The organism is Pseudomonas sp. NPDC087336, from assembly GCF_044744285.1.
In the GTDB taxonomy this organism is placed as follows: domain Bacteria; phylum Pseudomonadota; class Gammaproteobacteria; order Pseudomonadales; family Pseudomonadaceae; genus Aquipseudomonas.
This window is the reverse complement of the sequence record NZ_JBIUYA010000025.1, coordinates 1-98,987: the sequence shown is the minus strand read 5'-3', so window position 1 is coordinate 98,987 and position 98,987 is coordinate 1. Positions and strand designations below refer to the sequence as shown.

General features: G+C 60.3%; 83 protein-coding genes and 6 pseudogenes. 56 read left to right on the top strand and 33 right to left on the bottom strand.

Annotation, left to right across the window (positions count from 1 at the left end; all coding sequences use genetic code 11):
- Nucleotides 1–128: 128 nt before the first annotated feature.
- The 3 pseudogenes from ACIO0C_RS22995 to ACIO0C_RS22985 all read left to right on the top strand — a co-directional run.
- Nucleotides 129–245, top strand: a pseudogene (locus ACIO0C_RS22995) (transposase); the annotation flags it as partial.
- Between the two features lie 284 nt (nucleotides 246–529).
- Nucleotides 530–646, top strand: a pseudogene (locus ACIO0C_RS22990) (transposase); the annotation flags it as partial.
- A gap of 281 nt (nucleotides 647–927) precedes the next feature.
- A pseudogene (locus ACIO0C_RS22985) lies at nucleotides 928–1,047 on the top strand (transposase); the annotation flags it as partial.
- Between the two features lie 343 nt (nucleotides 1,048–1,390).
- Here ACIO0C_RS22985 and ACIO0C_RS22980 read toward each other — a convergent pair.
- A complete protein-coding gene (locus ACIO0C_RS22980; protein WP_401315454.1) occupies nucleotides 1,391–2,956 on the bottom strand; it encodes a methyl-accepting chemotaxis protein in 1,566 nt (521 codons plus the stop codon).
- Nucleotides 2,957–3,174: 218 nt separating this feature from the next.
- On the opposite strand from ACIO0C_RS22980, the gene ACIO0C_RS22975 reads away from it, so the two are divergent.
- Entirely contained in the window at nucleotides 3,175–4,107 is a 933-nt protein-coding gene (locus tag ACIO0C_RS22975) for an SIS domain-containing protein (RefSeq protein WP_401315453.1), read from the top strand.
- A 54-nt stretch (nucleotides 4,108–4,161) separates the two neighbouring features.
- Here ACIO0C_RS22975 and ACIO0C_RS22970 read toward each other — a convergent pair whose 3' ends face one another.
- The 3 genes from ACIO0C_RS22970 to acnA all read right to left on the bottom strand — a co-directional run bounded on the left by ACIO0C_RS22970 (nucleotide 4,162) and on the right by acnA (nucleotide 9,049).
- Nucleotides 4,162–4,953 carry a lysostaphin resistance A-like protein gene (locus ACIO0C_RS22970; RefSeq protein WP_401315451.1) on the bottom strand — a complete coding sequence of 264 codons (792 nt, stop codon included), beginning with the start codon at nucleotides 4,951–4,953 and terminating at the stop codon, nucleotides 4,162–4,164.
- Between the two features lie 565 nt (nucleotides 4,954–5,518).
- The gene (locus tag ACIO0C_RS22965; protein ID WP_401315449.1) at nucleotides 5,519–5,782 is read right to left on the bottom strand and encodes a hypothetical protein; all 264 of its coding nucleotides are present in this window, start codon (nucleotides 5,780–5,782) and stop codon (nucleotides 5,519–5,521) included.
- Nucleotides 5,783–6,307: 525 nt separating this feature from the next.
- On the bottom strand, nucleotides 6,308–9,049 hold the full coding sequence (acnA, locus tag ACIO0C_RS22960) for an aconitate hydratase AcnA (protein WP_401315447.1): 2,742 nt from the start codon (nucleotides 9,047–9,049) through the stop codon (nucleotides 6,308–6,310).
- Nucleotides 9,050–9,272: 223 nt separating this feature from the next.
- On the opposite strand from acnA, the gene rlmM reads away from it, so the two are divergent.
- Nucleotides 9,273–10,346 carry a 23S rRNA (cytidine(2498)-2'-O)-methyltransferase RlmM gene (gene rlmM / locus ACIO0C_RS22955; RefSeq protein WP_401315445.1) on the top strand — a complete coding sequence of 358 codons (1,074 nt, stop codon included), beginning with the start codon at nucleotides 9,273–9,275 and terminating at the stop codon, nucleotides 10,344–10,346.
- Between the two features lie 160 nt (nucleotides 10,347–10,506).
- A complete protein-coding gene (gene tusA, locus ACIO0C_RS22950; protein WP_401315444.1) occupies nucleotides 10,507–10,758 on the top strand; it encodes a sulfurtransferase TusA in 252 nt (83 codons plus the stop codon).
- 97 nt (nucleotides 10,759–10,855) lie between these two features.
- Here tusA and ACIO0C_RS22945 read toward each other — a convergent pair whose 3' ends face one another.
- Entirely contained in the window at nucleotides 10,856–12,262 is a 1,407-nt protein-coding gene (locus tag ACIO0C_RS22945; protein ID WP_401315443.1) for an MATE family efflux transporter, read from the bottom strand.
- 294 nt (nucleotides 12,263–12,556) lie between these two features.
- Between ACIO0C_RS22945 and pdxB the strand changes: the two genes are divergently transcribed.
- A complete protein-coding gene (pdxB, locus tag ACIO0C_RS22940) occupies nucleotides 12,557–13,699 on the top strand; it encodes a 4-phosphoerythronate dehydrogenase PdxB (RefSeq protein ID WP_401315442.1) in 1,143 nt (380 codons plus the stop codon).
- 59 nt (nucleotides 13,700–13,758) lie between these two features.
- On the opposite strand, the gene ACIO0C_RS22935 is transcribed toward pdxB, so the two are convergent.
- Entirely contained in the window at nucleotides 13,759–13,938 is a 180-nt protein-coding gene (locus ACIO0C_RS22935) for a PA1571 family protein (RefSeq protein ID WP_401315441.1), read from the bottom strand.
- Between the two features lie 259 nt (nucleotides 13,939–14,197).
- Here ACIO0C_RS22935 and ACIO0C_RS22930 point away from each other — a divergent pair, with 259 nt between their 5' ends.
- Nucleotides 14,198–15,964, top strand: a complete 1,767-nt coding sequence (locus ACIO0C_RS22930) for an ABC transporter transmembrane domain-containing protein (RefSeq protein ID WP_401315461.1) — start codon at nucleotides 14,198–14,200, stop codon at nucleotides 15,962–15,964.
- Nucleotides 15,965–16,049: 85 nt separating this feature from the next.
- On the opposite strand, the gene ACIO0C_RS22925 is transcribed toward ACIO0C_RS22930, so the two are convergent.
- Nucleotides 16,050–17,978 carry a transglycosylase SLT domain-containing protein gene (locus tag ACIO0C_RS22925; protein WP_401315439.1) on the bottom strand — a complete coding sequence of 643 codons (1,929 nt, stop codon included), beginning with the start codon at nucleotides 17,976–17,978 and terminating at the stop codon, nucleotides 16,050–16,052.
- 212 nt (nucleotides 17,979–18,190) lie between these two features.
- Between ACIO0C_RS22925 and ACIO0C_RS22920 the strand changes: the two genes are divergently transcribed.
- A complete protein-coding gene (locus ACIO0C_RS22920; protein ID WP_401315437.1) occupies nucleotides 18,191–20,110 on the top strand; it encodes an ATP-binding cassette domain-containing protein in 1,920 nt (639 codons plus the stop codon).
- 165 nt (nucleotides 20,111–20,275) lie between these two features.
- On the opposite strand, the gene ACIO0C_RS22915 is transcribed toward ACIO0C_RS22920, so the two are convergent.
- Nucleotides 20,276–20,716, bottom strand: a complete 441-nt coding sequence (locus ACIO0C_RS22915; protein WP_008057932.1) for a universal stress protein — start codon at nucleotides 20,714–20,716, stop codon at nucleotides 20,276–20,278.
- Between the two features lie 104 nt (nucleotides 20,717–20,820).
- On the opposite strand from ACIO0C_RS22915, the gene ACIO0C_RS22910 reads away from it, so the two are divergent.
- The 7 genes from ACIO0C_RS22910 (at nucleotide 20,821) to ACIO0C_RS22880 (ending at nucleotide 29,240) form a co-directional block, all read left to right on the top strand.
- Nucleotides 20,821–21,258, top strand: coding sequence for a hypothetical protein (locus tag ACIO0C_RS22910; RefSeq protein ID WP_401315434.1), 438 nt, complete (start codon nucleotides 20,821–20,823; stop codon nucleotides 21,256–21,258).
- A gap of 568 nt (nucleotides 21,259–21,826) precedes the next feature.
- The gene (gene fadB, locus ACIO0C_RS22905) at nucleotides 21,827–23,974 is read left to right on the top strand and encodes a fatty acid oxidation complex subunit alpha FadB (RefSeq protein WP_401315433.1); all 2,148 of its coding nucleotides are present in this window, start codon (nucleotides 21,827–21,829) and stop codon (nucleotides 23,972–23,974) included.
- Nucleotides 23,975–24,006: 32 nt separating this feature from the next.
- On the top strand, nucleotides 24,007–25,182 hold the full coding sequence (gene fadA / locus ACIO0C_RS22900; RefSeq protein ID WP_008057944.1) for an acetyl-CoA C-acyltransferase FadA: 1,176 nt from the start codon (nucleotides 24,007–24,009) through the stop codon (nucleotides 25,180–25,182).
- 98 nt (nucleotides 25,183–25,280) lie between these two features.
- Nucleotides 25,281–25,517: a DUF1653 domain-containing protein gene (locus ACIO0C_RS22895; RefSeq protein ID WP_401315431.1), complete on the top strand. Its 237-nt coding sequence runs from the start codon at nucleotides 25,281–25,283 to the stop codon at nucleotides 25,515–25,517.
- Nucleotides 25,518–25,631: 114 nt separating this feature from the next.
- On the top strand, nucleotides 25,632–28,259 hold the full coding sequence (gene topA, locus ACIO0C_RS22890; RefSeq protein ID WP_401315430.1) for a type I DNA topoisomerase: 2,628 nt from the start codon (nucleotides 25,632–25,634) through the stop codon (nucleotides 28,257–28,259).
- Nucleotides 28,260–28,338: 79 nt separating this feature from the next.
- Nucleotides 28,339–28,863, top strand: a complete 525-nt coding sequence (locus tag ACIO0C_RS22885; RefSeq protein WP_401315429.1) for a DUF6586 family protein — start codon at nucleotides 28,339–28,341, stop codon at nucleotides 28,861–28,863.
- Between the two features lie 143 nt (nucleotides 28,864–29,006).
- Nucleotides 29,007–29,240 (top strand): hypothetical protein, encoded by a 234-nt coding sequence (locus ACIO0C_RS22880; protein ID WP_401315459.1) that lies wholly within the window; start codon nucleotides 29,007–29,009, stop codon nucleotides 29,238–29,240.
- Between the two features lie 82 nt (nucleotides 29,241–29,322).
- On the opposite strand, the gene sulA is transcribed toward ACIO0C_RS22880, so the two are convergent.
- Both sulA and lexA read right to left on the bottom strand, forming a co-directional pair.
- A complete protein-coding gene (gene sulA, locus ACIO0C_RS22875; protein WP_401315428.1) occupies nucleotides 29,323–29,796 on the bottom strand; it encodes an SOS-induced cell division inhibitor SulA in 474 nt (157 codons plus the stop codon).
- 11 nt (nucleotides 29,797–29,807) lie between these two features.
- The gene (gene lexA, locus ACIO0C_RS22870) at nucleotides 29,808–30,416 is read right to left on the bottom strand and encodes a transcriptional repressor LexA (protein WP_008064450.1); all 609 of its coding nucleotides are present in this window, start codon (nucleotides 30,414–30,416) and stop codon (nucleotides 29,808–29,810) included.
- Between the two features lie 229 nt (nucleotides 30,417–30,645).
- On the opposite strand from lexA, the gene ACIO0C_RS22865 reads away from it, so the two are divergent.
- The 3 genes from ACIO0C_RS22865 (at nucleotide 30,646) to ACIO0C_RS22855 (ending at nucleotide 33,283) form a co-directional block, all read left to right on the top strand.
- On the top strand, nucleotides 30,646–31,353 hold the full coding sequence (locus ACIO0C_RS22865; protein ID WP_401315426.1) for a TetR family transcriptional regulator: 708 nt from the start codon (nucleotides 30,646–30,648) through the stop codon (nucleotides 31,351–31,353).
- Nucleotides 31,354–31,523: 170 nt separating this feature from the next.
- Complete coding sequence (nagZ, locus tag ACIO0C_RS22860) at nucleotides 31,524–32,522, top strand: beta-N-acetylhexosaminidase (protein ID WP_401315458.1); 999 nt, start codon at nucleotides 31,524–31,526, stop codon at nucleotides 32,520–32,522.
- Between the two features lie 11 nt (nucleotides 32,523–32,533).
- Nucleotides 32,534–33,283 (top strand): S-methyl-5'-thioinosine phosphorylase, encoded by a 750-nt coding sequence (locus tag ACIO0C_RS22855; protein WP_401315424.1) that lies wholly within the window; start codon nucleotides 32,534–32,536, stop codon nucleotides 33,281–33,283.
- A 98-nt stretch (nucleotides 33,284–33,381) separates the two neighbouring features.
- On the opposite strand, the gene ACIO0C_RS22850 is transcribed toward ACIO0C_RS22855, so the two are convergent.
- Genes ACIO0C_RS22850 through mfd form a run of 3 tightly spaced genes read right to left on the bottom strand, consistent with a single transcriptional unit; the run spans nucleotide 33,382 to nucleotide 40,110 of the window.
- Nucleotides 33,382–36,072, bottom strand: coding sequence for an SNF2-related protein (locus ACIO0C_RS22850; protein ID WP_401315423.1), 2,691 nt, complete (start codon nucleotides 36,070–36,072; stop codon nucleotides 33,382–33,384).
- 11 nt (nucleotides 36,073–36,083) lie between these two features.
- Nucleotides 36,084–36,650: a CsiV family protein gene (locus tag ACIO0C_RS22845; RefSeq protein ID WP_008064439.1), complete on the bottom strand. Its 567-nt coding sequence runs from the start codon at nucleotides 36,648–36,650 to the stop codon at nucleotides 36,084–36,086.
- 10 nt (nucleotides 36,651–36,660) lie between these two features.
- Entirely contained in the window at nucleotides 36,661–40,110 is a 3,450-nt protein-coding gene (mfd, locus tag ACIO0C_RS22840; protein WP_401315421.1) for a transcription-repair coupling factor, read from the bottom strand.
- Between the two features lie 362 nt (nucleotides 40,111–40,472).
- Between mfd and ACIO0C_RS22835 the strand changes: the two genes are divergently transcribed.
- The 9 genes from ACIO0C_RS22835 (at nucleotide 40,473) to sthA (ending at nucleotide 53,990) form a co-directional block, all read left to right on the top strand.
- Nucleotides 40,473–41,936, top strand: a complete 1,464-nt coding sequence (locus tag ACIO0C_RS22835; protein ID WP_274077075.1) for a glyceraldehyde-3-phosphate dehydrogenase — start codon at nucleotides 40,473–40,475, stop codon at nucleotides 41,934–41,936.
- Nucleotides 41,937–42,168: 232 nt separating this feature from the next.
- Entirely contained in the window at nucleotides 42,169–42,654 is a 486-nt protein-coding gene (locus ACIO0C_RS22830) for a hypothetical protein (RefSeq protein WP_050511576.1), read from the top strand.
- 128 nt (nucleotides 42,655–42,782) lie between these two features.
- Complete coding sequence (locus ACIO0C_RS22825) at nucleotides 42,783–44,195, top strand: PAAR domain-containing protein (protein ID WP_401315418.1); 1,413 nt, start codon at nucleotides 42,783–42,785, stop codon at nucleotides 44,193–44,195.
- A 1,052-nt stretch (nucleotides 44,196–45,247) separates the two neighbouring features.
- On the top strand, nucleotides 45,248–46,453 hold the full coding sequence (locus ACIO0C_RS22820; protein WP_401315417.1) for an HlyD family secretion protein: 1,206 nt from the start codon (nucleotides 45,248–45,250) through the stop codon (nucleotides 46,451–46,453).
- Nucleotides 46,450–47,694, top strand: a complete 1,245-nt coding sequence (locus ACIO0C_RS22815; RefSeq protein ID WP_401315416.1) for a hypothetical protein — start codon at nucleotides 46,450–46,452, stop codon at nucleotides 47,692–47,694. The genes ACIO0C_RS22820 and ACIO0C_RS22815 overlap by 4 nt, the downstream gene beginning before the upstream one ends.
- Nucleotide 47,695: 1 nt before the next feature.
- Nucleotides 47,696–49,846, top strand: a complete 2,151-nt coding sequence (locus ACIO0C_RS22810) for a glycosyltransferase family 2 protein (RefSeq protein ID WP_401315414.1) — start codon at nucleotides 47,696–47,698, stop codon at nucleotides 49,844–49,846.
- Nucleotides 49,847–49,855: 9 nt separating this feature from the next.
- Complete coding sequence (locus ACIO0C_RS22805) at nucleotides 49,856–51,295, top strand: efflux transporter outer membrane subunit (RefSeq protein WP_401315412.1); 1,440 nt, start codon at nucleotides 49,856–49,858, stop codon at nucleotides 51,293–51,295.
- A 67-nt stretch (nucleotides 51,296–51,362) separates the two neighbouring features.
- Entirely contained in the window at nucleotides 51,363–52,388 is a 1,026-nt protein-coding gene (locus tag ACIO0C_RS22800; protein WP_401315411.1) for an FAD:protein FMN transferase, read from the top strand.
- Between the two features lie 207 nt (nucleotides 52,389–52,595).
- Complete coding sequence (gene sthA, locus ACIO0C_RS22795; RefSeq protein ID WP_008064424.1) at nucleotides 52,596–53,990, top strand: Si-specific NAD(P)(+) transhydrogenase; 1,395 nt, start codon at nucleotides 52,596–52,598, stop codon at nucleotides 53,988–53,990.
- 42 nt (nucleotides 53,991–54,032) lie between these two features.
- Here the strand turns inward: sthA and ACIO0C_RS22790 are convergent, their stop codons facing one another.
- The gene (locus ACIO0C_RS22790; protein WP_401315409.1) at nucleotides 54,033–54,755 is read right to left on the bottom strand and encodes a glycerophosphodiester phosphodiesterase; all 723 of its coding nucleotides are present in this window, start codon (nucleotides 54,753–54,755) and stop codon (nucleotides 54,033–54,035) included.
- A 14-nt stretch (nucleotides 54,756–54,769) separates the two neighbouring features.
- Nucleotides 54,770–55,351: a PilZ domain-containing protein gene (locus ACIO0C_RS22785; protein ID WP_401315407.1), complete on the bottom strand. Its 582-nt coding sequence runs from the start codon at nucleotides 55,349–55,351 to the stop codon at nucleotides 54,770–54,772.
- A gap of 94 nt (nucleotides 55,352–55,445) precedes the next feature.
- On the opposite strand from ACIO0C_RS22785, the gene ACIO0C_RS22780 reads away from it, so the two are divergent.
- The 3 genes from ACIO0C_RS22780 (at nucleotide 55,446) to ACIO0C_RS22770 (ending at nucleotide 58,698) form a co-directional block, all read left to right on the top strand.
- Nucleotides 55,446–56,696 carry a lipoprotein-releasing ABC transporter permease subunit gene (locus ACIO0C_RS22780; protein WP_401315405.1) on the top strand — a complete coding sequence of 417 codons (1,251 nt, stop codon included), beginning with the start codon at nucleotides 55,446–55,448 and terminating at the stop codon, nucleotides 56,694–56,696.
- Between the two features lie 7 nt (nucleotides 56,697–56,703).
- Nucleotides 56,704–57,387, top strand: coding sequence for a lipoprotein-releasing ABC transporter ATP-binding protein LolD (lolD, locus tag ACIO0C_RS22775; RefSeq protein ID WP_162831855.1), 684 nt, complete (start codon nucleotides 56,704–56,706; stop codon nucleotides 57,385–57,387).
- 66 nt (nucleotides 57,388–57,453) lie between these two features.
- Nucleotides 57,454–58,698 carry a lipoprotein-releasing ABC transporter permease subunit gene (locus tag ACIO0C_RS22770; RefSeq protein ID WP_401315403.1) on the top strand — a complete coding sequence of 415 codons (1,245 nt, stop codon included), beginning with the start codon at nucleotides 57,454–57,456 and terminating at the stop codon, nucleotides 58,696–58,698.
- Between the two features lie 115 nt (nucleotides 58,699–58,813).
- Here the strand turns inward: ACIO0C_RS22770 and ACIO0C_RS22765 are convergent, their stop codons facing one another.
- Entirely contained in the window at nucleotides 58,814–60,163 is a 1,350-nt protein-coding gene (locus ACIO0C_RS22765; protein ID WP_401315402.1) for a heavy metal sensor histidine kinase, read from the bottom strand.
- Nucleotides 60,163–60,843 (bottom strand): heavy metal response regulator transcription factor, encoded by a 681-nt coding sequence (locus ACIO0C_RS22760; protein WP_401315400.1) that lies wholly within the window; start codon nucleotides 60,841–60,843, stop codon nucleotides 60,163–60,165. Before ACIO0C_RS22760 ends, ACIO0C_RS22765 begins: the two co-directional genes overlap by 1 nt.
- 156 nt (nucleotides 60,844–60,999) lie before the next feature.
- Between ACIO0C_RS22760 and ACIO0C_RS22755 the strand changes: the two genes are divergently transcribed.
- Together ACIO0C_RS22755 and queF are read left to right on the top strand one after the other, a co-directional pair.
- Complete coding sequence (locus ACIO0C_RS22755) at nucleotides 61,000–61,521, top strand: plastocyanin/azurin family copper-binding protein (protein ID WP_401315398.1); 522 nt, start codon at nucleotides 61,000–61,002, stop codon at nucleotides 61,519–61,521.
- Nucleotides 61,522–61,582: 61 nt separating this feature from the next.
- Entirely contained in the window at nucleotides 61,583–62,413 is an 831-nt protein-coding gene (gene queF / locus ACIO0C_RS22750; RefSeq protein WP_401315396.1) for an NADPH-dependent 7-cyano-7-deazaguanine reductase QueF, read from the top strand.
- A 63-nt stretch (nucleotides 62,414–62,476) separates the two neighbouring features.
- Here the strand turns inward: queF and ACIO0C_RS22745 are convergent, their stop codons facing one another.
- Together ACIO0C_RS22745 and ACIO0C_RS22740 are read right to left on the bottom strand one after the other, a co-directional pair.
- Nucleotides 62,477–62,740, bottom strand: a complete 264-nt coding sequence (locus ACIO0C_RS22745) for a DUF4404 family protein (RefSeq protein WP_401315395.1) — start codon at nucleotides 62,738–62,740, stop codon at nucleotides 62,477–62,479.
- A 109-nt stretch (nucleotides 62,741–62,849) separates the two neighbouring features.
- A complete protein-coding gene (locus tag ACIO0C_RS22740; RefSeq protein ID WP_401315394.1) occupies nucleotides 62,850–63,470 on the bottom strand; it encodes an HAD family phosphatase in 621 nt (206 codons plus the stop codon).
- Nucleotides 63,471–63,666: 196 nt separating this feature from the next.
- Between ACIO0C_RS22740 and ACIO0C_RS22735 the strand changes: the two genes are divergently transcribed.
- From ACIO0C_RS22735 to rssC, 3 genes are all read left to right on the top strand, one after another.
- Nucleotides 63,667–64,356, top strand: coding sequence for a VacJ family lipoprotein (locus tag ACIO0C_RS22735; protein ID WP_008064411.1), 690 nt, complete (start codon nucleotides 63,667–63,669; stop codon nucleotides 64,354–64,356).
- Between the two features lie 330 nt (nucleotides 64,357–64,686).
- On the top strand, nucleotides 64,687–65,868 hold the full coding sequence (gene rssB / locus ACIO0C_RS22730; RefSeq protein WP_401315392.1) for a two-component system response regulator RssB: 1,182 nt from the start codon (nucleotides 64,687–64,689) through the stop codon (nucleotides 65,866–65,868).
- Nucleotides 65,868–66,350, top strand: coding sequence for an anti-sigma factor antagonist RssC (rssC, locus tag ACIO0C_RS22725; RefSeq protein WP_020798473.1), 483 nt, complete (start codon nucleotides 65,868–65,870; stop codon nucleotides 66,348–66,350). Before rssB ends, rssC begins: the two co-directional genes overlap by 1 nt.
- A 213-nt stretch (nucleotides 66,351–66,563) precedes the next feature.
- On the opposite strand, the gene tal is transcribed toward rssC, so the two are convergent.
- From tal to ACIO0C_RS22710, 3 genes and pseudogenes are all read right to left on the bottom strand, one after another.
- Nucleotides 66,564–67,490 (bottom strand): transaldolase, encoded by a 927-nt coding sequence (tal, locus tag ACIO0C_RS22720; RefSeq protein ID WP_008064407.1) that lies wholly within the window; start codon nucleotides 67,488–67,490, stop codon nucleotides 66,564–66,566.
- Between the two features lie 314 nt (nucleotides 67,491–67,804).
- Nucleotides 67,805–68,317, bottom strand: a pseudogene (locus ACIO0C_RS22715) (methyl-accepting chemotaxis protein); the annotation flags it as partial.
- Between the two features lie 345 nt (nucleotides 68,318–68,662).
- Nucleotides 68,663–69,733: pseudogene (locus ACIO0C_RS22710) on the bottom strand (HAMP domain-containing protein); the annotation flags it as partial.
- A 429-nt stretch (nucleotides 69,734–70,162) separates the two neighbouring features.
- On the opposite strand from ACIO0C_RS22710, the gene ACIO0C_RS22705 reads away from it, so the two are divergent.
- Nucleotides 70,163–71,479, top strand: a complete 1,317-nt coding sequence (locus ACIO0C_RS22705) for a Na+/H+ antiporter family protein (protein ID WP_401315390.1) — start codon at nucleotides 70,163–70,165, stop codon at nucleotides 71,477–71,479.
- A 61-nt stretch (nucleotides 71,480–71,540) separates the two neighbouring features.
- Here ACIO0C_RS22705 and ACIO0C_RS22700 read toward each other — a convergent pair whose 3' ends face one another.
- On the bottom strand, nucleotides 71,541–72,473 hold the full coding sequence (locus ACIO0C_RS22700) for a LysR family transcriptional regulator (RefSeq protein ID WP_401315457.1): 933 nt from the start codon (nucleotides 72,471–72,473) through the stop codon (nucleotides 71,541–71,543).
- A gap of 123 nt (nucleotides 72,474–72,596) precedes the next feature.
- Between ACIO0C_RS22700 and ACIO0C_RS22695 the strand changes: the two genes are divergently transcribed.
- The 3 genes from ACIO0C_RS22695 (at nucleotide 72,597) to ACIO0C_RS22685 (ending at nucleotide 73,810) form a co-directional block, all read left to right on the top strand.
- Nucleotides 72,597–73,091 (top strand): DMT family transporter, encoded by a 495-nt coding sequence (locus ACIO0C_RS22695; protein WP_401315388.1) that lies wholly within the window; start codon nucleotides 72,597–72,599, stop codon nucleotides 73,089–73,091.
- Nucleotides 73,091–73,549: a DMT family transporter gene (locus ACIO0C_RS22690; protein WP_401315387.1), complete on the top strand. Its 459-nt coding sequence runs from the start codon at nucleotides 73,091–73,093 to the stop codon at nucleotides 73,547–73,549. The genes ACIO0C_RS22695 and ACIO0C_RS22690 overlap by 1 nt, the downstream gene beginning before the upstream one ends.
- A gap of 99 nt (nucleotides 73,550–73,648) precedes the next feature.
- The gene (locus ACIO0C_RS22685; protein WP_401315386.1) at nucleotides 73,649–73,810 is read left to right on the top strand and encodes a metallothionein; all 162 of its coding nucleotides are present in this window, start codon (nucleotides 73,649–73,651) and stop codon (nucleotides 73,808–73,810) included.
- A gap of 25 nt (nucleotides 73,811–73,835) precedes the next feature.
- On the opposite strand, the gene ACIO0C_RS22680 is transcribed toward ACIO0C_RS22685, so the two are convergent.
- Nucleotides 73,836–74,114 carry a hypothetical protein gene (locus ACIO0C_RS22680; protein WP_401315384.1) on the bottom strand — a complete coding sequence of 93 codons (279 nt, stop codon included), beginning with the start codon at nucleotides 74,112–74,114 and terminating at the stop codon, nucleotides 73,836–73,838.
- A 32-nt stretch (nucleotides 74,115–74,146) separates the two neighbouring features.
- Complete coding sequence (locus ACIO0C_RS22675; protein WP_020799440.1) at nucleotides 74,147–74,374, bottom strand: DUF6555 family protein; 228 nt, start codon at nucleotides 74,372–74,374, stop codon at nucleotides 74,147–74,149.
- Between the two features lie 159 nt (nucleotides 74,375–74,533).
- Here ACIO0C_RS22675 and selD point away from each other — a divergent pair, with 159 nt between their 5' ends.
- A complete protein-coding gene (gene selD, locus ACIO0C_RS22670; RefSeq protein ID WP_401315382.1) occupies nucleotides 74,534–75,568 on the top strand; it encodes a selenide, water dikinase SelD in 1,035 nt (344 codons plus the stop codon).
- Entirely contained in the window at nucleotides 75,568–76,671 is a 1,104-nt protein-coding gene (gene mnmH, locus ACIO0C_RS22665; RefSeq protein ID WP_401315380.1) for a tRNA 2-selenouridine(34) synthase MnmH, read from the top strand. Before selD ends, mnmH begins: the two co-directional genes overlap by 1 nt.
- Nucleotides 76,672–76,800: 129 nt before the next feature.
- Here the strand turns inward: mnmH and ACIO0C_RS22660 are convergent, their stop codons facing one another.
- Nucleotides 76,801–77,475, bottom strand: a complete 675-nt coding sequence (locus tag ACIO0C_RS22660) for a histidine phosphatase family protein (protein ID WP_401315379.1) — start codon at nucleotides 77,473–77,475, stop codon at nucleotides 76,801–76,803.
- 364 nt (nucleotides 77,476–77,839) lie between these two features.
- On the opposite strand from ACIO0C_RS22660, the gene ACIO0C_RS22655 reads away from it, so the two are divergent.
- The 3 genes and pseudogenes from ACIO0C_RS22655 to ACIO0C_RS22645 all read left to right on the top strand — a co-directional run.
- Nucleotides 77,840–78,553: a glutathione binding-like protein gene (locus tag ACIO0C_RS22655; RefSeq protein ID WP_401315377.1), complete on the top strand. Its 714-nt coding sequence runs from the start codon at nucleotides 77,840–77,842 to the stop codon at nucleotides 78,551–78,553.
- 18 nt (nucleotides 78,554–78,571) lie between these two features.
- On the top strand, nucleotides 78,572–79,414 hold the full coding sequence (locus ACIO0C_RS22650) for a PhzF family phenazine biosynthesis protein (RefSeq protein ID WP_401315376.1): 843 nt from the start codon (nucleotides 78,572–78,574) through the stop codon (nucleotides 79,412–79,414).
- Between the two features lie 83 nt (nucleotides 79,415–79,497).
- A pseudogene (locus ACIO0C_RS22645) lies at nucleotides 79,498–79,725 on the top strand (porphobilinogen synthase); the annotation flags it as partial.
- Here ACIO0C_RS22645 and ACIO0C_RS22640 read toward each other — a convergent pair.
- Complete coding sequence (locus ACIO0C_RS22640; RefSeq protein ID WP_401315375.1) at nucleotides 79,726–81,261, bottom strand: FAD-dependent monooxygenase; 1,536 nt, start codon at nucleotides 81,259–81,261, stop codon at nucleotides 79,726–79,728.
- A 220-nt stretch (nucleotides 81,262–81,481) separates the two neighbouring features.
- Between ACIO0C_RS22640 and ACIO0C_RS22635 the strand changes: the two genes are divergently transcribed.
- The gene (locus ACIO0C_RS22635) at nucleotides 81,482–82,567 is read left to right on the top strand and encodes a DUF1615 domain-containing protein (RefSeq protein WP_401315456.1); all 1,086 of its coding nucleotides are present in this window, start codon (nucleotides 81,482–81,484) and stop codon (nucleotides 82,565–82,567) included.
- 76 nt (nucleotides 82,568–82,643) lie between these two features.
- On the opposite strand, the gene ACIO0C_RS22630 is transcribed toward ACIO0C_RS22635, so the two are convergent.
- Entirely contained in the window at nucleotides 82,644–83,006 is a 363-nt protein-coding gene (locus tag ACIO0C_RS22630) for a hypothetical protein (protein WP_401315373.1), read from the bottom strand.
- A gap of 224 nt (nucleotides 83,007–83,230) precedes the next feature.
- On the opposite strand from ACIO0C_RS22630, the gene ACIO0C_RS22625 reads away from it, so the two are divergent.
- A complete protein-coding gene (locus ACIO0C_RS22625) occupies nucleotides 83,231–83,854 on the top strand; it encodes a glutathione S-transferase N-terminal domain-containing protein (protein ID WP_401315372.1) in 624 nt (207 codons plus the stop codon).
- Between the two features lie 99 nt (nucleotides 83,855–83,953).
- On the opposite strand, the gene ACIO0C_RS22620 is transcribed toward ACIO0C_RS22625, so the two are convergent.
- The gene (locus tag ACIO0C_RS22620) at nucleotides 83,954–84,394 is read right to left on the bottom strand and encodes a CBS domain-containing protein (protein ID WP_401315370.1); all 441 of its coding nucleotides are present in this window, start codon (nucleotides 84,392–84,394) and stop codon (nucleotides 83,954–83,956) included.
- A gap of 207 nt (nucleotides 84,395–84,601) precedes the next feature.
- Between ACIO0C_RS22620 and ACIO0C_RS22615 the strand changes: the two genes are divergently transcribed.
- A complete protein-coding gene (locus ACIO0C_RS22615) occupies nucleotides 84,602–86,962 on the top strand; it encodes a DNA polymerase II (RefSeq protein WP_401315368.1) in 2,361 nt (786 codons plus the stop codon).
- Here the strand turns inward: ACIO0C_RS22615 and ACIO0C_RS22610 are convergent.
- Complete coding sequence (locus tag ACIO0C_RS22610) at nucleotides 86,927–87,397, bottom strand: DUF1810 domain-containing protein (protein WP_401315366.1); 471 nt, start codon at nucleotides 87,395–87,397, stop codon at nucleotides 86,927–86,929. The two genes, ACIO0C_RS22615 and ACIO0C_RS22610, sit on opposite strands and share 36 nt — an antisense overlap.
- Nucleotides 87,398–87,424: 27 nt before the next feature.
- Nucleotides 87,425–88,246: an aldo/keto reductase gene (locus tag ACIO0C_RS22605; protein WP_401315364.1), complete on the bottom strand. Its 822-nt coding sequence runs from the start codon at nucleotides 88,244–88,246 to the stop codon at nucleotides 87,425–87,427.
- A 306-nt stretch (nucleotides 88,247–88,552) separates the two neighbouring features.
- Between ACIO0C_RS22605 and ACIO0C_RS22600 the strand changes: the two genes are divergently transcribed.
- The 7 genes from ACIO0C_RS22600 (at nucleotide 88,553) to ACIO0C_RS22570 (ending at nucleotide 96,034) form a co-directional block, all read left to right on the top strand.
- Nucleotides 88,553–89,302, top strand: coding sequence for a hypothetical protein (locus tag ACIO0C_RS22600; RefSeq protein ID WP_401315362.1), 750 nt, complete (start codon nucleotides 88,553–88,555; stop codon nucleotides 89,300–89,302).
- Nucleotides 89,303–89,407: 105 nt separating this feature from the next.
- The gene (locus ACIO0C_RS22595) at nucleotides 89,408–90,193 is read left to right on the top strand and encodes a sulfite exporter TauE/SafE family protein (RefSeq protein ID WP_401315360.1); all 786 of its coding nucleotides are present in this window, start codon (nucleotides 89,408–89,410) and stop codon (nucleotides 90,191–90,193) included.
- A gap of 142 nt (nucleotides 90,194–90,335) precedes the next feature.
- Nucleotides 90,336–91,574 (top strand): tyrosine-type recombinase/integrase, encoded by a 1,239-nt coding sequence (locus ACIO0C_RS22590; RefSeq protein ID WP_401315358.1) that lies wholly within the window; start codon nucleotides 90,336–90,338, stop codon nucleotides 91,572–91,574.
- Nucleotides 91,567–93,135, top strand: a complete 1,569-nt coding sequence (locus ACIO0C_RS22585) for a site-specific integrase (protein ID WP_401315357.1) — start codon at nucleotides 91,567–91,569, stop codon at nucleotides 93,133–93,135. Before ACIO0C_RS22590 ends, ACIO0C_RS22585 begins: the two co-directional genes overlap by 8 nt.
- Entirely contained in the window at nucleotides 93,128–95,107 is a 1,980-nt protein-coding gene (locus ACIO0C_RS22580; protein WP_401315355.1) for an integrase, read from the top strand. The genes ACIO0C_RS22585 and ACIO0C_RS22580 overlap by 8 nt, the downstream gene beginning before the upstream one ends.
- Before the next feature lie 3 nt (nucleotides 95,108–95,110).
- On the top strand, nucleotides 95,111–95,524 hold the full coding sequence (locus tag ACIO0C_RS22575; protein ID WP_401315353.1) for a hypothetical protein: 414 nt from the start codon (nucleotides 95,111–95,113) through the stop codon (nucleotides 95,522–95,524).
- Nucleotides 95,525–95,845: 321 nt separating this feature from the next.
- Nucleotides 95,846–96,034: an AbrB/MazE/SpoVT family DNA-binding domain-containing protein gene (locus ACIO0C_RS22570; RefSeq protein ID WP_401315351.1), complete on the top strand. Its 189-nt coding sequence runs from the start codon at nucleotides 95,846–95,848 to the stop codon at nucleotides 96,032–96,034.
- An 11-nt stretch (nucleotides 96,035–96,045) separates the two neighbouring features.
- Here ACIO0C_RS22570 and ACIO0C_RS22565 read toward each other — a convergent pair whose 3' ends face one another.
- A complete protein-coding gene (locus tag ACIO0C_RS22565) occupies nucleotides 96,046–96,522 on the bottom strand; it encodes a helix-turn-helix domain-containing protein (protein ID WP_401315350.1) in 477 nt (158 codons plus the stop codon).
- A 1,071-nt stretch (nucleotides 96,523–97,593) separates the two neighbouring features.
- Between ACIO0C_RS22565 and ACIO0C_RS22560 the strand changes: the two genes are divergently transcribed.
- Nucleotides 97,594–98,043 (top strand): antitoxin Xre/MbcA/ParS toxin-binding domain-containing protein, encoded by a 450-nt coding sequence (locus ACIO0C_RS22560; RefSeq protein WP_401315348.1) that lies wholly within the window; start codon nucleotides 97,594–97,596, stop codon nucleotides 98,041–98,043.
- Here ACIO0C_RS22560 and ACIO0C_RS22555 read toward each other — a convergent pair.
- Nucleotides 97,976–98,987: hypothetical protein (locus ACIO0C_RS22555; protein WP_401315347.1), on the bottom strand; the 1,012-nt coding region annotated here is incomplete at its 5' end. The two genes, ACIO0C_RS22560 and ACIO0C_RS22555, sit on opposite strands and share 68 nt — an antisense overlap.

Genomic DNA, 98,987 nt, shown 5'->3' with positions numbered 1-98,987 from the left:
CTGATTATGGCTGATGATCGCCAACAGCAAGGGGGAGCAAGCTCCCCCTTTGGTTTTTATCGGACACTAGTGACGCTCTGCGTGGGAATGCAGCCAGGGACGCTCCGCGTTCCATCTCCATCGCACAGCACTTCGTTGCCCAGGCACCTGGCCTGAACAAATTCCTGAGCCAGTTCAAATCCTTCACCGCAAGACAGATCATCAATGACCTGCAAAGCAAAGGTGCGGATAAAGCCTTGCAGCGGCGAATAACGGGGATGGAAGGGCTGATCGAGATTCAGCGCTGGTTCTGACGTGGGATGCCAAAAAGCCGCGGCGCGACGGGGACGCAGAGCGTCCCGGGCTGCATTCCCACGCAGAGCGTGGGAACGATCATCGGTGGTGATCTTAACCTTCGCGCAGACATTTCCCACCGCCACCGCAGACTCCTCCTCTAGCGAGTCCGCATCGCCCGCCGCACCCTGATCGTTCCCACGCTCTGCGTGGGAATGCAGCCAGGGACGCTCCGCGTTCCATCTCCATCGCACAGCATTTCGTTGCCCAGGCACCTGACCTGAACAAATGCCTGAGCCAGTTCAAATGCTTCACCACAAGACAGATCATCAATGACCTGCAAAGCAAAGGTGCGGATAAAGCCTTGCAGCGGCGAGTAACGGGGATGGAAGGGCTGATCGAGATTCAGCGCTGGTTCTGACGTGGGATGCCAAAAAGCCGCGGCGCGACGGGGACGCAGAGCGTCCCGGGCTGCATTCCCACGCAGAGCATGGGAACGATCATCGGTGGTGATCTTAACCTTCGCGCAGACATTTCCCACCCCCACCGCAGACTCCTCCTCTAGCGCGTTCGCATCGCCCGCCGCACCCTGATCGTTCCCACGCTCTGCGTGGGAATGCAGCCAGGGACGCTCCGCGTTCCATCTCCATCGCACTGCACTTCGTTGCCCAGGCACCTGGCCTGAACAAATGCCTGAGCCAGTTCAAATGCTTCACCACAAGACAGATCATCAATGACCTGCAAAGCAAAGGTGCGGATAAAGCCTTGCAGCGGCGAGTAACGGGGATGGAAGGGCTGATCGAGATTCAGCGCTGGTTCTGACGTGGGATGCCAAAAAGCCGCGGCGCGACGGGGACGCAGAGCGTCCCGGGCTGCATTCCCACGCAGAGCATGGGAACGATCATCGGTGGCTTCACGCAGACATTTCCCACCGCCACCGCAGACTCCTCCTCTAGCGAGTCCGCGTCGCCCGCCGCACCCTGATCGTTCCCACGCTCTGCGTGGGAATGCAGCCAGGGACGCTCCGCGTTCCGTCTTTGGGAGGGACGCAGAGCGTCATTGAGTGCATTCCTTTGCTGCGCGCGTGGGAACGATCAGGAGAAGGGGGTGATCCAGGTCAGCGATTGAACCGCTCCACCAACGAATACTGCGTATTCGCCGTCTTGGTCAGCTCTTCACTCAACAGCGCCGAGTTCTGGGCCTGTTCCGAGGTCTGGTCCGCCAGTGCCGAAATGTTGCTGATGTTGCGGCTGATTTCTTCGGCCACGGCACTTTGCTCTTCGGTCGCGGCGGCGATCTGGGTGGTCATGTCGGTGATGTTGGCCACCGCTTCACTGATCCCCACCAGGGCTTGATCCGCTTCCAGTACCCGCGCCACGCCTTCTTCGGCCTGGCGATGCCCGGCTTCCATGGTTTGCACCGCGGTGCCCGCGGTTTGCTGGAGCTTGGCGATCAGGGCGTGGATCTGCCCGGTGGATTCGCTGGTGCGTTGGGCCAGCTGGCGAACTTCGTCGGCCACTACCGCAAAACCACGGCCCATCTCGCCGGCACGCGCCGCTTCAATGGCCGCGTTCAGTGCCAGCAGGTTGGTCTGGTCGGCGATGCCTTTGATCACGTCGACCACGCCGCCGATTTCGTTGCTGTCCTTGGCCAGTTGCGTCACGGTCAGGCCGGTCTCGCCCACCACCACCGACAGGCGCTGAATGGCTTCGCGGGTTTCCCCGGCGATGTCGCGACCGCGACCGGTCAGGCGGTTGGCTTGCTGGGTGGCGTCGGCGGTGCGTTGCACGTGGCTGGCGACTTCCTGGGTGGTGGCGGCCATCTGGTTGACGGCGGTGGCCACTTGTTCAGTCTCGATGCGTTGGCGTTCAAGGCCGGTGGAGCTGTTGTGCGCCAGGGCGTCGGATTGCTTCGCCTGGTCGGTCAGGTGCTCGGCGGTGTCCTGCAGGCGGGTCAGGCAGGTTTTCAGGCGCGCTTCCTGGCTGAGGATCGACATTTCCAGGCGTGCCTGGGCACCGCGGCTGTCGGTGTACATCTGCGCGATCAGAGGGTCGGACGTGGTCTGCTCGGCCAGGCGCAGCAAACGCTTGATGCCGCGTTGCTGCCAGCCCAGGCCCAACAGGCCCAGCGGCACCGAAAGAGCGGCCGCCAGGGCAAAGCCCCACTGCGAGTTCAGTGTCGCGCCGATCATGAAGCTCAACTGGCTGACCAGGATGAAAGGCAGCCAGTCCTGCAGGACCGGCAACCATTTATCCGTCGAAGGAATGGCCGACTTGCCCTGGTTGATGCGTTGGTAGAGCGCTTCGGCACGGCGAATCTGTTCAGCGGTGGGCTTGACCCGCACCGACTCGTAACCGATCACCTGGTTGCCTTCGAAGATCGGTGTCACGTAGGCGTTAACCCAGTAGTGGTCACCGCTCTTGCAGCGATTCTTGACAATGCCCATCCATGGCAAGCCTTGTTTGAGTGTGCCCCACATGTGTGCGAAGACCGCGGCCGGCACGTCGGGGTGACGCACCAGGTTATGCGGCGCCCGGATCAGTTCCTCACGAGAAAACCCGCTGATCTCGACGAAGTCGTCGTTGCAGTAGGTGATCATGCCCTTGGCATCGGTGGTGGAAATCAACCGTTGCTGAGCCGGAAAGGTCCGTTCGCGTTGTGTAATGGGCTGGTTATTACGCATGGCTTATTTAATCCGCAAGGCTTTGACAGCGTGTCGGCCGTATAGCGGCTTTATTGAATTTATTTTTTGCCGTGTGAATCGGTGGATCAAGGCGGGGAAACGAAGACGGGGCGAGCTGTAGAGGTTTTTAAGGGTTTCCCTCAAGGGAACCCTCAGCGTATGATTTTGCGCCCCCGGCGCTGGTGCGTACCACCTAACCAAGGACCATTGGCTTTCCCATGAACCACCTTCCGATTGCTAAAGATGCACTCCACGCTCAGTCGCAAGCCATCAGCCACCTCGCAGCGCGCCTCGATCATGAGTTTCAGCGTGCAGTGGAACTCATCTTGGGTTGCAAGGGCCGCGCGGCAGTCTGCGGCATGGGTAAATCCGGGCTGATTGGCCAGAAAATGGTCGCTACTTTTGCCTCTACTGGTACACCGAGTCTTTTCCTGCATCCGGCTGAAGCTTTTCATGGTGATCTGGGCATGCTCAAGCCGAGTGATGTGCTGATCCTGATCTCCTACAGCGGTGAAACCGAAGAAGTCGTCAAACTGATCCCGAGCCTAAAGTCATTCGGCAACAAAATCATTGCCATGACCGGTAACGGGCAATCCACTTTGGCCAGGCATGCTGACATCTGGCTGGATATCTCCGTTGAACGTGAGGTTTGCCCGAACAACCTCGCTCCGACTACTTCAACGCTCGCCACCATGGCTATGGGAGATGCGCTTGCTGTTGCGCTGATCGCTGCAATCGACTTCAAACCTATGGATTTTGCGCGCTACCATCCCGGTGGCAGCCTTGGCCGCAAACTCCTGACGCGCGTCAGTGACGTGATGCACACCAACCTCCCTAAGGTGACCCGCAACACGTCTTTCCACAACTGCCTGTTGGTTATGACATCAAGCCGCCTGGGGCTCGCCCTGGTAATGGAAGGCGCAAAACTAGTCGGCATCGTCACCGATGGCGATCTACGTCGTGCATTGCTGAGTAATCCAGGAGTCGTCAACGAAACCGTCGAGACGTTCCTGACTTCAAATCCGCACACAGTGAAAGCGTCTGCACATTTGTCTGAGGCCGAGGCTTACATGCTGGATCACAAAATCCGCGCCTTGCCGGTTATGGATGGTAATAGTGAAGTTATTGGCGTAGTCGAGATTTTTGACTGACGCGGATGACATCAGCTTTGGATTTTTTTGGTCAAGCTAATCTTTCGTAATGGCTCAGGTGGCCAGCATCGGGTAAGTAAACAATCCAAAATGCAATAAATTAATACCAAAGTGGGTGGCGATGGCAGCGGCCAATCCACCCAATCGATAGGCCACTCCGTAGCCAACGCCTGCCAGGGTCGCCAGCAATACCCATTCCCAACCGGCGCCCCAATGGGCCAAACCGAATAATAGAGAAGCGATCAGCAGGGCAAGGTGTTCGCCGTAGGGCAGGTGTTGGAATCGTTGGCTCAAGCCGCCTTGCAGGTAGCCACGAAACAGCGCTTCTTCTACCACGGTCACCAGCAGCAGGTTGTTGTTTATCCACAGCCACGCTTGTGGCGGCCATTTCGGTGACCACTCGACTATCCCCAGCAGCCATGCTCCCCCCAATGTGACGAGTGCCGTCAGGCTCAGGGTCAGGGCACCAGCCTTTATTGCTTGCAACAACGAGTGGCGGCCGATGATCCATGGGCATACGAGTAACAGCCAGAAGCCTATCAGTGGTTTATCCAGGTTGAGGTACATCGAGAAGGGCGCGGCGTTCTCGGTGAAGCGTTCCTGGTCGATCATCCTGGCGTTGTGAAATCCTGGCCACCAATGGAGGGCCAAGGCGAGGGCGAGGAGGATGAACAGGGCATGGCCGAGGTAGGGGCCATAGTGAAAGCGGTTTTGCCGGACGGCGAATCCGGCGAGCAGGAGCAGGATGATCGCAATGATCGCCTGGGCGGTCAGGTAACCGTAGGTGAGTGCCAGGACATAGCCGGCAGAGAGGAGTGTCAGGTATGGCCAGGGCATTACGAGCATGAACGTTTCCTTGTTTCGGGTGAGCTCGCTTTAATGTGGGGCATTTAGGCAGATATGGCCGTGCGTCTGCAATTGTGGTGCTGTGTTTTAGTGCGTAGAACAGAGAGTGTGACTATGTTTAAAGGTGCCTGACGTTCGTTTGAATGGCGCTCTGCCAAATCCTGCTGGAAAAAGGGGAAGCGTATGACAAGTTGGTCCGTGATCACTGTGACGTTGTTGATGCTGGTACCGCTGATGGTTCTTGCTACATCGATACAAGGTTGGGTTCAACATTTCAAAATCGAAGGCGACACCGAGTACTAGTTGCGGTTTGACGAAGCACCGGTCCTTTCAATAGCGCGAACACTGAGCACAGGGATGTGGTCCCCCCCCCCCCCCGCAAATATGGAATTTTTTGCGTAGTGCTGTTTTCTTCAAAGCTGTGTGTCTGTTGGCAGATCTGTCGACTGGGCGGCCGCCTTCGCTGGCAAGCCAGCTCCTACAGGGGCCTGAATAGGTTCGAAATCAGGTTGGCCGCCAAGCATGGTGACTGCGCTGCTGAGGAGCATCAGCACAGGGCCGAGGCTCAATGAACAGCTGACGACCTTGGGACGGGAACGCGATCAAACCTGGAAACTTCTTTGACCCAGAATCGACGGTATTCAGTTTGGTCTGGCGCCAACGGCTTGTGATTTGACCAGGCGTGTCCTGTTTTCAAGCTTTCACGGTACGCTTCCCACTCTTTTTCCTCGGCGACTTCCTTCGCCTTTTTTTCATCGTCGAACCAACCAAGAACATACACTTCGCCTTGATCGATTCCGTGCTCGATCAATAGATAAATCTCTTTCATGCGCTAAACCCGTAACGACAAATTTCTAAAATACCCTACCACAGCGTATTGCCCTGGCTATCGGCAGACGGTTTCGTTTCTTGAGGTTATGCGTTGGCGCAGGGTCACAAATTGTCGTTTTCGGTTGAGATATCAGGCGGTCCAGTAAACCGCGCCTCACGTTGATCGTCCGAAAGACCGTTATCGGTTGTGGGGGCGCCTTCGCTGGCAAGCTAGCTCCTACAGGGGATTGGGTGCATCCGCGAGGGAATGGTCGGCTGTGAGGGCGCCATCGCTGGCAAGCCAGCTCCTACAGGGGATTGGGTGCATCCGCGAGGGAATGGTCGGCTGTGGGGGCGCCTTCGCTGGCAAGCCAGCTCCTACAGGGGATTGGGTGCATCCGCGAGGGAATGGTCGGCTGTAAGGACGCCTTCGCCGGCAAGCCGGGCCCCTGCAAAGTGCGTGGGTGGCAGGTTGTCAGGGAGTGCTTCAGGCGCCGTTACCGATGTAACAGCGCCTGAAGCATCAACACTTATTGTTCCGCGGTTACGACGCAATCAATTGCCGCAACACGTAATGCAAGATCCCCCCCGACTTGAAGTACTCCACCTCATTAAGCGTATCAATCCGGCACAGCACTTCGATTTTTTCCCGGCTGCCGTTTTCCCGGGTGATGACCAGGGTCAGGTTCATCCGTGGTGTCAGTTCGACGCCGGTGAGGCCGAGGATGTCCAGGGTTTCGCGGCCGGTCAGGTTCAGGCTCTTGCGGTTCTGGTCGAGCTTGAATTGCAGTGGCAGCACGCCCATGCCCACCAAATTGGAGCGGTGGATGCGTTCGAAGCTTTCGGCGATGACCGCTTTGATGCCCAGCAGGTTGGTGCCCTTGGCGGCCCAGTCGCGGCTTGAGCCGGTGCCGTATTCCTGGCCGGCGATGACCACCAGTGGGGTGCCAGTGGCTTGATAGCGCATGGCGGCGTCGTAGATCGGCAGTTTTTCGCCGGTGGGGATGTAGTAGGTGTTGCCGCCTTCCTCGCCGTGGAGCATTTCGTTGCGGATGCGGATGTTGGCGAAGGTGCCGCGCATCATCACCTGGTGGTTGCCGCGGCGGGAGCCGTAGGAGTTGAAGTCGCGCGGTTCCACGCCTTTTTCGCGCAGGTAGTGGCCTGCGGGGCTGTCGGCCTTGATGTTGCCGGCGGGGGAGATGTGGTCGGTGGTCACCGAGTCGCCGAGCAGGGCGAGGATGCGTGCGCCGCTGATGTCCTTGACCACCGGTGGCGGGCCGCCGATGTCGTCGAAGAACGGCGGGTGCTGGATGTAGGTCGAGTCGTCCTGCCAGACGTAGGTGGCCGCTTGCGGCACTTTGATGGCTTGCCATTGTTCGTCGCCGGCGAACACTTCGGCGTATTCCTTGTGGAACATGGCGGTGTTGACCCGTTCGACCGCTTCGGCGATTTCCTGGCTGCTGGGCCAGATGTCGCGCAGGTACACCGGGTGGCCGTTCTGGTCTTCGCCCAGGGGTTCGCGGCTGAGGTCGATGCGCACGGTGCCGGCCAGGGCGTAGGCGACCACCAGCGGCGGCGAGGCCAGCCAGTTGGTTTTCACCAGCGGATGCACCCGGCCCTCGAAGTTGCGGTTGCCCGACAGCACCGAGGCCACGGTGAGGTCGGCCTTCTGGATGGCTTTTTCGATGGGCTCCGGCAGTGGCCCGGAGTTACCGATGCAGGTGGTGCAGCCATAGCCGACCAGGGCAAAACCCAAGGCATCGAGGTACTGCGTCAGGTCGGCGGCCTTGTAGTAGTCGGTGACCACTTTCGAGCCTGGGGCCAGCGAGCTTTTCACCCAGGGTTTGCGGCGCAGGCCTTTTTCCACGGCTTTTTTCGCCAGCAGCCCGGCCGCCATCATTACGCTCGGGTTGGAGGTGTTGGTGCAGGAGGTGATGGCGGCGATCACCACCGCGCCGTTTTTCAGGCGAAGGGTCTGGCCTTCGAACTCGTAGTCCACTTCACCGGCCATGTCCGCGTTACCTACGGCCACGCCGCCACCGCCTTCGCTTTCCAGGCGGCCCTCTTCCTTGCTGGTGGGTTTGAGTTGCAGGCCGACGAAGTCGCTGAAGGCTTGCGCGACGTTCGGCAGCGACACGCGGTCTTGCGGGCGCTTGGGCCCGGCCAGGCTGGCTTCGACGCTGGCCAAGTCCAGGGCCAGGCTGTCGGTGAACTGCGGTTCCTTGCCCGGCAGGCGCCACAGGCCTTGGGCCTTGCTGTAGGCCTCAACCAGTTTGACCGTGGCGTCGGGGCGGCCGGACAGGCGCAGGTAGCTCAGGGTGACGTCGTCCACGGGGAAGAAGCCGCAGGTGGCGCCGTACTCCGGCGCCATGTTGGCGATGGTCGCGCGGTCGGCCAGGGGCAGGTCGGCCAGGCCGTCGCCGTAGAACTCGACGAATTTGCCGACCACGCCTTTCTTGCGCAGCATCTGGGTGACGGTCAGCACCAGGTCGGTGGCGGTGATGCCTTCCTTGAGTTTGCCGGTGAGCTTGAAACCGATCACTTCGGGTATCAGCATCGACACCGGTTGGCCGAGCATCGCCGCTTCGGCTTCGATGCCGCCGACGCCCCAGCCGAGTACGCCGAGGCCGTTGATCATGGTGGTGTGGGAGTCGGTGCCGACCAGGGTGTCGGGGAAGGCGTAGGTGCGGCCGTCTTCGTCCTTGGTCCAGACCGTGCGGCCGAGGTATTCCAGATTGACCTGGTGGCAGATGCCGGTGCCCGGTGGCACCACGCTGAAGTTGTCGAAGGCGCTCTGGCCCCAGCGCAGGAAGGCGTATCGCTCGCCGTTGCGCTGCATTTCGATGTCGACGTTCTGTTCGAAAGCGCTGCTGGTGGCGAACTTGTCGACCATCACCGAGTGGTCGATCACCAGGTCCACCGGCGACAGCGGGTTGATGCGCTGCGGGTCGCCGCCGGCCTTGGCCATCGCGGCACGCATGGCGGCCAGGTCGACCACGGCGGGCACGCCGGTGAAGTCTTGCATCAGCACCCGGGCCGGGCGGTACTGGATTTCGCGGTCGGAGCGGCGCTCCTTGAGCCAGGCGGCAATGGCCTTGAGGTCGGCTTTGGAGACGGTCTTGGCGTCTTCCCAGCGCAGCAGGTTTTCCAGCAGCACTTTGAGCGACATGGGCAGCGCGTCCAGGTCCCCGAGGCTTCTGGCGGCCTCCGGCAGGCTGTAGTAGTGGTAAAGCTTGTCGTCGACTTGCAGGGTCTTGAGGGTCTTCAGGCTATCGAGGGACGGCATTACGATCACTCCTTTGAGTCCGCACGGCTACGGACTGAGGGAAAGGGGCAGAGCACTAAACCTAGCCCTGTTTTAAGTAGCTGGCTAATAACGGGACTCTATGGGCAAGTCCGAGGTTCCGAAGTCGGCTATCATGCGCCGGTTTTCGTGACAGGCTTTGCGTTAGCGCAAGTCTGGGCATCGCGCAGGGGTTGAATGTCTCGCCCTCTGCCCAGGAGTAAGAATGAACACCCTTTTCATGCATTGCCGGCCGGGCTTCGAAGGTGAAGTCTGTTCCGAGATTTCCGACCTCGCCGCACAACTGAACGTGGCCGGTTATGCCAAGGCCAAGGCCGCCAGCGCCTGCGCCGAGTTTGTCTGCACCGAGGAAGACGGCGCCGATCGCCTGATGCGCGGGCAGCGTTTCGCTGATCTGATTTTCCCGCGCCAGTGGGCCCGGGGGATCTTCATCGACCTGCCGGAGAGTGATCGCATCAGTGTGATTCTCGCGCACCTGGCGGATTTTCCGACCTGCGGCAGCCTGTGGCTGGAAGTGGTCGACACCAATGATGGCAAGGAGCTGTCGAACTTCTGCAAGAAGTTCGAAGGCCCCCTGCGCAAGGCGCTGACCGGCGCCGGCAAGCTGGTGGATGACGCGAGCAAGCCGCGCTTGTTGTTGACGTTCAAGAGCGGCCGTGAAGTGTTCGTCGGTCTGGCGGAGTCGAACAACTCGGCGATGTGGCCGATGGGCATTCCGCGTTTGAAATTCCCGCGCGAGGCGCCAAGCCGTTCGACCTTGAAGCTTGAAGAGGCCTGGCATCACTTTATCCCTCGGGACCAGTGGGACGAGCGTTTGCACAGCGACATGACCGGTGTCGACCTGGGTGCAGCGCCCGGCGGCTGGACCTGGCAGCTGGTCAACCGTGGCATGTTGGTGACCGCCATCGATAATGGCCCGATGGCTGAAAGCCTGATGGATACCGGCCTGGTGCAGCATTTGATGGCCGACGGTTTCACCTTCAAGCCCAAGCAGCCGGTGGACTGGATGGTCTGCGACATCGTCGAGAAGCCGGCGCGTAATGCGGCGATGCTGGAAGAGTGGATCGGCGAGGGGCATTGCCGCGAGGCGGTGGTCAACCTCAAGCTGCCGATGAAACAGCGCTACGCCGAAGTGAAGCGCTTGCTTGAGCGGATTGCCGAGGGTTTCAAGGCGCGCGGCATTCGCGTGGAGATCGGCTGCAAGCAGCTGTACCACGACCGTGAGGAAGTGACCTGCCATTTGCGCCGGCTGGATGTGAAGAAACCCAAGTCCCGCTGACCGTGTGTACCGATCGTTCCCACGCTCTGCGTGGGAATGCATCCCGTGACGCTCTGCGTCACTTCCAGAGCTGGAACGCGGAGCGTCCCTGGCAGCATTCCCACGCAGAGCGTGGGAACGATCAGCGGTGTACAATGCCGGCAAGTTTCAGGAGTTAATCATGAGTGAAATGCTTGATACGCCGGTAGACGGCACCCTAGACGCCACCGGCCTCAATTGCCCGGAGCCGGTGATGATGTTGCACCAGCACATCCGTGACCTGTTGCCAGGGGGCCTGCTCAAGGTGATCGCCACCGATCCGTCGACCCGCCGCGACATCCCCAAGTTTTGCGTGTTTCTCGACCATGAGCTGGTGGGGCAGCATGAAGAGGCTGGCACCTACCTTTACTGGATCCGCAAAAAATCCGATTAACCCACAAAACCTTGTAGGAGCGAGCTTGCTCGAGAAAGCGGTGCGTCAGGCAACATCGATGGCGACTGATACACCGTCTTCGCTGGCAAGCCAGCTCCTACAAGTGTTGGTTCAGGCGAATCCGCTTGCGTGCACTGCGCGTCAGGCGGATCGACAGCATCAGCGCCGCGCAGCTTAAGCCCACAATCAAACCCTGCCACAGCCCGCTCGGGCCGCTTGGCGTGCCGAACCAGTCGGTCAGGCCCAGGGCGTAGCCCACCGGCAGGCCGATGCCCCAGTAAGCGAACAGCGTCAGTATCATGGTCACCCGAGTGTCCTGATAGCCGCGCAATGCACCGGCCGCCGTGACCTGGATCGCGTCGGAAAACTGGAACAGCGCCGAATAGACGATCAACATCGCCGCCACCTTGATCACCGTCGGGTCCGCCGTGTAGATCGTGGCGATGTGTTCGCGCAGCAACAGCATCATGCTCGCCGACAGGCAGGCGTACGCCAGTGCCGTGCCCATGCCGACGCCCGCGGCGAAGCGCGCTTCACGGGGTTGCTCGCGCCCAAGCGACTGGCCGACCCGAACGGTCACGGCCATGCCCAGGGAGTAGGGGATCATGAACACCAGCGAGCTGAAGTTCAGGGCGATCTGGTGCCCGGCGACCACGGTGGCGCCGAGGCTGCCGATCAACAGGGCGATCACCGCGAAGATGCTCGACTCGGCGAACACGGCAATGCCGATGGGCAGGCCGATGCCCAGCAGGCGCTTGATCACCGACCATTGCGGCCAGTCGAAACGGCTGAACAGCTGGCTCGATTGATACGCCGGCGCCCAGCGCTCCCAACCGGCCATGCCCAGGGCCATCACCCACATGACGATCGCCGTGGCCCAGCCGCAACCGACGCCGCCCATGGCCGGCACGCCGAAGTGCCCATAGATGAACACGTAGTTCAGCGGAATGTTCAGCGCCAGGCCGCACAGGCCCAGGACCATCGCCGGGCGGGTGCGACCCAGGCCGTCACTGAAACAGCGCAGCACATGGTAGAGCGCGACCGCGGGCAGGCCGCTGGCGATGCCGTGCAGGTATTGCATGCAGGGGCCGATCAGTTCCGGATCGACCTTCATCACGCGCAGGATCGGTTCGGCGCACAGCAGCAGGCCGGTCGCGATCAGGCCCACCACCAGGGCCAGCCACAGTGCCTGGCGCACGATCGGACCGATCTCGCTGTGCGTGCCGGCACCGAAGCGCTGGGCGACTTTCGGCGTGGTGGCCAGCAACGTGCCGGTCATCAGCAGGAACACCGGCACCCAGATCGAGTTGCCCAGCGCCACCGCCGCCAGGTCGCGCGGCCCGACCCGGCCGGCCATCACCGCATCGACGAAGCCCATCGCCGTGGTGGCCAGCTGCGCGATCATGATCGGCAAGGCCAGGCCGAGCAGGTTTTTCAGCTCCAGGCGGACCCGGGCGGGGCGGGAGAGGGGAGGGCTGGTGGTGTGGTCAGTCACGGAGTTCAAGGGCAAAGCGTCCAAAGATTTTTCATGCGCGGGTGCGCATTCTACGCGTTGACGCAGCGGTCAGGAAAAGACTGTGTTGGGCATTTGTAATCCCCACGCCCGATTCCTTCTCCCTCTGTAGGAGCGAGGCTTGCCCGCGAAGAACGATAACGCGGTGCAGCAGATACATCACGGCGCCTGGTTCGCGGGCAAGTCGGATCGCCGCACCGCTCGCTCCTACAAGTAGGAGGCGATGCATGCTAGGCGCCAGGTACCCTCTACGCCTACACTGCCGGTCCGCCAAAGGAGCCTGACATGCTGATCGTTGCCGACGAAAATATCCCCCTGCTCGACGCCTTCTTCGAACCATTCGGTGAAATCCGCCGGGTGCCGGGGCGTTCCATCGACCGCGCCACCGTCGAACAGGCCGATGTACTGCTGGTGCGTTCGGTCACCCGTGTCGACCGTGCGCTGCTCGAAGGCAGCAAGGTACGTTTTGTCGGCACCTGCACCATCGGCACCGATCATCTGGACCTGGAATACTTCCAGCAGGCCGGCATCACCTGGTCCAGCGCGCCGGGCTGCAACGCCCGCGGTGTGGTCGACTACGTGCTGGGCAGCCTGCTGACCCTGGCTGAAATCGAAGGCGCCGAACTGACCCAACGCACCTACGGCGTGGTCGGTGCCGGTGAGGTGGGTGGTCGTCTGGTCAAGGTCCTGCAGGGCCTGGGCTGGAGGGTGCTGGTCTGCGATCCGCCACGCCAGGCTGCTGAAGGGGGCGATTACGTCAGCCTTGAGCAAATCATCGAGCAATGCGACGTCATCAGCCTGCACACCCCGCTGACCCGCAAGGGCGCTCAGCCGACCTGGCACCTGTTCGATCGACGCCGCCTGAACCAACTCAAGCCCGGCACCTGGCTGATCAACGCCAGCCGTGGCCCGGTGGTGGACAACAACGCCCTGCGAGAGGTGCTGCTGGAGCGCGAAGACCTGCAGGCGGTACTCGATGTGTGGGAGGGTGAGCCGGAAGTCGATGTGGCCCTGGCCGAGCTCTGCGTGCTGGCCACGCCGCACATTGCCGGCTACAGCCTCGACGGCAAGCAGCGCGGAACGGCGCAGATCTATCAAGCTTATTGCGAGTTCCTCGGGCAAGCGCCCCAGGTCAGCCTGAGCGACTTGCTGCCAGCCCCCTGGCTGTCGCAGGTGACCTTGAGCGGGGACACCGACCCGGCTTGGGCCCTGGCGATGTTGTGCCGTGGCGTGTACGACCCGCGCCGTGACGATGCGGACTTTCGCCGCAGCCTTGTTGGCAGTGTGGGCGAGCAGCGTGCGGCGTTCGATGTATTGCGCAAGCAGTATCCGTCTCGACGCGAAATCGACGGGTTGCAGGTGCGGATAGACGGGGATGCGCCAGCGTTGCAGCAGATCGTGGCGGCACTGGGCGCGACGATTATCTGAAGAACGGGCAATAAGAAACCCGGCCCTCAAGGGCCGGGTCAATGAAGACGGTGGTTACATCACTTCTCTTCGGCAGGCTTGACCAATCGCTTATCCAGTTCGCTGCACGCTTTCTGGATCATCTTTTCAGTGATCGGTACTTCGCGGCCCTGTTCATCGATTATCGAGCACCCCAGAGACTGGTCTGGCTGCGTGCGGATCACTTCAATCTTGTCATCGCTGCGTTGTTGCAAGGACATGGCCTGTCTCCTCATCAGGTTGTGTGCCTAGGTTAAAACCGTCAGGTGACCAGGCTGTGACAACTCCCTGCGATCGATCCTGAACGGCATCGCCAGTCGACCAGAAATATCCCGACATGGCTACCCGAACTTTAGACCAATAGCGTCTAGGCACTAGACTGCACGGTCATAATTAACCTGACTCATTCTGATTCAACCAGTTCCACGCTCTGGTCGGTGTACGCTGGTGCTATCAATGACTCCGTTGTGGATGATGCAAATGCTCACTGTTCGTCACCGTCGTGCGATTCGCCTGGCCAGCCGTTTCATCGCCCCTTATCGCTGGCAAGCGCTGGGTGCCCTGTTCGCGCTGGTCGTCACGGCGGGCATTACCTTGTCCATGGGGCAGGGCATTCGCCTGCTGGTGGACCAGGGGTTCATGACCCAGTCGCCGCATTTGCTCAACCAGTCCATCGCTTTGTTCATGCTGCTGGTGATCGGCCTGGCGGTGGGTACCTTTGCAAGGTTTTACCTGGTGTCGTGGATCGGCGAGCGTTGTGTCGCCGACATCCGCCGCCGGGTGTTCAATCATCTGGTTTACCTGCACCCGGGGTTCTACGAGGACAACCGCAGCTCCGAGATCCAGTCGCGCTTGACCGCCGATACCACGCTGCTGCAATCGGTGATCGGCTCCTCGCTGTCATTGTTCTTGCGCAACTTGCTGATGGTGATTGGCGGGATTGTCCTGCTGTTTGTCACCAATCCCAAGCTCACCAGCATCGTGGTGATTGCCTTGCCGTTGGTGATCGCGCCGATCCTGATTTTCGGCCGGCGGGTGCGCAGCCTGTCGCGCCTGAGCCAGGACCGGATTGCCGACATCGGTAGCTATGTGTCCGAGACCCTGGGCCAGATCAAGACCGTGCAGGCCTACAACCACCAGGGCCAGGACGAACAGCGCTTCGCAGTCACTGTGGAGGAGGCGTTCGACACGGCGCGCAAGCGCATTTTCCAGCGGGCCTGGCTGATTACCCTGGTGATCGTGCTGGTGCTGGGCGCCGTCGGTGTGATGCTCTGGGTTGGTGGCATGGACGTGATTGCCGGGCGGATTTCCGCGGGTGAACTGGCGGCGTTTGTTTTCTACAGCCTGATTGTCGGCAGTGCGTTCGGCACCCTGAGTGAGGTGATCGGCGAGTTGCAGCGCGCGGCGGGCGCGGCCGAGCGGATTGCCGAGTTGCTGCGGGCGCAGAACATCATCCAGCCGCCGACCACTGGCCGGGTGACCTTGCCCGAGCGGGTGAAGGGTGACCTGGTGTTGCAGGATGTGCGCTTCTGCTACCCCTCGCGCCCTGAAAGCTACGCGGTCGACGGCCTGAGCCTGAGCATCCAGGCCGGGGAGACCCTGGCGTTGGTCGGGCCGTCCGGGGCCGGCAAATCGACGGTGTATGACCTGCTGCTGCGTTTTTACGACCCTTCTGAGGGGCGCATCCTGCTCGACGGCGTGCCCCTGACCCAGCTCGATCCACTGGACCTGCGGCGTTGCTTCGCGCTGGTCTCGCAGACCCCGGCGCTGTTCTTCGGCAGCATCGAGGACAACCTGCGCTACGGCAACCCCTCGGCGACCCTGGCCGAAGTCCGCGAGGCGGCAAAAATCGCCTACGCCCACGACTTCATCGAAGCCATGCCCAACGGTTATCAGACGCACCTGGGGGACGGCGGCCTCGGCTTGTCCGGCGGCCAGCGCCAGCGCCTGGCCATCGCCCGCGCGCTGCTGGTGGATGCGCCCATCCTGCTGCTGGACGAAGCCACCAGCGCCCTCGACGCCCAAAGCGAACACTTGATTCAGCAGGCATTGCCGAGCCTGATGAAAAACCGCACCACCCTGGTCATCGCCCACCGCCTGGCCACGGTCAAAAACGCCGATCGCATTGCGGTCATGGACCAGGGGAAACTGGTGGCGGTGGGGACGCACCAGTCGCTGATTGCGAACAATGCGCTGTATGCGCGGTTGGCGGCGTTGCAGTTCAGTGATGGGCATGAAGCGGCATGAATCGCCGCTGCTGGATCGACCGTTGTCGGAGCTGGCTCGCCAGCGAAGACACCCGCAAGACCAGCGTAATGTTCAGGGGCGCCTGTCACCGATCGTCGAAGTACCGCTCATGCCAATCCACCAGCGGCTGCGGTGAGTTGAGTTTCTGGCCGTAGATCACCGAATATGACAGCACGTTCTGTACGTATTGGCGGGTTTCGTCGAACGGGATGCTTTCCACCCAGACGTCGAAGCTCAGGTGATCGGCACCGCGCAGCCACTGGCGCACGCGGCCCGGGCCTGCGTTGTAGGCGGCGGAGGCGAGGACGCGGTTGCCGTTGAATTGGCTGTGGACCTGGCTCAGGTAGGCCGCGCCAAGCTGAATATTCTTGTCCGGGTTGAACACTTGCTGCGGCGAGGCCAGTGGAATGCTGAACTTGCGTGCGGTTTCCTTGGCGGTTCCCGGCATCAATTGCATCAAGCCGCTGGCACCGACACTGGAGCGGGCATCTTCCATGAAGGCGCTTTCCTGGCGGGTGATAGCAAATACCCAGCTGGAATGCAGGCCACGGTTCCTGGCTTCACGGACCAGGGTGTCGCGGTGGGCCATCGGGAAGCGAATGTCCAGGTCATCCCAGTACTGCGCCTGGCTGATGGTGCGAATCGCCGGAAAGTACCATTTCAGGTCATACGCCAGTTTCGCCTGGGCAACCATTTCGTCGCGATTGAAGTGGCGACTGACGTGATACCACTCGCGGCGACCGTCGACGATCTGTCCGCGGGCATGAAACTCCAGGGCGCGACGTATGCCGGGGGTATTGCGCACCTTGTTGATCAGCGCCTGGCTGAGTACCAGCGGTTTGTTGTTCAGCGAATACGGCGACTGCGAACGGTCGGCGGCGAGGAAACCATAGAAATCGCGCTCGCGAGCCAGGCTCTTGTAGAGGGATTGCGCTTCGGGATTCTGCGGTTGTGCCAGTTCCAGGCTGCGGGCCTGCCAGTAGCGCCAGCGGTTGGTGGTGGCCAGGTCCTGGGGTAGGCGGCGAGTCAACTGGTAGGCATCGTCCCAGCGCGCCAGGCGCAGCAACAAGCGCATGCGCCATTCAGACACCGTGTTGTCGCGCAATTCCGGGTCGTACTTGGTCATCATGTCCAGCGCGCGGCTGTCGAAACGCCGCGCGAGGGTCAGCCCGATTTCCCGGGCGATGGCCACTTTTTCGTCGCGGGAGAAGTGCATGCTGCTGGCATACCCGTCGAGCAGATTCATGGCCCTGTCCGGGTCCTGGCGGGCGAGACGGCGCAGGCCGAGGCTGACCACGTCGGACATCGGTTCGTCGGCCGGGGTGAAGCGCGACGGCGAATTGAGCAGCTCCGGCTTCTGCGCCACATCGATCAGCAGGCGGCCACGCGGGGCCAGGGTGGTCAAGCCATTGACCAGGCTGTTGGCCAGTGGGTAGTTGCGCGCCTGGGCGGCGAGCTTGGCGCGTTCCCAGCGCTTCTGCTCGGTCAACTGGCCTTCGGCGGCCCACATGCCGAACAGGGCGTCACAGGCTGCCGGTTGCGTTTTACCGCTCAGCCAGAGCTTGTTGGCGTTGGCGTAACCTTCGGTCTTTTTGTTGTGGCTGATCTGGTACTGCGCGTTCAGGCAGTCCAGTTCAGTGAAATTCATCTTCGGGTCGTAGTACTTGACGAATGTCGCCCAGTCGCCGCGTTCCGCCAGCCAGCGCAACCAGCGCAGCTTCATCCAGTTGGCCTGGGGCAGGTCACCGTGTTCGGCGAGGAACTTCTCGATCTCGGTATTGCTCGCGGTTTTCAGTCGGGCGGTCAGCTCGTCGTAGGCCAGGTATGGCTCCAGCGGATAGTCGGCCAGGGCCTGGCTGTAACGGAAGTACGGACCGGTGTCGCCCTTGGCCAGGGCGCGCTTGGCTTCATCGTAGTATTGGCGTTGGGTAGACAGGTCCACCGCCTGGGCAGATTGAACGGCAGCGGCAGAAAGTAAAAAACATGACAAAAAAGTGAAAAGGCGACTGCGCATGAGACGTCCAGACAGAAAAAACATGACAAGTGCTGGCGATGCCCGCACTGATTATCTTTAGCTTAGCCTTTTGCCAGCAATGGGCGAAAGCTTTGCCGACCGGTCTGCATCAGTTCGCAACATTTGTACGGCAGAGTGCCGCCAAGGTGAAAATGCCGGCCTGCTGAAGCCCTGTTTCAGGTAGAATGCGCGCCCGGTTTTTGGAGAAGCTCATGACCCTGCTCAAATTCAGCGATGTGTCCCTTGCTTTCGGCGCTATGCCGTTGTTGGACAAGGTGTCCTGGCAGATCGCCCGTGGAGAGCGGGTGTGCATCATCGGCCGCAACGGCACTGGCAAGTCCAGCATGATGAAGCTCGTCAAGGGCGACCAGAAGCCCGATGACGGCTCGGTTTGGCGCGCACCCGGGCTCAAGATCGGCGAATTGCCGCAAGAATTGCCGGTAGCCGACGAGCGGACAGTGTTCGACGTGGTTGCCGAAGGCCTGGACGGTGTCGGCGCGTTGCTCGCCGAATATCACCACCTGAGCCAGAACATCGTCACCGATGCCGACCTGGACAAGCTGATGCACGTCCAGCACGACCTCGAAGCCCGCGACGGCTGGCGTTTGCAGACCCTGGTCGACAGCACCCTGAGCCGCCTGCAGTTGCCGGCCGACAAGACCCTCGCTGAATTGTCCGGTGGCTGGCGTCGTCGCGTGCTGCTGGCCCAGGCCCTGGTGTCCGAACCCGACCTGCTGCTGCTCGACGAACCGACCAACCACCTGGACATCGGTGCGATCGCCTGGCTGGAAGAAGCACTGAAGGATTTCCAGGGCGCCGTGCTGTTCATCACGCACGACCGTTCCTTCCTGCAGAACCTGGCGACCCGCATCCTGGAGTTGGATCGCGGTGGCTTGATCGACTGGAACGGCGACTACGCCAGTTTCCTGGTGCACAAGGAAGCCGAGCTGGCCGCCGAAGCCACCGCCAACGCGCTGTTCGACAAGCGCCTGGCCCAGGAAGAAGTGTGGATTCGCCAGGGCATCAAGGCCCGTCGTACCCGTAACGAAGGCCGCGTACGCGCCCTGAAGGCCCTGCGCGTGGAGCGCAGCGAGCGTCGTGAGCGCACGGGCAAGGCCAACATCCAGCTGGAAACCGCCGACAAGTCCGGCAAGCAGGTGATGGTGCTCGAGAACGTGAGTTTCGCTCACCCGGGCGGGCCGTTCCTGATCAAGGATTTCTCCATGGTGCTGCAGCGCGGCGACCGTATCGGCCTGCTCGGCGCCAACGGCACCGGCAAGACCACGCTGCTGAAGTTGATGCTCAGCGGCTTGCAGCCGACCAGTGGCAAGGTGGAAGAAGGCACCAAGATCGACGTCGCCTATTTCGACCAGTTGCGTCATCAGCTGGATCTGGAAAAGACCGTGATCGACAACGTCGCCGAAGGTCGCGACTTCATCGATATCGACGGCCAGAGCCGCCACGTGCTGAGCTACCTTGGCGACTTCCTGTTCAGCCCGCAGCGTGCCCGCACGCCGGTCAAGGCGCTGTCCGGGGGCGAGCGTGCCCGTCTGTTGCTGGCCAAGCTGTTCAGCAAGCCGGCCAACCTGCTGGTGCTCGACGAACCGACCAACGACCTCGACGTCGAAACCCTCGAATTGCTCGAAGAGGTCTTGCTGACCTTCAACGGCACCGTACTGATGGTCAGCCACGACCGGGCATTCCTCGACAACGTGGTCACCAGCACCCTGGTCTTCGAAGGTGAAGGCAAGGTTCGCGAGTACGTCGGTGGTTACCAGGACTGGCTGCGCCAGGGCGGTTCACCGCGCCTGCTGGGCGTGACCGAGAGCAAGTCCGGCAAGGCCGACCTGAACTCCGCCGTGGTCAAGGCTGAGCCTGCACCCGTTGCGGCCGCCGTCGAGGCGCCGGTGGCGAAGAAGAAGCTCAGCTACAAGCTGCAGCGTGAGTTGGAAGCGTTGCCGGGCCAGATCGAAGCCATGGAGCAGCAGATCGTCTCGGTTGAGGGGCAGATGGCCGATGCCGGCTTCTACCTGCGTCCGGCAGCGGAAACTGCCGCCGTGATCGCGCAGTTGGCGCAGTTGCAGGCTGAGCTGGACATCATGGTCGAGCGCTGGGCCGAGCTGGATGCCTGAATGATCCTGCAATAAAAAAGCCCGGCACTCAGCGATGAGCGCCGGGCTTTTCATATGCAATGTAATCCCTTGTAGGCGCTGGCTTGCCAGCGAAGAGGCCCGCAAGACTGATACAAGGTCCAGGACCGCCTTCGCCGGCAAGCCGGCTCCTACCGAAGATGGCTATCAGCTTTTGCTTTGCAGGCGCACTGCAAGCACATCGCAAGGCGCGCCGTGCAGGACGTCGTTGGCGGTGGAGCCCAGCAGCAATGCCAGGCCATGGCGGCCGTGACTGCCGACCACGATCATGTCGCACCCTTGCTCCTTGGCCAGGTGGTGAATTTCCTGGCGGGGCTGGCCGTAGGTCAGGTGGCTGTATTCCCTGGAGAGCTCGGGGTATTTCAAGATCAGGCGATCGAGTCGCTCCTTGGCCTGGTCGAACTGCTGTTGTTGCAGTTGTGACAGGTCCATTGGCACATCGCCACCAAAGGCCATGGCCATCGGCTCGACGATATGCACCAGGGACAACTTCGCCCCATTGCTCACCGCCAGCTCGCGAGCGCGGTGGATTACAGGGTCGCACTCTTCGGTCAGATCTACAGCGACCAGAATATGGTTGTAGGGCATGAGGTGCTCCTCCTGAGGATTGCAATATTGGTAAGTATGGCTGGTTTCAAGCGCATTGGCTCCAAAGTGACTCAATGCGCTCATCAAGAATCGGGAGTACAGATATGACGGTCTGGATAGTGGTGTCAATCCTGCTGGTGTCGTTGAGCCCCCTGGCATGGCTGCGACCCTCGCGCCATCAGAGCGGGCGCATGGCCCTGCGCATGGAGGCGCGACGCATCGGCCTGGCCATGCAACTGGCGCCTCAGGAGTGGCCGCACTGGCTCAGCCAGGAGCCGCCAAACCCTTGCGCGCAGTACCATCGACCGCGCCGGGGCAACCAGCCGGCGTGCTGGAGTTACTGGCAAAAATCGCCGGGTGTGTGGGTCAACCAGTGGCAGGAACCCTGCGACGATCCCGCGTTGCTCAATCATTTCGAAAAATTGCCGGGCAATGTCTACAAGGTCGAAGCCGACAAGCAGATGATTACCCTGTATTGGGGTGAGAAGGGTGAAACAGAGGTATTGCAGCACATCGACGCCACCCTCAAGGCGCTCGCCTGAACCCGATCTTCCTCGCTGAACTCGACCCTTGTAGGCGCTGGCAAGCCAGCTCCTACAAGGGGGCGGGTGGCTTTTTGCAGGCAATAAAAAGCCCGACAACGTCATCGGGCGGGGTTGGCCAGGCAGGCCGGTAATTCGGTTTGGGCTGATCTTACGCTGGGCATTCGCCAAAAGCGTTCAATTTTTTCCCCAGGTTCCGCCAGCGTAGCCGGTTAGTGGCAGGCTGCCGTGAATTAGGGCGAATTTTCTAATCATTGATTCTATGAATGTTTGGTAATGCGGCCTCGTGTTGCAGGCCTTCGTCTTACAGAAATGACCGCCAAGTCGCCTCTCAACCCGTACTTTGGGCGATTGACAATTGTCGGAATTTCCGTGAAGGTGGCGTACCCAAATCAAACGGGCGTATGAATTGAGCGTTTGTCTGACAAAACGCTCCTACAGAATCCCGACTATCGCGTTGGCGGGTGTGCCGGGTGGATAGGCGTAGCATCGACGAGAGACGTCCCTGCCAGCCATCCGCCTGCGTCCGACGTGTACTGTTCAGCTTCCATATCGTGGAGATCAGTTGATGATTTACGAAGGTAAAGCCATCACGGTTAAGGCTCTTGAAAGTGGCATCGTCGAACTGAAGTTCGACCTCAAGGGTGAGTCCGTCAACAAGTTCAACCGTCTAACCCTGAACGAACTGCGTCAGGCCGTGGACGCCATCAAGGCAGATGCTTCGATCAAGGGTGTGATCGTCAGCAGTGGCAAGGACGTGTTCATCGTCGGCGCCGACATCACCGAATTCGTCGACAACTTCAAGCTGCCGGATGCAGAGCTTGTGGCTGGCAACCTCGAAGCCAACAAGATTTTCAGCGATTTCGAAGACCTCAGCGTCCCGACTGTCGTCGCAATCAATGGCATCGCATTGGGTGGCGGTCTGGAAATGTGCCTGGCAGCGGACTACCGCGTCATGTCGACCAAGGCCAAGATCGGTCTGCCGGAAGTCAAGCTGGGTATCTACCCGGGCTTCGGCGGTACCGTGCGCCTGCCGCGCCTGATCGGTACCGACAACGCTATCGAGTGGATTGCTTCCGGCAAGGAAAACCGTGCCGAAGACGCACTGAAAGTCGGTGCCGTCGATGCCGTGGTTGCCCCTGAAAAACTGCAGGATGCTGCGCTGGAACTGATCAAGCGCGCCATTTCCGGCGAGTTTGACTACAAGGCCAAGCGCCAGCCGAAGCTTGAAAAACTCAAGCTGAACGCTATCGAACAAATGATGGCTTTCGAAACCGCCAAGGGTTTCGTGGCAGGCCAGGCTGGCCCGAACTACCCGGCCCCGGTCGAAGCGATCAAGACCATCCAGAAAGCCGCCAACTTCGGTCGTGACAAGGCCCTGGAAATCGAAGCCGCCGGTTTCGTCAAACTGGCCAAGACCGCGGCTGCACAGAGCCTGATCGGCCTGTTCCTGAACGATCAGGAACTGAAGAAAAAGGCCAAGGCCTACGACGAAATCGCCAAGGACGTGAAGCAGGCCGCCGTACTGGGCGCCGGCATCATGGGTGGCGGTATCGCCTATCAGTCGGCGTCCAAAGGCACGCCGATCCTGATGAAGGACATCAACGAGCACGGCATCGAGCAGGGCCTGGCCGAAGCCGCCAAGCTGCTGGTTGGCCGCGTTGACAAAGGCCGCATGACCGCGGCGAAAATGGCTGAAGTGCTCAACGGCATTCGTCCGACCCTGTCCTACGGTGATTTCGGTCACGTAGACCTGGTGGTCGAAGCGGTCGTCGAGAACCCGAAGGTCAAGCAAGCCGTACTGGCCGAAGTTGAAGACAAGGTCAAAGAGGACACCATCCTCGCCTCGAACACCTCGACCATTTCCATCACCTTGCTGGCCAAGGCCCTCAAGCGTCCGGAAAACTTCGTCGGCATGCACTTCTTCAACCCGGTGCACATGATGCCCCTGGTGGAAGTGATCCGTGGCGAGAAGTCCAGCGAGCTGGCGGTGGCCACTACCGTTGCCTACGCCAAGAAAATGGGCAAGAACCCGATCGTGGTCAACGACTGCCCGGGCTTCCTGGTCAACCGCGTGCTGTTCCCGTACTTCGGCGGTTTCGCCAAGCTGGTCAGCGCCGGTGTGGACTTCGTGCGTATCGACAAGGTCATGGAAAAATTCGGCTGGCCAATGGGCCCGGCGTACCTGATGGACGTGGTCGGCATCGACACCGGCCACCACGGTCGTGACGTCATGGCTGAAGGCTTCCCGGACCGCATGAAGGACGACACTCGCTCCGCCGTGGACGTGCTCTACGAAGCCAAGCGCCTGGGCCAGAAGAACGGCAAGGGCTTCTACGCCTACGAGACCGACAAGAAGGGCAAGCAGAAGAAAGTCGCCGACCCGTCGGTACTGGAAGTGCTTAAGCCAATCGTCTTCGAACAGCGCGAAGTCAGCGACGAAGACATCATCAACTGGATGATGATCCCGTTGTGCCTGGAAACCGTGCGCTGCCTGGAAGACGGCATTGTCGAAACTGCCGCCGAAGCCGATATGGGCCTGGTCTACGGTATCGGTTTCCCTCCATTCCGTGGCGGTGCGCTGCGCTACATCGATTCGATCGGTGTTGCAGAGTTCGTTGCCCTGGCTGACCAGTACGCTGATTTGGGCGCGCTGTACCACCCGACCGCAAAACTGCGTGAAATGGCCAAGACCGGCCAACGGTTCTTCGGTTAAGCGTCCCAACTTTTGAGCGAGAGTGAAATTTTATGAGCTTGAATCCAAGAGACGTCGTGATTGTCGACTTCGGTCGTACTCCGATGGGCCGCTCCAAGGGCGGCATGCACCGCAACACCCGCGCCGAAGACATGTCGGCGCACCTGATCAGCAAACTGCTGGAACGCAACGTCAAGGTTGACCCGAGCGAAGTCGAAGACGTGATCTGGGGCTGTGTAAACCAGACCCTGGAGCAGGGCTGGAACATCGCGCGCATGGCGTCGCTGATGACTCAGATCCCGCACACCTCGGCCGGCCAGACCGTCAGCCGCCTGTGTGGCTCTTCGATGAGTGCCCTGCATACCGCTGCGCAAGCGATCATGACCGGCAACGGTGACGTTTTCGTGGTTGGCGGCGTCGAGCATATGGGTCACGTGAGCATGATGCACGGTGTCGATCCGAACCCGCACATGTCGCTGTACGCGGCAAAAGCGTCGGGCATGATGGGCCTGACCGCGGAAATGCTGGGCAAGATGCACGGCATCACCCGCGAGCAGCAGGACGCTTTTGGCGTGCGCTCCCACCAGCTCGCCCACAAGGCGACCGTGGAAGGCAAGTTCAAGGACGAAATCATCCCGATGCAGGGCTATGACGAGAACGGTTTCCTGAAAACCTTCGACTACGACGAAACCATTCGTCCGGAAACCACCCTGGAAAGCCTGGCGGCATTGAAGCCTGCTTTCAATCCGAAGGGCGGCACCGTGACAGCCGGTACTTCGTCGCAGATCACCGATGGTGCCTCGTGCATGATCGTGATGTCGGCGCAGCGTGCACAGGACCTGGGCATCCAGCCTCTGGCGGTGATCCGCTCGATGGCGGTGGCAGGTGTGGACCCGGCGATCATGGGCTATGGTCCAGTACCGGCCACACAGAAAGCATTGAAGCGTGCGGGTCTGAGTATCTCGGACATCGACTACTTCGAGCTCAACGAAGCTTTCGCCGCACAGGCCCTGCCAGTGCTGAAAGATCTGAAAGTGCTCGACAAGATGAATGAGAAGGTTAACCTGCACGGCGGCGCGATCGCCCTGGGTCACCCGTTCGGTTGCTCCGGTGCGCGAATTTCCGGCACGTTGCTGAACGTGATGAAGCAGAATGGCGGCAACCTCGGGGTAGCCACCATGTGCATTGGTCTCGGCCAAGGCATCTCCACCGTCTTCGAACGCGTTTAAGCGTTGCGTTGACGGAAGCCGGGGCCCAGTGCCCCGGTTTTTGTTTTTGCGGATTTTTTTATTTTTTATTTTGAACGGATTTGAGTGAGGGCCGAAGCATGCCGATACAACCTGGGCTCTATCAACATTACAAAGGTCCGCAGTACCGTGTGTTCAGTGTCGCGCGGCATTCGGAAACCGAGGAAGAAGTGGTCTTCTACCAAGCCCTGTATGGCGAATACGGCTTTTGGGTACGCCCCTTGAGCATGTTCCTGGAGTCGGTCGAAGTTGACGGCGAACAGGTGCCACGCTTTGCTTTGGTGCAGGCCGAACCGAGTCTTTTCAAGCAGCCATAAGCTGAGTGCGCGCAGGACCCTGCGCTTGACCTCACCTTGTAGCCACTATATATAGCGGTGCCGCGTCAGGCGCCAACCGCCTTTCACTTCTAGAATTCAGGAATTTTCTGATCCATGGGCAAATCGCTGGTCATTGTGGAATCCCCGGCTAAGGCCAAGACCATCAACAAGTATTTGGGCAACGAATACGTGGTGAAGTCGAGTATCGGCCATATCCGAGACCTGCCCACCAGCGGTTCGGCTAGCGCCAGCAAAGAGCCAGCCGCCAAGCGCGGCAAGGCTGCCGCGGGCGAAGCGCCGGCCTTGTCGCCGAAGGAAAAGGCGCGCAAGCAGCTGGTCGCGCGCATGGGTGTCGATCCCGATCATGGCTGGAAAGCCAAGTACGAGATCCTCCCGGGCAAGGAAAAGGTCATCGAAGAGCTGCGCCGGCTCGCCAAGGATGCTGACACCATCTATCTCGCAACCGACTTGGATCGCGAGGGGGAAGCCATTGCCTGGCACCTGCGCGAAGCCATCGGTGGTGACGACACCCGCTACAAGCGCGTGGTGTTCAACGAAATCACCAAGAAGGCGATCCAGGAAGCCTTCTCCCAGCCAGGCGAGCTGGACATCGATCGTGTCAACGCCCAGCAGGCGCGTCGTTTCCTCGACCGCGTGGTGGGTTACATGGTGTCGCCGCTGCTGTGGGCCAAGATCGCCCGTGGCCTGTCCGCCGGTCGGGTACAGTCGGTTGCCGTGAAATTGGTGGTGGAGCGTGAGCGTGAAATCCGCGCGTTCATCCCGGAAGAGTACTGGGAAGTCCACGCCGACCTCGGCACTGCGAAGGGCGCCACCGTGCGTTTCGACGTCGCTCGCGAGAAAGGCGAAGCCTTCAAGCCGCTGAACGAAGCCCAGGCCATGGCCGCGCTGGAAAAGCTCAAGGCGTCCAGCTACAGCATCGTCAAGCGCGAAGACAAGCCGACCAGCAGCAAGCCGTCGGCACCGTTCATCACGTCCACCCTGCAACAGGCCGCGAGCAACCGCCTGGGCTTTGGCGTGAAGAAAACCATGATGATGGCCCAGCGTCTGTACGAAGCCGGCTACATCACTTATATGCGTACCGACTCCACCAACCTCTCGGCCGATGCCGTGGCGATGGCGCGTACCTATATTGAAAGCGAGTTCGGCAAGAAGTACCTGCCGGAGAACCCGAACGTCTACAGCAGCAAGGAAGGCGCCCAGGAGGCTCACGAAGCGATTCGTCCGTCCGACGCCAACACCGAACCAAGCAAGCTGTCGGGCATGGAGCGTGATGCAGAGCGGCTGTACGAGCTGATCTGGCGCCAGTTCCTCGCCTGCCAGATGCTGCCGGCGCAATACCTTTCGACCACGGTCACCGTCGGTGCCGGCGACTTCGAGCTGCGTGCCAAGGGCCGTATCCTCAAGTTCGACGGTTACACCCGCGTCATGCCGCAAATCGCCAAGCCGGGCGATGACGACGTGCTGCCGGACATGGCCCAGGGCGACGCGATGAAGCTGATCAAGCTTGATCCGACCCAGCACTTCACCAAGCCGCCAGCGCGTTACTCGGAAGCCAGCCTCGTCAAGGAAATGGAAAAACGCGGCATCGGTCGTCCTTCGACCTACGCGGCGATCATTTCGACCATCCAGGATCGCGGCTACGTGGCGCTGCACAACCGTCGTTTCTATTCGGAAAAGATGGGCGACATCGTCACCGAGCGCTTGTCGGAAAGCTTCTCCAACCTGATGGACTACGGCTTCACCGCCGGCATGGAAGAGCACCTCGATGACGTGGCCCAGGGCGAACGCGACTGGAAAAACGTGCTGGATGAGTTCTACGGCGACTTCAAGAAGAAGCTCGAGGTGGCCGAGAGCCCGGAAAGTGGCATGCGTGCCAACCAGCCAGTGATGACGGACATTCCGTGCACGACCTGTGGCCGTCCGATGCAGATTCGTACTGCGTCGACCGGCGTATTCCTCGGTTGCTCGGGCTACAGCCTGCCGCCGAAAGAGCGCTGCAAGGCGACCGTCAACCTGGTGCCGGGCGATGAAATCGCCGCGGACGACGAGGGTGAGTCTGAATCGCTGGTGCTGCGCGGCAAGCACCGCTGCCCGATCTGCAGCACGGCGATGGACGCCTACCTGCTGGACGAGAAGCGCAAGCTGCACATCTGCGGTAACAACCCGGATTGCGACGGCTATGAAATCGAAGAGGGCACCTATCGCATCAAGGGCTATGAAGGCCCGAGCCTGGAATGCGACAAGTGCGGCAGCGAGATGCAGCTCAAGACCGGCCGTTTCGGCAAATTCTTCGGTTGCACCAACGCCACCTGCAAGAACACCCGCAAACTGCTGAAAAGCGGTGATGCGGCGCCGCCGAAGATGGACCCGGTGAAGATGCCTGAGCTGAAATGCGAAAAGGTCAACGACACCTACATCCTGCGCGACGGTGCCTCGGGCCTGTTCCTGGCTGCCAGCCAGTTCCCGAAAAACCGTGAGACCCGTGCACCGCTGGTGATGGAGATCATTCCACACAAGGATGAGATCGATCCGAAGTACCACTTCCTTTGCGAAGCGCCTAAGAAAGATCCGGATGGTCTGCCCGCTGTGATCCGTTACAGCCGCAAGACCAAAGAGCAATATGTGCAGACCGAAGTCGACGGTAAGCCGACTGGCTGGAAGGCGTTCTACGACGGTGGCAAGTGGAAGGTCGAGGACAAGCGACCGGCTGCGAAGGCGTAGAATCACAAGACCATGTAGGAGCGAGCTCGCTCCTACATGACCTGCGTGAAGCAATTATTTCGTTGTGGAGGCTGCCGTCATGGCCCACGAGCTCTATACCCGTACCAACCAGAAGCTCTATTTCGCCGGCCTGTCGCTTGAAGCGCTCGCCAAAGCCGAAGAGGGGCGGGCGATGAATTCCCTGGCGCTGATTCAGGCGGGGCGGGAATCGACGTTGTTCCACCTGTACGGTGCCTTGCTAGGCCTGTGCCACGAGATTGCCGGCTTCTATCGTTTGCCCCAGGCCAATGCCTCCCGGGCCGAATCGTTGCTGACTCGCGAAGTACTGGAAAGCATCGCTATTCCGGAAATGGCCGAGATGGTCGAGTTGGCCAACAATCCCGAAACCTGGCTGGCCAAGTTGCTGGCTGCCCACGCCGCGTTGTTCCAGCCGCCACGGGCGCCGCACAAGCCTAAAGGCGATGTGACGCAGCCGTTGATCCTGGCGGTAAACCTCGATGAAGAAGAGGCGCCTCAGGAGCTGGGTCGCGAGGAGCTGGAGAGCTGGCGGCAAAATCTGAAAAGCCTGGCCATCCGTTTTCGCGAAGGCTTGAACGAGTGCTGAGGGACTGAGCGGCGCAGCGATCAACCTTTGGGGGTTGTTTGCTCGGCTGCTGAGCCGTTTTCGCGAGGGTATCTGGTCAAGATCCCGAGCGAAGCCTGACCGATGCCTATATAATGCTGGCCTTTCGTGGAGAACAGACCTTTATGCCAACGTCCTTTCTAGAAATTGTCGAGTTACCAGACGGCCGAATCGAGCTGCGCAGGGCTGAGGACGAGGGTTCTCTGGTTACTTTGGATTTCTCCGAGGACGCCAAAGCGTTCCTGCAAGGCCAGCACGTAGAAGTCGCCAAGGCGATGTTGAGTGTCGGCGTGCAAATGGCGGGGCGCATGGTTGAAGGCGAATTCGAAAAGGAAGAGGGGCGGCGGGTCCTTCATTGACCCCGCCTGTCGGTTTTTACCGACACTGCTTCCAATAGGCTTCTCTGTCCCTGCAGAAGCCCCGCGCGTTCAGCCTGCGCTGTTAACCCAGTCGAATATTCAAGCTTTGAGCGTCCCCGATTCGGGCGGCGCTGATGAGCTGTTGCCGCGAGACTGCGCTCAGCGGTTTGAGCCAGCTGACCACCGTGTGGCTGCGGCCAAGGCGAAGCGCCTCGCAAGTCAGTTGCTGGGCGCTTTGGGTGCCGCGCGGTTGCAGCAGCAGGATGCGTTCGCGATTGAGCCCGGCATCCCGCAACCAGGTCTGGGTCAAACTGGCAGGCGGGGCGATCAGGGTCAGCCAGCGTGCATCCTGGTCCTGGCTGAGTTCCCGCAGGATCGGCGCCAGAAGGTTCAGGCAGTTCCCGGCAGCACCACGCAGCGAAAGTTCACTGAAGACCTCGGGCTCGGCGCTCCAGGGCAACGCGTCCTCCTTCAGGATCGGCGTCAATGGCTGCGCCATGAACGCCTCGAACTGAAGTGGCAGTTGGGCTTGCTGTGATGTGTGTGGGAACTGCATAAAGCCTCCTTTTAGCGGCGAATGACGCCGACGCTCAAGCCTTCGATCACCAGTTCCTGATCTTTGAGGTTCACTTCGATAGGGGCAAACTCTGGGTTTTCGGCCAGCAGCCAGACTTTGCTGCCGTCGCGCTTGAAGCGCTTGACGGTGACTTCGTCGCCGATCCGCGCCACCACGATCTGGCCGTTGCGGGCTTCGCGGGTGGTGTGGACGGCCAGCAGGTCGCCGTCGAAGATGCCCACATCCTTCATGCTCATGCCGTGCACTCGAAGCAGGTAATCAGCGCGCGGGTGGAAGAACGCAGGGTTGATGTTGCAGGACTCTTCAACGTGTTGCTGGGCGAGGATCGGCGCGCCGGCTGCGACGCGGCCAATGATCGGCAGGCTGGAGTCGTCGGCCTTGGCCTCGAAGCCGGGAATGCGAATGCCGCGCGAAGCGCCCGGCGTCATCTCGATCGCACCCTTGCGGGCCAGCGCCTTGAGGTGCTCTTCTGCCGCGTTGGGCGATTTGAAACCCAGTTCCTGAGCGATTTCCGCGCGGGTCGGCGGGTAGCCGTTGTCTTCCAGGCAGCGTTTGATGAAGGCCAGAATCTCGGCTTGGCGTGGCGTCAGCTTTAGCATATTGATCGCTCTGTCTTTTTATACAGTGACTGGGATTATATACAGTGGAACGGTCTTGGCAATGCCCCTTTTTTTGCGTGCCGCCAGACGGTCGCTCAACCGGCTGATGGAACCTTTGCGGTTGTGTGGTTAAATGCATGACCGACCATTCCCGAAACGAACTACCAGACTTGACAACGCACGGGCTGAAACGTATGTTTCAAACAAGTGTTTGTCAGGCGGAGTAGCCATGGCCCAGTCGGAAACCGTTGAACGCATTCTCGATGCTGCCGAGCAGTTGTTCGCGGAAAAAGGTTTCGCCGAAACCTCGTTGCGCCTGATCACCAGCAAGGCGGGTGTGAACCTGGCGGCGGTGAACTATCACTTCGGTTCCAAGAAGGCGCTGATCCAGGCCGTCTTCTCGCGTTTCCTGGGGCCTTTCTGCACCAGCCTCGATAAAGAACTGGAGCGGCGCCAGGCCAGGCCTGAAAACAAGCCTTCCCTTGAGGAGCTGCTGGAAATCCTCGTCGAGCAGGCCCTGGTGGTGCAGCCGCGCAGCGGCAACGACCTGTCGATCTTCATGCGTTTGCTGGGGCTGGCCTTCAGCCAGAGCCAGGGGCATTTGCGCCGTTATCTGGAAGACATGTACGGCAAGGTGTTTCGCCGCTACATGATGCTGGTCAACGAGGCTGCCCCACGCATCCCGCCGATCGAACTGTTCTGGCGCGTGCACTTCATGCTGGGTGCGGCGGCGTTCAGCATGTCCGGTATCAAGGCCTTGCGTGCCATCGCTGAAACCGACTTCGGGGTCAACACCTCCATCGAACAGGTCATGCGCCTGATGGTACCGTTCCTGGCGGCCGGCATGCGTGCCGAGTCCGGCGTCACCGACTCGGCCATGGCCACCGCGCAGTTGCGTCCTCGTAGCAAATCGACACCGGTTGCCGCCAAGGTTTAACCGCTCATGGGTGGGCGCGGCAGCTGACATCCGATAAGCTAGCCGCCCATGCCGACTCTCGTTTTGAACCCGTTTGCGCTAATGATCGCCGACCACCCGGATATATCCCAGGGCGGCGCATCGTTGCGCACCGGGTTCATCGTTATCAAGGAATTGCTATGACTGCTGGCCTGCAAGGCTCGTTGATGGTGGACGTCGCCGGTACCTGGCTGACGGCTGAAGATCGCCAATTGTTGCGCCAGCCCGAAGTGGGCGGCTTGATCATTTTCGCCCGCAACATCGAACATCCGCGCCAGGTTCGCGAACTGAGCGCGGCGATCCGCGCCATTCGTCCCGACCTGCTGCTGGCGGTGGACCAGGAGGGCGGGCGGGTCCAGCGCCTGCGTCAAGGGTTTGTGCGACTGCCGGCGATGCGTGCCATTGCCGACAACCCGAACGCCGAATACCTGGCTGAGCAGTGCGGCTGGATCATGGCCACCGAGGTGCTGGCCGTTGGCCTGGACCTGAGCTTCGCCCCGGTGCTGGATCTCGATCACCAGCGCAGCGCCGTGGTCGGGACCCGTTCGTTCGAAGCGGATCCGCAGCGCGCCGCGCTGCTGGCCGGTGCTTTCATTCGCGGCATGAACAGCGCGGGCATGGCCGCCACCGGCAAGCATTTTCCCGGCCACGGCTGGGCCGAGGCGGATTCCCATGTCGCGATCCCCAATGACGAGCGCAGCCTTGAGCAGATCCGCGCCCATGACCTGGTGCCCTTCGCCCGGTTGAGCAAGCAGTTGGCCGCCGTCATGCCCGCCCACGTTATTTATCCGCAGGTCGATGCCCAGCCAGCGGGCTTCTCCCGGCGTTGGCTGCAGGACATCCTGCGGGGCGAGTTGAAATTCGACGGGGTGATTTTCAGCGACGACCTGTCCATGGCCGGTGCCCACGTGGTGGGCGATGCCGCCAGCCGTATCGAAGCGGCGTTGACCGCCGGTTGCGACATGGGCCTGGTGTGCAACGACCGCGCGGCCGCCGAACTGGCCCTGAGCGCCGCCCAGCGTTTGCAGGTCAAGCCGTCGGCGCGCATTGCGCGGATGCGCGGCCAGGCCCATGCGAACACCGAATACCGCCAGGATCCGCGTTGGCTGGTGGCGGTGGGCGCGCTCAGGGATGCCCAGCTTATCGATTAAGGAGAGGCGCCATGACGGCTTACGCGATTATCGGTGGTACCGGCCTGACTCGGCTGGCAGGCCTGGAGATTCGTCAGTCATTGGCGCTGGATACCCCCTACGGCGCGCCGTCTGCCGAGGTGCAGATCGGTGATTACGCCGGCCGGGAAGTGCTGTTTCTCGCCCGTCATGGTCACCCGCACCGTTTTGCGCCACACCGGGTGAATTATCGCGCCAACCTCTGGGCACTCAAGCAGGCCGGCGCCGAGGCAATTCTGGCGGTCAACGCGGTGGGCGCGATCAGCGGGGCGATGGGTACCGGTCATTTCTGCGTGCCGCATCAGTTGATCGACTACACCAGCGGTCGCGAGCACAGCTACTTTGCCGATGACCTGGAGCCGGTGACCCACATTGATTTCACCTACCCCTACAGCGAATCGCTGCGTCAGCGCTTGATCGCAGCGCTGGTGGCCGAAGGCGTGGGTTTCAGCGATCAGGGTGTGTATGCCTGCATGCAGGGGCCGCGGCTGGAAACCGCCGCCGAGATCCTGCGCCTGGAACGCGATGGCTGCGACATCGTCGGCATGACCGGGATGCCGGAAGCGGCCCTGGCCCGCGAGCTGCAGCTGGATTACGCCTGCCTGGCGCTGGTGGTGAACCCGGCGGCGGGCAAGTCGGCCTCGGTGATCAGCATGGCGGGGATCGAACAGGCGTTGCGCGAGGGGATGGGCAAGGTACGGTCGACGTTGGCGCGGGTGCTCAAAGGATCGATAAGCGACTGACTTGTAGGCGCTGGCTTGCCAGCGAAGGGGTCCTAAAGCCCAACACAAAATTCACGACCGCCTTCGCCGGCAAGCCGGCTCCTACAGTTCGAATCTTGCTACTTCTCCAATTTATCCGGCAACGGCGCAAACAACGCCTCGATATCATCGCTCTGCAACTTCCAGTCCCCGGCCTGCCGCCCATCCAGCACACCCGCCGCCAGGTCGGATTTTTCCTTTTGCAGGTGCTGGATTTTCTCTTCCACCGTGCCACGTGCGATCAGCTTGTAGACGAACACCGGCTTTTCCTGGCCGATGCGATAGGCGCGGTCGGTGGCCTGGTTTTCTGTTGCCGGGTTCCACCAGGGGTCGTAATGAATCACGGTATCGGCTTCGGTCAGGTTCAGGCCAACGCCGCCGGCCTTCAGGCTGATGAGAAAGATCTGGCGCTTGCCGCTCTGGAATTCCTTCACCGGTGTACGACGGTCGCGGGTCTGTCCGGTCAGTAGCGCGTAGGGCACGCCGCGCTTGTTCAGTTCTTCTTCGATCAATGCCAGCATTGAGGTGAACTGCGAGAACAATAGAATCTTGCGGCCTTCCTCGAACAGCTCATCGAGCATTTCCATCAGGCTGTCGAGCTTGCCCGAGGTGCTGCCCCGCGCCGGAAGGGTGGCTTCATTGACCAGGCGCAGATCGCAACACACCTGGCGCAGCTTGAGCAGCGCCTCGAGGATGATGATCTGGCTGCGTGCCACGCCCTTGCGGGTGATTTCGTCGCGGACTTTCTTGTCCATGGCCAGGCGCATGGTTTCGTACAGGTCGCGCTGGGTTTCGTTGAGTTCGACCCAGTGGATGATCTCGGTTTTGGGCGGCAACTCGGTTGCCACCTGTTCCTTGGTGCGACGCAGCAGGAAGGGTTTGATCCGGCTGTTGAGGTGTTGAAGCCTGACTTCGCTGGCGCGCTTTTCGATGGGCACCCGGTAATCACTGTTGAAGCTTTTGACGTCGCCGAGCCAGCCCGGCAGCAGGAAGTGAAACAGCGACCACAGTTCGCCCAGGTGGTTTTCCAGCGGCGTGCCGCTCAGGCACAGGCGCTGACGGGCATTGAGTTCGCGGGCTGCCTGGGCGGCCTTACTGTTGGGGTTCTTGATGTATTGCGCTTCGTCCAGCACCAGCACGTGTAATAGCTGCTTCGCCAGGCGTTCGACATCCTTGGGGAGCAACGCATAGGTGGTGAGGATCAGGTCGTAATCGGCCAGGTTGTCGAAATGCTTTTTGCGACTGGCGCCGTACAGCGTCAGCACCTTGAGTTGCGGGGTGAAGTGCGCCGCTTCGTCGAGCCAGTTGGGAATCAGGCTGGTGGGCATCACCACCATGCAGGGGCGATCGAGGCGACCGGCGTTTTTCTCGCTGAGGATGTGCGCCAGGGTCTGCAGGGTTTTGCCCAGGCCCATGTCGTCCGCGAGGATGCCGCCGACTTCCAGTTGGCGCAACGACTGCATCCAGCTCAGGCCTTCGAGCTGATAAGGGCGCAGTGTCGCGTTCAAGCCGTCCGGTACCGTGGCGGTGTAGTCTTTGATGTCGCGCAGGCGTTGGGCAAAGGTGCGGATCTGCTCGCCACCTTCCCAGAGCAGCGGCAGGTCTTCCAGCGAGTTGAGGCGCGTGGCGTCGGCCTTGCTCAGGCGCAGTGTGGTTTCGCCAGGTTCTTGAAGATAGAACTCGCCAAGCGTCGCCAGTACCGGTTTCAGGCGACCGAAGGGCAGGGCGACTTGCAAGGGACCGTGCTCGGCGTTCGGCCGGTTGGGAATGTTGACCAAAATCAGCTCGTCGTCACGCCGCCTGGCGAGGCGTTCCGGGTTGAGCAGTTCAGTGTGGGAGCGCATCAGGTTCAACAGGATCGGCAGCAGGCTCAGCCGCTCGCCATTGACGATGATCCCCAGCTCCAGGTCGAACCAGTCGCGCTCCGGTACCTGTTCGACCGTGGCGTACCAGTCGTCAACGGCGGTCAGGTCGAAGCCGAAGTCTTCGTTGATCTGCAGCTCCCAGCCCTGGGTGCGCAACTTCGGCAGTTCATTGAGGGTGAAGGTCAGCCAGGCGCTGTCATTGACCATCTCGAACAGTTCGCCTGCGCTTTCCGGCAAGGCCTTGCTTTGCCGGGTGGCGATCTTGAAGCCGAGGATTCGCAGCTGTTCCCGGTAGGACTGTTCGACGTCCGGGTGGCGTTTTATCCGTAGCGTCTGGGTCTCCTGGCGAATCAGGATGTCGGCGTTCTTCTGGCCCGAAACGTACTCATCCAGATAGCCGAAAGACAGCGCGGCGCGATGCTGGATGTAACGTTGCATCCGCCCGTTGCGCGGCTCGAAGGCGCTGAACTCGATGCTCGCCAGCCACAGGCGCGGTACCGGTTGCACGTTATCCACCATTACTTGCGGTGGCGCCTTGGGGCTGCGGTTTTCCAGCACCGCCTGGAGTTTTTCCAGGAGTTCGGCATCTTTGGCGGCGGCGGGGTAGTCGAGGGTTTCCTGGATTTGCAGGAGTACCGCCGCGCAATGTTTGCAGTTGCTGTGCACCGGGCAGGAGCAGATGGCATCGACCATCAGCAAGGTGCCTTTGGCCGACTCGCGCAGGCGTATGGTCTGACGGTAAACGTTACCGCCAGAGCCTTCGCACGCCGCGGTGATCGTCGCGTCGCCGACCTCGACTATCCTGACCCGGTTCTCCAGTGCATACCGGCGACCGCGCTCCAGGCTCTGTTCCTTGAATCGGCTGACCCAGGAAGGTGCCAGGGGTTTGCTCAGGGTCGCGGACATGGGGGGCTCGATCAGTCCGGGACGACTTCAGGGGCTTCCCGGGGAGCGGGCGCCGTCAGTGAGGTGATCTTGATCAGCAGGCCCAGGTGGCCGTTGTCGAGAAAGTTGAGCTGGCCGTTCTTGGTGTGGCTTTCCTGTTTCAGGCGCTCGCTGGCGGTGACCAGGCCTTCGTCGTTGAACTGGTTGACATAGAAATCGGCGTCTACATCGGTGAAGCGTCCGAGCGTCAGGTTCAGGGTGCCTTCAATCGGGTATTGGCCGAACTGTTCCTTGCCATCGCTGACCGCCACCTTGACCGGTGTCTCGCCGAGCGTCTGCTGCCACGCCTTGTGCAGCAGTACGCTGTACTCATTGCTGGCGGTGAGTTTCTCCACTTCGCTGTTGAGGCTCGGCGTGCGCAGGCTGTCGGGGCTTACGGTTTGCGCGCCTGCGGCCCAGTCTTCCGGCGCGGCACGGCTGACAATCGCCGGCACGGCATTCTGCCGCACCAGAATCATTTCAATCTGATACAGATCATCGGCAAATACCGAAGGGGCGACCAGGGTTATCAACAAGGTCAGTGAGCGAAACAGGCGCATGCGGCGTCCTTCAAGCAGTTTTCGGGATGAGGCGCTCAAACAGCGCCTCTACAGTATTAAAGCGCTCTTCCGAGCGCTCCATCGGGACCTGGAATTTAAACATCGTCGCCCCTTCGAACTTGTAGCGTTTGGGCTGGCTCTGGATCAGCTTGATCAGGGTTAGCGGGTCGACCGGGGTCTGTGTCGCAAACTCGATTCGACCACCCTGCGGGCCGCCGTCGACTTTCTTGATGCCCAGCAACTCGGCCTGCAATTTCAGCGAGGTGATGCGCATCAGGTTCTTGGTCGGCTCGGGCAACAGGCCGAAACGGTCGATCATCTCTACCTGCAGATCCTTGAGGCCGTCCTCGTCGGTAGCCGAGGCGATGCGCTTGTAGAGAATCAGGCGGGCATGGACGTCCGGCAGGTAGTCTTCGGGAATCAACGCCGGTACGCGCAGGTTGACTTCCGGACCGCCGCCCAGAGGTTGATCGAGGTTGGGTTGTTCGCCCTTGCGGATCGACTTCACCGCGCGCTCGAGCATTTCCATGTACAGCGTGAAGCCGACCGCCTGGATCTGCCCGCTCTGGCCGTCGCCGAGCAATTCGCCAGCGCCGCGGATTTCCAGATCGTTGGTGGCGAGCACGAAGCCGGCGCCGAGGTCCTGGGTGTTGGCGATCGCTTCCAGGCGCTTTTCAGCGTCTGCGGTAATCTGCTGGCGCGGCGGCGTCAGCAGGTACGCGTAGGCCTGGTGGTGACTGCGACCGACGCGACCACGCAGCTGATGCAATTGTGCCAGGCCGAACTTGTCGGCGCGTTCGATGATGATGGTGTTGGCGCTCGGCACGTCGATGCCGGTCTCGATGATGGTCGAGGCGATCAGCACGTTGAAGCGCTTGTGGTAGAAGTCGCTCATCACCTGTTCGAGCTCGCGCTCACGCATCTGCCCGTGGCCAATGCCGATCCGTGCTTCCGGCACCAGTTCGGCGAGGTCGGCGGCGCATTTCTCGATGGTCTTGACGTCGTTGTGCAGGTAATAGACCTGGCCACCGCGCAACAGCTCACGCAGCAGGGCTTCCTTGACCGTGCTCTTGTTCTGCTCCATGACGAAGGTGCGCACCGACAGGCGACGGGCCGGCGGCGTGGCGATGATCGACAGGTCGCGCATGCCCGACACGGCCATGTTCAGCGTGCGCGGAATCGGCGTGGCGGTCAGGGTGAGGATGTCGACTTCACTGCGCAGGGCCTTGAGCTGTTCTTTCTGACGGACACCGAAGCGGTGTTCTTCGTCGATGATCACCAGACCCAGGTTCTTGATTTTCACGTCGTCGGACAGCAACTTGTGCGTACCGATGACGATGTCGATCTTGCCTTCGGCGAGGTCCGCGACCGCGGCATTCACTTCCTTGGCCGACTTGAAGCGGCTCATCACTTCCACGCTCACCGGCCAGTCGGCGAAGCGGTCGCGGAAGCTGTTGTAGTGCTGCTGGGCCAGCAGGGTAGTCGGTACCAGGATCGCCACCTGGCGACCGCCGTGCACCGCAATGAACGCCGCACGCATGGCCACTTCGGTCTTGCCGAAGCCGACGTCGCCGCACACCAGGCGATCCATCGGTTTGGGCGCGAGCATGTCTTCGCGTACCGCTTCGATGGTGGTTTGCTGGTCGGGCGTTTCTTCGAACGGGAACCCGGCGCTGAAGGTGGCGTAATCGGCTTTCGGGTCGGCGAAGGCATAACCTTCACGAGCGGCGCGGCGCGCATAGATGTCGAGCAATTCGGCCGCGACGTCGCGCACCTGTTCGGCGGCCTTGCGCTTGGCCTTTTGCCAGGTCTCGGAGCCCAGGCGATGCAGCGGGGCGAGGGCGTCGTCGCTGCCGGTGTAGCGGGCGATCAGGTGTAGGTTGGCCACCGGCACGTACAGCTTGGCGCCCTCGGCGTATTCCAGGGCGAGGAATTCGGCGGTCTGGCTGTCGATTTCCAGCGTCGCAAGGCCGAGGTAGCGACCGACACCGTGATCGATGTGCACCACCGGCGCACCTTCGCGCAGCTCGGTGAGGTTCTTGATGACCGCGTCGTTGTTGGCGTCGGCGCGTTTTTCGCGGCGCCGGCGCTGCATCACGCGCTGGCCGAACAACGGGCTTTCGGCAATCAGCGCCAGGGCCGGATCGTCCAGCAGCAGGCCTTCGTCCAGCGGCGCAATGGTGATCGCCAGGCGCTCCTTGCCGGCAACAAAGTCCGGCCAGCTGTCGACGGTCTTCGGTCGCAGCTTCAAGCGTTCCAGCAGTTCCAGCAGTACTTCGCGACGGCCCGCGGATTCGGCGGTGAACAGCACGCGCCCAGGGAACTCGTCGAGGAAACCCGAGAGCGCCGCCAACGGCTGGTTGGCCTTGGCTTCGATGGCCAGGTTCGGCAGTTCGCGCGCGGGGAAGCGCTCACGGCCGGCACCTGTATCCACGTCCTGTTGGCTCGCCACCACCCGCGGCCAGTTTTTCAGGCGCGCGAAGCAGTCTTCCACCGGCAGGAACAACTCAGCCGGCGGTAATAAAGGACGGGATGGATCGATACGCCGCTCTTCATAACGATTGCGCACGTCGTTCCAGAAGTTTTCCGCGGCCTGTTCGATGCCGGGCAAGGAGAACACCTGGGTGTCCTGGGGCAGGTAATCGAACAGTGTCGAGGTTTCTTCGAAGAACAGTGGCAGGTAGTACTCGATACCCGCGGGGGTAATCCCGCTGTTCAAGTCCTGGAAGATCGGGCAGCGACGGAAGTCGACATCGAAGCGTTCGCGAAAGCGTGCCTTGAAGCGAGTGACGGCTTCTTTCTCCAGCGGGAATTCCTTGGCCGGCAGCAGCTTGACCGAATCGACCTTGTCGATGGAGCGCTGGTTTTCCGGGTCGAAGGTGCGCAGGGTTTCGATTTCGTCGTCGAACAGGTCGATCCGGTAAGGCAGCTTGCTGCCCATCGGGAACAGGTCGATCAAGGAGCCGCGCACGGTGAATTCACCGTGTTCGTACACGGTATCGACGTAGCGATAGCCAGTGGCTTCGAGGCGGGTGCGCATTTGCTCGACGTCGAGCTTTTGGCCGACATCCAGCACCAGGCTGCTGCCGAGCAGGAATTTGGTCGGCGCCAGGCGGTGCAGCGCGGTGGTGATCGGCACCACCAGCACGCCATGACTCAGCTCCGGCAATCTATACAGAGCCGAGATGCGCTGGGAAATGATGTCCTGGTGCGGCGAGAACAGGTCGTAGGGCAGGGTTTCCCAGTCGGGGAAATGCAGCACGGGCAAATCCGGGGCGAAGAAACTCAGCTCCTGTTCCAGTCGTTCGGCACTTTGGCTGTCGGCTGTGAGCAGCAGGGTGAAGCGCTTGGCAGCGCTGGCGGCCTCGGCGATGGCCAGGCTCAGGGCGGCACCGGGCAGATTGCCCCAGTGCTGTTTACCTGCCGCGGCAGGGAGAAGCGGTAGACGCAGAACGGGCACGGAAGGTTGAGCTCCAAGCGTTGCGACAAAGTCGGTAATTGTAGCGGTCTCGGGTGCCGGCTGTCAGTCGCAGATGTGTCTATTACGCGGGTAAGGCGAAATGTAGTGGTAAAGACAAAATTGCGCTGTTTTTTGCCGGAAATTAGCGATTATGTAGTGGCAAAACCAATCAGTGTTACGGATGGTTACGGACAAGGTTGCGCTGTCCCCAAAAAATTGACGACGCTGGAGGCCCCGGTTTCATTGGGCTTCAGCGGGGCGCGATTTTTTTGATGGGGAATTTGTTACTGACAGTGCGACAAGCGCGCATTGCTACACGCGGCGCGCGGCGGCATAATGTAGCCCCTTTTTTCAGCCCCTACATGTGGAAGGTTCCCGTGACTCAGAAGCCCGACCAGTGTCTTGGTGAATGGATCGACCGTGAAGCACTCGCAGAAGCGATGATTCCGCTTATCGGTCAGCTCTACCGCAATAACAATGTGGTGAGCTCGATCTATGGCCGCAGCCTGATCAATCGTTCAGTCATTGCGATTCTCAAAGCTCACCGCTTTGCTCGTCACCGTCAAACCGACGATACCGAGCTGTCCGTCCACGAAACATTCCCGCTGCTCAAGGCGATGAGCGAGCTCAAGCTCGGCGCCGCTTCGGTAGACCTGGGCAAGCTGGCAGCCAAATTCAAGGCTGAAGGCAATGGCCGTACTGCCGAGCAGTTCGTGCGTGAAGAGCTGGCCGACGTGGTTGGCCAGCAGAACGCTTCCGCCCGCAAAGGCACCGACGTTGTCCTGTACGGCTTCGGTCGTATCGGCCGTCTGCTGGCGCGCATCCTGATCGAGAAAACCGGTGGCGGCGACGGCCTGCGCCTGCGCGCCATCGTCGTCCGCAAGGGCGCCGAGAACGACCTGGTCAAGCGTGCCAGCCTGCTGCGTCGCGACTCGGTCCATGGTCCGTTCGATGGCACCATCACCATTGATGAAGCCAACAACACCATCACCGCCAACGGCAACCTGATCCAGGTTATCTACGCCAAGAGCCCGGCCGAAGTCGACTACACCCAGTACGGCATCGAGAACGCGCTGATCGTCGACAACACCGGCGTATGGCGTGACGCCGATGGCCTGGGCCAGCACCTGGCCTGCCCGGGCGCTGCCCGCGTGATCCTCACCGCACCTGGCAAGGGCGCGCTGAAGAACATCGTGCACGGCATCAACCATGGCGACATCAGCCCTGACGACAAGATCATCTCCGCGGCTTCCTGCACCACCAACGCCATCGTGCCGGTGCTGAAAGCTGTGAATGACAAGTTCGGCATCGTCAACGGCCACGTCGAAACCGTTCACTCGTTCACCAACGACCAGAACCTGATCGACAACTTCCACAAGGGCAGCCGTCGTGGCCGCGCCGCGCCGCTGAACATGGTGATCACCGAGACCGGTGCCGCCACAGCCGCCGCCAAGGCGCTGCCAGTGCTCAAGGGCAAGCTGACCGGCAACGCGATTCGCGTTCCTACGCCGAACGTGTCGATGGCCATCCTGAACCTGAACCTGGAAAAGGCCACCACCCGCGAAGAGATTAACGAGTACCTGCGCCAGATGGCCATGCACTCGGACCTGCACAAGCAGATCGACTACGTCAATTCGCAGGAAGTGGTTTCCACCGACTTCGTTGGCTCGCGCCACGCAGGCGTTGTGGACGCTGAAGCGACCATCACCCAGGATAACCGCGTTGTACTGTACGTTTGGTACGACAACGAATTCGGTTACAGCTGCCAGGTGGTTCGCGTAATGGAAGACATGGCCGGTGTAAACCCGCCAGCATTCCCGCGCTAAGCTCCTTTAGCTGCACGTGAAAACGCCCCGACCTTGGTCGGGGCGTTTTTGTTTGTGCGTGAAGACTTTTTCTTACGGAATAAATGCTCTTTAGAAAGACTCTTGTAGGAAAAGGATTGTTTCTTTCGGCGAAACTTCTGAATCGTCTTTTTGACCCTGCGGTGAGGCTCGCAACGCTGTTAGCGTCCGCTGCATTATTTCTGAACACCCTTCCAATGATAAGGAGTTTGAAATGAATGCACCCTTGCAGCCTTCGTATACCAACGACGTTTCCCCAGAGTACCTCCGCAGCCTGGACACCCCGCACTTCACTGAGCAGCAAATTGAGCAATTCCATGAGCAAGCCCAAGTGGCTGTTCGTCATCAGCAGACGTACATCGACACTCATCCCGCCATCGCCATCTTCCGGTGCGCCGCCGAGGGCAGCCAGACTCGTAAAGGTGGGGTGATTCAGCAAGGGACAGGGCCGCTGGCCTTCAAGTTGGAAAGTGGGTTGTCGGTGCGCGTAGCGCTCAAAGGCGACTACGTCAGGTATGCCGATGGCAGTACGGCGCAGATCATCACAGGTGCCGGGCAAGCCAACAATGATGTGGCGCTGGTCGGCAGCGTGCTCAGCAATGGCGACGAGATCATCAATACGCCACAGGGCGGCTACGTATTTATTGCGCGCGAAGGTGTCTCGATGGTCGAAGATTTTCTGCCAGCTATCGCGCACTGAACAATCAAGTCTGGCGCTGCCCACGGCCGTCTCAGTGCGGCGTTGCTTGAATGCTGACGCAGCTGACGGTCGCAACCCCTCGTCGTAAACCTTCTGGACTCTACCGGGAGTCATGGAGAAGAAGTTCAATGAGAGAAGGACATTTCATCGGTTTGAATGACCGAACCACCTGTGGCGGTACAGTTCTTGATGGTGACACCCGGATCATGATGTATGGCGTTGCCCATGCCTGTGATGGTGATCGAGTCACCTGTGGAAAGGACAGAAAGACCTATCGGATCGTCGGTGGCATCTCGTACATGATCAGTCATGGAAGGCCCATGGCTGGCACCCTGGATAGCTACAGTAACTGCCCTTGTAGAGCCGGTCTGATCCCCTCGGTGCTCACGGCAACTTACACGAAAGCGGATGCTGCACCGCCGGTGTCCAGAAAATCGGCTGAGCCGACCGCCCCCGTCGCTAGCACCCAGCCGGCAGTGCCACGCCAATCCGGATTCGCCCCTTCAAGTCATCCGGCTCCAGCAGCATTCAACAAAGCAGACCTACCGGAACCCGGCTTCTACGTTGTCCCCAACAGCATGACCCGCGAACAACTGGAGGCCACGCTTTTCCCCTCGCGCCAACACGCAACCCTGAGCAAGTTCCAGGCGCTGAATCCAGGTCGAAGCGATCTCAAAGCCGGTTCGATGATCGTGCTGAGCGATCCGAACAATAGTTCCTGCACCTATCAGGAAGCCCAATTGATGCAGGCCGCTCAACAGGTCAAGGCAGCCCTCGATCCCCTGACGCCAGCAGAAGCGGAGTTCATGTTTCGCCATGGCGCCGAAATCGCCAGTTATACCGGCTATACATCGATCGTTCTCGGCGTCAGCGCGGCGGTAATGGAAAAGCACCTGACTCGATTGCGCGACACTCTTCTGGATATAGAACGGCTGCATCAGGAAACCTATCGCCAGCATGGCAACCTGAGATCGGATCCGTTTGTTGCCGAGCGTCAGCGCCTGCTCGCGCAGCTGGATGCCCACCTGCTGACTTCAACTCGCCTGCGGGGCCAGACGACCTTGGGCGATCATCCCAAACTGAAGACGGCCCTTGGCATTTCCAGTCGTAGCCTGGTGCATCACTGGAATAAGGCTGGGGCGCCGGGGCCGATACCGGGTTATGCCACTCATGTGAATGCGATCAGTCGGGCTGTCAAGTACATGAGCACCGGTGGTTACATTGGCATTGGTATTGGCGGGATTTCTTCGCTGCTGGCTATTCAGGAGGTTTGTGTTGGGGATTCTGGTACGGCTTGCGAGAAGGTTAAGTTTACTGAAGGGGGGAAGTTCGCGGGTTCGACAGGTTTAGGGTATTTGGGAGGTGAGTTGGGATATATGGCCAGCCCCTATGTGTGTGCAGCGCTGAGTGCTACTACAGGTATAGGTGGTGTTGTTTGTGTCGCCGCCATAGTTGGGGTTGGCGCATTGGGGGGGACGATTGCTGGCGGTAAGGGAGGGGAATACGTAGGCGAGAAGTTTTTTGAATCTATACAGCCATGACCAGTATTGATACCTGGTCTCCCTGGGTTGCAATCGTTGTTGTTGGTGGCCCAATCCTACTGAGTTACGTGAGCTTCTTTTACAGTCTGTACTTGAGTCGCTGTCACTTGGAGCGCCTTGTTGAGGCCTTGAGCGGTAGTCGCGATATCGTTATTAGCGCTGCAGGATTGATGCAAGGCGGATGGCTGAGTCGGATGATGTTAGTTGCAAAGATCACCTTTGTGGTGATGTGGCCCGGGCCGAGACTTCGTGCAGGGGATCTTGATCCTGATGATTTCCGTAACTTCCCTTTGAGCTTGAAGCGACTGCTAAAAGCGAAGGCCATTCTGATGTGCGTCATTGTGGTTTGGGGAGCGATTGCGTTCGCACTAGTGGAGCTTAGGTAATTTAATGCTTGGCCATCCCATGCTGGAATCGGCCCAGGTAAATTTCAGTAAAAATCTGGCGTGTCCCAGGGGAGATCTGTTCGCCAAGCCAATAAGCGCAGAAATGTGAACGGCACCATAAGGTGCCGTTTTCATTTGTACTTGATTCCCTTAAACGCACCAACGCCTGAATACAGGTTGTTCTACAAGCCGATCACGGGTGACTTATATCGTTTTAATCTCTCCACTAAAAATTTAAGAATTATCTAGAAATCGATACAAAGTTCATTTCGCAATAAAAAATAAAAATCACTAGTAAAAATAACAGCTTGGCAATCAACTCAGCTGAAACGGCTTATGTGGATCCAATCATCAAGCCGCTACATATTTGACGCCATTTAATTGCTCCATTCATTTACTTGACACCCCAAAGCGCTGAATCTAGTGTCGCCAATGACACCGCCCGCTCTGCCTCGGGCAATACGAAGGACATGCTTTACAGCAACTCTCCAAAAAGACGGGAATCCCATTCCTGCTCACATCACAATAAAAATCACATAAACCAGCGTCGGCTTAATTGCCGTGCACAGATCAATTACGTTTTGCTCACCCTGCCAAAAGTGTTTTCGCAGTCACGGCCTGCTATTGCGTGGCTGATATGCGGTTGGTCTATCGGGAGAGTCGAACATGGCGGAAGAACGATCGAAGTTGTTGTCGCTGTTACCGCGCCTGGTGGGGTTGGGTGTGCTGGGGTTTGTTGTCTGGCTGTTGCTGTCGACCTTGCTCATGCCACTGGTGTCGGCCTCTGCCACCCGGGCGATTCTGAATGCGCCGGTGATTCTGTTGACCACGCCGATCGATGGCGTGGTGAGTTCCCTGGCGGTCAAGCCCGGTGTGACGTTCAGCCAGGGGCAGAAGATTGCCGTGGTGGAAAACCCGCGGGCGAACCAGGAAACCTTGCTGACCCTGCAAACCCGGCGCCTGACGTTGGAGCAGCAGCTGTCGTCTTCGGCCAGCCAGGCCGAGCACGATCAGCGTTATTACGAGGAGCTGGAGAAAACCAGCCAGCAGTACCAGGCCGCCTTTCATACTCGCCAGCTCTACACGCAAAAAGCCCTGAAAGCCGAGAACAGTGCCGCCAGCGCGCGGTTGATCGATGCCCAGGAAACGGTCGAGCGCAATCTCGAGTTGTTCGTCCAGGGGGCGGTCAGTGGTGCGGTGGTGGCTTCGTCGAAAGCGCAGTTGGCTTCGTTGCAAGGTGCGGCGGAGTCGGTGCGTTCGCAATTGCGGATCACCGATGGTGATGTCAGTGCAGCGAACAAGCGGGTTTACCTCGATCCCGATCAATTGCGCATGTTCGATCTCAACGCACAGATGACCACCCTTAAACTCAGCCTGGAGAATCAGGCGCGCAACCGGGCGACCTATCAGCAAGAACTCGACAACCTCAATCAACTGATCGATACCGAACAGAACCGGATCAAGTTGATGGCCGGCTACGACGTCGTGGCGTTTTCGCCCGGCACCGTCCAGGAGTTGCTGGCGCCCCAGGGCACGCTGGTGCAGGCCGGTTCGACCTTGCTGCGGGCCACCGATTGCGCGCAGAGCTATGTGATCGCCGTATTCCCCGAACGCATGGCCAGCAAGATCGACCGCGACAGCGTGCTGACCGTGAAAATCCGCGGCCTCGACCAGCCGCTCAAGGCCAGCGTGGTGCAGTTGTTGTCCAGCGCTTCGGACATGCGCGCCAATACCTACAGCGTGCCGTTTCCCTATGCCGAGCAAAATTCCGTGTACGTGGTCGGCACCTTTGCCGCGGACCTCACGGACAACCAGCGCGCCATGACCTGCAACCCGGGGTTGTGGGCCAGTGCCGAGGTGTCGCGGCCATGAGCACTTTATTGCGAGCGATGGTGGGGCTGATGTTGATGACCGGCGTGGCAAGCGGATGGGCCGCGCAAGCCCGGCCACAACTGGCAGCCATGACCTGCGCCGCCCTGGATCAGGCCGTGACATCCCAGCCGGCGGGCCCGGTGCTGGTGGCCAGTTACCCGCCGCTGGATGGCCAGCCTGCGCCGATCCTGGCGTTGCGCGGGGTGGCGTTCACCTACGACAACGCACTGGCCAGCATTGCCTTGTTTGCCTGCGGCAAGGCCGAGTCGGCGCGGCGGATTGCCGATGCATTGGCGTTTGCCACTCTGCACGATCCGGAGTACCAGGATGGACGCCTGCGCAACGCCTACGCCGCCGGCCCGGTGGCGGCGCCGTCGATGAAGTTGCCGGGTTATTGGAGTGTCGAGCGCAATGCCTGGAACCAGGACGCCTATCAGGTCAGCAGCGCCACCGGTAATCAGGCTTGGGCGGCACTGGCCCTGTTGGAGGCCTATCGACAGAGCGGCGAGGCTGCTTACCTTGAGGCTGCGCGCAAAGCCCTGCACTGGTCGCAGCACAACACCTACGACGGACAAGCACCCGCCGGGTTCAGTGGTGGCTACTACGGGTACTTTTCCAAACAGGTCCAGCAGAGCTGGAAATCCACTGAGCATAACGTCGACCTCGCGGCGGCGTGGTCGGCACTCGACGCAGTGGCGCCAAATCAGGATGCCGCGAAACAGGCGCGGATTGCCCGACAGTTTGTTTCCAGCCAATGGGACGCCGGGGAAGGGCGCTTCCTGATCGGTACCGGCGCGGATGGCCAGACCTCGGACCGCGTGCGTTCGGGGCTGGATGCGCAGATCTGGCCCTTGATCGCCCTGCATGAGCCACCCAAGGACTGGCGGCGGGTCTTCGCCTTCATCGACCGCGCTCACCGTGCCGGCGAAGGCTACGGTTTCAACCGCGACCCCGATGGCCTGTGGACCGAGGGCACCGCCCAGGCCGCTGCGGTGGCGCGCTTGAGTGGCCTGAGTGACAAGGCGCAACCGCTGTGGAGTGTGCTGCTGGCCCAGCAGGCCGGCAACGGTTGGCTGTTCGCCACGCCGGCCGCGCGCATCAGTACCGGGCTGGCCATAGGCCCGGACTCGGTCAGCAACGATTTTTTCTACTACCACCTGCCTCACCTGGGCGCCACGGCATGGGCGGCGATTGCCGCCACCGGCGTCAACCCCTTTACCGGTTCGCAAGAGGCTGACTGACATGCAGGCACTGGACTCGCTGCAACTGCTGCAAATCAATTTCTGGACACTGGCAGCGGTGATTCTGTTCACCTGCCTGACCCACCGCGATCAATGGGCCGCACGGGTCGGTTTCGGTGCCATCACCGCCTTCCTGCTGATCAACTATGCGGCCTGGCGGATTCGCGACACCTTGCCCGACGGCCATTCCGGATTTGCCACGGTCTGGGCCTACAGCTTCCTGTTCTTCGAGATGCTGGCGATTGGTTACACGCTGTTTTCCATTGTCGTGATGCTCTGTCGCACCGATCACCACAAAGCGGCCGATGCCGGTGAGCGACGGCTGCGCCAGCAAGGCAACGCGGTGCCGGCGGTGGATATCTTCATCGCGACCTACAACGAGGGGCTGGAGATCCTCGAAAAAACCATTATTGCCGCCCAGGCGATCGACTATCCGAACTTCACCATCTGGGTGCTCGACGACACCCGCCGCGACTGGTTGCGCGACTACTGCGCCGAAATGGGCGTGCAGTATGCGCGGCGCCCCGATAACTCCCACGCCAAGGCCGGCAACCTCAACAACGGCCTGCGTCAGTCGGCGGCCCTGAGCAACGCGCCGTACATTCTGGTGCTCGATGCCGACTTTGCGCCGCAGCAGCCGATCCTCCTGCGCACCCTGGGGCTGTTCGACGACCCCAGGGTCGGCCTGGTGCAGACGCCGCAGTTCTACTACAACCCCGATCCGATCCAGCACAACCTCGGCACGTCGGCCTGCTGGGTGGATGAGCAACGGGTGTTCTTCGATGTGTTCCAGCCGGCGAAGGATGGCTGGGATGCGGCGTTTTGTGTCGGCACGTCCTTCGTGGTGCGGCGCGATCTGATTACCGAAGTCGGCGGTTTTCCTACAGGCTCGGTGTGCGAAGACATCTACACCACTTACCGTTTGTTGCAAAAAGGCTATGTCACCCGCTGGTTGAATGAGCGTCTGTCCATTGGTTTGTCTGCCGAAGGCTTGACCGAGTACATCAATCAGCGTGGGCGCTGGTGCCTGGGCACGATCCAGGTGGCGTTGCTCAAGGAGGGGCCGTTGCGCGGCAGCGGCTACACGCTCAATGACCGGTTGCACTATATCCACGGGCTGATGCACTGGTTTTCCAAGCCCTTCATTTTGATGATGCTGGTGTCGCCAGTGCTGTACTGGTACTTCGGCATCGCCGGGTTCTACGCCAATCCGGTGGATTTCCTGGCGTTCGGCATGCCGGCGCTGATTGCGTTCTGGGGCTACGGGACCTGGGTGACGGACCGGCGAACCTTGCCGATTTTCACCGAGGTCACGCAGATCGTGGCCTCGCTGGCGGTCACGGCCACGATCGCCAGCGCCATGATCCGCCCGTTCGGAAGGCCGTTCAAAGTCACCGCCAAGGGCCTCGACCGGACGAAAACCATGGTGCACTGGAAGCTGTTCGGGTTCTTCCTGGCCCTGACCCTGCTTTCGCAGTTTGGCGCCTACATCGCCATCAGCACCGCGGCCTCGTTCGACGGCAACATGCTGTTCAATCTCTGCTGGACGGTGGTCGCGCTGATCTACAACCTGGCGACCCTGGTGGCTTGTGTCGACCGCCCACGCTTGCACGGCGAAGAGCGCTTTCCATTCGACAAGCCCACCGGGTTTCGTTTTGGCGGCAAGGTCCTGGCGGGGCGCCTGGTGGATATTTCCCTCAGCGGCGCGTCGCTCAATTGCGTCTTCGCTTCCTCGATCAAGCCGGGCCTGTGCGGCCAGATCTGGATCGACAAGCTCGGTTGGCTCGATGTCGAAGTCATGCGCAATCACGGTGAGGACCAGTTGGGCCTGCGCTTCGCCGACCTTGATGAAGGGGTGCGTCGGCGCCTGATCGCGCGGTTGTTCAGCGACGCGACCATCAACGTCGTCAGCAAGGCCGAACCGGCACAGGCTTTCGGCACCTTGCTGCAGCGCTCGTTGCTGGGCGAAAAACGTCTGGCGCCGCGGCCAGCCAAACCGGTCAAGACGCCGGCCTACGTCTCGCCACCGCGGTGGCGGCCGATCAGTGTTCGTTCGCGTAAACAGGCTGTGCCGTACATCAGTGCCGAGCGGTCGGGCCTGTGGTCGTTGCTTCTTTCCCCCTTGCGAGCTTTGCTCGGCCAACGTTTTTAGGTGCGCGCCATGAACCGTTGCTTGCCCACTTCATGTTTCATGACCTTGTTTTTGCTCGGCGGTTGTTCGCTGGAACCGACCTACGAGAAGCCCGAGGCGCCGATCGACCAGCAATGGCCGGCGAACACCGCCGGTGAATGTTGCAACGGCAAACAGGCCTTCGATAAGGATTGGCGCGGTTTTGTGGTCGACGAGCGACTGCGTCAGTTGATCGACATGGCCCTGGCCAACAATCGCAGCCTGCGACAGTTCGCCGCCAGCGTCGAAGAGGCGCGGGCCGGGTATGACAGTGCGCGTTCAGGGCTTTTTCCTACGATCGGCATCGACACTTACGCCGGTCGCAGCAAGTTGCCGCCGTTGGTGCGCACACCGGGAGGCGGCGATACGGCTGGCAGCATCGCCAACACCTATCAGGCAACGGCTGGCTTTACCTCTTACGAGCTGGACCTGTTCGGTCGCATCCGCAGTCAGCGCAATGCCGCCGGGGCGCGATTCGAAGCGTCCGAGGCCGACTACCAGACGGCGCGGCTGGCGCTGATCGGCGAAGTCGCCAGCACCTGGTTGAGCCTCAAGGCCAACCAGCATTTGCTTGACCTGGCGCAGAGTACCTGGCAATCCCAAGACCGTTACGGGCAGTTGTTGCGCAAGAGTTATAACCTCGGTTCCAGTGCCCGGATCGATGTCCACCAGGCGGATGCACAAACCAACACGGCGGCGGTGCAGGTCAATACCTATCGCATGCAGGTGGCGCAGGACATGAATGCGTTGCGGGTGCTGGTGGGGCAACCGGTGCCGGTGGGGTTGCTGCCGACCGGCCCGCTGGGTGAGCAGTTGGCGACGCTGGACGTGCCGGCGGGGTTGCCTTCTGCGCTGGTTGAGCGGCGCCCCGACATCATGTCGGCCGAGGCGCAGCTGCGTGCAGCCAACGCCGATATCGGCGCGGCCCGCACGGCGTACTTCCCGACCTTTTCCCTGACGTCGGCACTGGGCAGCCTGACCGGGGAATTTTCCCAGTTGCTTTCCGGCCCGGCGGAATTCTGGGCGGTGGCGCTGGCCGGCTCGCTGCCTTTGATTGACGGTGGCGCGCGGCGTGCGCAGGTCGACGCCAGTCATGCCCGCTTCGCCGGCCAGGCGGCGGCCTATGAAGCCACGGTGCAGAATGCTTTTCGCGAAGCGGCCGATGCCCTGAATGCCCGGCAGGAAATGCTGACCCAGGTCGAGTACCAGAAAAAGCTGGTAGGGGATTATCAGGAAGCCTACCGCCAGTCGCGCCTGCGTTTCGAGTCGGGGCTGGACAGCTATTTTTCCACCATGGATGCGCAGCGGTCATTGTTTGATGCGCAGCAGAAATGGGCGCAGCTGGAGTTGGCGCGGGAGATCAACCAGGTGACGTTGTACAAGGCACTGGGGGGAGGGTGGAGCCAGTCGTTGAAGATGGCGGATCGTTGAGGCTCGCTCCCACATTTCTATCGCATAATGATTGGCCTTGGCGCTGTGCCAGGGGTCATTCAGAAGGATGCGGGATGTGTTGACCTGGTGGCGTTATGGTCTTGTGATGCTGATCGGCACCTTGTCCGCCTGCGGCAATGGCGCCTCCATGGAAAGCTTCGGCGGCCCGACCATGGGCAGCACCTATTCGATAAAGTACGTGCGTCGCGCCGGTCTTCCCGCCCCGGCAGACGTCCAGGTCGAGGTCGAGAAGATCCTGGCGGAGGTCGACCGACAACTCTCGACCTATCGCAGCGATTCGGACATCGAGCAATTCAATGCGTTACCGGCCAACCACTGCCGGGTAATGCCCGCGTCGGTCCTGCAATTGGTTCGCGTGGGTGAGCAGCTGTCAGTGCAAAGCGCAGGCGCCTTCGATTTGACGGTCGAACCGCTGCTCAATCTCTGGGGTTTCGGTCCACAGGCCCGTGAAGAAAAAATCCCCACGGCCCCAGCGCTGGCCGAGGCGCGCCAACGTGTCGGTCACGACCATCTGCGCATTGACGGCAATAAGCTGTGCAAGGACGCCGCCGTCGAAGTCGACTTCAACAGCATCGCCGCCGGTTATGCGGTGGACACGATTGCCGCCAGGCTCGAGGCCATGGGCATCCACGATTACCTCGCTGAAGCCACCGGTGAACTCAAGGCCGCCGGCCGGAAACCGGATGGCACGGCGTGGCGCATCGCTGTGGAAGAACCCCGGGACGATCAGCAGGTGGCCGAGCGCATCCTCGCCGTCGACGGCTATGGCGTGTCGACGTCGGGCGACTACCGTCACTATTTCGTGCAGGGTCGCCAGCGTTTTTCCCACACCCTCGATGCCCGCACCGGTGTACCGGTGTCACACAACCTGGCGTCCGTCACGGTGATTCATCCTTCAGCGTTGATGGCCGATGGCTTATCGACGCTGTTGCTGATTCTCGGCCCGGAGCAGGGTTGGGACTACGCGGAAAAACACGACATCGGCGCATTTTTTGTGATGCGTGCCGATACAGGTTTCGTCACACGCAGCAGTCACGCATTTGAGCGTCTGAGTGGCAATAAAGCCGAGTGAATGCGGCGATCCGGGCATTGAAACCTGGTGTTGTAGTGCAGGCAAAACTAGCCTACGACGCGACCAAGGGTTAATGTGCGCGGCGTTGACGCTTCTATAGACTGTGTCCGGGTTCTGCATGGGCCCCAAATTGTTCCTTCATGCCACAGATTGGCGTGATTTAGCCGCAGGTGCCGCTGGCGCCGCGGCCTGTTCTGAGGAGTACGCATGGCTGTCTACAACTACGACGTGGTGGTGTTGGGTTCCGGCCCGGCAGGGGAAGGCGCGGCAATGAACGCCGCCAAGGCAGGGCGCAAGGTGGCGATGGTCGATAGCCGTCGCCAGGTCGGCGGCAACTGCACTCACTTGGGCACCATCCCGTCCAAGGCACTGCGTCACTCGGTCCGGCAGATCATGCAGTTCAACACCAACCCGATGTTCCGGGCCATTGGTGAACCGCGCTGGTTCTCGTTCCCGGACGTGTTGAAAAGCGCTGAAAAAGTGATCTCCAAGCAAGTCGCCTCGCGCACCGGTTACTACGCCCGTAACCGCGTCGATGTGTTCTTCGGCACCGGCAGCTTCGCCGACGAACAAACCATCGAAGTGGTCTGCGCCAACGGCGTGGTGGAAAAACTGGTGGCCAAGCACATCATCATTGCCACCGGTTCGCGCCCTTATCGCCCGGCGGACATCGATTTCCATCACCCGCGTATCTACGATAGCGACACCATCCTGAGCCTCGGCCACACCCCGCGCAAACTCATCGTCTACGGCGCCGGCGTGATCGGTTGCGAATACGCCTCGATCTTCAGTGGCCTGGGGGTACTGGTTGAGCTGGTGGACAACCGCGGTCAGTTGCTGAGCTTCCTCGACTCGGAAATTTCCCAGGCCCTGAGCTACCACTTCAGCAACAACAACATCACGGTTCGCCACAACGAAGAGTATGACCGCGTCGAAGGCGTGGACAACGGCGTAATCCTGCACCTCAAGTCCGGCAAGAAGATCAAGGCCGACGCCTTGCTGTGGTGCAACGGCCGGACCGGCAACACCGATCAGCTGGGCCTGGAAAACATCGGCGTGAAGGTCAACAGCCGTGGCCAGATCGAAGTCGACGAGGCGTACCGCACCGCCATCCAGAACATCTATGGCGCGGGCGATGTGATCGGCTGGCCGAGCCTGGCCAGTGCCGCCCACGACCAGGGCCGTTCGGCCGCTGGCAGCATTGTCGACAACGGCAGCTGGCGCTTCGTCAATGACGTGCCGACCGGGATCTACACCATTCCGGAGATCAGTTCGATCGGCAAGAACGAGCAGGAACTGACCCAGGCCAAGGTGCCGTACGAAGTCGGCAAGGCGTTCTTCAAGAGCATGGCCCGTGCGCAGATCGCCGGTGAGCCGCAAGGCATGCTCAAGATCCTGTTCCACCGTGAAACCCTGGAAGTGCTGGGCGTTCACTGCTTCGGTTACCAGGCCTCGGAGATCGTGCACATCGGCCAGGCGATCATGAACCAGCCGGGCGAGTTGAACACCTTGAAGTATTTCGTCAACACCACGTTCAACTACCCGACCATGGCCGAAGCCTATCGGGTCGCGGCGTACGACGGCCTCAACCGGCTTTTTTGAGCGGCTCCGGCCGGTGGCCTGAGCCGGCCGGGGAGACCGATTTCAGCAATTCTCGAGCGTGGCAGTGGCCAAACCGGGAAAGTCTGTAATCAGGCTGTCAACGCCGAAATCAGCGAGCCTGCGCATCAGTGCGGGTTCGTTGACTGTCCACACCGACACATGCAGCCCCTGGCGCTGCGCCTTCTGCAGGCGTTCCGGCGTGCACAGGGTCCAGTTCAGTGCCAGGATCTCGCAGCCGTAGCCTTGCGCGACCTTCAACGGGTCGAGCCAGGCGTATTCGGCCACCAGCCCGCGTGACACGTCCGGCACCAGGTCCAGCGCCGCCCTCAGTACTTCCCGCGAACTCGAAGTGATGGTGATCCTGTCCAGCAGGCCATGACGCTGGGCCAGCTCGCGAATCGCCAGCACTGTCGTGGCGGCGCGGGTGCGTGAAGCGCTCTTGACTTCCAGCTGCCAGTGCTCGAAATCGCATTTCTCGAACAGCTCTTCCAGGGTCGGAACCGGGCACGGCGTGATCCAGCCGGGTCCACCTTTGCGCGCGTCGTAGGTCACCAGTTCCGCAGCGGTGTGCTCCACAACCTTGCCACGGCGGTCGGTGGTGCGCTTGAGCGTCGGATCGTGGATGACCATCAGCTCGCCGTCCATGGACAGGTGCAGGTCCAGTTCACAACGGCGCACGCCGTGCTTGAGACATTGCTGGAAACTGGTCAGGGTGTTTTCCGGTGCTTCGCCCTTGGCGCCGCGGTGGCCATAGATGAGGGTCACGATCGTTCCTTAATTTAAATGCCTGATTCGTTCAGTTCGCGGGCCAGGCGTCGTTCCTGGGCCTGCCTTTGCAAAATGTAGCGCGCCAGGAGTTGCCGCTGGGCGTCGGTCAGGTGTTCGAACTCGGTGCCCACGTCGTAACCCTCGCCCTTGCGGTCGCAATGGGTGACGCGTGCGCGCAGCAACAGGCCCAGGGCCTGGGGCATCAGCACCAGCTTGATCGACAGGCGCGCGTCGGTGGCGATGGGTGACGGGTGCTGGAAGTCGATGCCGCCTTCGGAAATGATGACAGGCTGTGGTTCGCCGATCTGCCCGAGTACGGTGATGGCGATCACCTGGCTGAGCAGGTCTATGCGCTTGTTCTGGGATTTGAGGAACGCCGCGAGGTTGCGGTCGCGCTCGCTGATCTGGCGCAGCAGGTGCTGGGACTCGAACTCGCTCAGGTGCAGTTCGCTGAGCAGATTGAACAGTGGGGAAGCATCTTGCAACACTTCCTGCCCGGCGGCTTCGAGGGCCGACAGGGGCCGAATTTCCAGTGCGATCATGTCCTCGATACGGTAGTATTCGCGGCGATCTTCTTCATCTAATGTCGACATGGCGAACCCATGGTAGCGGCGGTGGTCTGAGTGTAAAGCTGGTTATCGACCCCCGCCACAAGGACGTTCCTTTTCCCTCCGAACTAGCCCCGACATGTTCAGACCTCTCTTCGTATTTATCGGCACGCGTTATACCCGTGCAAAGCGTCGCAATCATTTTGTGTCATTCATTTCCCTGACCTCGATGATCGGACTCGCCCTTGGCGTGGTCGTGATGATCGTGGTGCTGTCGGTCATGAACGGCTTCGATCATGAGATGCGCACCCGCGTGCTGGGCATGGTGCCCCACGCGACCATCGAATCCGGCGAGCCGATCAGCGATTGGCAAGGCCTGGCCGCCAAGGTCAAGCAGAACCCGCAGGTGTCGGCCGTAGCGCCGTTCACGCAAATGCAGGGGTTGCTGACCAACAACGGCAAGGTCAACAAGATCCTGCTCAACGCCATCGACCCGGCGCAGGAACGCCAGGTGTCGATCATCGACAACTTCATGCAGCAGGGAAAACTCGACGACCTGGCGCCGGGCGAGTTCGGCATCGTCATCGGCGACAAGGCGGCGGCCAAGCTCGGTGCGGCCGTGGGCGACAAGCTGACATTCGTGGCGCCGGAGGTCACCGTGACCCCTGCCGGGATGTTCCCGCGCATGAAGCGCTTCACCGTGGTCGGCATCTTCCATGTCGGCGCCGGTGAGCTCGATGGTTACCTGGGCATCACCAATCTGCAGGACCTGGCGCGCCTGCATCGCTGGAAACCGGATCAGGTCCAGGGCCTGCGGCTGAAGTTCGACGACCTGTTCCAGGCGCCGCGCACGGCGTGGAGCATCGCCCGCGAGCTGGGCGAAGACCGTTACTACGCCCGCGACTGGACCCGCACCCACGGCAACCTCTACCAGGCGATCCGCATGGAGAAAGCCATGATCGGCCTGTTGTTGCTGCTGATCGTCGCGGTCGCCGCGTTCAACATCATTTCCACGCTGGTGATGGTGGTGAACGATAAGAAGGGCGATATCGCGATCCTGCGTACCCTCGGCGCCACGCCGGGCACGATCATGCGCACCTTCATGGTCCAGGGCACGGTGATCGGCGTGGTCGGCACGGCCATCGGCGCGGTGGTCGGGATTTTCGCCGCGCTCAACGTCAGCGCCGCGATCTCGGCGCTTGAAGGCCTGATCGGCCACAAGTTCCTCAACGCCGACGTGTACTTCATCGATTACCTGCCGTCGCAGGTGCAGAGCCAGGACGTGGTCATGGTCTGCTGTGCGGCGCTGGTCCTGAGTTTCCTCGCCACCCTGTATCCCGCCTGGCGTGCCGCGCGCACCCAGCCGGCGCAGGCGCTACGTTATGAGTGAGTCACGCATGAGTGATAAAGCAATCTTGAGCTGCCGCAGCCTGGGCAAATCCTACGAGGAAGGCCCGGAGTCGGTGGAAGTGTTGGCGGGCCTGCAACTGGAGTTGCACCCGGGCGAACGTGTGGCGATCGTCGGCAAGTCGGGCTCGGGCAAAAGTACCTTGCTCAACCTGCTGGGCGGCCTCGATACGCCGACCAAGGGCAGCGTCTGGCTCGACGGTGAAGAACTGTCGGCGCTGAGCGAAAAGAAGCGCGGCCTGCTGCGTAACCGCGCCCTGGGCTTCGTCTACCAGTTCCACCACCTGCTGCCGGAATTCACCGCCCTGGAAAACGTCTGCATGCCGCTGCTGATCGGCAAGACCGCGATCCCCGAGGCGCGCAAGCGTGCCACGGCGTTGCTGGAGCGGGTCGGGTTGGGCCATCGCCTGGAGCACAAGCCGGCCGAGCTGTCCGGTGGCGAACGCCAGCGTGTGGCCATCGCCCGCGCCCTGGTGAACAATCCCGGCCTGGTGATGCTCGACGAGCCGACCGGCAACCTCGACTCCCACACTGCCCAGGGTATCCAGGACTTGATGCTGGAACTCAGCACTTCGATGCGCACGGCGTTCCTGGTGGTGACCCACGACATGAACCTGGCCCGCCAGATGGACCGCGTCCTGCACTTGCAGGAAGGTTGCCTGACGCCTATCTGACGGGTTGAAACCCGACGGCGCTGAAAAGTCCGTCGGGTCTTTTATTTTTATACGGTGCCCCAGCCAATGTTCAGACCGTTATCGATCTTTATCGGCACGCGCTATACCCGCGCCAAGCGCCGCAATCGCTTCGTTTCCTTCATCTCGATGACCTCGATGATCGGCCTCGCCCTGGGCGTGCTGGCGATGATCGTGGTGCTGTCGGTGATGAACGGCTTCCAGCGCGAAATGAGCTCACGCATCCTCGGCATGGTGCCGCATGCGACCATCGTCGGGGTCAATCCGATCGATGATTGGCAGCCCGTTGCGGCGGCCGCGATGAAAAACCCGCAAGTCACGGCCGCCGTGCCGTTCACCGAGATGGAAGGCATGCTGTCCTACAAGGGCACGATGCAGCCGATCCAGGTCAGTGGCGTCGACCCGGCGCTGGAAGGCCAGGTGTCGATCGTGGCCAAGCACATCGTCCAGGGGCGGCTGGATGCCCTGAAGCCGGGTGAGTTCGGTGTGGTGATCGGCGAGATCACGGCACGGCGCTTTCGCTTGAACGTGGGCGACAAGATCACCCTGATCGTGCCGGAAGTCAGCAATGCGCCGGGTGGCATTACCCCACGCATGCAACGGTTGAACGTGGTCGGGGTGTTCAAGGTCGGTGCCGAGCTGGACGGTTCGATGGCGCTGATCCACGTCGCCGATGCCGCGCAAATGCAGCGCTGGGAACCCAATCAGGTGCAGAGCGTGCGCCTGGCGGTGAAGGACCTGTATGCGGCGCCGCAAGTGTCGGGCGAGGTCGCAAGCTCGCTGGGCGCAGCCTACAAGGCTGACGACTGGACCCACACCCAGGGCAGCCTGTTCAGCGCCATGAAGATGGAAAAAACCATGATTGGCCTGTTGCTGCTGATGATTGTCGCGGTGGCGGCGTTCAACATCATCGCGACCTTGATCATGGTGGTGAACGACAAGGGCGCGGACATCGCGATCCTGCGCACCATCGGCGCCACGCCACGGCAGATCATGGCGATCTTCATCGTGCAGGGCACGGTGATCGGGTTTGTCGGCACCTTGATCGGTGGTGTGCTGGGCGTGATTGCGGCGTTGAACGTCAGCGCAATGGTCGGTTGGGTGGAGCGGGTCAGCGGGCAGCACATCTTCAGTTCCGATGTGTATTTCGTCAGCAACCTGCCATCGGAGTTGCAGGGCGCGGACGTGGCGCTGATCTGCACGGCGGGGTTTGTCATGAGCTTCCTGGCCACGGTTTACCCGGCGTGGCGGGCGGCGAAGGTCGAACCGGCTACCGCGTTGCGTTATTCGTAACCCATTAAACCGCTTGATCCTTGTAGGAGCTGGCTTGCCAGCGAAGGCGTCCGAATGACCAGCGCAATGTTCAAGGACGCCTTCGCCGGCAAGCCGGGCTCCTACAAGGGGCGGGTCAATTGCCCCTTGGCAGCTCAATCACAAACCGCGTCCACCCCTCAGCCGATTCACAACGAATCTGCCCACCATGGGCGCGGACAATCGACTGGGTGATCGCCAACCCCAATCCCGCATGTTCGCTGCTGCCTTCGTGGCGCGATGGATCGGCCCGGTAGAAACGATCGAACAGACGCGGCAGCAGCTCTTCTGAAATACCCTCACCGCTGTTTTCGACCATCAGCTTCAAGCCCTTGGGCTGATCGACAATCCGCACCCGAACCCCACCCTCGGCCGGCGTAAAGCGCAACGCATTGTCCAGCAGGTTGGACAGCGCCCGGCGCAGCATGCTGCGGTCGCCTTGCAGGCGGGCATCTCCGTCACGGCTCAGCGTCACCTGCGCGTCCTCGGCCAGGGGCGCAAAAAACTCCAGCAACAGGTCCACTTCCTCTGCCAGCTCCAGCGGTTCGCGCTTGGGCATCAACAGGCCGTGGTCGGCCTTGGCCAGGTAGAGCATGTCGTTAACCAGTTGCGCCATCCATTGCAGCTCCTCGAGGTTGCTGTGCAGCGCTTCGCGGTAATCCTCAAGGGGACGAGGGCGGGTGAGGGTGACCTGGGTGTGGGTCAACAGGTTCGACAGCGGGGTGCGCAGTTCATGGGCAATGTCGGCGGAGAACGCCGACAGGCGCTGAAAGGAGTCGTCGAGACGCCCGAGCATGGCGTTGAAATGGTGGGCCATTTCCGCCAGCTCCGGCGGCATGTCTGCTTGCGGCAGGCGCGCGTTGAGCGATTGCGCCGAGACACCACTGGCGACCTCGCTCATGCGGCGCATGGGTCGCAGCCCGCTGCGTGCGGCCCATGCGCCGAGCAGGGCAGTGGCCAGGGCGGACAGGCCGACGGTCAGCCAGATCAGGTGTTGCATGCGCTGCAGGAAATGCTGGTGATGGGTGATGTCCAGCAGCAGGCTCAGTTGCGGCGAATCGGGGTTGTCGGGGTACAGCGGTGCGTTCAGCACGCGATAGTCGGTGCCGTCGTGGCTCACCGTGGACAATCCGGGCTGGCGCGGCAGGGTCTGCGGCAGGCCCGTGGAGCTGTCGTACCAGCGGCGGCCATCGCTGCCACTGATGCGCAGTGACAGATCGGCCTGCCGGCTCAATTCGTCGGCCAGCCGGGCGTCACGTTCGCTTGACTGAATGTCCGGCAGCGCCCGTCGCAAGCCCGTCAGCTTGGCGTCCAGCAACTGCTGATCGAGTTCGACGAAGTGCGCCTCGCTGGCGCGGCTGAACAGCACGCCGGCTAACAGCGATACCACGGCGGTGCACGCGGCGAACAGCAAGGCCAGGCGAGCGCTCAAGGACAGCCGGCGCATCAGCACTGGCGCTCTTCCAGCACGTAGCCCATGCCGCGTACGGTATGGATCAGCTTGTTCGGGAATTCGTCGTCGATCTTCAGGCGCAAGCGGCGGATCGCGACTTCGATGACGTTGGTGTCGCTGTCGAAATTCATGTCCCAGACCTGCGACGCGATCAGCGATTTGGGCAGGACTTCGCCCTGGCGACGCAGGAGCATTTCCAGCAGGGCGAACTCCTTGGCGGTCAGGTCGATGCGCTGGCCGCCGCGCTCGACCCGGCGACGGATCAGGTCCAGGCGCAGGTCGGCCAGTTGCAGGCTGGTTTCCTGGGCCGCGCTGCTGCCCCGACGCAACAGGCTGCGGACCCGGGCGAGCAATTCGGAGAAGGCGAACGGCTTGACGAGGTAATCGTCGGCGCCCAGTTCCAGGCCGTGAACCCGGTCCTCGACGGCGTCCCGGGCGGTCAGGAACAGCACCGGCGTGTCGAGGCCGGCGCTGCGCACCGCCTGCAGGATCTGCCAGCCATCGCGCCCGGGCAGCATCACATCGAGAATCAGCAGGGCATAGTCGCCACTCAATGCCAGTTGCTGGCCGGTGCTACCGTCGGCCACCAGTTCCGTATTGAACCCGGCCTCGGTCAGGCCCTGGCGCAGGTAATGGCCGGTTTTCGGTTGGTCTTCGACGATCAGCAGTTTCATGGGCGACTCGGGCTAAATGGAACGACAGCGTTATACCGTGGGCGACGCCGCCGCGGGCCTTGCTGACAAAGTTGTAATTTGGCTGTCAGGTAACGGGCAGCGGTGTCAGTTTAGAGTTTTCCACAGGCTGAACCTTAATCTTGTTGGAGTACTTCGATGTTTTTGCGTAAATCCGTGTTGCTGGCCAGCTGCCTGTTGGCGCTGGGTTCCCCGGTGTGGGCGGCGCCACAGGCTACCTATGATTTCGGTCAACCGGCGCCTGCTGCCAAGGCGACCCGCAGCGTCGAGGTGGTCATGACGGACATGACGTACACCCCCAAGGCTATCGAGATCAAGGCGGGGGAGACGGTGCGTTTCGTGCTGGTGAATAAAGGCCAGTTGCTGCACGAATTCAACCTCGGCGATGCAGCGATGCATGCCAGGCACCAGCAGGAAATGTTGCAGATGCAACAAAGTGGCATGCTCACGCCTACCGGCATGAAGCCAATGGACCACGCTGGCATGGCCGGCATGGGGCATGCCATGCAGCACAACGACCCCAACAGTGTGCTGATAGAACCGGGCAAGACCGCCGAGCTGACCTGGGCCTTCAGCAAGGCCACGAGCCTGGAATTTGCCTGCAACATCCCCGGTCATTACCAGGCCGGCATGGTGGGCAAGTTGACTGTCAGTCAGTAAGCACTCAAAGGCTGCGGCAAAGGCTGGTAGAATCCGCTGATTCTTCAGTCAGGTTTCCGCCATGCATCCCGCAGCCGAACACTCGCCGCTGGGCAAATCCAGCGAATACATCGCCACGTACACGCCGTCCCTGCTGTTTCCGATCCCGCGTACCGCCAAGTGGGCTGAACTCGGCCTGACGGCCCAGACACTGCCGTACAAGGGCGTGGACTTCTGGAATTGCTTCGAACTGTCGTGGTTGCTGCCGTCGGGCAAGCCCGTGGTGGCGATCGGCGAATTCAGTATCCCGGCGGATTCGCCGAACATCATCGAATCCAAGTCGTTCAAGCTCTACCTCAATTCCTTGAACCAGACGCCGTTCGCCGATACCGCGAGCCTTGAAGCGACCCTGGCCAAGGACCTCTCGGACGCGGCCGGCAAGCCTGTGGGTGTGCGCATTCGCAGCCTGAAAGAGGTCGAGGCCGAAGGCGTGGTGGCATTGCCAGGTGTGTGCATTGACGATCTGGACATCAGCGTCAGCAACTACGAGCACCCGCGTCCGGAACTGCTGCGTTGCGATGAGTCACGCATTGTCGAAGAGAGCGTGCACAGCCATCTGCTCAAGTCCAATTGCCCGGTGACCAGCCAGCCGGACTGGGGCAGCGTGGCGGTGGAGTACCGTGGCGCGGCGCTGGATCACGCCAGTTTGCTGGAATACATCGTCAGCTTCCGCCAGCACTCGGACTTCCATGAGCAGTGCGTGGAGCGGATTTTCCTTGACCTGCAGCGGTTGCTGAAGCCTGAGAAATTGACCGTGTATGCGCGTTATGTGCGCCGGGGCGGGCTGGATATCAACCCGTATCGCAGTACTGAAGAGGTGCAGTTGCCGAACCATCGCCTGGTCCGTCAGTAAAGATTCACTGTAGGAGCGAGCTTGCTCGCTCCTACAGGGGGATTGCATTTCAAATTTCCCGGGTCAGATCCCCATGCTGTGCAGGGCCGTGCCAATCCGACGCAGGGCGTCGGCGAGGGTCGGGTGTTCGAGTTCGAAGCGTTCGACGGCCATGTTGACGTTATCGGCGAGGTTGACGTCCTGGGTTTTGGTTTCGAGCTCAAGCTCAAGTTCGATCTTTTGCATCAGCGCGTGCAGGTCTTCGCGCTCGACTTCGGTCAGCGGGGGATTCTTGTCCAATTGCTCGCGCAGGGCAGTGAGCTGGTCTTGCAGTTCGCGGGCAGACATGGCGTTCTTCCTTTTATCGATAGGCACTGGCATAGACCGCGACGGCGCGCCAAAGGTCTATGGCTTACCTTTAGATTAATCCACTCGCGCGTTGCCTGCATGATCTCTGTCAGGGCTTTTCGCCCTTGAGTCGACGCAAGCTGATGTCGGCCAGGCAGGTGTCCAGTTCACCCAGGTGATCGATCACCGAGTGCACGCCCAGGCCGAACAGTTGCACCGTTGCCTTGCTGCGCTTGATGTCGCGTTCCTGCGCGGACAATGCCTGCCATTGCGCAGGCGCTAGCCCGCAGAGCGAGCCGCAGGAGGCCAGGCCGATGGTCCACAACCCGGCATTGAGTCCCGATTGCAGCAGCCGCGGTTCGCCACTGACCAGCACGCAGCCCTCCAGCCGTTGGATGCCCAACGCCATCAAGGCTTGCCAGCACGCATCGGGCGCCGGCCAGGGTTTGATTGTTGCGCAATGTTGCGAGGCTTTGATCCACTGCGGCAGGCCGGTGGCCAGGCCCTGGCTGATGGCGGGGGAGAGCTCATCGAGCCAGGCGCAGGGAATCTGCTGGTGCTGCAGGCTGTGCAGACTGTCCAGGGCGCCGGGGGTGGCCTGCGCGTGATCGGCGCTATGGCTGTCCTGAAGGCGCGTACGGGCGCCGAAATCCACCAGGCAGCCACTCAGGCCGAACAGCACGGCAGTCAGGTTCGGCGCGGTTTGCGGGGTGATTTCGGCGTGCGGCATGTCAACGTCCCTGAAATAGCTTCAAGGCTAGAGCGCGACGGTGACAGTTGAGTGACACTGCCGTGATGCGCGTATTCGGTGTCGATCCTGCCGGTGTGTGGGCCCAATGCTGCCTAAAGTGGCCGATCCGTCTTATACTGGCGGTCTTTGAGCCGGGCCAAGCGCCCTGCGACGGTACATTTCCAAGGAGTTTTTTATGCGCTGGAGCAATCATCTCGCCCGGCTTTGTGTATGCGCAAGTGCGCTATTGGTTCCGTTTGTTGCCCAGGCAGCCTCGGAAGATGATCCTTGGGAAAGCATCAACCGTCCTATCTTCAAGTTCAACGATGTCGTCGACACCTATGCCCTCAAGCCCCTGGCTCAGGGCTACCAGTTCGTCACGCCTCAGTTTCTTGAAGATGGCATCCACAACATGTTCCGCAACGTCGGCGATGTGACCAACCTCGCCAACAATATCCTGCAGGTCAAGCCCGCCGCGGCGGGTGTCGACACCGCGCGCCTGATCTTCAACACCACCTTTGGCGTGCTGGGCTTCTTCGACGTCGGCACCCAGATGGGCCTGCACCGCAACGACGAAGATTTCGGCCAGACCCTCGGCTACTGGGGTGTTGGCAGCGGGCCTTACGTGATGCTGCCGCTCCTGGGGCCAAGCACCCTGCGTGATGCGCCGGCCAAGTACGTCGATGGCTACACCGGTCCTTATCCGTACATCCACGACGTGCCGGTGCGTAACTCGATTTTCGGCCTGAACATCGTCGATACCCGGGCGGACCTGCTGTCCTCGGAGAAGTTGATCACGGGTGACAAGTACACTTTCATCCGCAACGCCTATCTGCAGAACCGTGAATTCAAGGTGAAAGACGGCCAGGTCGAAGACGATTTCTGATCTCGACCGGTAAAAAAGAAGGCGGCCATCGAGCCGCCTTCTGCATTTTTGTTGCCGGCCACGACCTTCCATTGAGTTTCGGTTTTGGTGGTTCTTATAACTCCCGGTGATTTCAAAAGTGCGGGCGCCAAGCGACCATCGGTGTGAGCTTGAAACGCCTCGCGGATGGGAGTACCGTCTGCGCCTTAGAAGGGCACCTCTGGTGTACATGTAGATCGGGTCAATGCTCGAAAACAGTGCAGCAGAGAGGCTAGAAAGCGAATCCAGTAGTCAGAGCCGGGCGAAAATCCGAGCCGCTACGCCAACCTAATTCTGGCGCCGTTTGCCCACATGCCAAAAACCAGTGCCACGCTGCTGATAATCGATGATGACGAGGTAGTGCGCGCGAGCCTCGCGGCCTATTTGGAAGACAGTGGTTTCAGCGTCTTGCAGGCCAGCAATGGTCAGCAGGGCCTTCAGGTATTCGAGCAAGACAAGCCCGACTTGGTCATCTGCGATCTGCGCATGCCACAGATGGGCGGGCTCGAACTCATCCGCCAGGTTACCGAGCTGTCGCCGCAAACGCCGGTGATCGTGGTGTCGGGTGCCGGCGTAATGAACGACGCGGTCGAGGCCTTGCGCCTGGGCGCGGCGGATTACCTGATCAAGCCTCTCGAAGATCTGGCTGTGCTCGAGCACTCGGTGCGCCGGGCCCTGGATCGCGCGCGCCTGCTGCTGGAAAACCAGCGCTACCGCGAGAAGCTGGAAAACGCCAACCGCGAGCTCGCTGCCAGCCTGAACCTGCTCCAGGAAGACCAGAATGCCGGTCGCCAGGTGCAGATGAACATGCTGCCGGTCAGCCCCTGGGCCATCGACGACTTCAAATTTGCTCACCAGATCATCCCGTCGCTGTACCTGTCGGGTGATTTTGTCGACTATTTCCGGGTCGACGAGCGCCGGGTGGCGTTCTACCTGGCGGATGTTTCCGGGCATGGCGCCTCTTCAGCCTTCGTCACTGTGCTGTTGAAATTCATGACCACGCGCCTGTTGTTCGAGTCCAAGCGCAGCGGCACCTTGCCGGAATTCAAGCCGTCTGAGGTGCTTGGGCATATCAACCGGGGCCTGATCAGTTGTAAGCTGGGCAAACACGTCACAATGGTCGGTGGAGTCATCGACGAGGAGACAGGTTTGTTGACCTATAGCATCGGTGGTCATTTGCCGTTGCCAGTGTTGTACACACCCGACAGTGTCAGTTATCTGCAAGGGCGTGGTCTGCCGGTAGGCCTCTTCAATGAAGCCACCTATGAAGATCACGTACTGGAGTTGCCGCCGACGTTCAGCCTGACGCTGATGTCTGATGGCATTCTGGACCTTTTGCCGGAACCCACACTCAAAGATAAAGAAGCTGCTTTGCCTGAACGGGTCAAGGCGGCAGGCGGCAGCCTGGATGGTCTGCGGCAGGTTTTTGGATTGGCCACGCTAGGGGAGATGCCGGATGATATCGCCCTGTTGGTGTTGAGCAGGAATCTTTGATGAGTACCGGTAGAATCCAGTTCGCCGAGCAGGACGGCACCTTTGTCCTGAAATTCGTCGGTGAAGTTCGCCTGACCCTGTGTTCGGCGTTGGATGCGACTATTGATCGGATCTTCACCGCGTTGAACTTCAACGCGATCGTGATCGACCTGACCGAAACCCGCAGCATCGACAGCACGACCCTGGGCCTGCTGGCCAAGTTGTCGATCCTGTCGCGGCAGAAGGTCGGGCTGTTGCCCACCGTTGTCACCACCCACGAAGACATCACCCGTCTGTTGCAGTCGATGGGGTTCGAGCAGGTGTTCAACATCGTCGACCAGCCGGTGCCGTGCCCGGAATGCCTGGACGACCTGCCTGATCAGGATCAGTCCGAAGAGGTGGTGCGGATCAAGGTGCTTGAAGCGCACAAGATCCTCATGGGGTTGAACGACTCCAATCGTGAAGCGTTTCATGATCTGGTGAATGCATTGGAGCGGCATTAATCTCGTAAAGGGATGATGGTCGGGCTGGCCCCATCGCGGGCAAGCCCGCTCCCACAGTGTTTTGCGTCAAGCATACATTTTCGGACACACCAGAATCCCTTGTGGGAGCTGGCTTGTCGGGCCGCCGCATCGCAGCGATGGCGCCCGAACAGGCTGCGCATAAAAAAGGGCGAACCCACCAAGGTTCGCCCTTTTTGCATTACGCGATCCGGATCACAGCTTGGCCTGCAGCAACGCCTCCAGCTTTTCCTGGTCACGGGCGAACTGGCGAATGCCCTCGGCCAGTTTCTCGGTCGCCATGGCGTCCTCGTTGGACAGCCAGCGGAATTGCGCTTCATTGAGGTTCAGGCGTGCTTCACCGGCACTGCCCGGTGCCAGCTTGCGTTCCAGCTTGCCGGTGTCTGCGGCCAGCTTGTCGATCAGGTCCGGGCTGATGGTCAGGCGGTCGCAGCCGGCCAGTTGCTCGATCTGGCCGAGGTTGCGGAAGCTTGCGCCCATGACTACGGTCTTGTAGTCATTGGCCTTGTAGTAGTTGTAGATGCGCGTTACCGACTGCACGCCTGGATCATCGGCGCCGACGTAGTCGTTACCGGTGGCTTTCTTGTACCAGTCGTAGATGCGACCCACGAACGGCGAAATCAGGAACACCCCGGCGTCGGCGCAGGCAGCGGCCTGGGCAAACGAGAACAGCAGGGTCAGGTTGGTCTGGATGCCTTCCTTTTCCAGGATCTCGGCAGCGCGGATGCCTTCCCAGGTGGAGGCGATCTTGATCAGCACCCGGTCGCGGCCGATGCCGGCCTTTTCGTACAGTTCGATCAGACGGTGCGCGCGCTTCAATACGGCGTCAGTGTCGAACGACAGGCGCGCATCCACTTCGGTGGAAATACGGCCAGGAATCACCTTGAGGATTTCCTGCCCGACCGCGACGCCAAAACGGTCGCTGGCCAGGCCTACATCGCCCTTGCAGTCGCTGACGCATGCGTTCAACAACTCGGCATAAGCGGGAATCGCCGCCGCCTTGAGCAGCAGCGAGGGGTTGGTTGTGGCGTCCACGGGTTTGACGCGAGCGATAGCTTCGAAGTCGCCGGTGTCGGCAACCACGGTGGTCATCTGTTTGAGTTGTTCCAGCTTGGAAGTCATGGGCGTGCTCTGTCCTATGGGTCTGATGACATTACCCGAGCGCTGACAGCCACTCAAGGGCATGTATGTGTATCGATGGCCCCAGTGGCAACAACCGCAAAACGGCTGTTTGAATGGTGGGGCGCGGTATCGGTAGATTCGATGCCGAAACGCCGCGCAGGTTCCAGGCAACTGACCGGTTGTGCCGATTCCGGTAGACCTGTAGGAGCGAGCTTGCTCGCGAAGAACTTGAGGGCGACGCGTTCATTCAGGCAGCACGCGTCATCGTTAACGTCCATCGCGAGCAAGCTCGCTCCTACAAGGGGCATGCGGGGTTAAACGCGGAACTGATCCATCAAGCTCTGCTGCTGGTTCGCCAGGCGATTGAGCGACTGGCTCACCCGCGCCGATTCGTTGGCTTGCCCCGACAGCGACTCGGTAACGTCGCGGATGGTCGCCACGTTGTGGTTGATCTCCTCGGCCACGGCGCTTTGCTCTTCAGCGGCGCTGGCGATTTGCAGGTTCATGTCGCTGATCACGGTGACTGCGTCGCCGATCTGCTGCAGCGCCGTCACGGCCTGGCCAACCTGCTCGACGCTGTCCTGGGCCTGGCGGTGGCTGTTGCCCATTGAGCCGACCACGTCCTGGGTGCCGCTTTGCAGCTGTTCGATCACCAAGCGGGTTTCTTCGACCGACTCCTGGGTGCGGCGCGCCAGGTTGCGCACTTCATCGGCCACCACGGCAAAGCCGCGCCCGGCTTCACCGGCACGGGCGGCTTCGATGGCGGCATTGAGGGCCAGCAGGTTGGTCTGTTCGGCAATGGCGCGAATCACTTCCAGGACCGAACCGATTTTCTCGCTGTTGGCCGCCAGGCCTTCGACCTGGACCATCGCCGCGCTCATGTCGGCGGCGAGGTTGTCGATGCTGGTGGTGGTGCGGTCGATCACGGTCAGGCCCTGGCGGGTGGCCTGATCGGCATCCCGCGCCGCCTGTGCCGCTTGGGCGGCGCTGCGGGCGACGTCCTGGGCAGTGGCGCTCATCTCGTGGGAGGCGGTCGCGACCTGGTCCACCTGACGGTATTGCTGCTCCATGCCGGCGCTGGTCTGGGTGGCGATGGCGGACGACTGGTCCGCCGTGCCGCGGGCGTCCTGTACCGAGCGTTTTACCTCGGCAATGATCGGTTGCAGCTTGTCGAGGAAACGGTTGAACCAGCCCGCCAGTTGGCCCAGCTCATCCTGCTTGTCATAGGCCAGGCGGCGGGTCAGGTCACCTTCGCCACTGGCGATGTCCTCAAGCATGTGCGCCACGCCGAGGATCGGTCGAGTCACACTGCGCGCCATCAGCCACACCAGCAGCAACCCCATCAGCGCCGCGAGGATACCCAGGCCGAGTTCGGTCAGCGTGCCGGCGGTGTTGCTGTCATCCAGTTGCTTTTTCAGGGCCTCGGCCGGGCCGACGAGGACTTTTTCCGGCACGTCGAGCAACACGCCCCAGGTTTTGCCTCCGGGAATCGGCTGGAACGGCGCCAGCACTTTCAATTGCTGATCGCTGTGCAGGCTGGCGGTCTTGCTGCTGGTGGCGAGCATGCGCATCAGCTCGGCGCCGGTGGTGGTGTCCACGGCTTCTAGGCGCTGGCTGAGTTTGCTGGCGTCCGCACTGTAACCGGCGAGCAGACCGGCCGGGCTGACGATGCTGACGCTGGTCTGGCCGTCATAGAGCTTTTGGCTGGCGCTCTGGCTGATCGCTTGCAGGCTGTTGAGGTTGATGTCCACCGATAGCGAGGCGATGACCTTGCCGTTGACCATCAACGGGAAAACGATGCTGGTCATCAGCACGTTCTGGCCGTCGATTACATAGAAGTACGGCTCGATCACGCAGGGTGTGAGGCGGGTGCGTGGGCAGGTGAACCAGGCGTTGGCCGGTTCGCCGCTGGGGCCGGTGCGGGTGTCGGCCATGTCGCTTTCGGGCAGCGCCATAGAGGTCACGTTGCCCGGCGTCGGCTGCGACCAATACAGGGCGAAACGGCCCTTGTCGTTGCTCCCCAGTTCGGCCTGGCCGCTGAACAGATCGTCCTTGCCATCCAGTGCGTTGGGTTCGAACACCAGGGACAGGCCGAGCAGCTCGGGATTGGCTTGCAGGGCCGACTTGACCTGGCGGGTCAGGTCTTCGCGCAGGTCGAAGGCATCGAGGAAGCGTTTTTCGGCCTGGTCGCGCAGGAACAGGACCTGGCGCGAAAAGCCGTGGCCATATTGATAAGCGTCCATGAACTGCTGGCGGATCATCAGCGCCTGGTTTTCACCCTGCGACTCGATCCGGGCCTGGGCGGCTTCGGTCAGCATCTGCGTGCTCGAGGCTTTCACCAGCGCGGAGCTGTGCTCCATGCGGTACAGCGAAAGACCCACCAGCAGGGTCACGATGCCCGCCAGGCACAGCCCGGCCAACAGGGTGATTTTCCATTGAATGGAAAGTTGTCTGAGCGACATGGACGCGTCCTTATTCGATAAATATCTGCGACTTTGCTCTGTAACGGCCATAAAGCAGCTTTCTTGAGGCAAATCTTGTCGCTTGAGGCTTGCAGCTTGCCGCTGCTTGCTTCACAGTGCGCGCCCTCTAATAAAACCCATTCCCTTATCCGCTGGCGGCTCTCGCAGACTGCCAGCCGGACTCTTTTCGCTTGCCCAGAGGTAACGACAATGAATGCAGTAATTGCCGCGGTCGGCATCATGCTGATACTCAGCCTGTCCCGCGTGCATGTGGTGATCGCGCTGATCGTCGGGGCGCTGGTGGGGGGCCTGACCGGTGGCCTTGGCATCGACGCGACCCTCAAGGCGTTCAACAGCGGCCTGGGCGGTGGGGCGACGGTGGCGTTGTCCTATGCGCTGCTCGGTGCGTTTGCGGTAGCGATTGCCAAGTCCGGCCTGGCCCATGCCTTGGCCGACAAGGCTCTGACGATGGTCGACCGGCAGCATGCCAATGGTGGTGGCCGGGTCAAATGGCTGCTGATCGGCCTGTTGTGGGTCGTGGCCATCGCGTCGCAGAACATCCTGCCGATTCATATCGCGTTCATTCCGTTGCTGGTGCCGCCGCTGCTGTATGTGTTGACCAAGCTGCAACTGGATCGTCGCTTGATCGCCTGCGTCATGACCTTCGGCCTGATCACCCCGTACATGTTCCTGCCGGTGGGCTTCGGCAACATCTTCCTCAATGAAATCCTGCTGGCCAACGTCGCCCGCAGCGGCGTCGATATCAGCGGCATCAACGTGACTCACGCCATGGGCATCCCGGCACTGGGCATGGTGGTGGGCCTGCTGATCGCGTTCGTCAGTTACCGCAAGAAGCGCGTCTACGACCTGGCAAAGATCGAACAGGTCGAACAGGTCGCGGTGCAGTACAACCCCTTGAGCCTGATGGTCGCCGGCGTGGCTATTGCCGCGGCGTTCATCATTCAGCTACTGCTGGATTCGATGATCATCGGCGCGTTGGTGGGCTTCCTGATCTTCTCGGTATCGGGCATCGTCAAGTGGCGTGACACCGATGACCTGTTCACCGAAGGCATGAAGATGATGGCGATGATCGGCTTCATCATGATCGCCGCGTCCGGCTTTGGCGAAGTGATCAAGGCCACCGGGCAGGTGCAGACGCTGGTCGAAACTTCGGCCTCGTGGATTGGCCACAGCAAGGCCGTCGGCGCTTTGCTGATGTTGCTGGTCGGCCTGTTGGTGACCATGGGCATCGGTTCGTCGTTTTCCACCGTGCCAATCCTGGCGGTGATTTTCGTACCCTTGTGCGTGCAGTTGGGCTTCAGCCCGATCGCTATCGTGTGCATCGTCGGCACTGCGGGAGCATTGGGCGACGCCGGTTCGCCGGCATCGGATTCGACCCTGGGCCCGACCTCCGGCCTGAACATCGACGGCCAGCATCACCACATCTGGGACACCGTGGTCCCGACGTTCCTGCACTACAACCTGCCGTTGCTGGTGTTTGGCTGGATGGCGGCGATGGTGCTCTGATTTAACACTGCGCAGCGATGGCGGCATAACGGCCGCCATCGTATCGCCAGCAAGCCGGCTCCTACAGGTCCCAATAGGGCACTTCGCCGAAGCATTCGACAAAGAAGTCGATCACCGTCCTGACCTTCACCGACAGGCGTCGGCTGCCGGGCCAGAGCACGGCGATCTGCTGCGGCTCAAGGCTGTTGGATACCTGGTAGTCCCCCAGCACCGGCACCAGCGTGCCGTTGCGCACCGCCTCGCCGATCAACCACGACGGAAACATCACCAGCCCCAGGCCCTGCACGGCGGCCTGGGTCAGGGTGTCGGCGTGGTTGCCGGTGATCGGCCCTTTCACCGCATAGGGTGTCCATGGCAGCTGGCCTTTGCGGAAAAACCAGCGCTGCAGGCCCGCCACGCCTTTGTAGGCCAGGCATTGATGGGCCGCCAGATCGTCGGGGTGTCGTGGCGTGCCGTGGCGTTGCAGGTACGCCGGGCTCGCCGCGACCTGAAAGCGTTGGGGCGCCAGTATCCGCCCCTGCATGCCGGAGTCGTGCAGTGGGCCGATGCGGAACAGCAGGTCGGCGCCTTCCTGCAGGGGGGCGACGTAGCTGTCGGTCTGCTGGATGTCCAGTTGCAGTTTCGGATAACGCGCGCACAACTGCCCCAGCCACGGCGTCAAGTGCCGCTGGCCAAACACCACCGGCGCGTTGATCCGCACCAGGCCGCTCGGCTCGCTTTGCTGTTCCTGCAGCGCCTGTTCGGCTTCCTCCAGTTGCACCAGCACCAATCGAGCGTGTTCTCCCAGAAGGCGTCCGGCCTCGGTGGGCGTGACGGCGCGCGTGTGGCGGTAAAGCAATTGCTGGTTCAGGGCCTGCTCCATCAACTGGATCTGGCGGGAAATCGAAGAGGGCGCCACACCCTCTCGGCGGGCGACTTCGGAAAAGCTGCCGTGGTCGAGCACCGCGACAAATAGCCGAAGCGCCTTGAAGCCCAGTTCGTTGAGGCCGTGAATGCTGCTGTGCATGGAGAGTCCTGCTGTGCGTGTTGCGCAAAAGTGTTGTCCGAATGCTCCCATTTATCGCACAGCTATGCCAATCGATAATGCACGCCATGTTTCCTTGAACGGAGTTGTATCGTGCAGTCTTCCTCTCTCGACAACGTCGCCGCGGTAGCCGCGCCGACCCCCCGGCCAGGGCTGCGGCTGTTGCTGCTGCCCCTGGTGATCCTGGCGGGCATGGGCCTGTCCGTGGAGGCCGGTTTGCTGGGGCCGTTGGGCGTTCAGGTCGGTCACTTGTGGGCCACCCTGAGCATTTTTGGCGTCGGCTCGGCGATCCTGTTTTTCCTTCTGCTGCTCAGCGGCCCGCAACAGGGGCCGGCGCTCAGCCAATTACCGCGCTGGCAATTGATCGGCGGTTTTCTCGGGCCGGTCTATGTCGTGGTGCTGACGCTGGCAACACCGCACATCGGCATTGCGATGACGATGATCGCCATCCTGTCCGGGCAGGTCGGCAAAAGTGTGCTGATCGACCATTTCGGCTGGTTCGGCACGACTCGCAAGAAGGTCAACGCTGAGCGCTGGCTGGCCTTGCTGCTGATTGTCGCGGCACTTGTCCTGATTGCACGGGGGTAATGATGAGTCTGATGATTTTGTTGGCGGTGGTCGTGGCGGCCGGTGCGATCCTGAGTGTGCAGGCGGCGATCAACGGGCGTCTGGGTGAATCGGTCGGTGTGTTGCGCAGCAGTTTGCTGACCTTCGTGGTGGGGACGGTGCTGACCGGGTTGCTGATCGTGTTTTTTGAACCGGCCCATGCCGTGAGCCTGCTGGACGTGCCGAAATGGCAACTCGGTGGCGCGCTGTTCGGTGTGGTCTACATGATGGTCATGGTGGGAGCGGTGCCACGGGTGGGGACGGCGGTGGCGACGGTGGCGGTGATCGTCGGGCAACTGGGCATGGGGATGCTGATCGATAATTTTGGCTGGTTGGGCAATCCGGCGATCGAGTTGTCGGGCAGTCGGGTGTTGGCGATGGTGCTGTTGGGGTTGGCCCTGGTGTTGATGTATCGCAGCAGTAGCCGGGTTGCGGGTTGAACGGTCAAATGGCGGCCTGTACTCGTCATCAACTCCTACACTGGTACAACGGGTTGCTCATCCAGCCCGCCGACGTCCACCGCAAAAGGAGTCAGCTCCATGACCGATGAAAAAAGCATCTGTGACTGTCCGAAATGCAACTGCAAGCTCGGCGAACATCCGATCGTGCGCCACGGCAAGCATTACTGCTGTGAAGCCTGCGCCAAGCATCACGAGCACGGCGAAGAGTGCTCCCATCAAGGCTGCAAGTGTGCCCACTGATATTTGCAGCACAGGAACGTGGGGCCTAGTCGGGCTCCACTTCCAGTTTCAGGCTGTCGTCGTCGAGTCGTTCGCTGTGGCGCACGGTGCCCGCCAGGCGTCGTCCATCGACCCTCAACACCACCGTCCTGGCCTGCTCCAGGTCTTCCGGCAATGGCGCAGGAACGCGCACCGCGAAGCGCGTCGGATCATCTTCGACCTGTTCCAGGCCGACCCGGCATTCGGTGCTCTTGGTGATGCGGCCGAACAACGTATCCAGACCGTAGTCCAGATGTGCAGGGCTGCTGACGAGTGTCGAAGTCATTTTCCTTCCCCCCAATCCTGATCGCCGCCAGGCTAACCGGCCGGGCGCCACTTGACGTTTTCCACGCCGAATTTTTCCGCCATCGGTTTGCTGGTCTTCTGCACTTTTTCGCGGCCAAAGCGTGGGATGCGTCCGACCCCCGCATCGCAGCTCGCCCAATGCCATGCCTCCGCGTTGTCCATTTTGTCCAGACGGATGATGAACGACTTGGGGACGCCATGAAGAGTGTATTCAATGACGAACAGTTTTGCGTTGTTCATAGAGCCTTTGTTCCTCCCTGTTGTACATAGAGGGATCGTTGGGCGTTAGGAAAATTCAGTCGGATTGGCGGACGGTGAATATCATGACCCCCTCGCTCCCCACAGGGGCAGTGGCCGGTCTGCTAGAATCGGCCCCATTGACCCGATAAGGAGCCCCCGATGAGCGAGCCGATCCGCCTGACCCAATACAGCCACGGCGCTGGTTGCGGCTGCAAGATTTCCCCCCAGGTGCTTGAGGTGATCCTGGCCGGCAGCGGGGCGCAGAATCTTGATCCGAAACTGTGGGTCGGCAATGCCTCGCGCGATGACGCGGCGGTGTACGCCATCGATGACGAGCGTGGCGTGGTGTCGACCACCGACTTTTTCATGCCGATCGTCGACGATCCTTTCGATTTCGGCCGTATTGCCGCTACCAATGCCATCAGCGACATCTACGCCATGGGTGGCGATCCATTGATGGCGATCGCGATCCTCGGCTGGCCGGTCAATGTGCTGGCGCCGGAGATTGCCCGGGAAGTGATTCGCGGCGGGCGCTCGGTGTGCGATGAGGCCGGGATTCCCTTGGCCGGTGGGCATTCCATCGACGCACCGGAGCCGATCTTCGGCCTGGCCGTGACCGGGCTGGTGCAAAAGCGCCACATGAAGCGTAACGACACGGCCACGGCCGGTTGTTTGTTGTACCTGACCAAACCCTTGGGCATCGGCATCCTCACCACGGCCGAAAAGAAGGGCAAGTTGCGCAACGCCGATGTGGGCCTGGCCCGCGACTGGATGTGCACCCTGAACAAACCCGGCAGTCGTTTCGGCAAGCTCGAGGGCGTGACGGCGATGACCGATGTCACCGGTTTCGGCCTGCTCGGGCACCTGGTGGAAATGGCCGATGGCAGCGGCCTCACTGCACGCATCCACTATGACCGGGTGCCGCGCCTGCCGGGTGTCGAGTATTACCTCGAACAGGGCTGCGTGCCGGGCGGCACATTGCGCAATTTCGACAGCTACGCCAACAAGCTCGGGCGTCTTCAGGAGCTGCACAAGCGTGTGCTGTGCGACCCGCAAACCAGCGGTGGCCTGCTGGTCGCCGTGACGCCCGAGGGCAACGCCGGGTTTCTCGCGGTCGCTGCCGAACTTGGGCTGAACCTGGCGCCCATCGGCGAACTGGTCGAGCGACAGATCCACGCGGTCGAGGTGTCCTGATGCCTGTCGACTGCACCGATTACCGCGACATTTTTCTCAATGACCGGCCCATGATGGACGCCCGCGCGCCGGTCGAGTTTCTCAAGGGATCGTTTCCCGGCGTGGTCAACCTGCCGCTGATGAATGATCACGAACGGCAACGGGTTGGCACCTGTTACAAGCAACACGGGCAGCAGGCGGCGGTTGAGCTGGGCCATCAATTGGTGTCCGGCGCCATCAAGACCGAGCGCGTCCAGGCCTGGGCGGATTTTGCCCGGGCCCATCCAGATGGCCTTTTGTATTGCTTTCGTGGCGGCCTGCGCTCGCAGATCGTCCAGCAATGGCTCAAGGACGAGGCGGGCATCGACTATCCGCGGGTAGGGGGTGGCTACAAGGCCATGCGGACCTTCTTGCTGGACACCATGGACCAGGCCGTCGCCCAGTGCGATTTCGTTTTATTGGGCGGCATGACCGGCACCGGTAAGACCGAGGTGCTCACACAACTGAACAACGGGCTGGACCTTGAGGGGTATGCCAACCATCGTGGTTCCAGTTTCGGCAAACGCGTTACGGGCCAGCCGTCCAACATCGACTTCGAAAACCGCCTGGCCGTGGACGTGCTGAAAAAGCGCGCCCGCGGCATCGAGCAGTTCGTGCTGGAAGACGAGAGTCGCGCGGTCGGCAGTTGCGCGCTGCCCCTACCTTTGTATCAGGGCATGCAGCAGTTTCCAATGGTGTGGCTCGAAGACAGCCTGCAAGGGCGGGTCGAGCGGATCCTGCGCGATTACGTGGTGGACCTGTGTGCCGAGTTCATCGCCGTGCATGGCGAGGAGGGTTTTGTGTTGTTCTGCGAACGCTTGCTGGCGAGCCTGGACAATGTGCAAAAGCGTCTGGGCGGTGAGCGGCACCGGCGAATGCTGATCCTGATGGAAGAGGCGTTGGCGGAGCAGGGGCGTAGTGGTGCGGTGGATTTGCACCGGGGCTGGATCGAGGGGTTGCTGGTTGAGTACTACGACCCGATGTATGTGTTTCAGCGGGAGAAGAAGGGCGCGCGGATCGAGTTTGCGGGGGAGCGGGGGGCGGTGTTGGAGTATTTGCGTGAGCGGGGCAGACGGCGAGGATGATGGAGTCGATGCCGGCCCCGACCCCTGTAGGAGCCAGGCTTGCCGGCGAAGAACGATAACGCGGTGTAACAGACACAACGCGGCGCCTGGTTCGCCGGCAAGCCTGGCTCCTACAGGGGGCCCCCAGCATCAGGTCGGGCAAGTCTGCTGCCCGTTATCCAGTCCTTGTTTGTAGCTATGGCTCTGCAGGCTGGCCTTGCCGTTGTGCCAGGTCAGGGTCAGTACGTACAGCGAGTCATAGTCGCTGGATTCCCAGTCCTCGGTGATCTTCTGTTTCTTGCCGACGGCTTCACCGGCAACCTTGTTGATCAGTTCCGGCAGATAGCCGTGGGACCAGGCGGTGTAGATGACCGAGTTGTGGTACTTGTCGTGGAGCAGTTCATCGGCCAGGTCGCTGGTGTCGTTGGCCGAGAAGTTGATGTTCACCGGCAAGCCGAGCTTGATCGCGCTGGGGCTGATGGTCATCAAGGGGCGGATGTAGCTGTAGGAATTGTCCAGTTCGCCTTCCTCGACGTTGCGCGTCGGGTTGGCGGCAAACACGTAGTCGGCCTTGCCGAATTTTTCCGGCAGCAAGGTGGCCAGGTCAATGGCGCGGTTCAAGCCCTGGCAATTGAGCTGGCCCAGGCCGCCCTCGGGTTTTTCCGCATGGCGCAGGAACACCAGGGTCTGGGTGCCATCCACCGGCTGGGCGCGGCTTTCGCTGGACTCCAGGGCCAAAAACAACGCGCTGGTCGCCAGCAGGGCGGGCAGGAACAAATACGCACGGTGTTTAAAGTGTCGGGTGAATTTCAAGGGATTGATCATGGAATAAAAGGTTCTTCAGCGCATTAAGTTAAGGCTGACAAACCTTTGCACCGCGACTTTCCTGCGTCGGGTGTTTTCCATGTCGTGGAGCCGTTCCGTATCAAAGGGACGTCACTCAGAGTCCTCTGAAGCCCATTTGGTTCGATTCCGGCCGAGAGCGCAGCACTTTACCGGTAACCTTTAATGGGTTGGAGCAAAGGTTATCGACAGGATGTTGCGAAATTATGGACACCCTACGCCAGCCAGCAGTCAAGCACAGTGATCTCGCTCGATCTTGACCATCAGCCATATTCATGGCGCCACACTCCGCAGCCCGGCTCATCTCCATTATGATCGGCAGTCTCAATTTCTCGTGGAGGCTCCCATGACCGATTTGTCTGCGTTCCCCATCACCCGCAAATGGCCGGCCCGGTACCCGGAATGGATTCAGCTGTACTCCTTGCCGACCCCTAACGGCGTCAAGGTCTCGATCATGCTTGAAGAGATCGGCCTGCCCTACGAGCCCCATCGCGTTGGCTTCGACACCTTTGATCAGATGTCGCCCGAGTTCCTGTCGCTGAACCCCAACAACAAGATCCCGGCCATTCTCGATCCCCATGGTCCGGACGATCAGCCGTTGCCGCTGTTCGAGTCCGGGGCGATCCTGATCTACCTCGCCGACAAGAGCGGGCAATTGCTGGCCCAGGAAACCGCAGCGCGTTACGAGACCATCCAGTGGCTGATGTTTCAGATGGGTGGCATCGGCCCGATGTTCGGCCAGTTGGGTTTCTTCAATAAGTTCGCTGGCAAGGACTACGAAGACAAGCGTCCGCGTGACCGCTACGTCGAGGAAAGCCGACGCCTGCTCAGTGTCCTCGATGTACGCCTGCAAGGGCGCGACTGGATCATGGGCGAGCGCTATACCATCGCCGATATCGCGATCTTCCCGTGGGTGCGCAACCTGATCGGTTTCTATGAAGCCGGCGATCTGGTCGGCATCGACAATTTCCCGAACGTCACACGCGTGCTGGAACGTTTCCTGGCGCGGCCGGCGGTCAAGCGCGGGCTGGAAATTCCCAAGCCTAACGATTCGATCTGATCAGGACCAGGGACGGCCATGCATACATTCAATTTCAAGCAAGTCGATGTCTTCAGTCCGGTGCCGCTCAAAGGCAATCCGCTAGCGGTGGTGTTTGGCGCCGACAAGCTGAGTGACGAGCGCATGGCGGCGTTCGCGACCTGGACCAATCTCAGCGAAACCACGTTCATTCTCGAGCCGCAGGATCCCCGTGCCGACTATCGGGTGCGAATCTTCACGACCCTCAAGGAATTGCCGTTCGCCGGGCATCCAACGTTGGGCACTTGCCATGCCTGGCTTGAAGCCGGCGGTGTGCCCAAGGGCGAAGAGATCATCCAGGAGTGCGGTGTCGGCCTGGTGCGGGTTCGTCGGCAGGGCGCGGAGCTGGCGTTTCTCGCTCCGCCACTGCTCAGGACCGGGCCGGTGGACGCCAGTCTGATGGCGCGCGTGCGGTTGGGCCTGGGGCTGGAACCTGAGGCGATTGTCCGCGCGCAGTGGGTCGATAACGGTGCGGGCTGGTTGGCGGTCATGCTCGCGGATCGCCAGCAAGTGCTGGCGTTGCAGCCGGATCATGCGCAGATGCTCGGCCTCGCCGTGGGTGTCATCGCGCCGTGGCATCTGGAGCGCGATGGCGATGACGCGCAGTTCGAAGTCCGGGCCTTCATTTCCGGTGACGGCATGCCTGAAGATCCGGCCACGGGCAGCCTCAACGCCGGGATTGCCCAATGGCTGCTCGGCGAAGGGCTGGCGCCTTCTCGCTATGTGGTCAGCCAAGGCCTGACCATGGGCCGAGCCGGGCGCATCCAGGTGGAACAGGTGGGGGATGACATCTGGATCGGCGGGGCGGTGGTGACCTGTATCGACGGCACGCTGAGCCTTTGAGACCTTTGTGGCAGCGATTATTGCTGACGTCGCAAGGGTTATTTCTCCCCGGCGACTTGTGCCCTGCGCCTTGCAGGGCATAAGTGATTGCCCCGTCGGCCGCCATGGACGGGCAGGTCCAGGCCATACGCCGCGCGCTCGACGCCGTCGGGTTCACCCAGACGGCGATCATGGCCTATTCGACCAAGTTCGCCTCGGCACTCTATGGTCCGTTCCGCGAAGCCGGCGGCAGCGCGCTCAAGGGCGACCGCAAAAGCTATCAGATGAACCCGATGAATCGCCGTGAGGCGGTGCGTGAGTCGCTGCTGGAATCAGGGCGCGCCAAAATACGGCCGGATCCCGCGATCGCGAAAATACCGTTCGATGACTTTCGGGTCCGAACAGGTTTCGGCAATCGCCACGTACGTATCCGGCCGTAGCAGGTAGAACCCGTTGCGCCCAAGACCTGCCGCTTCGAATGCCGGGCGCCAGCCGAACACGTGCAGCGGCAGATGGTGTTCGTGGCACCAGGCGATCATCTCGTCGCTGGTGTCGCCATACACATGCACCTGCCAGGTCGGGCATTTGAGTGATTCGAAATTGTCCCCTTCACCGTCGTGCGCCCAGGGCAGGCGGTCGCCGCCATGCACACGTCCGGCAACGCCCGCGCTCAACGTCATTGAGCGGTAGTTCAGGGTGATTTGCGACACCGTGCGGAACAGGAACTCGCGGGTGGTTTCAAACGAGGCCATTTTCGGGATCAGGAAGGGCGCCAGCCGCGTGCGCAACACATCCGCCATGGGCCCGTCGGCGGTGACGAACGTGAACACCCGGTCGGTGGTGGCCACCAGTTTACGGGCGAAGGCGATGCGTTCGGTTTCGTAGGTGTCGAGCAGTTTCGCCTCGGCAGCGCCGCACAGTACCGCCGCGAGTTTCCAGGCCAGGTTGATGGCATCGCCAATCCCGGTGTTCATGCCCTGGCCCCCGGCGGGGCTGTGCACGTGGGCGGCGTCGCCCAACAGGAAGGCGCGGGCGCTGCGAAAGTGATCCGCCACCCGATGATGCACGCGGTAGGTCGAGAACCAGTTCAGTTGTTCGACCTTGACCTGCATATGCTCGATGGCCCGGCTGCTCACGTCATCGAATTGCAGGGTTTGCGCCTGTTCGGCGCGTTCGTCGCGCACGGTGCCGATCAAGCGCGCGCGACCGCTGCCGGCCAGCGGGAATACCGCGAGGAAATCCGCCTCATCAAGATCCACATGCAGCTCGCCATTGAACGCCGGGCCGCTGGCTTGCACGTCGGCGACGTAGAAAATCTGCTGGTAAGTGCCGCCGGGAAATCCGGTGTCCAGGGTCTTGCGCACGATCGAACGGGCGCCATCGCAACCGGCCAGGTAGCAGGCCTGGCAGCTTTCCTGCTGGCCGTCGGGCAGGCGCAGCGTGGCGCTGATGCCGTCAGCGGTTTGCTCGAAACTTTCGAGCTCGGTGTTGCGTTCCACGGTGATGCCGAAGCTTTGCAGGCGGTCGATCAGCAGCCGTTCGTGTTCGTCCTGCGGGTAGATTTCGAGGAAGGCGTAGGGCGTCAGGCCCTCGCCGACCCGGCTCAGCGGCAGGCGCGCCACGGGCTGGCCTTTGACCCAGAAATTGGCGGCCGCGACTCGATGACCGTCGCGCACGATGGCGTCGGCCAGGTCCAGCTGGCGATACAGCTCCAACGTGCGCGCCTGCACCGCCAGTGCCCGTGAGGTGGTACCCGGTGCGCAGGTCTTGTCGACGATCCGCACGCGAACCGCCAGTTTGCTCAGCCACAGCGCCAGGACCAGCCCGGTCGGGCCGGCGCCGATGATCAACACATCGCTGCGGTGCATAAGCCAGTCCTCTTGCCGTGTGCAGCAAGTATGGTCCAGTCTTGGGCCGCGGCGAGGTTGACCGCTGAATGGAAAAAACGTGCTTCGCCAAAGGAAAAAAGCGCATTGGCCAGCGGTTTTCATGGCATCTGAGGAACAGCCGGGTTCGCGCCATGGTCATAGCCTGCACCATGCCACTGGACGTATGGTTAAACCGGCCCAATGGACGCCCTGGAGCAACATGCAAGCCCATCGATTGATCATGAGCATCGCCGCGTTACTGGTGCTGGCCGGCTGCAGTAGTCAGCGGACTCAGGAACCCTCCGCGCGCAAGCCCGCCGAGGTCAAGGCGCAAATCGTGCGCCTGCTGCCGGCCAAAACCGTCGACCGCCAGGGGTGGGCCACGGACATCTATGCCGCGTTTGCCGCGCAGAACATTGCACCCACCACGCAAAACCTCTGCGCGGTGCTGGCGGTCACCGAGCAGGAATCGACCTTCCAGGTGGATCCCGGCGTGCCGGGGCTGGGCAAGATCGCCCGGGACGAGATCGATCGCCGGGCGGCCAAGGTGCACATTCCAGAACTGTTGGTCAGCGGTGCACTGCGGGTGAGTTCGCCCAACGGCAAGACCTACAAAGACCGACTCAATGCGGCGCGCAGCGAAAAAGAGCTGAGCGCGATTTTCGATGACTTCATCGGCATGGTGCCCATGGGCAAGACCCTGTTTGCCGGCTTCAATCCGGTGCACACCGGGGGGCCGATGCAGGTCAGCATCGACTTTGCCGAACAGCAGGCCAAAAGCTATCCGTATCCGGTGGACGGCTCGATACGGCGTGAAGTCTTTACCCGGCGCGGCGGTATGTACTTCGGCATCGCGCACCTGCTCGGTTATCCGGTGAGCTACAAGCAGCCGCTGTACCGCTTCGCCGATTTCAACGCCGGTTGGTACGCCAGTCGCAACGCCGCTTTCCAGAACGCCGTAAGCCGGGCCTCGGGCATCCCACTGGCACTGGACGGCGACCTGGTCCGCTACGATTCGATCATGCCCGGCACCACGGAACGGGCGGTGCGCACCCTGGGCAAGCAGCTGGGCATGCGCAATCCGACGATCAGGGATCAACTGGAAGAGGGCAACACGCTGGCGTTCGAGGACAGCGAGCTCTATCAGCGAGTCTTCGCCTTGGCCGAACAGGCCGAAGGTCGTTCCCTGCCACGGGCGGTATTGCCGGGGATTGTGCTGCAAAGCCCGAAAATCACCCGCAAACTCACCACCGCCTGGTTTGCCAAACGGGTCGACGAGCGTTACCAGCGCTGCATGGCGCGTTGAGCAGACCCGGAATAAATGCATGAAAAAGCCCGGCTGATCAGGCCGGGCTTTTTGTTGATGCAGTGACGCGATGGGTTCAGGCGACGGTGTTGCCCTGCAGGCGGTCGGAACCATCGGCGGCGACGGTGTTGCCTTGCAGACGGTCGGAACCATCGGCGGCGACGGTGTTGCCTTGCAGACGGTCGGAACCATCGGCGGCGACGGTGTTGCCTTGCAGACGGTCGGAGCCATCGGCGGCGACAGTGTTGCCTTGCAGACGATCCGAACCATCGGCAGCGACGCGATTTTCGATCAGGCGGTCAGAACCACCCTCGGCCACTCGGCTTTCAATCAGGCGATCCGAGCCACCTTCAGCGACAACAGGCGCAGCAGAGGTAGCGGCAAAAGCGTTAACTGCGAAAACCGAGAAAGCGATGCTGAGGAGGGTTTGGCGTTTCATGATCGTGTGCTCCGGGGTGTAGTTGTTTGGTATGGAGCTGATGTTACGCCGCGGATTTTTTAAGAGAACTTCATTGACGTGATGGTGAACATCGATGCGATTGATAGGGGCGCGGCGATACCGTTCGTGGGCGTGATGTTACAGTCGTCGGACGCTCGGGCCGTGGTCGATGGCGCCTTCTACACTGGTTAGCTGGTGCTGATCGCGGCCAACAGGAGGTGTGTATGTATCAACTCTACGGACACCAGAACTCGGGCGCCGCGGCGATCGAGGCCGCACTGGAGCTGTGTGAGATTGCCTATCGCTTCATCGATGTCGAAACCTCCCCGGAGGCCGCCCAGGCACTGGAGAAGCTCAATCCGCTCAAGCAGATTCCGACCCTGCAACTGCCCAACGGCGGCATCCTCACCGAGAGCGCGGCGATCCTGATTCATCTCGGGCTGACGTTTCCCGGGTCGAACCTGTTGCCGGCTGACCCTGCCGACCGTGACCAGGCCATTCGGGGCATGGTGTTCATCGTCAGCAATTGTTATGCGGCCATCGGGATCATCGATTACCCCGAACGCTGGCTGGTCGCGGCGGATGAAGCGTCGCGGCAAAACCTCATGGCCGGTGCCCGGCAGCGTCTTCACTGGAGTTGGGAAGTGTTTGCCGATCAGTTTTCCGCTGAGTTGTATCTGGGTGACGAGACACCGGGCGCGCTGGATGTGCTGGCGGCGGTGATCACGCGGTGGGCGGGCAGCCGCGAACATTTGCGCCGGACCCGCCCGGGCTTTTTCGCCTGGCTGGAACGGATTGACCGGCATCCGATATTGGCGCCGGTATTTGCCAGGCATTGGCCCTCATAGGCACGTCAAAAACCTTGTAGGAGCGAGGCTTGCCCGCGAACAAGGCGCTGTGGTGTATCTGTTGCACCGCGTCATCGTTCTTCGCCGGCAAGCTTCGTGTCATTCGCCGCGAATGTACTGTTCCAGCTGGCGAATCAGCTCGGCTTGTTCGGCGATGGCTTCCTTGACCAGGTCGCCGATCGACAGCAGGCCGATCAACTTGCCGTTTTCCACCACCGGCAGGTGGCGCAAACGCCGGTCGGACATGATGCCCAGGCAGGTGTCGACGGTTTGATGTGTGTCCACGGTGATGACGGGCGATACCATGATGTCGCGTACCGGCGTGCCCACGGAGGAGCGGCCATGCAGCACCAGTTTGCGCGCGTAGTCGCGTTCACTGATGATGCCCAGCACCTCGTCATTGTCCACCACCAGCAAGGCACCGACGTTCTTTTCGGCCATCTTCATCAGCGCTTCGAGCACCATGTGATCAGGTTTGATCTGGTGCACTTCCTGGTTCTTCTGATCTTTCATCTTGAGCAGTTGCGCGACGGTTTTCATGGCGGTTTTCCGGGTGTTGTCGTTGTCCTTGAAGAATCGTAGACCCAGGCGTTCAGGGCAAGGGCAAAAGCGGCAGATAGCACGCAAAAAACGTCATTCGGCGGATTTTCTTTCTTAACCCGAAAAAGATCGCAGCCTTCGGCAGCGCCTACAGTTGCGGATGACGCGTAGAATCACCCACCTGAATAGAACCCGAGGTTTGCAGTGGTGGATTTACCGCAGGGCTTCGTCCTGACCCGGCATTGGCGCGACACACCGGCGGGCACCGAAGTCGAGTTCTGGCTGGCGACCGATAGCGGTCCCCGGCATATCCGCCTGCCTCATCAGCCGTCGGTGGCGTTCATCCCGGCAGACCAGCGCGAGCAGGCCGAGGTGCTGTTGCGCGACGAAAAAAACGTCGAGCTCAAGCCCCTGGCCCTGCAGGACTTCGAACATCGTCCGGTGCTCGGCCTGTATTGCCGGCAGCACGGGCAACTGATGCGCCTGGAAACCGCGCTGCGCAGGGCGGGCGTCGAAGTGTACGAGGCCGACGTGCGCCCGCCCGAGCGCTACATGATGGAGCGGTTCATCACCGCGCCCGTACGCTTTGGCGGCACGCCGGGGGCCGACGGCCTGCTGCTCGATGCACAGATGAAGCCCGACCCCGACTACCGCCCCAGCCTGAAACTGGTGTCCCTGGACATCGAAACCACCGCCCAGGCCGAACTGTATTCCATTGCCCTGGAAGGCTGCGGCGAGCGTCAGGTCTATATGCTCGGCCCGCCCAATGGCGACCACGGTGCGGTGGATTTCCAGCTCGAATACTGCGAGTCGCGAACCCTGCTGCTGAAAAAGCTCAATGAATGGTTCGCCCGCCACGACCCCGACGCCATCATCGGCTGGAACGTCGTGCAGTTCGATCTGCGGGTCCTGCATGAACACGCCCGGCGCCTGGCCGTGCCGCTGAAGCTGGGGCGTGGCGGCGAGGAAATGCAATGGCGCGAACACGGCAGCGGCAACCATTACTTCGCATCCGCCGCCGGCCGGCTGATCATCGACGGCATCGAGTCCTTGCGCTCGGCGACCTGGAGCTTCCCCTCGTTCAGCCTGGAAAACGTCGCACAAACCCTCCTGGGCGAGGGCAAGTCGATTGATAACCCGTACCAGCGCATGGATGAAATCAACCGCATGTTCGCCGAGGACAAGCCGGCGCTGGCCAAATACAACCTCAAGGACTGCGAGCTGGTCACGCGGATCTTCGCCAGGACCGAGCTGCTCAAGTTCTTGCTGGAACGGGCCAGTGTCACCGGGTTGCCGGCCGATCGCATGGGCGGCTCGGTGGCGGCGTTCACCCACCTCTACATGCCGCTGATGCACCGCCAGGGCTTCGTCGCGCCGAACCTTGGCAGCAAACCGGCGCAAGCCAGCCCCGGCGGTTTTGTCATGGACTCGCAACCGGGGCTCTATGAGTCGGTGCTGGTGTTCGACTACAAAAGCCTCTACCCGTCGATCATCCGCACCTTCCTCATTGACCCGGTGGGCCTGATCGAAGGGCTCAAGCACCCCGATGACGAGGATTCGGTGCCGGGTTTTCGCGGGGCGCGGTTTTCCCGCACCCGGCATTGCCTGCCCGCCATCGTCGCCCGGGTCGCTGAAGGCCGGGAAACCGCCAAGCGCGAGCACAACGCGCCGCTGTCCCAGGCGCTGAAGATCATCATGAACGCGTTCTATGGCGTGCTGGGTTCCAGTGGTTGCCGCTTCTTCGACACGCGCCTGGCGTCATCCATTACCTTGCGTGGCCACGAGATCATGCTGCGCACCCGAGAGTTGATCCAAGCCCAGGGCCATACGGTGATCTACGGCGACACCGACTCGACCTTCGTCTGGCTGCGGCGCGCCCACGGCCAGCAGGAAGCCGCGCAGATCGGCCGCGCGCTGGTCGATCACGTCAACCAGTGGTGGCGCGAGCACGTGCGTATTGAGTATGGCCTGGAGAGCGTGCTGGAGCTGCAATTCGAAACCCACTACAAACGCTTCCTGATGCCGACCATTCGCGGCGCGGAGGAGGGCAGCAAGAAGCGTTACGCGGGGCTGGTCACGCGCGCCGATGGCAGCGACGAAATGGTCTATAAGGGCCTGGAAACCGTGCGCACCGACTGGTCACTGCTGGCCCGGCAATTTCAGCAGGAGCTGTATTCGCTGATCTTCCACCGCAAACCTTATCAGGACTACGTGCGTGAATACGTGCGCAAGACCCTGGCCGGTAAGTTCGACGATCGCCTGGTTTACCGCAAGCGCCTGCGCCGTACGCTGGACGACTACCAGCGCAACGTCCCGCCCCATGTACGGGCGGCGCGGATTGCCGATGATTACAACGATCGCCAGGGCCGCCCGCGGCAGTACCAGAATGGCGGCTGGATCAGCTATGTGATTACCACTGCCGGCCCCGAACCGCTGGAAATCCGCAGTGCGCCCATCGATTACGACCACTACATCAGCCGGCAACTGCAACCGGTGGCGGACGCCATCCTGCCGTTTGTCCATGACGATTTCTCAACCCTGGTGGGGGGGCAACTGGGCTTGTTTTGAGTCCATCAGCGACAAGGTCCAGTCGTCCAGGATGCCGTGAAAGTACTGGTTCAAGGCTTGATGAAAGAGACTGTCGTCGGCCGCGACCTGGGCGAACAAGGTCATCGAGGAGCGAAATTTCAGGTCGTCGGGGTGACCGAAAATCGCCGCCACCGAGCGCTGCTCGATGTCCAGCACTTGCTGGGTGCAAGTCATCAGCCGGGCACCCAGCAGCGGGTGTTCGAGGTAGGCCTGTGCTTCTTGCCGGGAGCGGATGGCGAAGCGGCGCGACATGTCGCTGTCACCCAGCCCGGCAAATTGCGGAAAAATGAACCACATCCAGTGACTGCGCTTGTGGCCGGCGTCCAGTTCGGCCTGAACCCGGTCGAACACCGGGTTCTGCGCCTGGATAAAGCGTTGCAGGTTGAAGACGTCCGGTTGATCGGTGCTTCTCATCTCGAAGCCCTCTGTCACCGCGATGGCTTAGACCATGGCCAACCGCTGCTTGCGTTTGGGCGCCTGAAACGCTTGGTCCAGCGCCTCCAGATCCCCAGCCTCCAGCTTCAATTGCGCTGCTTGCGCATTGAGTTGCACGTGCTCGGGACGGACGGCCTTGGGGATGGCGATCACGCCGTCCTGGCGCAGCAGCCATGCCAGAGAAATCTGGGCAGGCGTGGCTTCATGGCGGGCAGCTACTTGTTTGAGCGTAGCATTGACCAACATGTTCCCTGCCTGGCCGATCGGGCAGTAGGCCATGACAGGCATCCTGTGCTCCTTGCACCAGGGCAAGAGATCAAATTCTATGCCGCGTTCCTCCAGGTTGTAGAGCACTTGATTGGTGGCGCAGGCCTTTGATTGAAGCTCCTGAAGATCGTCGAGATCGAAATTGGACACGCCCCAACGGCCTATTTTACCGGCTTCACGCAGGCGTTCGAAGGCCTCCACGGTTTCTTCCAGGGGATACTGGCCACGCCAATGCAACAAGTACAGATCGATGGTATCGGTCTTCAACCGTCGCAGGCTGCGCTCGCACGCCTGGGGGATGCCCTGGCGGCTGGCGTTGTGCGGGTAGACCTTGCTGACGAGGAAGACCCGGTCGCGCTGGCCGGCGATGGCGTCCCCTACCACCTGCTCGGCACCGCCTTCGCCGTACATTTCGGCGGTGTCGATCAGGGTCATGCCCAGTTCGATGCCCTGGCGCAGCGCGGCAACTTCCGCCTGGTGGCGGGCGGGGTCTTCGCCCATTTGCCAGGTGCCCTGGCCGATGACGGGTACCTGGGTACCGGCCAATTGCTGGGTGCGCATGTTTAGCTCCTTGTGGTCATTATTGCGGTTGGCATCAGGATAGTCCTTCGGGTTCCCTTTTGAAGACCTGACGCCGGATGTACGTGCTCCCCGTAGGAGCCAGGCTTGCCGGCGAAGAACGATGACGCGGTGCAACGGATACACCGCGGCGTCTGGTTCGCGGACAAGCCTCGCTCCTACAAGAAACAAGATTGCCGGTGATCGATTGGCAACCCTTCCCACCGCACTTTTGCGTAACCAACGGCTCTATTCCTTGCCAGCCAACGGCGATCCCCACCGTCGGCCCATGCCCAAGTTCAATACCCCATGGCTCGAGTTTCACCTCACATCGCCCGCTCAATCCGCCGCTATCGCCTACTGCTGGCCGGCCTGTCGCTGTTCCTGGTGAGCGGTTGCAGCCATCAATCAGGCAACGACCTGTTCACCCAGATACGTGATGGCAAACCCCAGGAATTCCTGCAAACCAGCGTCGACCGCATGGCCACGCTGGCCATGCGCGACAACCTCGACAGCCTTTACCTGCTGATGGGCAAGCTGTACCTGCGCAACCCCGAGGAGTTGAAAAAATCCGGCTTCCTGGATGCCCGCACCGCGGGTAAACAGGTGCGCATGGCCATTGAGCAGCAAGAGCCGTTGCCCACGCTGGGGGGCAAGAAGGATCTGGCGGCATTGCGGTTTGCCATGAGCCCGGAGTTTCTCGGTGATCGGGTCGGTGCGTTCATCTATGCCATCGGCAGCATGCTGGTGACCGCCCACGGCAATCGCCTGGAGTTCTACATGACGGACGCGATCAACCCGACGTTCGTCAGCAATGCCGCGCGCAACATCGAGATCGCCACCTGGATCCTCAGCCAGCGCCAGAACAAGGACGGCCAGCCTATGCTGTTTTCCAATGAAATTTCGGAGGAGGGCAGTAACCTGAGTTTCGCTGTGGAGTTCGGCAAGATCGTCGCGCGGCTGGACCTTTTGACCCAGATGCTCGACGAACGCTACCGGCGGATCGGCTTGAATTACGCCCAGAGCCTGTTGTTCCTGAATTTCCTGCCAGTGCAGTAGAGCTGCAAACAAGGCATAAAGATAGATCGCATCGATATAACTGGTTATAAGAAATGTCGCTATGCTGCGGGCCAGTTATTTCCTGCAGTTTTTGTGGATGTCTCAATGGATCTGTTGAATATCGGGTTGGTCGTGGCCGGGCTGGTGGTCGGCTTTATCGTCGGTATGACCGGCGTCGGTGGCGGGTCGTTGATGACGCCTATTCTGCTGTGGTTCGGCATCAACCCGGCCACCGCAGTCGGCACCGATCTGCTGTACGCGGCCATCACCAAATCCAGTGGCGTGCTGGTGCACAGGAAGAACAACAACATCGACTGGTCGATTACCGGTTGGTTGACCCTCGGCAGCGTGCCGGCGGTAATGTTGACGTTGTGGTTCCTGAGCAGCCTGAACGAAGCGCCCGATGCGATGAACGCGATCATCAAACAGGCATTGGGCTTCGTCCTGTTCGCCACGGCGTTGGCGATCCTGTTCAAGAAGCGCCTGCTCGACTTCGCCCACAAGCGCGCGGGCGGCAACTACAAGCCCAGCGGTGCGCGGCTGAATGTCCTGACCGTGATCACCGGCCTGGTGCTGGGCACCATGGTCGCGCTGACCTCGATCGGCGCTGGCGCGCTGGGCACCGTGGCATTGTTCATCCTCTATCCGTTGCTGCCGACCCGCCGCCTGGTCGGCACCGAAATCGCCCATGCCGTGCCCCTGACCCTGGTCGCCGGCCTCGGCCATGCGAGCATGGGCAACATGGACTGGCACGTGCTCGGTTATTTGCTGGTCGGTTCGTTGCCGGGTATCTACCTGGGCAGCCACCTGACGGGGCGCATCTCCGATGAACTGTTGCGCCCTTGCCTGGCGACGATGCTGGTGTTGATCGGCTACAAGTTGGCGTTCTAGCGTACACCATAGATAAATATGTAAAAAATAAATATTAAAGCCCTGATACTCAGGGCTTTTTTATTATTTTTGCATGCAAGTTTTTTCTTGAACTATCGTTTTATTTGTCACCTCGAATTTTCGTAAAGAATTAGGGGGTAGGATGAACGATCTGAAAATCCGGGCTTTTGTCATGCGCGCCGGTGAGCGGTACAGTCTGCTCGTCGATCGCCTGACAGGCGTACCGGTCTACGCACCCAATCTGTATCTCACCAGCCAGGTGCGCAATGCCAGCCTCTCGCATGCCGCGCTGTCGGCGTATGCCAGCCACTTGCTTGTCCTGCACAGGTTTTGCCTGATACGTCACATTGATCTCAAGTCGCGCTTGATGACCCGGCAATTTCTGGTTGATGCGGAAATCGACAGCCTCCGTGATTTCAGTTCGTACCGGTTCAATGATTGGCTGCTGTGGATGGCGCAGCCGCCGATGTTCAGCCTGGAAGAGTTGTTGGAATCCCAGCCTCGTGTGACCAAGGAAACCCAATACGTTCGACTCACGGTCACTGCCGACTATCTGCTGTGGCTTGGTCGGCAATACTTTGATCACTTGCAAATCGAACCGCCTGGGCTGAAAACCATGGCCGAGGCGATCAAGGCCAAACGGCCGTCTTTTAAAGGGCGTAATCAGGGCTTGGTGAACAGAGCACTGTCCGAGTCTGAGGCGGATTTGTTGCTCTCCGTGATCGAAGTCGATGGCCCCAGCAATCCGTTCGATCTATCGGTGCGCTCGCGCAATCGCTTGATGGTGTTGATGGAATATGAGTTGGGTATTCGTGGCGGTGAATTACTTAATATCCGGATCGAGGACATTAATTTCGCTCAAAACACCTTGCTCATCATTCGTCGGGCCGATCAGGAGGATGACCCGCGGTTGCGCCAACCGTTGGTCAAGACCCTGGACCGGGAATTGGTGCTGAGTGATTGGCTGGTGGCCGAAATCCATCGATACGTTCTGGGCGACCGACGTGCAGTTCCCAATGCCAAAAAAACGTCCTACCTGTTTGTCACCTGCAAGGCAGGACCGACTTGTGGCCAGGCGCTGTCGATTTCCAGTTACAACAAGATGTGGGCAACGCTTCAGCAATCTTCATTGCTACTGCGCCAGGTAACCGGTCATCGATTGCGCCATTCGTGGAACGGCCGCTTTTCGGAAACAATGGACAAGCAAGTACCACCAGTGAGCGAAGCCAAGCAGGAAGCCATGCGCTCGCAGCTGATGGGTTGGCAACCCGGTTCAGGCACCGCGGCTCGCTACAATCGGCGGTTCATCGTTGAGAAAGCGCGTAAGGCAAGTTTGGATCTCCAGCGATCTGCACGTAAAGGTCAAGATGATCATGACTAGTCAGAGCCGTAAGTCACAAGGCGCTGAGCTCAAGACTGGCTCGTTTATTTCGCTCGATGGAAAACATCTAAATGTTAATGATGCCCGTTGGAGATTAAGTAGAGACGTTTTAATTGACTTTGAGGTAATTGAACAGCTAGTTTCAAGCGATGTATTTAAAGGGTATGTTTCGACTCTTGCAGCGTTTGCTGCTGATTCGTCCGCGAATTATGTATCCAATTTACATTGGTATTACGTTTATTTTCTTCGTTTCGGCATGGAGCCTGCGATAGATACAAAAAAAACTATTGCGTATCGTGAGTATTTAGGCACTGATCGTGAATACTATTTGCTGCCGGTAAGAGCGCTATTTACCAGATGGCGAGCACTCGGAAATGCGGGAATTGATCACGATGTCGTTGACATGTTGGATGCTTGGCGCATAAAAGGCAATATTAAAGGCGATGCGGTAAAGCGTCTGGACCTTGAAGAGGGGCCGCTATCAGATTTCGAACTTCAAGGCTTGCTTGAGAAAACCGTGCTGGCGTACGAAGCTGGGAGTTTAAATGTCACGGAAACCTCGCTGCTAATGTTGGCAGCCGCCAGCGCCCGCCGTCCGATACAGCTAACTTCCTTGAAGTTAAAGGATCTTTACGATCGGCCGGGAACGGATGGTTTCAGTCATTATATTGTCAATCTGCCGCGGGCCAAACAGGGTGGGGCGTTCAGGAGCAGTTTTCGAGAGCTGGAAATTACCCAGGAGCTCTGGGGTGCATTAGAAGTCCAGAAGGAATTTTCAATAAACGTCTTTAAGCAGTATTTGTGTAGCGATCTGTCCGAAGACAGCCGGCGGGAATTGCCTCTATTTTTTAATCCGCAAGCGCTGGCAGAAAAGGTCGCGCTGAATGAGTTTGATCGCCTGAATTTGGGTGATTTTTTCCACATGCACGCCAGCAGGGTTTCTCAATTATTGAAGCGTGCAGTCAAGGTGGCAAATATACATTCTGAGCGCACGGGCGAAATGTTGCATATTAACGCCAGGCGCCTGCGATACACCTTGGGGTGTCGTGCTGCGCGTGAAGGTTACGGCGTACTGGTGATTGCAGAGTTGCTCGATCAATCCGACACGCAAAACGCCCATGTCTACACCTTGAATGTCCCGGAGCACGCTGCCCGAATTGACGCGGCGGTGGGGCATCAACTGGCGCCGTACGCGCGGGCGTTCGCCGGTATGCTGGTGGATACCAAAGAACAGGCCCGTCGCGGCAACATACCGGGCAGTGATATCCGTGACTTCGCTGGGAAAGGCACCGGGACGTGCGGTCATGGCGGTGCTTGTGGTGCCAACGTCCCCATTCCCTGTTACACCTGCCCTCATTTCCAGCCTTGGCTCGAGGGGCCACACCACTTGATTTACGTGCGGTTGATTGAAGAAAGGGATGAGGTGGCACGAACCACTGCAGACCCGGCGATAGCGGCTGTCCTGGACCGTACGATCGTGGCGGTTGCCGAAGTCATTCAGGCTTGTGTGAACCGCAAAGAACAATTACGTGGCGCTGGCGAGGGAACATCCCATGACTGAGATCTTTCATTTCTCTGCGCGTAGCCCTTTGACTGCACGACAGAACGTCACCGATTTTGTTGAACTCTGTCGGTCGCACTACCCAGGCTCAAGCGAAGAGTGGACATCCTTGCGTTGGCCAGGGATCGGCTTCTCGAAGTTGGGAACTCCTCCTAAATCGGTCAATATTTACGAGTGTCGACTCTCGGATGATTATATTGATTTTGCCAAGTCATGGATTAGCTACAAGCAAGCACACAACCCCAAAATAAAATACCAGTTTGAAATGATGGCACTCCGCGTAGTGGAGAGGGCTTTATTAGCGATTAATGGAACCGCTGAAATCTGGCGGTGCAGTATCCGTGTATTGGACGAGGCTGCCGCTATTGCGAGAAAACACTACAGTCTTACGAGCGCGTACTCTTGTGGAACTGTTCTTGAGCAACTTGCGGAATTTCTGTCCTCACGAGGATTGGCCAAAGACAATCTCAAAGATTGGCGTAGTCCGCTGCCGAGTCTCGAGCACAATAATATTCAGCTCGGAGAAGACGGCAATATCCACCGTCAGAATTCACTTCCAGAGGACGCCGTGCTGAACGCGCTGGCGGAAATTTTTGCTGGCAACCCGCAGTCACCACGTGACATTACGACCACGTCCTTTGTGGCCATGCTGTTGTGTGCACCGTCCCGTGGTTCGGAAATCCTTGCTCTACCAATTACTGCCGAAGTCGGACCCGAAGACTTGGGCCTTGAGTGGAAAGAGGGTGATTCAATACCGTACGGTTGGCGTTTTTTTTCCGCGAAAAACTTCGAAGGTGATATCAAATGGATTCCGGAGACCATGGTTGAGATCGCGAAAACTGCGTTCAATAGAATCAGAGAACTTACTGAACCTGGACGCCGTTTGGCCGAGTGGATCGAAAACCACCCGCATGAATTTTATCGGCATGACATGTGTCCTGATGTGGACGAAGATCAGCCTTTGACTGTCGTGCAAGCAGCGAGGGCTTTAGGTTTCAATCAAACGCATTCGAAAGGCGCAGCGCCGAGTTTATTTGGTCGTGGGTTATCCACTAAAAACGGGGCTCATACCTTGAGATCACTTTGGGCCTACGTGATGTCACGGCTGCCGAAAGATTTCCCCTGGCTCGATAAAGGAAAAAAAATCCGCTTTAGTGAGGCATTGTTTTGTACGCTGAAGAATCAAGTTGACGTGCATAGGGGAACAAATCCAGTAGAGTTGCAGGTTCGGCGTCTGGAGTTTTTTTTATACGATTTGGGACCTGTGAAATTGGAAGGACATCAAAGTATCTTTGATCGATATGGGTATGCTGGGCGTGATGGGCAGCCATTAAAATTAAAGACCCACCAACCTCGACATCTTTTGAACACGATCGCCAATCGTGGGGGAATGTCTCAGGATGAAATCGCTAAGTGGTCCGGGCGTGCGAACCCTACGCAAAATCGTGTCTATAACCATCTAACCGATGCCGAAATCATTGCTGATATACGTGGTCAATTGCAATCAGCCAATCCGCCGCCTTCTGTTGAAGTTGTAACTTCGAATAATTTGCCGGTGACAGCGGAGCAATTTTTCAGTAACCGGATTCCCGCGGTACATGTGACCGAGTATGGGTTTTGTGTTCACGACTTTGTGATCATGCCCTGCGTCAAGTATCGGGACTGCATAAACTGCACGGAACAGATTTGCGTTAAAGGCGATCAGGCAAAGTTAGATCGCCTCAAGCTCCGATTGAGCCGGATGAAGACGGTGTTAGCCCTTGCTGTTGAGGAGGCTGAAGAGCCGGCGGTGGGCAGCGATCGTTGGATCAGCCATCATCAAAAGACCATCACGCATTTAGAGGAATTGATTGGTCATCTGTCCAATGAGCAACTACCTGATGGGGCGTTGGTGCGCTTGGCCGGCAGTGACTTTAGTCATATCCAGCGGGCATTGTCGAGTGCTTCCAATAAATTAATCTTGAAGGCATAAATCATGGCTAAACATTTAACAGCGTCAGATCTTAAAGCGATCGTCAATTTTATTTATGGCCTGGAAGTGGCACTCCTGAACTGGGAAAAAATATGTGATGGTGTCGCGCCACTGGTGGGGAAACGCCCCACACGGCAATCCTTGAGCAGTCATGCGGCCATTTTGTCCGCTTACACCAGCCGCAAGAAAGAGGCGCGTGATGCCCAACCGGTTTACTCAAAACCTGCTAGCTTGGTCATTGCTTCGCAGCGTATCCGGAGGCTGGAGGCGGAAGTAGCGGATCTAAAAAGGCAAAATCAATTGTTGCTCGAGCAGTTTGTCGTGATTCAGTACAACGGCTATCGACATGGGCTTAAAGAGTCTCAATTAACGGCACCGCTTCCCGACATTGATCGTGAGCGCACTAAAATTCGGTAGTCAGGTGCCTTGAGGGTCGGCTGTCAAGGCCTGCGCATTGAACATTTCTACCAACCTGCTGACTTTGGGATACCTTTCATTGTCTGCAGACTCGCCAACGTCCCCCGCAAGAGGCGGTGGTGCGCCGGTTAACTCCATCCAGTTCCGCTCACTGTGTTGCAGCTTTCTTCGGGCGCCGTCTCAACGGTCATTTCTCTGATCTACCCAACGCCGTGGTTGATCAAAGACAGAAAGTCGGCCATTCGCGATCCCCACCTTGATCGGCAATAAAAAAATGCGAGCATAAAGAACTGCCCCAACCATGCACTATGAGTGAGATCCATGAGTGATTCCCAGAGCTGGACAGTCAAAAGCCATGATTCCGCAGATGGAAGTGGCGAAATGATCGTTAGCCTACCACCAGAACTGCTAACGAGCTTGGGTTTGGTCCTTGATGACGAGCTTACAATCGAGATTATTGACGGTGGTATTGTCCTGAAACCGGTCCACCTGCGCGGTGAACTGATTTGAAAGGGATACTTTCAGTCCGTGTCATGGCCAACGTTCGTTTTACGCCAATGTCGGTCCACCGTCGTTGTTCCAACGCCTAGCTTACGAGATATCTCTATTTTGCTGAGCCCTTCGGATTGGAGTTTCTGTATGGCGTTGCGATTGTTCTCAGCTCGTTTTCCTCGGACCCCTTGAATGGCTCCTGCACCAATTTCGCTGCGTAATTTTCCAGCCTTGAGATATTCATCAAGCTCGCTACTTTGTCGTGCCTGATACTCCCCTAAGCTCAACGATGCCAAACGGGCCTCTACCGTAAAAAGCACGATGCTCGGCGTTACGCCCAAGCATTCGCACAGTGAACGAAACTTCGCCATCGAAATGCTTTGCCGGCCCCGCTCTACGCTGGCGAGATACTCACGGCTCAGCGCCCTCGAACAGTCCTCCCGTTTGAGTCCAGCATCCACTCGAATTTCTCTTAGAGTCTGCCCAAGAGCTTCCAGATATCCCATTGCTCTTCCGTGCAGCTGCAAAAGAGCAATCAGGCCATGCTTTGACACCCCACATCGTGGAGCTATAACATGTATATGCGGGGTGCTGATGTCTTTTCTTCGTAGCGCTGCACCATCCAGAAGGACCGCATGTCTTATTGACACTGCGGTGAACAAGCCTAGCACTGGCATGATCCAAACCCAGACCGCTTTAGGCGGAGCCAGCGCATTCGCAACGGAGCAGCTAGTGATTTACGTGCTTGACCCCAGGAGTCGCGCAGTTCATGCAAGGTCGCACTGTGAAGTTGAAGGCTTTTGCTTTCTTCTAACTATCACCTCAATCCAAACGGGCAAACGAGACCGAGCGGCGATTGTCCGTTGCGCGTATGAGCTCCAGAACTATCTGAATTTTGCGGAGGATGTCCTCATCGAAGGCGTTCAGATGCTGTGTCCACCTAGTGTGAACGGTCGACAATTTTGGAGCTTGGAGGACGTAATCCAAATTGTCTGTTTTAGAGGCGCCGAAGCTGACGAATCAGCGGTGGTCTATAAAACCGCGACAGGTACCTACAAGCTTGGAGAACTCGATCTTCGTAGAAAAAAAACCCGCCATGTCTGGTACTCGGAGGATCGTCTCCATGCTCAGGCTCCTCAAGTATCCAATCGTGTGCTGAATGAGAGCGAGCTGTTCCTTTACGCGAACGTGCCGTGACGTAGACATGTGTGACTCACTACGAGAGCTGTGATGAAAGGTAAGCGCAAAGTCAAAACGAACAAATGGCTCCTCGCTGAGCAGTTTCAGCTCGAAGCCCAAGCAGCGCTCCGGGCGCGCACCCGTGCAAGTCGATTCCTGGACATCGCACTGGCGGCGGGTAGAGACGTGGAACCGGTCGGATTGCTGGCAGGTAGCCGGACGGCTACATCGACCTGAATTCACCCCACTTAGGCAGCCAGCAAAAGTTTACCAATTACAAGGAACCCCGGTCTGAGCATTAGAAAGGGTGACCACCATGGATTTCCGAGCAGCCCATCTTCACACTGAGTGAAGATAGCCGAAGCTTTAAGCCCGATGCCAAACCCAAAAGGCGACCCATGTTTGCTGAAGTCATGCGCAATGATGTTTACCGGGCCTACCGGATCCGGCTGGAGATGTTTTTGCCTATTCCCACCGATGCCTCTGACCTGGACATCCATGCGTTGATCGAGGCGGGGTTCTTGCCGGGGAGTATTAAGACGCTCTGCGACTTGGGGCTATTCAACCCCGACGCGTGCAACCAAATCATTTCGCTCAAGACCCTTAAAACCCGCTTGACTCACGGTCAGCGCCTAAGCGTGGCTGAGAGTGATCGGCTGTTTCGTCTTGCGCATATCACGGCCATGGCCGGGGCAGTCTTTGGGGACACCCACAAAGCCCAGCGATGGCTGAGCAAATCCAAGGCGCGCTTTTCAGGTGAAAATCCGATTGCACTGCTCTCTACCAGCCCGGGCACTCGTTTGGTTGAAGAAATGTTGATTCAGGTCGCAGAGGGGGTGGCGTTTTAGCGGTGTTGCTGGTCAGAGCTTTCACAGGGACGCCACAGGACCCGCCTCGGTAACAACACCGCATGCGCCTGATCTCAGGCGCCGACCTATTTTTCGATAACAATCTTGTAGACACCGGCTTCCGAGCGGAACCTCCGGTCCTAGCCGGGGGCGTCAATTGGCGCAGAAGAGTTTGTAACGTATCAATCTGGCGTGCCTGCTCTCGCAACTGCCGGCGGTTTTCGCGGTGTTGAAGCAGGTACGGTTTGACCCGTTCCCGTAATACGGCGTACTCGGTCTGCAATTGTTGCAGCTTTGTCGCCAGTGCGTCGTGGGCCTGTTGGGTATCGCGCAGGGTCTGGGTTTGTTGACGCAACTGTGCGTGCAATACCCGATGCTCGTTGCGCAAGGGTTCCTGCTCGCGGTACACCTGGACCAGTTCCTCCTGTTTGACCAGTTGCGCATTTTGCAAGGACCGCAGTTCCTGGTGTAACTGATTGGTCTGCTCGTCGTGCCGGCGCAGCTCTTGCCCGCGTTGAGTCAGTTGTTCCTGTCGATAGTGCTCGAGCCCCTTCCGGGCATGCTGATGTTTGTCCTCCAGTGATTGCAGCTGCTGGGCCCGCTCTTCGAGGATTTGTTGCTGGCCGGCCACGAGCTGTCGTAATTGTTGGCGTTCCCCCTCACTGTCTTTTAATTGCTCGCGCAGCTCACGTTCGCGCTGCCGCTGCTGTTCCAGCTCGCCGGTGAGGTGGGTGATGGCGGTGAGCGATTGCTCCAATCGTTCGCGTAGTTGCGCCTGCGCCTGCGCATAGCTGGCCTGCTGCAGCGCGAGGTGCTCTTGCTCGTCAGCGACGGCCTCGCGCGCCTCCAGGGTTAATTGCTCGGCTAGACTGCTCACCAAGGTGGTCAATTTTTCATTGAGGCTGGGCAACGGTCCGAGGTTGGCGGCCTGACTGCTATTGAGT

Excerpts from the sequence above, each read along its gene's own strand:
- ACIO0C_RS22975 (WP_401315453.1), top strand. The coding sequence starts at position 3,175 with ATGAACCACCTTCCGATTGCTAAAGATGCACTCCACGCTCAGTCGCAA.
- ACIO0C_RS22830 (WP_050511576.1), top strand. The coding sequence starts at position 42,169 with ATGAATGCACCCTTGCAGCCTTCGTATACCAACGACGTTTCCCCAGAG.
- queF (WP_401315396.1), top strand. The coding sequence starts at position 61,583 with ATGCATCCCGCAGCCGAACACTCGCCGCTGGGCAAATCCAGCGAATAC.
- lexA (WP_008064450.1), bottom strand. The coding sequence starts at position 30,416 with ATGCTAAAGCTGACGCCACGCCAAGCCGAGATTCTGGCCTTCATCAAA.
- ACIO0C_RS22850 (WP_401315423.1), bottom strand. The coding sequence starts at position 36,072 with ATGTCCGCGACCCTGAGCAAACCCCTGGCACCTTCCTGGGTCAGCCGA.
- ACIO0C_RS22740 (WP_401315394.1), bottom strand. The coding sequence starts at position 63,470 with ATGCCGCACGCCGAAATCACCCCGCAAACCGCGCCGAACCTGACTGCC.
- ACIO0C_RS22595 (WP_401315360.1), top strand. The coding sequence starts at position 89,408 with ATGGATCTGTTGAATATCGGGTTGGTCGTGGCCGGGCTGGTGGTCGGC.
- topA (WP_401315430.1), top strand. The coding sequence starts at position 25,632 with ATGGGCAAATCGCTGGTCATTGTGGAATCCCCGGCTAAGGCCAAGACC.
- ACIO0C_RS22885 (WP_401315429.1), top strand. The coding sequence starts at position 28,339 with ATGGCCCACGAGCTCTATACCCGTACCAACCAGAAGCTCTATTTCGCC.
- ACIO0C_RS22655 (WP_401315377.1), top strand. The coding sequence starts at position 77,840 with ATGACCGATTTGTCTGCGTTCCCCATCACCCGCAAATGGCCGGCCCGG.
- ACIO0C_RS22585 (WP_401315357.1), top strand. The coding sequence starts at position 91,567 with ATGACTAGTCAGAGCCGTAAGTCACAAGGCGCTGAGCTCAAGACTGGC.
- rssB (WP_401315392.1), top strand. The coding sequence starts at position 64,687 with ATGCCAAAAACCAGTGCCACGCTGCTGATAATCGATGATGACGAGGTA.
- ACIO0C_RS22965 (WP_401315449.1), bottom strand. The coding sequence starts at position 5,782 with ATGAAAGAGATTTATCTATTGATCGAGCACGGAATCGATCAAGGCGAA.
- ACIO0C_RS22915 (WP_008057932.1), bottom strand. The coding sequence starts at position 20,716 with ATGCCCTACAACCATATTCTGGTCGCTGTAGATCTGACCGAAGAGTGC.
- ACIO0C_RS22735 (WP_008064411.1), top strand. The coding sequence starts at position 63,667 with ATGCGCTGGAGCAATCATCTCGCCCGGCTTTGTGTATGCGCAAGTGCG.
- ACIO0C_RS22675 (WP_020799440.1), bottom strand. The coding sequence starts at position 74,374 with ATGAACAACGCAAAACTGTTCGTCATTGAATACACTCTTCATGGCGTC.
- ACIO0C_RS22680 (WP_401315384.1), bottom strand. The coding sequence starts at position 74,114 with ATGACTTCGACACTCGTCAGCAGCCCTGCACATCTGGACTACGGTCTG.
- ACIO0C_RS22845 (WP_008064439.1), bottom strand. The coding sequence starts at position 36,650 with ATGCGCCTGTTTCGCTCACTGACCTTGTTGATAACCCTGGTCGCCCCT.
- ACIO0C_RS22800 (WP_401315411.1), top strand. The coding sequence starts at position 51,363 with ATGCGGGATGTGTTGACCTGGTGGCGTTATGGTCTTGTGATGCTGATC.
- ACIO0C_RS22910 (WP_401315434.1), top strand. The coding sequence starts at position 20,821 with ATGACGGTCTGGATAGTGGTGTCAATCCTGCTGGTGTCGTTGAGCCCC.
- ACIO0C_RS22980 (WP_401315454.1), bottom strand. The coding sequence starts at position 2,956 with ATGCGTAATAACCAGCCCATTACACAACGCGAACGGACCTTTCCGGCT.
- sulA (WP_401315428.1), bottom strand. The coding sequence starts at position 29,796 with ATGCAGTTCCCACACACATCACAGCAAGCCCAACTGCCACTTCAGTTC.
- ACIO0C_RS22630 (WP_401315373.1), bottom strand. The coding sequence starts at position 83,006 with ATGAAACGCCAAACCCTCCTCAGCATCGCTTTCTCGGTTTTCGCAGTT.
- ACIO0C_RS22705 (WP_401315390.1), top strand. The coding sequence starts at position 70,163 with ATGAATGCAGTAATTGCCGCGGTCGGCATCATGCTGATACTCAGCCTG.
- ACIO0C_RS22570 (WP_401315351.1), top strand. The coding sequence starts at position 95,846 with ATGAGTGATTCCCAGAGCTGGACAGTCAAAAGCCATGATTCCGCAGAT.
- acnA (WP_401315447.1), bottom strand. The coding sequence starts at position 9,049 with ATGCCGTCCCTCGATAGCCTGAAGACCCTCAAGACCCTGCAAGTCGAC.
- ACIO0C_RS22590 (WP_401315358.1), top strand. The coding sequence starts at position 90,336 with ATGAACGATCTGAAAATCCGGGCTTTTGTCATGCGCGCCGGTGAGCGG.
- ACIO0C_RS22760 (WP_401315400.1), bottom strand. The coding sequence starts at position 60,843 with ATGAAACTGCTGATCGTCGAAGACCAACCGAAAACCGGCCATTACCTG.
- ACIO0C_RS22855 (WP_401315424.1), top strand. The coding sequence starts at position 32,534 with ATGACGGCTTACGCGATTATCGGTGGTACCGGCCTGACTCGGCTGGCA.
- ACIO0C_RS22580 (WP_401315355.1), top strand. The coding sequence starts at position 93,128 with ATGACTGAGATCTTTCATTTCTCTGCGCGTAGCCCTTTGACTGCACGA.
- ACIO0C_RS22930 (WP_401315461.1), top strand. The coding sequence starts at position 14,198 with ATGCTCACTGTTCGTCACCGTCGTGCGATTCGCCTGGCCAGCCGTTTC.
- ACIO0C_RS22780 (WP_401315405.1), top strand. The coding sequence starts at position 55,446 with ATGTTCAGACCTCTCTTCGTATTTATCGGCACGCGTTATACCCGTGCA.
- ACIO0C_RS22745 (WP_401315395.1), bottom strand. The coding sequence starts at position 62,740 with ATGTCTGCCCGCGAACTGCAAGACCAGCTCACTGCCCTGCGCGAGCAA.
- ACIO0C_RS22815 (WP_401315416.1), top strand. The coding sequence starts at position 46,450 with ATGAGCACTTTATTGCGAGCGATGGTGGGGCTGATGTTGATGACCGGC.
- ACIO0C_RS22935 (WP_401315441.1), bottom strand. The coding sequence starts at position 13,938 with ATGTCCTTGCAACAACGCAGCGATGACAAGATTGAAGTGATCCGCACG.
- fadA (WP_008057944.1), top strand. The coding sequence starts at position 24,007 with ATGAGCTTGAATCCAAGAGACGTCGTGATTGTCGACTTCGGTCGTACT.
- ACIO0C_RS22770 (WP_401315403.1), top strand. The coding sequence starts at position 57,454 with ATGTTCAGACCGTTATCGATCTTTATCGGCACGCGCTATACCCGCGCC.
- ACIO0C_RS22825 (WP_401315418.1), top strand. The coding sequence starts at position 42,783 with ATGAGAGAAGGACATTTCATCGGTTTGAATGACCGAACCACCTGTGGC.
- ACIO0C_RS22640 (WP_401315375.1), bottom strand. The coding sequence starts at position 81,261 with ATGCACCGCAGCGATGTGTTGATCATCGGCGCCGGCCCGACCGGGCTG.
- ACIO0C_RS22685 (WP_401315386.1), top strand. The coding sequence starts at position 73,649 with ATGACCGATGAAAAAAGCATCTGTGACTGTCCGAAATGCAACTGCAAG.
- ACIO0C_RS22970 (WP_401315451.1), bottom strand. The coding sequence starts at position 4,953 with ATGCTCGTAATGCCCTGGCCATACCTGACACTCCTCTCTGCCGGCTAT.
- tal (WP_008064407.1), bottom strand. The coding sequence starts at position 67,490 with ATGACTTCCAAGCTGGAACAACTCAAACAGATGACCACCGTGGTTGCC.
- ACIO0C_RS22635 (WP_401315456.1), top strand. The coding sequence starts at position 81,482 with ATGCAAGCCCATCGATTGATCATGAGCATCGCCGCGTTACTGGTGCTG.
- ACIO0C_RS22880 (WP_401315459.1), top strand. The coding sequence starts at position 29,007 with ATGCCAACGTCCTTTCTAGAAATTGTCGAGTTACCAGACGGCCGAATC.
- ACIO0C_RS22625 (WP_401315372.1), top strand. The coding sequence starts at position 83,231 with ATGTATCAACTCTACGGACACCAGAACTCGGGCGCCGCGGCGATCGAG.
- ACIO0C_RS22820 (WP_401315417.1), top strand. The coding sequence starts at position 45,248 with ATGGCGGAAGAACGATCGAAGTTGTTGTCGCTGTTACCGCGCCTGGTG.
- ACIO0C_RS22810 (WP_401315414.1), top strand. The coding sequence starts at position 47,696 with ATGCAGGCACTGGACTCGCTGCAACTGCTGCAAATCAATTTCTGGACA.
- ACIO0C_RS22785 (WP_401315407.1), bottom strand. The coding sequence starts at position 55,351 with ATGTCGACATTAGATGAAGAAGATCGCCGCGAATACTACCGTATCGAG.
- pdxB (WP_401315442.1), top strand. The coding sequence starts at position 12,557 with ATGCTGATCGTTGCCGACGAAAATATCCCCCTGCTCGACGCCTTCTTC.
- rssC (WP_020798473.1), top strand. The coding sequence starts at position 65,868 with ATGAGTACCGGTAGAATCCAGTTCGCCGAGCAGGACGGCACCTTTGTC.
- ACIO0C_RS22605 (WP_401315364.1), bottom strand. The coding sequence starts at position 88,246 with ATGCGCACCCAGCAATTGGCCGGTACCCAGGTACCCGTCATCGGCCAG.
- ACIO0C_RS22925 (WP_401315439.1), bottom strand. The coding sequence starts at position 17,978 with ATGCGCAGTCGCCTTTTCACTTTTTTGTCATGTTTTTTACTTTCTGCC.
- ACIO0C_RS22755 (WP_401315398.1), top strand. The coding sequence starts at position 61,000 with ATGTTTTTGCGTAAATCCGTGTTGCTGGCCAGCTGCCTGTTGGCGCTG.
- ACIO0C_RS22560 (WP_401315348.1), top strand. The coding sequence starts at position 97,594 with ATGTTTGCTGAAGTCATGCGCAATGATGTTTACCGGGCCTACCGGATC.
- ACIO0C_RS22765 (WP_401315402.1), bottom strand. The coding sequence starts at position 60,163 with ATGCGCCGGCTGTCCTTGAGCGCTCGCCTGGCCTTGCTGTTCGCCGCG.
- rlmM (WP_401315445.1), top strand. The coding sequence starts at position 9,273 with ATGAACACCCTTTTCATGCATTGCCGGCCGGGCTTCGAAGGTGAAGTC.
- ACIO0C_RS22835 (WP_274077075.1), top strand. The coding sequence starts at position 40,473 with ATGTGGAAGGTTCCCGTGACTCAGAAGCCCGACCAGTGTCTTGGTGAA.
- mnmH (WP_401315380.1), top strand. The coding sequence starts at position 75,568 with ATGCCTGTCGACTGCACCGATTACCGCGACATTTTTCTCAATGACCGG.
- ACIO0C_RS22620 (WP_401315370.1), bottom strand. The coding sequence starts at position 84,394 with ATGAAAACCGTCGCGCAACTGCTCAAGATGAAAGATCAGAAGAACCAG.
- sthA (WP_008064424.1), top strand. The coding sequence starts at position 52,596 with ATGGCTGTCTACAACTACGACGTGGTGGTGTTGGGTTCCGGCCCGGCA.
- tusA (WP_401315444.1), top strand. The coding sequence starts at position 10,507 with ATGAGTGAAATGCTTGATACGCCGGTAGACGGCACCCTAGACGCCACC.
- ACIO0C_RS22920 (WP_401315437.1), top strand. The coding sequence starts at position 18,191 with ATGACCCTGCTCAAATTCAGCGATGTGTCCCTTGCTTTCGGCGCTATG.
- ACIO0C_RS22895 (WP_401315431.1), top strand. The coding sequence starts at position 25,281 with ATGCCGATACAACCTGGGCTCTATCAACATTACAAAGGTCCGCAGTAC.
- selD (WP_401315382.1), top strand. The coding sequence starts at position 74,534 with ATGAGCGAGCCGATCCGCCTGACCCAATACAGCCACGGCGCTGGTTGC.
- ACIO0C_RS22805 (WP_401315412.1), top strand. The coding sequence starts at position 49,856 with ATGAACCGTTGCTTGCCCACTTCATGTTTCATGACCTTGTTTTTGCTC.
- ACIO0C_RS22600 (WP_401315362.1), top strand. The coding sequence starts at position 88,553 with ATGGCTCGAGTTTCACCTCACATCGCCCGCTCAATCCGCCGCTATCGC.
- ACIO0C_RS22660 (WP_401315379.1), bottom strand. The coding sequence starts at position 77,475 with ATGATCAATCCCTTGAAATTCACCCGACACTTTAAACACCGTGCGTAT.
- ACIO0C_RS22575 (WP_401315353.1), top strand. The coding sequence starts at position 95,111 with ATGGCTAAACATTTAACAGCGTCAGATCTTAAAGCGATCGTCAATTTT.
- ACIO0C_RS22610 (WP_401315366.1), bottom strand. The coding sequence starts at position 87,397 with ATGAGAAGCACCGATCAACCGGACGTCTTCAACCTGCAACGCTTTATC.
- fadB (WP_401315433.1), top strand. The coding sequence starts at position 21,827 with ATGATTTACGAAGGTAAAGCCATCACGGTTAAGGCTCTTGAAAGTGGC.
- ACIO0C_RS22565 (WP_401315350.1), bottom strand. The coding sequence starts at position 96,522 with ATGGGATATCTGGAAGCTCTTGGGCAGACTCTAAGAGAAATTCGAGTG.
- ACIO0C_RS22865 (WP_401315426.1), top strand. The coding sequence starts at position 30,646 with ATGGCCCAGTCGGAAACCGTTGAACGCATTCTCGATGCTGCCGAGCAG.
- ACIO0C_RS22650 (WP_401315376.1), top strand. The coding sequence starts at position 78,572 with ATGCATACATTCAATTTCAAGCAAGTCGATGTCTTCAGTCCGGTGCCG.
- lolD (WP_162831855.1), top strand. The coding sequence starts at position 56,704 with ATGAGTGATAAAGCAATCTTGAGCTGCCGCAGCCTGGGCAAATCCTAC.
- ACIO0C_RS22690 (WP_401315387.1), top strand. The coding sequence starts at position 73,091 with ATGATGAGTCTGATGATTTTGTTGGCGGTGGTCGTGGCGGCCGGTGCG.